Source organism: Flavobacteriales bacterium (assembly GCA_026129465.1).
In the GTDB taxonomy this organism is placed as follows: Bacteria; Bacteroidota; Bacteroidia; order Flavobacteriales_F; family PHOS-HE28; genus PHOS-HE28.
In genome coordinates, this window is the sequence record JAHCIA010000001.1 from 1,036,778 (window position 1) to 1,149,104 (window position 112,327).

The following is a 112,327-nucleotide window of genomic DNA, read 5'->3' on the forward strand; positions in this document are numbered from 1 at the left end:
CGGCCAGCAGTCGGAAGTCCTGTCCCAGGCGGGCTTCCAGGTTCAGGCTCGCACCTTGGGAAACGCCATGCCCGTCGAGGTTGGCGTAGAGGATCAGCTCCGGATCGCTGTCGTAGTCCGGCAGGATGCGGTTGCTGAAGCGCGTGTGGAAGAGCGAACCGTCCAACGCGAAGAAGCGCTTCTCTCCAGGCCATCGCCGCACCACGTTCAGCGTGGCGTTCCAGCTTCGTTCCGGCCGCAGGTCCTCCATGATGACCACGGTGCGGGAGCCGGTGAGCGCGGCGTGGTCCTCCGTGAAGAGGTTCACCACGCGATAGCCCGTGCCGAAGTTGGTGCGCACGGCGAAGCGGCCGCTTGGCGCGTACTTCCACGCGAAGCGTGGTGAATGCACGAGGCCATGGTCCAGATCGTTGTCCAGGCGATATCCCAGAAGCAGGGTATGCACATCGCTCGCGGCGAATTCATCCTGCAGGAAGATCCCCGGCAACGGCTTGCGCTGGGGGCGGTCGCTGGTGAAGGGCTCCACCCCCATGGTGGTGGCGGGTGTGTTGTCGTTGTAGAAGACATGGCGGTAGGCGACACCCGCCAGCACATCGTGCCGCATGGCATAGCGGTGGCTCCAATACAACTGGCCGAAGAACACCTCCTGCACCGCATCATATGGCATGGTGCCGTACCAGCTGTCCTGCGCGTGGCGGTTCCACGAGACCTGCGCCATCACGCGCTCGGTCATCGGCAACTGGTACTGGCCGATCAATTCCCAGCGCCGCGTGGCGATGCTTTCGCCATAGATGCTGTCGCTGCCCCCGAAGGCCCACGTCCAGTCCATCTCGCCGCCCCAACGATCCTCATGCACGTAGCGTGCGGCCAGGCTCGCCACCCGGCGCGATGGGCGCTTCACCGCCACCTTCTGGAAGAGCGACAGTCGTTTCTGGAGCGTGAGGTCGGTGAAACCGTCGCGGTTGTCATCGCGTGGCGTGTCGTAGTGGTACAGGCTGATGCCCGTAAGCCCGCGCACCTTGCCCTTTCCGGTGCGCAGGCCGATGTCCGCGCTGTACTCCTCCCAGCTGGTGGCCATCACTTCGGCACTGGCCAGTGGCGCCAGCACGGGGTCCTTGGTGATGACGTTGATGATGCCGCCCATCGCCTCGCTGCCATAGAGTGCCGAGCCAGGGCCCTTCACCACCTCCACACGCTCCACCAGCGCCGTGGGGATCCCGCTCAGTCCGTACACCGTGCTCAGGCCGCTCACGATGGGCATGCCGTCGATCAGCACCATGGTGTAGGGCCCCTCCATGCCGTTGATGTGGATGTCGCCCGTGTTGCAGACGCTGCAATTGATCTGCGGCCGTACACCGTTGACCATGCCCACGGCATCGAAAAGGGCCGGGCTGGGTGCGCGCTGGAACAGTTTCGGCGTGATCACCTCCACCGGCACCGGACTGTCCGCGCGAGACACTTCACGCATGGTACCGGTCACCACCACTTCCGCGAGATCGCTGGCCTGCGGCTCCATCCGGATGTCGCCCAACCGGGTGTACGCGTCCGTGGCCTGCCGGAACCGGATCTCGCGCGTTCCATAGCCTACGAAGCGGATCTCCAGCACCCTGTCGCCCACAGGGACCGCACCCAGCTCGAACGTCCCGTCCAGGGTGGTGACCGTGCCCTGCGCACCACCTGCCAAACGCACCTGCGCCATGGGAAGCGGGCCGTCATCGGACAACACCCGGCCGGTGACCACCCCACCCTGCGCTCCGGCCCTGTGGCACAGTATGGTCATGACCAGCGGGATCGACCATCGGATGTTGGAGCGCAACCACATTTCGCTGCGAAGCTAATCCAATTTTTAGACTTACCTAATTATTTCTTTATCTTTGCCGCATCCTTTCCATGGGCACCATGTACTCCAGCGCGGAGGAGAACCACATCAAGGCGATCTACGCGATCACCGAACGCACCGGCGAGGGCGCGAGCACCAACGCCGTGGCGCAGCGGCTGGACACGAAGGCCAGTTCCGTCACCGACATGTTGAAGAAGCTCAGCGAAAAGGGGCTGGTGGACCATGAGCCCTACCATGGCGTGGCACTCACCAAGGCGGGGAAACGCGTGGCGTTGGCGATCATCCGCAAGCACCGGTTGTGGGAGACCTTCCTTGTGAAGCATCTCGACTACAAATGGGACGAGGTGCACGACCTGGCCGAGCAACTCGAACACGTCCATTCGAGGGACCTCATAGACCGGTTGGACAAGTACATGGGCCATCCCAAGTTCGACCCGCACGGCGATCCGATCCCCGACAAGCACGGCCGCGTTTCGGGCATCACGGGCGCCCGATCGCTGGACGATGTGCCGGACGGCGCCCGTGTGGATGTGGTGGGCGTGAAGGACAGTTCGCCCGAGTTCCTGCAATTGCTCGATGGGCTGGGGCTGGGCCTGGGTGCTCGCCTCAAGGTGGTGCGGCGCTTCGGCTACGACAACTCCATCGAAGTGGACAGCCGAGGCCGCAACGGGCTGCTGCTGAACGAACGTGTTTGCGGCAATCTCCTTGTCAGGCCAGCCTGAGCCATGCAGGACCTCCTCACCTTCTTCGAGCGGATCGACCCCGTGTGGGGCGCGCTCATCGCCACCACGTTCACCTGGCTGGTCACCGCCTCCGGTGCCGCGATCGTGTTCTTCTTCAAGCAACTGCACCGGCGCGCGCTCGATGGCATGCTCGGTTTCACCGGCGGGGTGATGGTGGCCGCCAGCTTCTGGAGCCTGCTGGCCCCCAGCATCGCCATGAGCGAGGGCATGGCCGTGCCCAACTGGTTCCCCGCCGCCGTGGGTTTCGCCCTGGGTGCGATGTTCATTTTCGCCTTGGACAAATGGGTGCCGCACCTGCACATCAACTTCGACCCCAGGAACACCGAGGGCCCCAGGACGGAGTGGCGGCGCAGCACGCTGCTGATCCTGGCCATCACCCTGCACAATATCCCCGAAGGACTGGCGGTGGGCGTGCTTTTCGGCGGTGTGGCGGCAGGCATTCCCGAGGCCACCATCGGAGGGGCGGTGGCGCTGGCCATCGGCATCGGACTGCAGAATTTCCCCGAGGGCATCGCCGTGGCCATGCCGTTGCGGCGTATGGGCCTTGGTCGGCGGCGCAGCTTCTTCTATGGCCAGCTCAGCGCCGTGGTGGAACCCGTGGCCGGGGTGATCGGTGCGCTGGCCGTGGTGTACATGACACCCATCCTCCCCTACGCCCTGGCCTTCGCCGCCGGCGCCATGATCTATGTGGTGGTGGAGGAGGTGATCCCCGAGACCCAGCAGAGCGGCCACACCGATGTGCCCATCCTGGGCTTCATCGGTGGCTTCATCGTGATGATGGTGCTGGACGTGGCGCTGGGGTGAGGGCGGCACCGGCCCCGTAGCTTCGCGGCCCCATGGCCGAGAGCAAGCCGAAGATCGAAGTGAGGAACCGCCGTGCGGGCTTCGAGTACCACCTGCTCGACAGCTTCGAGTGCGGCATCGTGCTGATGGGCACCGAGATCAAGAGCATCCGCGCGGGCGGGGCCAGCATCAGCGAGGCCTACTGTACGTTCATCGGCGATGAGTTGTACGTGCGCAACATGCGGATCGACCCCTGGATGCAGACGGTGCACTATACGCACGAGCCCAAACGCGACCGCAAACTGCTGCTGAAGCACCGCGAACTGGAGAAGCTCAAGCGGAAGCTGAAGGACGCCGGCATCACCATCATACCCACGCGCCTGTTCATCGCGCCGAACAACTTCGCCAAGCTGGAGATCGCGCTGGCCAAGGGCAAGAAGACCTACGACAAACGCGAGAGCCTCAAGGCCAAGGACGTGCAGCGCGACCTCGACCGCCACGGGTGACAACACGGTCCACGAAGCGGAAAGGCCGCCCACAGGCGGCCTTTCCATGTCCGTTACGCCTGGCGATCAGAGCTTGATCGTCAGTCCCAGGCCCAGCGTCTGCTTGAACTGCGTGGCCGGACCGGCGTAGGGGATGCCTTCGCTGTCGGTCTTCGGCAGGTTGGTGTCGTGGTCGTAGATCAGCAGGGTGTTCAGCGTGGCGGCGAACCAATCGTTCACCTTGAAGGTCCACAATGTTTCCCAGGTCACGTCGATGTTCTGGGGGTCGCGCAGGTAATTGCTGAAGAAGTCGCCGCGGGTCATGAAGGTGATGTTCTCCGCGAGTGGCGTCTGGTATTGGAACCGCACATAGCCCCCCATCTCCAGGGCGGTCGTCTCTCCATTCAGTACGCCGTACACCCGCAGATCGGGATCATCGGAGCCGCCCCACAGGGTCTCATCGGTGACGATGACGATACGTGCCGTGGCGGGTGACATGTAGATACTGAGCTTGTCGTTGGGCTTGTAGTCCAGACCCACGCCGAAGAGCAGATATCCCGGTGATAGCAGGTGCGAGATGCGTGTGCCCTCGGCATTGAAGCCCTCGGTGAACTGGGTGCGGAACTGCGCCAGCCCGGCGAGATACCAGGCCCCATTCAACTCATAGCCGTACTTGGAATTGAGTTCGATGCGGTCGTCGGTCTTCACCGTGGGCCCATCCTGCTGCTGCTGGCCACCGAAAGCCAAGGCCAGGCTGTTGTCCCAGGCGCGCTTGCCCTTCTTCCAGTTGGCCGTGCCGTTGAACTGGGCGATACCGCTGATGGAACTGAATCCACCGGCCGCCCAGTTGGTCAGACTCACCTGGGTGAGGTTCAGTTGGAACACCCCTCCGGTCTTCCAGCCTTCAAGCGAATCGGCCGCAGCGCGAGCACGCATGGCCTCCTCGGCCTTGGCGCGAGCCGCTGGGTCGATATCGTCCTGGGCAAAGAGCACTGCAGGTGTCGCGATGAGTGCGACAAGCATGGCCGTCATGGGAAAAATACGATCGCTCATGGTCGGTGGATTGGTGGCTGGAAGTTATTGACAATGCACGGCATCAGATGTTCTCAGGGCGTGAATATCTGATCGGGGAAATGGACCGATTCCGGCACTTGGATCCTGAGGTAGGGATGGCCCGTGATGGCATGGCAACTGTTGCAGGCATTAACCAGCATGTCGCCCTGGGCGGTCATCTCCGCCACGCCCTGCTCCTTCAGCAGGCGCTCCAGCTCGGCCACCATGGGAAGGCCGTAGGTACGCATATGCTTGCTCACCTCCACACCCTCGTCCACCACATCCGCCTCGGCGATCTCCTCCATGGCCTCCTCCATCTCGTGCAGGTAGAAGGCCGCCAACTCGGCGTTGCCTGCCCGGCCCGCCGCCCACCACTTCTGGTGGTAGCGCTGCAGGCGACCCATGTGCACGGCCACTTCCATGGGTTGTCCAGTGGCCGGGGCTTCATGCCGGTCGCCCATGTGGAGCATCACGGCCAGTATCAGTGCCGCAGCGGACATCAGGAGCGCAAGGGCCTTCATCCAAAATGAAGGACCCCGATCTGCCGGGGTCCGGTAGGCACTACTGGATTCGAACCAGTGACCCCTACCCTGTCAAGGTAGTGCTCTGAACCAACTGAGCTAAGTGCCCGGGTGCCACGCGCTGGCGGCGGGCAAAAGTAACCACCTGCGCGCATCGGCATGTCGACAATTCCTGACCCACATCAAGGAAAGGCGCATGGGCCGCGCTACTTTTGCCGCCGGAAACATTTCCGCAAGGCATCATGGCGACCAGGAACATCAGCGACAGCGGCCGGATCTTCAAAAGCCCTGTGCTGGAGGCGCTCACCAAGACGCACATCGCGTTCCCGCTGACCATCTTCTATGGCACCGGCCTGCTGGCGCTTTACGCCTCGTTGGTGTGGTTCCACATGGGGGTGGTGGCCTCCGTGGCGCTCTTTCTGGTCGGCGCCTTCTCCTTCACCCTGGTGGAATACGTGGTACACCGCTACTTCTACCACATGGGCACGGACAGCCCACGCAAGGCCCGTATCCAGTACATCTTCCACGGGGTGCACCATGACCATCCCCGCGACAAGAAGCGCCTGGCCCTGCCCCCGCTGATGAGCGCCTTGGTGGCGGCCATGTTCGTGGGCATTTTCCGCCTGGTGATGGGCGAACCCGGCATCGCCTTCGGCGGAGGCTTCATGGCGGGCTATGCCACCTACCTGCTGGCACACTACGCCATCCATGTCTACAACCCGCCCAAGAACTTCCTGGCCCTCATCTGGAAGCACCACAACCTGCACCATTACGTGGGGGATACCGGAGCCTTCGGGGTCAGTTCACCCTTCTGGGACCACGTCTTCGGCACCATGCCCGTGGACCCACGCAAAAAACGGGTGGCGGTGAAGGGCGGTGCACAGGCCCAATGACGGCGCCCGAACGTGAAGTATTGTTAAGCTTTTGCTACGGAGGCAACCCTTACAGCGGTGCCCCCGTCTGCCTATCGACGACCAAGACCTCTTACCATGATCTCCTTCCTTCGCCGCACGCCCCCCACGACCCTCGCGGCCGTGATCTACGCCCTCATCGTCGCTTTCGCCGCAGTGGTGTTCTACGCCTCCTGAATGCGCCGCTGACACCGCGGTTCACCAGGCCACCAGAAGGGCTGTGAACGCTTCGCCTTCGTCGGCCATGCCGGCAGCCATGCTCAGCAGCGTGGCCACCCAATAAGTACCGAAACAGACCCACGAGGTCCTGGTCACACGGCCAAGGCTCGTGCGGTCATGCACCAAAAGGCTGGTGGTAAGTCCGAGCATGATCAGCAGGCCAAGCGGGATGCCCACATCCATGCCCAGTGCCGCCGACACCTGCCCCCCGATCCTGCCCGTGGCCGCGAACACCAAGGCGACCCCAGCGAAGAACATGTAGCGTTTGTGCGCCTGGGGCTTGTTGCGCTGGGCCATGGCCGCTGCGAAGAAGCCCACGAACAGCAATAGCATGAACAGGTCCAACCAGAGGATCATGTTCAGGCCCGGCTCCAATTCCTCCACAGGCACGCCCCTTTCCGCCGACAGGGCGACCATGCGCGTGGGGAAGCGCAGCACCATCAGCACCGTGGAGACCATCACGGCCACGGCCAGGGCGGCACCTGCCAGACCCAACCGCCGGTGCAGGTCGGCCCGCCCGGAGCGGATCAGCATGGGTTGCACCAGCAGCAATACATACCACAGCAGCAGGATGATGCCATGCACCACGAAAAGGCCGGGCAGTACCGGCATGTCCAATACGGCCGGCTGTGGGAACAGGGAGCGCAGAAGGAAGGAGGGCATGAAGCCCAGCAGGACGATCAGCAGCAGGATCGCGTGGGCGACCGGGAAAAAAGCGCTGCGTGCAGGGCGGGTGCTCATCCTGCCAAAGTAACCCCGAACCGGAATACTCACTCGTGCTCCCTTCCGTAACCCTTCCGGTTCTCCAGCATCAGTTCCTGCTCGGCCTTGATCACCCGCTTGAGGCTGTCGCTGACGGCCTTCTGCTCAAAGCGGTCCAGGTCCGGCTGGCCGGCCACCACCCAGGCGGTGTACCAGATATCGCCCAGATTGAGGATGCTGGCGTTCATGCGCCGCTGCACCATGCCCTGCATGGCCGCCTCGTAGGCTTGGGCGAACTCGCGCGAATAGGTTCGGAAAGGGGTTCGCGAGGCACCGCGCTGCTCGAAGACGTACTTCTTGTCCTCCGGGTACTGGCGGCTCAGCTCCCGCTCGATGCCCAGGACGCTGTCCACCAGCATATGGCTGTCGTATACAGCGTCCCATGCGGCATCCAGCGGTGATTCGATGTAGCGGGCACGGCCCACCAAGTGGTCGTAGTCCTCGGCGCTCAACTCGGGAATGCGGCTCTCCCAGAAGGCGTGGATGCCGTGCTGGTTGGTCAGCTGCCCGTTGTAGTTCTCCGTGGTGTGCAGCGGCACATGGGCGTCAGCGACATAATGGCCCAGGTCGGTGGCGTTCTTCAGGATGGCGTCCACCTGACCGCGCTGGAAGGCCTTCACCAGACGATGGAACATCACTTCGATGTGCCAGGGCACAATGCCATATGCCTGCAGCGTGTCCTCACTGAACTTGCGCACGGCGTCCTCCCACTTGCGCGGCATCACCTCGAAGGGGTCCACGCCGTGCTTGCCGTAGTGGTCGATGTCGATATAGTGCCTCGGGGCCTCTCCCTCCACGGCATAGCGGCGGCGGTCGGGCCCCACGCTCTCATCGCTGATGAAGTCGATGTGCCGCTTGAAGAAGGGGAACATCTCCGGAGGCAGGGTGAAGCAGGCCATGCGGTTGATGCGCTTGTGGCCATAGAAGCCCCAGGCGTGGACCGGCTCGCTCACGGGCACGGGTTGCAGGGCGAGGATGGTCGCCAGCAGCACAAAGAGCAGGGCGGTCTTGCGGATCATGGCACGGTGACGGTGGTCTCCATGCGCACCAGTTCGCCATCGCGCAGCACCGGGATCACCGTGCTCTGGTCCGGGGTGAGGCAATACTTCACATCGCTCAGGAGCTTGAGCTGCTCGATGCGGCGGCGGCGCGGGGCGGCTTTGAGGATGCCCATGAAATTGTCGCGTGCCGCATGGAACATGTACTGGGCGGCGATGGAACTGTCCTCCTCCAGACCGAACTTGCCGCTGGCCAGCAGGCGGTCCATCACGGCCCCGGCGTAAACGGAATCCTCCAGGTTGAACTTGTCGCGCCAGCCCGAGCAAAGCAGCAGCACGTTGCAGTCCTGCTTCACCAGCCAGTCGCTCAGCGCGGTGAGGTTGAGGAAGGAGCCCACCACCAGCATCTTGGCGTCCTTGGCCAAATTGATGGCCTTGGTGCCGTTGGTGGTGGTCATCACGATGGTCTTGCCGCGCAGGTCCTGCCCCACATAGGCCAGGGGCGAATTGCCGAACTGGAAGCCCTGCACCACTTCACCATTGCGCTCGGCGGCGGCGATGTAGCCTGGCCGGCCGAGGTATTGGGCGGCCTCCTCCACGGTGCTGACCGGTATGATGCGGTCCACACCGCTCTCGAAGGCGGCCACCATGGCGCTGGTGGCACGCAGCACATCGATCACCACCACCACGCCCATGTCCGCGGCGTAGTAGGGATACTGGTTCGGAATGAAGCAGACCTCCACCCGGTACTTGTAGTCGGTGCTGTTGCCAGTGGCTTCCATTCAGGCGTTGCGATGGAAAGGTAGCTTCACCACGCGGCCTTTCAAGGCCTTGCCCCGCACTTCCACCCACAGGTCACTTCCCTCGGTGGCCATGGCCACAGGCACGTAGGCCAGGCCAATGGGCTTCTGCAGCGAGGGGCTCATGGTGCCAGAAGTGACCTTGCCCACCACCTTGCCTTCTGCGTCCAACACGGGGTAGTCGTGGCGCGGGATGCCGCGGTCCAGCAACTCGAAGCCCACCAGCTTGCGCGAAACGCCCTGCTCTTTCTGGGCCTTCAGCCGGTCGCTGTCGATGAAGTCCTTGGTGAACTTGGTGATCCAGCCCAGCCCGGCCTCCAGGGGCGAAGTGGTGTCGTTGATGTCGTTGCCGTAGAGGCAGAAGCCCATCTCCAACCGCAGCGTGTCGCGCGCCGCCAGACCGCAAGGCTTGATCCCGTGGGGTGCACCGGCCGCCATCACCACATGCCAGGCCTTTTCCGCCAGGGGGTTGGGCACATAGACCTCGTAGCCGCCCGCGCCGGTGTATCCCGTGGTGCTGATCAGCACCAGGCCCACGCCCTTCATTTCAGCGTACATGGCGGTGTAGTACGGCATGGCGCCGATATCCTCGGCGAAGAGGTCCTTGAGCGTGTCGGTGGCCTTGGGGCCCTGCACGGCCAGCAGGCTCATGCGGTCGCTGATGTCCTCCAGTTGCGCGTCGAAGGTGTTGTGCTTGTTGATCCAGGCCCAGTCCTTGGACATATTGCTGGCGTTCACCACCAGCACGTAGTGTGCGTCGTCGCCGTGGCGCATCCGGTATACCAGCAGGTCGTCCACGATGCCGCCCTGGCCATTGGGCAGGCAGCTGTACTGCACCTTGCCCTCGGTGAGCTTGCTGGCGTCGTTGCTCGTCACTTTCTGGATGAGGTCCAGCGCGCCGGGGCCCCGTACGAGGAATTCGCCCATGTGGCTCACATCGAACACGCCCACGCCATTGCGCACCGCATGGTGCTCGTCATTCACGCCGGTGTATTGCACGGGCATGAGGTAGCCGGCGAAGGGCACCAGCTTGGCGCCGAGTGCTTCGTGGATGTGCGTGAGGGCGGTCTTCTTCAATTCTTCCATGGGGATGCGTGTGGCGGTGTTCAGGGGGTGAGTCGTTCCAGGAATCGGCCGCGCCAGGCTTGCAGCGACCAGCTTTCCTCCACGGTCCTGCGGGCTTCGGCGCCCAACCGGCGGCGAAGATCGGCATCCTGCACCAAGCGGCCGATGGACTCCAGCCAGTCCGCCTCGGTGCGGGCCAGCAGACCGTTGTGGCCGTGGCGGACGATGGTTCCGTTCACGCCCACATCGGCCAGCACCACGGCCTTGCCCACGGCCATGTATTGCAGGCCCTTGAAACCGCACTTGCCGCGGCTCCATTCATCATCCTGAAGGGGCATGATGCCGATGTGGATCGGTGCCAGGTCCTCGGCTTCGGTGCCGGGGTTCCAGCGCACATGCTCCACAGGCAGGCCGGGCAGTTCGGGGGCGATGTCGCTGATGACCCGGAAGCGGATGCGGTGGCCCCACTGGGCGTGAAGCTTTTGCAGCATGGGCAGGGCGGCCACCAGGTGCGCGGTGCTGGTGCGGCTGCCCGTCCAGCCGATGGTCACCGGGTCCTCCTGCGGCGCGGGCAGTACCCGGTAGCGGTCGGTGTCGATCACCGTGGGGATGCGCGCCACGTCCGCGTTGATCGCCTGGCAATGCTCGGCGATGTGTTCGTTGCCGGCGATCACCCGATCGGCCAGGGCGATGATGCGGTCGGTCTTGGCCGGATCCTTCAACCAACTCAGCCGCTTGTTGCCGGGGCTCACGTCCATGAGCCAGATGGCATCGTCCAGATCGTAGACCAGCAGCCCGGCGCGGCGGCGGATCAGGCGCTCGAAGAAGATGCCGCGCGTCATGAAGGCCTCGCGGTGCAGAAGCACGGTATCGCCCTTGCGGATGCGCATCACATCGCGCCAACGCCGCAAGAAAGCCTTCACCAACAGGAAGCCCTTGGCGATGATGCGTCCGCGGCTGTACAGGATGCGGTCGTCCCATTCGTCCAGCAAGCGCGCGTAGAGCACATCGTGGCCTTGTGCCGCCAGGTGTGGCATGTATTGTTCCAGCCGGTAGCGCTGGCTGGGCGAACGGCCGGTGCGGTGGGGCGCTATGATGTGGATGCGGGCCATGACTCAGGCGGGCTTGCGGGCGGTGCCGTGCCAGTAGGGCGGCTGTGAACTGAAACGGACCTCGTCAAAGCCAGCGTCATGCAGCAGCGTGGTGATCTCGGCCTGTGTGCTGCGCTGCTCATAGGCCGTGCCGAAGCGGTCAAGCGCATCGTTGCGCATGAGCCGGAAACTCTTGTTGTGGTAGTATGCCAGCGGCAGGCGGTGCCACCACGGAACGCCCAGCGCTTTCGCCAGTCGGGCGAGCAGCACCAGCGGCAGGTAGATGAGCACCGCCAGTACATCGCACAGCGGGCGCTTCATCGCCCCCGGCAGGCGGTGGATGGGCCAACGCAAGAGTTCACTGGCACGGTGCAACCAGCGATACAGGCGGCCGCGCTGCTCCATGGCGTAGTAGAGGTAGAAATAGAACCAGCCACCGGCACGCAGGGTGCGCAAGGTCTCGGCCAGCACACGCCGCGGGTCCCGCACGTGGTGCAGCACGCCGATGCACATGATGATGTCGAAGCTCTCTTCCGCGAAAGGCAGTTCTTCCCCACGGGCATGGCTCCAACGCACCTTTGGCAGGTCGGCGTTGGCCTGCGCGGCATGGAACACGGCCTCGCTGGGATCCACCGCATCGGCATGCGCCACGCGGTGGGCCAGGTAGCGTGTCCAGCGGCCACTGCCACAGCCCAGGTCCAGCAGGCGGGTGGTGGCGGGATCCAACTCCGCTGGCCACAGGTCGAAGAGTTCCTCCCCCGCCGTGCGCAGGTCGGTATCGCTGAAGCGGCTGAACTTGGCCCACTCCTCGCCGAAGGAGCGGATGGTGGCGTCATCGGCTCCGCCCTCCATCCCGAATACGTGCACCCGGTCCTCGATACACAGCGGGGCGCGGCTGAACGATGTTGAAAGGGCCATTTGGAAAAGGCGGGGAAGGTACGAGGGCATGTCGAGGAGGTGACCGGGTCCCCCCCCACTCCCTCCCCCCTTCTACCTTCGCCGTCATGGCCTCCCGCCGCTTCCCCCGCTGGGGCATTTTGGTGATCGATCTGGTGCAGTGCCTCATCGCGCTGGCGGCGGCCTATCTGCTGCGCTTCAATTTCCAGGTGCCGCCACACGAGGTGGACCTGCTGTTGCCCGTGCTGCCGCTCTTCCTGGCCATCCGCCTGGGATCCTTTCTGCTGGCGGGCACGCATCGCGGTATGGTGCGCCACACCAACACCGACGATGCCCGCGTGATATTCCTCACCGTGCTGGGCGGCTCCCTCGCTTTCGGTATCGCCAGCCTGGTGCGCTTCCACTTCATCGACGGGCTCTACTTCCTGCCCCGCGCGGTGATCGTGATCGACTTCCTGGCCACGGCCATGCTGCTGATCGGCTCGCGCATCGCTTTCAAGCTGCGCCACCTGCGCGAGCGCGGCGCCGGCAAGGAACAGGTGCGCGTGATCATCCACGGCGCGGGTGAAGCGGGCTTGATCGTGAAACGCACGCTGGAACGCGAGGGCAGCGCCCGCTACACGGTGGCGGCCTTCGTGGACGACGACCCGGCCAAGGCGGGCAAGCGGCTGGAAGGCGTGGCGGTGTACCACACCAAGCGGTTGGCTGACCTGCTTCGCGGGCGGGCGGTGGACCAGGTGATCATCGCCATCGCCGATCCCGACCCCGAGCATCGGCGCCATGTGGTGGACAGATGCATGGAGGCGCGCGTGAAGGTGCTGACCATACCGCCCGTACGCAGTTGGATCGGCGGTCAACTCAGCGCCGGGCAGATCCAGGCGGTGCGTATCGAGGACCTGCTGGGCCGTCCGGTGATCGAGCTGGACCAACAGGCCGTGCGCGCCATGCTGGCCGGCCAACGTGTGCTTGTGACGGGCGCGGCGGGCAGCATCGGCGCCGAACTCGCACGGCAGTTGCATCGATCCGGCGCTGCTGAACTGACGCTGGTGGACATCGCCGAATCGGGCCTGTACGACCTGGAGATGGAATTGCGCGGACAGCCGGGCGCCATGCTGCATGTGCGCGTGGGCGACGTGCGCGACGAGGCCCGCATGGAGCGCCTGATGCGCGAACACCGGCCACAGGTGATCTTCCACGCCGCCGCCTACAAACATGTGCCGTTGATGGAGGCCCACCCCGCCGAGGCCGTAAGCACCAACGTGGGCGGCACCCGCGTGATGGCCCGCCTGGCCTGTGCGCATGGCGTGGGCAAGTTCATGCTCATCAGCACCGACAAGGCAGTGAACCCCACGAGCGTGATGGGCGCCAGCAAGCGCGTGGCGGAGTTGCTGGTGCACGCCATGCCCGAAGGATGCGCCACGTCCTTCATCACCACCCGCTTCGGCAATGTGCTGGGCAGCAGCGGATCGGTGATCCCCCTGTTCCGGCGCCAGATCGAGCAGGGCGGCCCGGTGACGGTGACTCACCCCGAAGTGGACCGCTTCTTCATGACCATCCCCGAAGCCTGCCGCCTGGTGCTGGAGGCGGCCGCCATGGGGCGCGGCGGTGAGATCTACGTGTTCGACATGGGGCAGCCGGTGCGCATCGCCGACCTGGCCGAGAAGATGATCCGTCTCAGCGGTCTCGAGCCAGGCAGCGACATCGCCATCACCTATACCGGTCTGCGCCCTGGTGAGAAACTCTTCGAGGAACTGCTGGCCACCGCCGAGAATACCCTGCCCACCCACCATCCGAGGATCCTCATCGGCAAGGCACTGCCTCCCGACCCACAGCGATTGCCTGCGGAAGTGGAGGAACTTCTCACCGCCGCACGCGAAGGCCGCACGGATGAACTGCCCCGTCTGCTGAAGCGTTCGGTACCGGAGTACACTGGCGCCACCACGCCTGTCGATAGCTTTGAAGCCCCGCCGCAAGAAGGCGCAACACGCATATGACCAAGGACAAGAACCTGGAGATCGTCCGCTTGCAGAAGGAGATCGGCGACTACATCGGCATGGGCCAGGACAGCCTGGTCTTCAATTTCGAGGTGGCCGGCAAGGGCAAGGGCGTGAAGCTTTACCTGATCACCGTGAACCCGCGCCACAACCAGAGCTTCCTTTTTGAAAGCACCGAAGGCAGCGACCGCCTGGACGCCCTGCGCCACATGCTGGATTATGTGCGCAACTACAAGGAGCGCACGAGCAGCTACACCATCCAGTGGAGCGCACGCGGTGAGAACAACCTGCAGACCTCCTACTTCCGCGCGAAGAATGTCCTCGAAGCCCTGGACAAGCTCTTCTACGATCGCGACCCGAACAGCATCACGGTGTTCAGTGTGATGTTGAACCCGATCACGTGAACCAGGGCAGTTGGAGGTTGATTGGCGGAGAGGTTGGAGGTCGCGGATCGGGCGATGCGCGTGAAGCATCTTCCCATGCGATGCGGAGCATGGAACATGGCATACTGGAAACTTGAGCATTGACCCTTGACCACATCTGTTCCCATCCAGATACGCTTCAACGACGTGGACATGGCGCGGCACGTGCACAATGCCGTGTACCTGCACTGGTTCGAGCTGGCACGGATGGAATTCCTGAAGCGCTTCATCCCGCAGGATCACGACTGGAGCAAGCAGGGCTTGATACTGGCCCGCAACGAGGTGGACCACCGCATGCCCGTGCGGCTGCATGACACGGTTGAAGCGGAGGCCTGGTGCGGCACCGTGGGCGGCAAGAGCTTCGACCTGCTGTACCGCATACACCGCGTCGGCGGCGACAAGCCGGGCATATGCGCCGAAGGACGTAGCGTAATGGTGTGCTTCGACTATCACACCCAACGGACCATCCCCATCCCCGGCAGCTGGCGTGAAGCGCTGGAACAAAGCATGAAAGCATGAATCACCCGCACCGCACCATCCCGCCTATCCTGCTAACGGCCCTGTTGGCCTTGAACAGTTGCGACCCCAAGGACCTGCAGACCATCCTCGGCAGCGGTCCCACCCTGAGCAACGATGAAGTGGTCGCCGGCCTGAAGGAGGCCCTGCGCACGGGCACCGAACGCAGCGTTGAACGCGCTGGTGTCACCGACGGCTTCTGGCAGAACGCCTTGATCCGCGTGGCCTTCCCGCCGGACGCCATCGCCATGCGCAACACCCTGATGGACCTTGGCATCAAGAAGCCCGTGGAGGACTTCGAGCGCACGCTGAACCGCGCCGCGGAAGGTGCCGCGAAACAGGCCGTTCCGGTCTTCGTCGATGCCATCACCGGCATGAGCATCCAGGACGGCTTCTCCATCCTGCGCGGCGGGGAGAACGCCGCCACCGAGTTCCTGCGTGCCCGCACCAGCGAGACGCTACGTGCCCGCTTCAGGCCCGAAGTGGAAAAAGCCACCAGCAGCGTGGCGCTCACCAGCTACTGGCAGCCCCTGGCGAGCGCGTACAACACCGCCACCATCCTCACCGGCGGCAAGGCCGTGGAACCCGACCTCGACGCCTATGTCACCGAGCGCGCCATGGACGGCCTCTTCACCCTGCTGGCCGAAGAGGAGAAGAAGATCCGCGTGGATCCCCTGGCGCGCACCACGGCGCTGTTGCAAAAGGTGTTCGCGGCGCAATAGGCCGTTGGATGTCGTGGGTTGGCCCCGATGGGACGATCCTCGACCTTTGGCCGGAACTCCGCCCCCATCTGCGACTTGCCAGCTCCAATCTCCAACCTGCCCTTCAGCATATGCATCCCATCACCCTCACCGAACCCGGCACCGAGCTGCCCCCCAGCGAACTGGTACTGAACCCCGACGGATCGATCTACCACCTGGCGCTGCGGCCCGATCAAGTGGGCGACCTGGTGCTGGTGGTGGGCGACCAGGGCCGGGTGGAGCGCATCAGCCGCCATTTCGAAAAGGTGGAGCACCGCACCCACAACCGCGAGTTCGTGGCGCACACCGGCGTGTACCATGGCACGCACATCACCGCGCTCAGCACGGGCATCGGCACGGACAACATCGACATCGTACTCAATGAACTGGACGCGCTGGTGAACATCGACCTGGAGCAACGCACGCCCAAACGCACGCTGCGCGCGCTGCGGATCGTGCGCCTGGGCACCTGCGGCGCCCTGCAGGAGGACATTCCCGTGGACAGTCGCATCGTGAGCGCCTTCGGGGTGGGTCTGGACAATGTGCTGCACTACTACGCCAATGAAGCCACCGACCGCGAAGTGCGGCTGCTGCAGGCCCTGCTGGCGCACACCGACTGGCCGGACAACCTGCCCTACCCTTACGTGGCGCAGGGCGACAAGCAACTGGTGGAGCTTCTTGGCAATGGCAACACCGTGGGCATCACCCTCACCGCCGGAGGCTTCTATGGGCCGCAGGGCAGGCAGCTGCGGTTGGTGCCCGCCATCGACGATCTGAACGAACGGATCAGCGCCTTCGCCTTCGAGGACCAGCGCGCCACCAATTTCGAGATGGAGACCAGCGCGCTCTATGGCCTGGGCGGCATGCTGGGGCACAGGGTATGCACCGTGTGCGCCGTGGTGGCCAACCGCCTGCGCAAGGAGTACAGCAAGGACCACCACGCCGCCGTGGACGTGATGATCGGCGAAGCGCTGGAACGGCTTACGGCTTAGTGCCCACCGCTGCGGGCCGCTCCACCTTGATACCGCCGATCCGGAGCTTGTAGTTGCGCTCCGCCACACGCTGGTCCTGCTCTTCCGCTTCCGTGGTGAGGTTCAGCCGTCGCCGTGTCTCGAACCAGAGCTTCTTCCCGATGTAGCTCAAGCTCTCACCCGTGGAGGGCTCCGCCAACGCCTGCTGTTCCTCCGTTGCTTTGGTCTCGGTCACAGGAGCGGCCTTGTGGGCTGTAGCGGGCCGCTGTTCCTGCGCCCGGCCGGCGAATGCCGATCCCAGGACCATCAACAGGACGATCCCCCGCATCAGTTGGCGCAACGCGGTGGCCATGCGTCCGAAATGTAGGTCCCGGCGTAACATTGGCTCCGCATGGCCGCCACCATTTGTCCCAACTGCGAGCAGCCCATGGGCGCCGCCGACCGCTATTGCGCGGCCTGTGGGCAGAAGGCCATCGGCAGGGAGGACCTGAACGAATTCCTGCAGCAATTCCTCGGCGATTACTTCACGTGGGACAGCAAGCTGATCCGCAGTCTGGTGCCCTTGCTGGTGCGCCCCGGCTTCCTCACCATCGAATACATGGCGGGGCGACGTGCGCGCTACATCCCGCCGCTGCGGATGTTCATCTTCCTCTCCATCATCTTTTTCCTCGTCATCGGCTGGAGCACACCCCGCTCGGGTGACGCCACCCTGGCTGAAGCTATCGAGGACCGCGTGTTCTGGGACCACTTCTTCGCCTCGGTGCTGCCCAAGCTCTTCTTCCTATTTCTCCCACTCTTCGCGCTGATCACCCATTTGCTGCACCGCCGCACGGCCGACAGCTTCGTGCGCACCTTCATCCTCAGCACCCACTTCCACGCCTTCGTCTTCCTCGCCTTCGCGGTCTACGGCGCCCTGTCCGGCATGCTCTCCAGCCTCGGCCTGGTTCGGGTGAACACCTTGCTGGTGCTGGCGGTGCTGGCCTATACGGGCATCTACCTCTGGCTGGCGCTGCGCCGCGTGTATCCGCGCCGCTGGCCGGGCCAGCTGGCGCGCTTCATCGCCCTGGCCGCGATGTATGTGCTGGTACTCGCAGGCTCCGCGGTGCTGGTGGCCTGGGCCCTGCTCTGAAGCGCCTGGCCTGATCGTCCACGATCAAGCGTGCATCGCGGCCCATCAACAGCGGGCGTTTGGAAACGCGGTGTCGGGGCACCGATCGCCGCGCCAGGTCTCCGATACTTTCGTCACGCCACGGCACCCGGATATGAGCGACAGCGAGCTTCGCGCCCTGATCACCCTGATCGACGATCCCGATGAGGGCATCTACAAGGAGGTCCGGGACCGGATCGTGAGCCTGGGCGAACCCGTGGTGCCCGTGCTGGAAAGGGCCTGGGAGCACGACGATCTCGGCGATCTCTTCCGCGACCGCATCGAGGACATCCTGCACACCATCCATCTGGAAAGCACCGCGCGGCGCCTGAAGGCCTGGAAGGAGGCCGGCTGCGACGACCTGCTGGAGGGGGCCCTGGTGATCAGCCGCTACCGCTATCCCGATCTGGACGAGATGAAAGTGCGTTCGCGCCTGGCCGCCATCCGGCAGGACATCTGGCTGGAGTTGAACGACCACCTCACCGCATTCGAGAAGGTGCGCGTGTTCAATCATGTGTTCTTCCAGATCCACGGTTTCAAGGGCAACAAGCGCAACTACCACGCGCCGCAGAACAGCTACATCAACGAGGTACTGGACAGCCGCAAGGGCAATCCGCTCTCACTGGCGATCATCTACCAGGTGATCGCCGAGGACCTGGGCCTGCCCATGCGCGGGGTGAATCTGCCGAACCACTTCGTGCTGGCCTACCTCGATGAGGACAGCATCGGCGGGGCGGACGCCGGCCAGGAGGGCCAGGAGAACGTGCTGTTCTATGTGAATGCCTTCAGCCAGGGCGATATCCTGGGCCGCAACGAGATCGACGAGTTCCTGCAGAAGCTCAGCATCGAGCCGCGCGCCTCCTTCTACACCCCCTGCTCCAACCTGGAGATCATCCGCCGCCAGTTGAACAACCTGGCCAACAGCTACGCCAAGCAGGGCGACAGCGAGCGCGCCAAGGACCTGGAACAACTGCGCGACCTGCTGGGGCCAGCGGCGCCGGAAGACGCGGGGTGAGACTCAACGCAGGATGCGCCCGATCGTGGCGAACAGGATGCGGAGATCGCCCAAGAAAGTCCGCTCCCGCGTATAGCGCAGGTCCAGATCCAGTTTGGCGGGCATGATCTCCTCCACATAAGCGCGTTCCGGGTGGGCGCTGCGTGCCAGCAACTCATTCTCATCGATGTAGGCGATGGATGCCGGACCTGTGATACCGGGTCTGAAGCGCAGCACCTGCCGCTGTTCCGCATTGTACAAGGCCACATACTTCGGCACCTCTGGACGCGGGCCCACCAGGCTCATGTCGCCGATGAGCACATTCCAGAACTGCGGAAGTTCATCCAGCTTGCTGCGCCGCAGGAACCGCCCGATGCCCGTGATCCGCGGATCGCGCGTGCCCACGGTGAGTTGCCCCCCGGCCTCGCTGCCCGGCCGCATGGTGCGGAACTTCACCAAGCGGAAGGTCCGTCCATTTTGGCCCACACGTTCCTGCCGGAAGAAGGCTCCGCCCGGCGAACCGGCCACCACCAGCAGGGCGATCAGGATCAGCAGTGGCGCCAGCAGCAGCAGCGCCACCACCGAGACCGCCAGATCGAACACCCGCTTCATCATCGTGCTGTCATCCTCGGGATCGCGAACCACAGTTACAGGCCACATGACCACCTGGGCAAATGGTCCAATGGGCAAATGCTCTTCTACTACTCCCCCATCACCTCCTTCATCGCCGCTTTCACCGCCTTCACCACCTCATCCACCTGCGCATCCGTCAGATCGTAGTACACCGGCAGGCTGATCTCGCGGCTGTAGTGCCGGTAGGTGTTGGGGTGGTCCTCCATGCGGTAGCCTGCTCCTTTGTAGAAGCTCAGCAGGGGCAATGGGATGAAATGCACGTTCACGCTCACCCCCCGCTTGGCGATGGCCTGGATGATGGCGTCTCGCTGGTCTTCGGCAGCTTTCGCAATGCGGAGCATATAGAGGTGGTAGGAGGTTGTGGCGCTGGAGGTTGGGGGGTTGGAGCTTGTACGCTCGAAGGTGGGCAGCATGAAGCGCTCATCACCGGTGAAAGCCTGCTGATAGCGTTCGCAGATGGCTTTGCGGCGCGGCAATGTTTCGCGGTCGTAGCGCTCCAACTCCACCAGCCCGATGGCCGCCTGGAGGTCCGTCATGTTGCACTTGTACCCTGGCGCTGCCACGTCATACCGCCACGCGCCCGGCTGGTTCTTGGCCAGTGCGTCCTTGCTTTGGCCGTGCAGGCCCATGGTGTTGAACCAGGCATAGACCTCCTGATGGTCGAAGGGTTCCGGCAGGTTGAAGGCCAGCGCACCACCCTCGGCCGTGGTGAGGTTCTTCACGGCGTGGAAGCTGAAGCCGGTGATATCGGCCTGCCTGCCCACAGGGTCGTCGCCGATGCGTGCGCCGAAGGAATGGGCGGCATCGGCCAGCACCAGCGCGCGGCCCAATCGCATCTGGGGGTTGCTGCCGCCCACGCGCAGGTTCACCTTGGGGGTGAAGAGGTGGCACATTTCCGTGGCGATTCGCACGATGCGGTCCACCTGAGCGGGCAGCCCGCCGATGTCGACCGGAATGATGCATTTGGTGCGCGTGCTGATGGCGCGCCGTACGGCCTCGGGGTCGAGGGTGAAGTCGTCCAGCACATCCACCAGCACCGGCTTGGCGCCGACATGCATCACGATGTTGGCCGTGGCGCAATAGGTGTAGGCCGGCACGATCACTTCATCACCGGGGCCGATGCCATACCAGCGCAGGGCCAATTCGCAGGCGTTGGTCCAGCTGTTCAGCGCGATCACCGCGTCCACCCGGCAATAGGCCGCCAGCATGCGCTCGAACTCCTTCACACGCGGCCCGGTGGTGATCCATCCACTGCGCAGCGCCTCCTCCACGGCTTTCACGGTGGCGTCATCGATGCGGGGCGGGCTGAAAGGGATCATGCGGTGGCGAAGGTACCGGCGGAAAAGACAAGGGCACCCTGTGCCGATAGACGCTATGCCACCTTCGTGATGTCGCCGGTGTCGGCGATATCAGCGCCTGTTTCCCCCATGAATTCCGTGCTCTCGGCCGTGGCATCGTAGCCCATACCACGCAGGTACCGGCTGAAGAGGTCGGTGTAGCCATGGGTGGCGATGATGCGTTCGGCACCCGTGTCCCGCACGGCCTGGAGCAAGGCGTCCCAATCGGCATGGTCGCTCAGTACGAAGCCCTTGTCGATGTCGCTGCGACGCCGCCAGCCGCGCAGCCGCATCCAGCCACTGGCCATGGCCGTGCGATAGGGCCTCATCCTGTTGGACCACGGTGTTCCCAGGGAGGAGCCTGGTGCGATGACCAGCGCGTTGCGGAACCGCTCCTTCGGTGTTTCGCGCGTCACCTGTTCCCAGACAGGCAGGCTCAAGCCCGCCTGTTCCAGCACCTGGTTCATGTTGGCCACCGCGCCGTGCACGAGGATCGGTCCGATGGAGGGATCCACACCTTTCATCACCCGCTGCGCCTTGCCCAGGCTGTAAGCGCTGATGATGGAGCATATCCCCTGCGCCGCATTGCCCCGCCACCAGGCATCGATCCCGGTGAAGACCTCCTGGGGCGGCCGCCAGCGGTAGATGGGCAGCCCGAAAGTGCATTCGGTGATGAAGGTGTGACAACGGATCGGCTCGAAGGGCGCGCTGATGCCATCCGTATGGCGCTTGTGGTCACCGGTGGCCACCCACACTTCACCACGGTGCTCCACACGCACCTGGGTGCTGCCCGGGATGTGCCCGGCGGGATGCAGACTGAACCGCACACCATTCACCGTCACGGTCTCACCATGGCCGAGCGCGTCGATGGAGAGGTCCCCTCCATAACGCGCATGCATCAAAGGCTTGGTGATGTGGCTGGCCAGGTAGTGGCGGCTGCCACGCCGGGCATGGTCGCTGTGCGCATGGGTGATGATGGCCCGGTCCACCGCGCGCCAGGGATCGATGTAGACATCGGCCGCCGGACAGTGGATACCGCGGGGCGTGAATGCCAGCAATGGCGCCGATCCCATGTGCTCAAGTTAATGACACGGCCCCGCTATCAAGGCTTCATGCTATTTTCGGAACATGAACACGCCGATGCATCGCGTCTGCAAGGAATGTGGCGAGCCCATCAAGGGCCGCACGGACAAGCGTTTCTGCTCCGACGCGTGCCGCAATTTGTTCCACTACCATGCGAACAACGCGCCCATCAATTATGTGCGCAACGTGGTGAACATCCTGAAGCGCAACCGACGGGTCCTGTCGGAACTGAACAATGGGCCGGAAGGCAAGCTGAAGGTGCACCGCGAGAAGATGTTGGAGCGGGGCTACAATTTTCTCTACCACACCAACCTGTACCGGACGAAGGCGGGGAACACCTATGTGTTCTGTTTCGAGCACGGCTTTCTCGAACTCAGCGAGAACTGGTTCATGCTCGTGCGCCGCGATGAATACCTGGCGCGGTCCGGGGATGCTGCGGGCGGCGCCTAACTGGCGGCCCAGATCAGCAACACGATGGTCGTCAGCACGATCAGGGCGAAAAGCACGGGGCCGAAGATCTCGTTCTCTTCGGCCTGCTCGGGGAAATGGCCTTCGAAATGGTCGCTCATCGTTGCAAGGGGTTCGCCGCAAATATAGAAGGCCCTTCCAAGGCGATCCCCAGGGGATCAATTCAGACTGAAGGTGGGCTGCCGCAGCACCATACGGGCGATCACCGCGCTCTCATTGGAGCGCATCCGGCGGATGAGCGAAAGGACGTGGTCATCCAGTTCACGGTCGCTCAGTTTCGCCAGGTCCTTGTAGACCGGGAGGCTGTTCCGGCACTTGAGGATGAGGGCTATCTTGTACGAGCGGGTCATGGTAGCTGGAGGAAAGACGCGCGGACCGGCGAAGAGGATGCCTGAAGCAGGCCAGGACATCCGCCTGGAACGGGGAACGGTGGGCTGGAAAGGGCCATCGGGTGGTTTGGAACGGCTTGATGGCGAGGTGTGGGGCCCATCACGCCAAACCTTGGACGCCGATCCGCATCGTCGGGCATTCCATGCCCGCCCTGGCTCAAGCTTCGCTTGGCCCGGACAGGCATGAAAAAGCCCCTGCGACATCGTCGCAAGGGCTTGGCCTGGTCGGGGTGAGAGGATTCGAACCTCCGGCCTCTACGTCCCGAACGTAGCGCTCTAACCGGGCTGAGCTACACCCCGAAGTGCAGCGGACCTGCCGTCCGGCAGGCAGGCGGCAAATATAGCGGGCGGGATGGGGCGGGGATCAGCCGTCGAACTTGTAGCCGATGCCCTTGATGGTCTTGATCCGGTCGTCACCGATCTTCTCGCGCAGCTTGCGGATATGCACGTCGATCGTGCGGTCGCCCACGAAGAGTTCGTTGCCCCAGATCTGGCCGTAGATCTCCTCACGCTTGAAGACCTTGCCGGGCTTGCTCATCAGCAGCACCAGCAGCTCGAATTCCTTCTTGGGCAGCTGCAGTTCCTTGCCTTCCGCATAGACCATCACCTTCTCCAGATCCACCTTGATGCCGTTGGACTCCAGCACCTGGCCCTCGGGACGTTCGTGGCCGCTCCGCTTCAATAGCGCCTTCACCTTGCTGATGAAGACCTTGGGTCGCACCGGCTTGGTGATGTAGTCGTCAGCTCCCGCGTCGAAGCCCGCGATCTGCGAGTAGTCCTCGCTGCGGGCGGTGAGGAAGGTGATGAGCGTATTCTTGAACTCGGGCAATTGACGCAATTGGTTGCACACCTCCACGCCGTCCATGCCGGGCATCATGATGTCCAGCACGATGAGGTCCGGCCGCGTGGCACGGGCCTGCTTCAGGGCATCCTTGCCGTTGAGCGCGGTGGTCACGTGGTAGCCCTCGCGCTCCAGGTTGTACTTCAACAATTCGACGATATCCGGCTCGTCATCCACCAACAACACCTTCTGCGCCAATGCTCCGGCCATGAGATCATCCATAGGTCGCCGCAAATGTGGGCCGGTGTACCGAGCCCCGTGTTAAGGTGTGGTCAAATGTAGGTTAAAGGCCCACTGGAGAAGGTGATCCACGCGACCACAGGCTCCATGCGACGTGCTATTTTCGCGCCCACAAGCGGGAGTAGCTCAGTTGGTAGAGCATCAGCTTCCCAAGCTGAGGGTCGCGGGTTCGAGTCCCGTTTCCCGCTCGGATCCGGGGGATCCCTATCGTCGAGTTGGGCGCCATGGCGTCGCGGGCCCGCATGCCGGCAGGCAGGTTCGAGTCCCGTTTCCCGCTCGAAGGAAGGACCACCAGATCCGCATGCGAAAACAAAAGGCCTTCAGGACCGTTGCTTCGTGGATCGCCGATGGACCCCACGATGCTGATACCGGCACAACTCATGTTCCCACTGTTGCTGCTCGCATGCGGTACGCCTGCCGAACGCGACAGCATTGGCGACTGGACCAACCCGACCCACCCCATGGCGCAGGACCCCGGCACTCCACTCGATACCATCGTCTTCGGCGCGGGTTGCTTCTGGTGCGTGGAGGCGGTATTCCTTGAATTGCGCGGCGTACACAGTGTGGAACCCGGCTACATGGGCGGCCACAAGCCGAACCCCACTTACAAGGAGGTTTGTACCGGCAACACTGGCCATGCCGAGGTGGCCCGCGTGGCCTTCGATCCCCGGGTGATCACCGTGGATGAACTGCTGGAGGTGTTCTGGGCCACGCACGACCCCACCACCCTGGACCGCCAGGGCGCCGACGTGGGATCGCAGTACCGCTCGGTGATCTTCCACAGCGATGAGGAGCAGCGCACCAAAGCCGAAGCTTACAAGGAAGCGCTGGACCGCAGTGGTGCCTACGAAGCGCCCATCGTCACGCAGGTGGTGCCCGCCAGCGTGTTCTACCCGGCCGAGGACTACCACCGCAACTACTACGCGTTGAATGGTGACCAGGGCTATTGCCGCATGGTGATCAGGCCCAAGCTGGAGAAGTTCCGGAAGGTCTTCGCCGACCGTTTGAAGGACCGTTGACCGGGCCGGTCTATCTTGGCCGCTGGTTGTTCGGCCCCAACTTTGCCAAGGCGCGCGCCATGATGCGAACGATACCCCTCCCCCTGCTCCTTTCCGCCTTGTCCACCACTTCCGCCCAGCCGGGCATGGAGTTGATCCGCAACGGCGGGTTCGAATCGGTGGACCGCTCGGTGACCACTTACGACCAGCTGACCGCCGCCACCGGTTGGAGCAACGCCACACTCGCCCTCTCCGAAGTATTCGACCCCAAGGCCTCGGTGAAGACCGTGGGTATACCGGAGAACGACTATGGCTACATGAAGCCTTTCGAGGGCGAACGATACGCGGGCTTCTGCGGTTGGAAGGATGACGTGCGCCGCAACTGGGGGGCCGTGGATGAGCGCGACACCTTCAAACCGGGCTGGAACGCCTACAGCGAATACCTGCAGAGCGAACTGGTGCAGCCGCTGCGCAAAGGCGTGGAATACGAGCTGGCATTCCGTGTGGCGCTTTCACAGAACAGTGACCGGGCCATCATCGGCCTTGGCGCCATCTTCCACGAGAACGAGCAGCGTCATCAGCACCGCAAGTTCATCGACGAGATCCCCGAGGTCTTCAGCGAGGAGATGATCACCGAGAAGGGCAAGTGGCATGAGGTGCGTGGCACCTTCAAGGCCGATGGCAAGGAGCGCTGGATCATCATCGGCATCTATCCCTACGTGGGCATGGAGAGCAGGCCGGTGGTGGAAGGGCCCGACAACCGCTACGCCTACTTCTACATCGACGGGGTTTCCCTGACCGAGTACGTCCCGAAGAAGGAAGGGACAGATGCGCCGGAAGGGCAGTAGGCCGATCGTCCGTGACAAGCGTCACGCGGGTGGCCGATGCCGCTCCGGTAACTTTGCGGCATGACCGGCAAAGGCACCAAGCTCTACAGCATCATCCGTTTCAAGTGCCCGCACTGCCACGAAGGCGAATTCTTCGTGGATCGCAATCCTTACAACATCGCCAAGGCCGGCGACCTGCTGGATACCTGCCCCGCATGCGGCCGCAAATACGAGCCGGAACCGGGCTTCTACTACGGCGGCATGTACGTGGCCTATGCGCTGGCCGTGGCCCTGTTCGTGACCGTCTATCTCGCCACCACGATCCTCTGGCCAGCGTCGGCCATAGGTCTGCGTGTCGGGCTGGTGCTCCTCGCCCTGGTGCTCTTCGCGCCGCTGGTCTATGCGCTCTCGAAGATCATCTGGGCCAACCTCTTCCTGTCCTACAAGGGCCCGGCATCGGCGCCGGACCAGCATTGAACGCCGGTGATCACTCGCCTTCCATGTACTCGTCCATGGGGTCGGTCATCATGAACAGCACATCGTAAGGCATCGTCTTGGCGCGAGCACTGAGGTCGGTGAATCCGGTACCGACGAATTCGTCCATGATGCTCTCGGGGCTCATGCGTTCGGCAAGCGGCGGCCCCACGGGGGTTTCGCGGTTCTGCCATTCCACCATGAATAGCGCCCGCGGCGGACGCATGCCGTTGCGCAGCAGCTTCAGGTAGCCCTTCTTGTCTTTGATGCCCGGAAAGGCATGCACGATGAGGCCCAGATCCACCTCGTTGGGCATGAGGCCCGGATCACCAACGGGTACGGCGCGCACCTTCAGGCGGTCGTCGCCCAGACCAAGGCTCTTCCTTCGCGCCATGATGGCCTCATAGTTCGCCACGTCGTTCACGATGGCGATGACCCGCGCACCGGCGTCGATCAGTTTGAAGGTGAAATAGCCGTCACCGGCGAAGAGGTCCGCGATGACGATGCCGTCGATATCGCCCATGAGTTCCAGCAGCTTCTCCGGCTGCTGCCATTCATCGCGTGGGTCGCTGTGGATGGACAGCAATTCGCGGCGCTGGTCATCGGCCTTCACCTCCTGGGCCACGGTCTGGTCCGTCGAACCTGTTGCTCCACCCGGTGCGTTGTCCTGGGCACAGGCCATCAGTGGAAAAAGAAGGAAGAGCAGGGAGCGCTTCATGGTCGTTCTCATGGATATGGGCGCTAAAGTATCCTGATCGCCGGGGGCTTGCCATTGCGGCCATCAAGAATTTTCCATGGGAAATGATACAGTTGGCTACTTTTGCGTCATGCCCAAGATCGGGGAGGAACTCCAGAGTCGTTTTGAGAGCGAGCAGCAGAAGGCCATGCTCAACGTGCTGTTCACCAGCAACTGGTTCCGAAGCATGCAGAACGAGTTGTTCCGCCCGCATGGCATCAGCCCCCAGCAATACAACATCCTGCGCATCCTGCGCGGGGCGAAGGACCGCATGAACATGCAGAACGTGAAGGGCAGGATGATCGACCGCGCCCCGAACGCCACAAGGCTCACGGACAAGCTTATCGCCAAAGGCTTGGTACACCGTGAGCGGTGTGATGAGGACCGCCGCGTGGTGTATGTCCGCATCAGCGACAAGGGCTTGGCGTTGCTGGCTTTGCTGGACAATAAGATCCAGGTGCTGAACGAGCGCATGCTGAAGAATCTCAGCAGCAGGGACGCCTCCGAACTGAATCGCATCCTGGACACCTGCCGTGGCTGAACGATCGCCCTGGCCCGCGTGTTCCCTTCTACGCCAGCGAACATCCATTCCGACATGAGTTCCCTCTCCTTCAGGCTGAAACATCCACTGCTGTCCGCCGCCCTTGCCATACTCCCCCTCGCATCCCTTTTCGGCCAGGAGATGCGCATGCGGCCGGAGGAAAGCACGGTGCGCTGGAAGGCCTCCAAGGTCACAGGGGCGCACGACGGCCGCGTTTCGATCAAGCGCGGCGCCGTGGTGTGGAACGACGGGTTACTGGCGCAGGCCGATGTGACGATCGACATGACCACCATCGTGTGCGACGACATCCAGAACCCTTCATCCAACAACCGGCTCGTGAACCATTTGAAGTCGGCCGATTTCTTCCACGTGGAGAACCATGGCGAGGCCTCTTTCCGCACACGGTCCGTGGAGAAGGTGGCAGGAGCGGCGGACAAGTTCCGCATCACCGGCGACCTGGTGATCAAAGGCGTCAGCGTGCCCAACACCTTCGAGGTCACGGCCGAGAAGACCGGCGATAGCCTGCGGGTGGAAGGCACGATGGTCTTCGACCGCAGCAAGTACGATGTGCGCTATGGATCCGGCTCCTTCTTCAGTGATCTGGGCGACCGCACGATACACGACGCGGTGACCATGACCTGGGAAGTGCTGGCACGATGAGCACCGTGGCGACCGAAATGCGCAGCGACCTGGACATCAACCCCCTGCTGGGTGAGCGTTACAGCCCGCGCGCTTTCAGCGACCGCGAAGTGACGGACGCCGAGCTGGACCTGCTCTTCGAGGCCGCGCGCTGGGCGCCCAGCAGCCGCAACGAACAGCCGTGGCGATTTCTTGTGACCAAACGCGGCGGCGCGGGATACGACGCCCTGCTCGCCTCGATCAACGCATCGAACGCACGCTGGGCGGACAAGGCACCGGTGCTGGTGCTCTGCCTGACAACGCGCGGCTTCCAGCGCTTGGGCGTGGCCAACCACCATGCCAGGCACGATCTCGGACTGGCCGTCTCACAACTCACCCTGCAAGCGACCGCACTCGGCATTGGTCTTCATCAACTCGGGGGGTTCAACGCCGCCGGCGCCCGCGATGCGTTCGGCATCCCCGAGGAATACGACCTGGTGAGCGTGCTGGTGGTCGGCTTTCCCGGCGACCCGAACGACCTGCCCGAGGACCTGCGCGAGCGGGAGATCATGCACAGTGGGCGCAAGCCCCTGACGGAGATCGTGTGGAGGGGCGCATTCCCCGGATGAGGACGATCATGGCCGCTTCTCCTGCGGGATGTCGCGGTGCCACAGCAACCGGCCTTCGGGATCGTACACGGAGATGCCCATGACGCGCGCGTTGCGTGGGCCGCTGAAGGCGAGGATGGCGAAGTTGTGCTGCCGCGCCACCAGGGTGCCCGCCACACGGTTGCGGTTCTCCTCCTTCTCGTGCGGGGCGTATGTACCTGAAGTGAGCGGCGACACGGTGAGGTCCAGCAGCCGGCGGCCGTCCTTCAGTTCCACTTCGCTGAGCTCGGTGAAATGCCGGTCGCCGGTGAGGAAGACCACCCCCAGGATGCCTTCCGCCTCGATCCTTGCGAGCAGCGCGTCACGCTCGGCGGCGATGGTGGCGTAGTTCTCGAACATGGCCGCCGAGTTGAGCACCTGGCTTCCCACGGCCACCAGCTTGAAGGGCGCGCGGCTGTATTTCAGTGCCTGGATCAGCCAGTCGACCTGCGCTTGGCCGAGCATGGCGGCGGGCATGGTGCGCATCGCCGGATCGACCCGGTCCGTGCGGTTGTCGAGCAGGAAGAAGTCCACGTCGCCATGGTTGAACATGGTGGCCACCGTGTGCTGCGCCCCAGGCACGCCCGTGGTCGGGTTGGCCCAGAACAGCTCGAACATTTCCCGGGCGACCGGCGCATGCACCCAGCTGCCATCGGGGTCATTGGGGCCGAAGTCGTGGTCGTCCCAGATGGCGTAGTGCTTGGTGCCACGCAGCAACCGCTGCAACTCCGGTGCGCCGCGGGTGTGCGTGTGGCGATGCAGATAGCCGCTGCGCGATCCCCAGTCCGGGTCACGGAGGTAGATGTTGTCGCCCAACCAGAGCATCAGGTCGGGGGTCTTGTCCGCGATGGCGTCGAAGATGCCGTAGTTGCTGCCGAAGGGTGTGCCCGGGCGATCGTAGTCCGGCTCGTTGATGTAGGTGCAACTGCCCAAGGCCACGGTGAAGTCCGGCGGATCGCCACGGTGGCGCCACAACGGCTGCGTGCGGAAGGAGAGCTGCTCATCGAAAGGCACCGTGACCCCATTCACGCTCACCTGGTAGTGGTATTCGCGGCCCGGCTGAAGCCCATCCACCGTGAACTTCAGCACATGGCCGGTACGCGCCTGGCTGCGCAGGATGGGCAGGTGGCGCAGGCTGTCCGGCGCTTCCTTCGGCCAAATGGCCAGGCCGGCGTCACAGGGGTGATGGCATTGCATCCAGATGGTCGCCTCCAACTGGTCGATATGGCCCGGCATGGGGCCGCTGATCTGGGCGGCCAGCGCATGTCCAAGCAGGAGGACGATGTACGCGAGGTTCGTTCGGCGCATGGTCCAAAGATGGTGTCGCCTGTGGGATCCCCAGCACCCGGGAGGATCTGCGGCCGCCACGGACGACGGGGACGCATGCGGATGGGGTACCTTCGCGGCCGTTCATTCCACAACGGTAAAACACGCATGGGTATCCTACTCGCCTTCGACCCGATCCAGGCCTGGCTTGACATGAAAGCCCAGCTGCCTGTGCTGGCCATCGAAGGCATCGGCATCAAATACGTGTACCCGATCTTCCTCGTGCTGATCGTGATGGAGTACATCAGCGCAAGGCATCTGTTCGACATCAAGGAGAGCCTATCGGGCTTCGCCATCGGCGCGGGCGCCACCATCATCCGGGTGATCACCAACGTCTTCGAGATCACCCTGTACATGTTCCTCTTCCACTGGGCCGCTGATCTGCGGCAGGACCTTCTCGGCTATACCTCCCTGGGCTTCGCCTGGTACATCTGGTTGATCTGCGCCGTGGCCGATGACCACAATTTCTACTGGCACCACCGGCTCGCGCACAACGTTCGCTTGCTCTGGGCGGCGCACCTCCCCCACCACTCGGGCCGGAAATTCAACCTCACCATCAGCATCCGCAACGGCTGGTTCATCACCATGGTGAAGCCCATCTACTGGCTTTGGATGCCGCTGCTGGGCTTCGAACCGATCATGATCGCCACCTGTCTCATCATCAACGCCTTCTACCAGTTCTTCCTGCACACGCAGCTGGTGCCTTCCCTTGGCTGGTTCGAAAAAGTGTTCAACACACCCTACGTGCATGTGGTGCACCACAGCAGCAACACCGAATACCTGGACCGGAACCATGGTGGCATCCTGGTGATCTGGGACAAGCTCTACGGCACCTGGCAGAAGCCCATTCCCGGCGTGGAGCCGAAGTATGGCATCAGCCACGATCCGGACACGAACAATCCGATCACGCACAACCTCTTCGAGTTCCAGGAGATCTGGCGCGACATGAAGAAGTCGCCCAAGCTCAAGGACAAGCTGATGTACATCTTCGGCCCACCGGGCTGGAGCCATGATGGCAGTAGCAAGACCAGCCGCCAGTTGCAGCAGGAACTCGCCGCACGACCAGCGCCCGAGGGCATTCCGCAGCCCGTCCCAGTGCGGGTCTGAGCGCCGCCTTCCGGCCTATTTGCCGAACAAGCGGCCAAGACCGAAGCCCTTGCGCTTCTTGTCCTGCTGCTCCTTGCCGCCACTCTTTTCAACGTCTCCGAAGAGTTCCTTGGTCATGGCCGCGTAGTCGGGCCTGGCGGGGTCCTGCCGTTGGGGCTGGCGTGGCCGTTCCTCGCGCGGACGTTGGTCGTTGCGCTGGCGATCGCGGCCATCGCGCGGCTGTGATGAACGGGCCGGACGACGGTCGTCGCGCCGTTCTTCACGCGGCTTCGCGGGGCCTTGGCTCCGGGCTTGCTGCGGACGAGGCTTCTGGGCAGGGGATCCGCTGCGCCGAGCACCGTCGCGCTCACCAGCGCGCCGTTCGCCCTGTCCGCCTTCGCGCCTGCCAGCCTGGCCCTGGCGCTGCTGCTGTGGACGACTCCCCCGGCCCGGACCACGCGGTTGGCGCGGTTCGCGGACCTCGGGTTCGGCCCGCTTCGGGCCACCGGTCATCACGTAGGGGTGATCGCCCACTACGGGGATCTCGCGCTTGATCAGCTTGGTGATGTCGCGCAGGTAGGCCTTTTCCTCGTGGTCACAGAAACTCAACGCGCGGCCCTCGGCACCCGCGCGGCCCGTGCGGCCAATGCGGTGCACGTAGGTCTCCGGAATGTTCGGGATGTCGAAATTGATGACGTGCGACAAGCCGTCGATGTCGATGCCTCGCGCCGCGATATCGGTGGCCACCAGCGCGCGGATCTTCCCTTCCTTGAAATTCTTCAAGGCGTTCTGGCGGGCGGTCTGGCTCTTGTTCCCGTGGATGGCCTCAGCGCCGATGCCGGCCTGCAGGAGCACCTTGGCCACCTTGTTGGCGCCGTGCTTGGTGCGGGTGAAGATCAGCGCCTCGCGGATGGCATCGCCCTCCATGAGGTGGACCAGCAGTTTGTTCTTGTCCGTGCGGTCCACGAAGTACATGTGCTGGTCGATCGTCTCGGCGGTGGTGGCGGGGGGCGCCACTTCCACCTTGATGGGATCGGTGAGGATGCTGTTGGCCAGCTTGGCGATCTCAGGTGGCATGGTGGCGCTGAAGAACAGGGTCTGACGCTTGGCGGGCAGCTTGGCGATGACCTTCTTCACGTCGTGGATGAAGCCCATGTCCAGCATGCGGTCGGCTTCGTCCAGCACGAAGACCTCCAGGCCGTTGAGGTGCACATAGCCCTGTTGCATCAGGTCCAGCAGGCGGCCGGGTGTGGCCACCACGATGTCCACCCCACGGTGCAGGGCGTCGGTCTGCGGCTTCTGGCCCACGCCGCCGAAGATCACCGTGTGGCGCAGCTTCAGGTGGCGGCCATAGGCGGCGAAACTCTCACCGATCTGGATGGCCAGTTCGCGTGTCGGCGTGAGGATCAGCGTGCGGATGGCGCGCTTGCTCTGTGGCGCATTGGCATGCAGTTCCTGCAGGATGGGAATGGCGAAGGCCGCCGTTTTGCCGGTGCCGGTCTGTGCACAACCCAGCAGGTCGCGCCCCTTGGCCAGGTGCGGAATGGCCTGCTCCTGTATCGGCGTGGGATGGGTGTAGCCTTCTTCTTGAAGGGCTTTCAGAATGGGCTCGATGAGCCCCAGGTCGTTGAACGTGGTACGTTCCATGGAAATGTGCGCGGGATCCCCCGTGCGGATGTGTTGTGGGCGGGTCCAGGCCATTGTCCCTGGACACACCCGTTGAGGTGTTTCTGTGGAAGCCCCGTCGATCGGGTCCGGCGTGCAATGATCCGCTGGGGATGGCGCCTGGACAATTGCGGTGAAGCGAAAGCTGGGCGCTTGGGGCTCGTCCTTCTCGCGTTGGACGGGACAAAGGTACGGTTATTCTCCCGGAAGGTTCGCGGAAGGGCGCATCAACGCCATCAATGCGTGGCCAGCTTGCGCACCATCTCCTGCGTCATCGCGCTCGCATCCATACCATACGCGCTGATCAGAAGGCCCTTCACATCGTGCAGCTCTGAACTGATGGCGTACACGATGCTTTGGTCCTCGGGGTTGGTATCGCCCTCGAAGCGATGGAACTCATCGATGTGGAACTCGGCGGGGTCCAGGCTCCTGCCCTTCACGCCACACACCACGCAATGGCCACCAAGCTGCAGGTCATCCGTGTAGCCTCTGCGTTGCAGATCGTTCACGGCCTGGGAAAGGGTGTCGTAGGCGGGCATGGGATGAAGTTAAGGCCGATATCATCCGATCACCAGCCCGCTCCGATCGCTCAACTCTTCCGCGCCGCGTCCAGCATGTCCTTGATGCCGCCCACACTGCTGAGCACACCCGTGGCTTCGAAGGGAATGTAGACCACCTTGTTGTTCTGGCCGCTGGTCATGTCGCTCAGCGTTTCCAGGTACTTCATGGCGATGAGGTAGTTGGCGGGATCGGCCTTGGTGCCCTGGATGGCTTCCGTGACCATGCGGATGGCTTCGGCTTCACCTTGCGCCCGGCGGATCCGCGCCTGGGCGTCGCCCTCGGCTTCCAGGATCTGCGCCTGCTTCTGGCCCTCGGCCTCGTTGATCTGCTTCTGCTGCACACCCTCGGCCTGCAGGATCATGGCGCGCTTGCTGCCCTCGGCATCGATGATCTGTGCCCGGCGGTCGCGCTCGGCACGCATCTGCTTCTCCATCGCCTCGCGGATGTCGCGCGGCGGGTTGATGTCCTGCAACTCCACCCGGTTCACCTTTACGCCCCATTTGTTGCTGGCCTCGTCCAGGATGTTGCGCAGTTTGGCGTTGATGGTGTCCCGGCTGGTGAGGGTCTCGTCCAGGTCCAGTTCGCCGATCACGTTCCGCAGCGTGGTCTGGGTGAGTTTCTCGATGGCCTGCGGCAGGTTCTCGATCTCGTAGATGGCCTTCACCGGGTCGGTGACCTGGTAGTAGAGCAGCGCGTTGATCTCCGTGCCCACATTGTCCTTGGTGATCACATTCTGCTTCGGGAAGTCGTACACCGTTTCCCGCAGGTCGATGCGCTCCTTCTTGGTGAACTGCACGAACCTGTTGCCGTCGGGCAGCTCGCGGCTCATGCGGAAGATGATCTCGCGGGGCTTGTCCACGATGGGGATGATGATGTTGATGCCCGGCAGGAGCATCTTGTGGAACTTGCCCAGGCGTTCGATGACCATCGCTTCGCTCTGCTGCACGATGCGCAGGCCCTTGGCCACGATGAAGACCACCAGGAAGGCGAGGAGGAGGAGGACGATAAAGCTGCTGTCCATGGTTCGGGAGGTTGAGGGGGTTGGAGGTTGGAGAGGTTGGAGGTTGGTGAGCTGATGGGTCGGAGCCTGCGGCAGGCTTGTCAACTTCCAACAGGCCTGACGATAACGGTGTTGCTTTCCACGCGGACCACTTCCACGATATCGCCCACCAGCAGGGACTTGTCCGTGATGCACTCCGCGCGCCAGTCGTCGCCCCCAACGGCCACGCGGCCCAGGCGAAGACCCGGTTCGAAATCCTGGGTGACCTTGCCGCGCTGGCCCACAAGGGCATCCACGTTGGTGCGCACCCCGCCCCCCTTCCACATGCGCTTCATCAGCAGCGGGCGTATGGTGACGAAGCTGACGATGGCGAACGCGGAAAAAGCCACCAGTTGCCATTCAGCACTGAGGCCAAGCGCGGAGGCCAGGGCCCCGCCTATGCACCCGATGCCCAGGCTGACGAGCCAGAAGCCCGGAACGAAGATCTCGGCGATGAAGAGGATGATCGCCACCGCCGCCCACCAATGCCATTGGAAGAATTCCATGTTCCCTGTCGTTGGCACCGAAGATAGCGGGCGCTTCGAACCGGCCGTGGCCGGATCCGGATGAGCGGAAGCAAGGGGTGGGGAGTGGTACTGCCGGGGCATTGTGTTCGGTTGTCCGTTGCCAGTTCTCAGGCAAACACCGACAACTGGCAACGGACAACCGACAACCGGAACAACCCGCATCTTTGCCGGGTTCCCAAGCCGCCTCAACATGCTGAAAGGCAAGACCGTCGCCGTCGTCGTTCCCTGCTACAACGAGGAGAGCCAGATCGGCTTCGTCATCGACACCATGCCCGATTTCGTGGACCGCATCGTGGTGGTGAACGACTGCAGCCCCGACCGTACGGCTGAAGTGGTGAAGGAGCTGATCGCGAAGGACCGCGTGAAGGGAGCCGGCAAGCGGATCCCCCCGCACAAGGTGGTGCGCACGCGCTGGAACGAGGCTGAACTGGTGATGGAGGAAGAAAGTGCCCGCGAGATGGCGAAGTACGTGCCCAGTGAAGTGATCAATGACGAGCCCGAGACCGACCGCGTCATCCTCATCAACAACCTGCGGAACGGCGGCGTGGGTGCCGGCATCGCGCGCGGCTACAAGTGGTGCCAGGACCACGCCATCGACTGCACCGCCGTGATGGCCGGCGACGGGCAGATGGACCCCGGCGAGTTGGAAAGCATCTGCCTGCCGGTGATCGACGAGGGCATCGACTACGTGAAGGGCAACCGCCTGATACACCGCAGCGCCTGGCTGGTGATCCCCCGCGTGCGCTTCTTCGGCAACAGCATCCTAAGCATCCTCACCAAGTTGGCCAGCGGCTACTGGCGCGTGAGCGATACCCAGACCGGCTACACCGCCATCGGGCTGCGCGCCATGCAGGCCATCAAATTGCACAAGATCTACCGCAGCTACGGCATGCCCAACGACATGCTGGTGAAGCTCAACATCGCCCAATGCACCCTGCGCGAGGTGGAGATCAAGCCCATCTACCGCGTGGGCGAGCAGAGCAAGATGAAGGTGATGAAGGTGATCCCCCGCGTGAGCCGCCTGCTCATCAAGAGCTTCTTCATCCGCCTGTGGCGCAAGTACCTCTTCAAGGACTTCCACCCGCTCTTCATCTTCTACAACTACGCCTTCCTGGCGCTGCTCATCAGCCTGCCCTACGCGTGGAAGATCGGCAAGGCCTTCGCCACCGGCACCGTGCTGAACACCGAGCCGCTGATCGCCTTCCTCTTCCTGGCCACCAGCGGCTTCCAGGCGCTGATCTTCGCCATGTGGATGGACATGCAGGACAACGAACGGCTATACAAGTGATGCCTTTCCCGCGCTGGTCGATGGGCGCGGCCTTGCTGGTGCTTCTGCTGGCCGGTTGCCGGCGCGAACCCGTTCCACCGCCCATCGCGGCTTATGAGGATCTGCGTGCGCGCTTCGATGTGGCGCGGCCCGGTTTCGGCGCGATCGACTACCCCGGCTTCCCGGAAGGCGATGTGTCCAAGGCCTACGCCATGGTGCTGCAAGCCGAATTGAACCGTGTGGCATCCGAGGGCGATCCGCTTTCCGAGCTCGGGCGGAACGCCTCGGACCGGCTGCTGCGGAATGCCTCCACCGATGATCGCGGCCACCGGGGCTGGGGGCTGCCCGTGGCCTGGGATGCCTTCGGCGACGGTAGCGAGAATCCGTCCAACGCGCTGTACACCATCAGCACGGCCCTGGCGATCGAAGCGCTGCTGGACCAGGTGGATCACGACCACATCGCCCCGCTCGAAGCGATCCAAGTCCTGCTCGACACCGTGATCGCACCTTTCGCGCAAGGCCGCTTCGACAGCCCCAGTGGCATGATCGCCTACAGCGCCGAGCCAGCGGACAGCCCCTACGACTGTTTCAATCCGGCCATCGCCATGGCCGGCCAGTTGCAGCGTTATGCCATGCTCTTCCCCGATGGACCGCACGCCGCGGCCTGCCGCACCACCGCCGACCGCAACATGGCCGTGCTGCTGGAGCATGTGCAGCGCAGCAAGGCCGGCCACTGGTTCTGGCACTACTCCATCACCGAGCAGGTGCCCAACGACCTGCCGCATGCGCTCTACATCATCGCCGGGGTGCGCAACTACATCCGTTTCGGCGGCACGCATGCCTGGCGCTTCGACATGGCCTCCGTGCATGGGCACCTGAACGACTTCATCGCTCCAGGAAGGAAGGGCGGATGGCACCAGTGGCCGCTCTTCCGCGAAGACCTGAAAGAGATCCCTCCACCGCGACTGTATGATGTGGGCATCGCCCTGCGCTATTGCGTGGAAATGGGCGAAGAACGTTGGTCCACTGAGCTGGCGGAACTCTCACAGGCCTACCGCGATGAGCAGGGCCGCTACCGCAAGTGCATAGGCTGCGACCAGGTGATCAACGAGTATGAGGCCAACCTCTTGAACGGGCTGAGCCATTTCTTCCTCCGCAAGCCCGCCGTGAGGCGGTCGCAACAAGCGGCCCCTCCCCACCCTGCGCTCTTCGATGACGCCGGCCTGCCACTCACCGATCTGCGCGCAGGGGCCATTCCGATCGCATGGGACATCGACCCCGACAGCGGTACGAACTGGGCGCGCATCGCAGGTGACAGCATCCCGCTCGGAGAACGCGTACCGGTGGGCGCGGCATGGTGGCAGGATGCACCAGTGGTGGTTACCCGACCACTGTTCGCGGAAGGTCTGGAGATGCTGCGCGTGGATGCCGGTGCGACCACACCGATGCCCCTGCCGGAGGAGCAGCGCTCCCACCTGTTCCGCCACCTCTGTGATGCCTTCGGACAACACTGGCTCGTGACGTACGACCCGGTGGTGAGGAAGAACCGGCTGGCCCGGTACGATGGCCAGGGATGGCACCTGCTTCCGGAAGCCTTGGAGATACGCGACCACCTCGGCTACGAGCAGCAACCCCGCATGCTGCACGCCGTGAAGGGCGACACGCTCTACCTCGCCGCCGGTCGCGCGGTCTTCAAGCTGCACCGCAATGGAACGCTGCGTACGCACCGTCTGCCCGTGCATCAGCGCATCCTCGAGATGGCCGCTGATGAGCAGCACGTGCATCTGCTGGTGGAGCACCTGATGCTGCCGCCACTTCGCCCGGCGGACACCACCGTGACCGATGCCTTGACCCATGGTTTCAGCGTGCAACGTGCGGATGCACCTGCGAACGAGATCGAGCTGACCGGATTTGTCATGCCCTATGGACTGCGGGCGCGCGGCGGTCATGTGCTGCTCTCGGATGCGAACGACGCCGGCCAATGGCTGGAGCTGCTCGCGCTGGACCTGGGCCGCATGAACGGCGCCGGGGCGATGTCCCTCGGCATGGACAACCTGGAGGGCGAAGTGGTGTGGTCGCAGAGCTACTACCTCACCGGCCTGCTGGACCTGCTGGACCTGGACGAACGCGCCGGTGGCATCTTGCCTGAACACTACCGCAAGGCTTTTCGCGAACGGCTGCGCAAAGAAGCCGCGCTCCTCGCAGCCCGCATGCCCGAGGTGCTCCGCTGCCGTGCCTTCACCGTGGACCGCAGCTCCGTGCTGCATGCCGTGCAGACCGGCAAGATGCTGCTGCTGGCCAAACGTTTGTGGACCGCTGGACTGTTGGACGACCATGCCATGGAACGAACTGCTCTTGCCAGTCTCCGGCTGAAGGACCACATCGAGGTATTCTCCATGCTTGGGGATGAAGCGATGCCCGGAGAAGACCGGGACGCCATCTGTCTGCGCTTCCCGAAAGGCTGCGCCTTCCCTTACGATGGCGCGGGCCTGCCTTACAACCACCAGAACTGCTGGGCGGCCGGGGCGCTGTACGGGGAGGAACATGTGCAATGGGAGGTCACGCCCCATCACCGCATGGCCGCCGACGACATCGTGCGCCTCTTGATCGATCGCGAACTGGCCCCCCGAGCCGCGCATCCGGAGCGTTTTGCCCGGCCGTGGTTCTGGAATTACTGGTGGGGCACGGCCAAAGCGGGATGGAGAGCATCGGATGGCATCTCGAAGAACACCCCCGATTGGCCTGGCGACGGCGAGACCTTCGCCCTGGCGCGCTATCGCACCTTCGATGCCATCGCCGTATTGCTGCATCACCGCGTGTTCCGAGAGGAAAGGGACACCGCCGTGGTACGCTACATCCACGAGGCCCTGCTCCACGGCGGCGTGGAACCCTTCGTACTGCCCTACCTGCCGGACCCCGTCTGGGCGAACAATATCCCACCGGAGTTGCTCGTGAAATACGTCCGCTTCGATCAGCAACCCGATCTTCGCAACGCCTTCATCGCCCATGGGCTGGTGCTCCAATGGTTGCTGAAGGACCAAGGGAGTTAGACCATGTGCGGCATCTTCGGCATCCTCGCCAAGGCGGAAGCGGGCATTACGGAGCCCCTGGCGGAAGGCATCATCAGTGAGCTCTTCATCCTCAGCGAAACGCGCGGCAAGGAGAGCAGCGGCATCGCCATCCGCAGCGCGACCGACCGCACCATCCATGTGACCAAGGACGATGTGCCCGCCAGTGAGCTGATCCGCTCGCAGGATTACCGGAAGTATCTCGACAAGGCCCTGAAGCCCGCGTTCGCAGAAGGGCAGCGGGAGCTTGCCGTCATTGCCCACAGCCGCCTGGTCACCAACGGCACGCAGGAGCACAACTTCAACAACCAGCCCTGCATCAAGGACGGCCTGGTGATGGTGCACAACGGCATCGTCACCAACGTGGATGCACTGTGGGCGAAGTACGCCGGGCGCATCGAGCGCAAGTACGAGGTGGACACCGAGGTGCTGGCCGCGTTGTTCCGCTTGTTCCTCAAGGAAGGGCTCGGTCCGGTGGAAGCCATCCGACGCGTCTTCGCTGAAATGGAAGGTGCCGCCAGCGTCGCCATCCTGATCAACGACGGCCAACAGGTCCTGCTCGCCACCAACACCGGTTCGCTCTACACGATCGATGACCCTGCGGGCAGCATGGTCTTCGCCAGCGAAGCCTATATCGCCCGCACCTTCACCGGACGGGAAGGGGTGAAGAAACGCTACGCGGGCAAGGACGTGCGGTGGGTGGAGCCCTTCACCGGCAAGCTGGTCGACCTGAGCGCCTGGTCCATCACGGACTTCGGACTGAAGGAGAACACGTCCGGCCCGGCGTTGAACAACACCGAAGCCTTTGCCATCACCGATCATTCCAGGGGTGGTGCCACGGTCTCCGCTCCTGCCATCGCCACCAGCGATGAGGGCCGTCTGCGCCAGCTGATCGAGTTCCCCGAGGAGGTGATGCGCAGCATCCGCCGCTGCACCAGGTGCCTGCTGCCGGAGACCTTCCCTTACATCGCCTACGATGCGCAGGGCGTATGCACCTACTGCCACAGCTACAAGCCCAAGGGCCTGACGGTGGACAAGCGTCCCGCCTTCGAGGAAGTGTTGAAGAAGTACCGTCGCGATGACGGGAAGCAGGACTGCATCGTGGCCTTCAGCGGCGGGCGCGACAGCAGCTACGGCCTGCACCTGCTCGTGAAGGAGTTCGGCATGAAGCCGCTCACCTTCACCTACGACTGGGGATTGGTGACCGACCTGGCGCGCCGCAACATCGCACGCATGACCGGCCATCTCGGCGTGGAGAACATCCTGGTGAGCGCCGACATCAAGATGAAGCGCCGCAACGTGCGCCTGAACATGGAGGCCTGGCTGAAAAGCCCGCGCCTGGGGATGATCCCCCTCTTCATGGCGGGCGACAAGCACTTCTTCGTGCATGTGAACAACATCCGGCGGCAGACGGGCATCCACTGCGACATCTGGATGGAGAACAAGCTGGAGAACACCGACTTCAAGGCGGGCTTCGCGGGGATCCGGCCCAACTTCGACAAGGAGCGCATCGACAAGCAGAGCACCCTCGCCAAGTTCCAGATGCCGCTGTACTACATGCGGAATTTCGTGGCGAACCCCGGCTACCTCAACGCCAGCCTGCCGGACACCTACAGCGCCTTCAAGGCCTACTACACCGAACCGCGCGAGGTGTACCTGCTGCTGTTCGACTACATCCCCTGGGACGAAAAGACGCTGGAGGACACCCTGATCGGCGAATACAATTGGGAGCTTTCGCCCGACACCACCAGCAGCTGGCGCATCGGCGACGGCACGGCGGCCTTCTACAATTATGTCTATGGACTCGTCGCGGGCTTCACCGAGTTCGACACCTTCCGCAGCAACCAGATCCGCGAAGGCATGATCACCCGTGAAGAGGGGCTGTCGGCCGTGCTGCGAGAGAACCGCCCCCGTTTCGAGAGCATGCAGTGGTACTTCGAGACCATCGGAGTGGACATGGAGCGTGCGCTGAAGGCGATCAACGCCATGCCGCGGCTCTACCGGAAGCCCGTCACCGCATGATGGAGCTGCTCCATTTCATCGGGCTCTTCCTCGAAACGAACATCGTCTTCGGCGCCATCGTGGCCGCATTTCTCCTGGGCCGCAACGATCGCCTCCAACTCCCGGCGTGGCCTCTGGCGATCACGGGCTTCGCGCTCGGGCCCCTCATCACCACGTTGGTCCTCTACTACACACTCGCACTGTGGCATGGCGTGCCCGCCATGGTGGCACAGTCCCTGCCCGTGCTCGGCTTCGCGGCGTTGGCCTTCCTGGCGGGCGATGGCTGGGGCAGACTCTGGGACATGATCCGCGTGCTTCCCGCCCAATTGTTCCACGACCGGAGCCTGTGGCCTTTCCTCCTGGGCAGCGCCTTCCTGCTCTTCGTCACGGTGGTCTTCCTGGTGAACAAGCCGTTGATCGATCACGATGTGCTGGAGTATGCGCTGCAAGGCCGGGTGTTCCTGCGCGACATGGCGATCGTCTACCAGCACCACCCCTTCGATACCGCCACGGGCTTCTACTACGTGGGCCTGCATGGCCACTCCTTTCCCTTGCTCTTCACCTGGGAAGGCTTGCAGGCGCAGGCGATGGAGATACGCAGCGACCTCTGGGGCCGGAGCATCACCATGTGGTACGGCTGGCTGCTCATCACCTTCGTGTGGGCGGTGCTGCGGCGCCTGGGCCATTGGGTGGCGGTAGCCGGCGGCATCGCGCTCACCGCGGCCATGGGCTTCCTCTTCCTCCTCACCATCTACCACCTGGACAGCTACAGGATCTTCTTCTTCTGCACGTCCGTGGCCGCCTTCGTGATGATGCTCCGCGCTCCTTCTCCCCATCGCCTCGCCCTCTTCGCGGCCCTGTGTGGCGCGCACGCCTTCATCCACAGCATCGGAGCCATCCTCAGTGGTGCCCTGTGGCTGGTGATGCTGGTCTTTGTGCAAGTGCCGCTGCCCGTGCGCCTGCGCTGGGGCTTGCGTGCTGCGGGCATCATGCTCGCCTTCGGCGCCATCCATTATGTGGCCGACATCCTCTTCGGTACGGGCTGGATCTTCCAGGACATCCGCTGGTTCTGAAGCATGACACGCCGCTGGCATACCGCCCTGTTCTGGTCGCTCTTCGTGGTGGCCGTGCTGCTGGCCTGGCTGTACCACCGCAATTGGATGCCCGTGGCGCGCGGCGACCTGGACCCCGCGCTCTTCTCGCGCGGCATCGCCACCCCGCTGCTGCTCTGGCTGAATGGCTACCTCGGCGTGTTCTTCAACCTGCAGTTCCTCGGCACCATGGGCATCTTCGCCCTGCCGTTGATCGTGCTCGCCATCCTTTGTTGGCAGCGGCTCGAAACCTGGCAGCGCGGCCTGCTGGTCTTCACCCTGCTCGCCGTGGTGGTCATCGGCGCCTTTGGTGGATTCAACTACCGCTACGCGCTCACCTTGCAGCCGCTCTTCACCGTGGCGGTGCTCGCCGTGGTGTGGCGGGCCCTGCCTGCAGGCCAGCGCGCATGGGCCGTGGCGGGCCTGGCGGCGCTTTCGGTCCTCAACACCGGGCTGTCGTTGGAGCATCGCCAGCGCACGTGGCATGCGGAGCCGACCTTCTCCTCACCCGATACCAGACCCGGCACGATGAAGGAGCGCCTGGACAGCAGCCCGCGCGATCTCGAAGGCTGGCTTTCCCACCATGGCGTGGCCCCCACCGATACCGTGCTGGTGAACAACCTGCCCGTGTGGTACTATGTCACCGACCGGCCGGGCATCTACTACTGGTGCGGCAGCGATCAACTGTTCCTCGCCGATGGCAAGCCCCTGCTGATGCATGGCCGCAGCGACGAGGAGGTGGTCCGCTACCTGCTGGATTCGCTGCATTGCCGGCACATCTTCTCCACGGTGGAATACAACGGCTATGCCCCGCGCTGGGTGGACCTGCTGGAACGGCACGCGGTGTTGCTGGCCGAGGATGACCGGGGCCATACGCTGCACCGGCTGAAGGATACATTTGGCCGTTGACCATGCGGCCGCCGAAGGGCAAGTTCACCACGGACCTGATCTGGAATGCCGGGGCCTTCGGCTTGAGCGCCTTGTTCGGCGTGCTGGTCAACCTGCTCATCGTGCAGGCCTACGACGCTGCCGCGCTGGGCGTCTTCAACCTGGTCTATGCGGTCCACATCCTGCTGAGCCAGCTCGCCGTGGGTGGAACGCATCTCGCCGTGCAGGCCTTCGTGCCGCGCGAACTCGCCGCCGGGCGCCGCGCCGATGCCCAGGTGAGCGCCTCGCTGATCCTGGCCACCGCCACCTCATTCGCCGTGATGGGCATCGCCTGGCTCGGACAAGGACTTCCAGGCCGGTGGTTCAGCAGCGATGATGTGCTGCGCGCCTTCCCCTTGGTGGTGCCCGGCCTGCTCTTCTTCTCCTGGAACAAGATCATGCTGAGCTTCCACAATGGCGCCCGCCGCATGCGGCTGTTCGCGGTGTTCCAGCTGCTCCGCTTCACCTTGATCTTCGCCGGTGTGCTCTATCTCGCGGCGCTCGACGCACCGGCGTGGCGGCTGCCGGTGACGCTCTTCTGGACGGAGGCGATCCTGACGCTGGTGCTGCTGCCCATCACCCTGCGTTTCTGGCGCCCTTGGAACGGCAGCGGTCTGCGCCTGGCGCTGCGCGAGAACTTCCGCTTCGGCAACCGGGCACTCGCCGGCAACCTCCTGCTGGACGTCAACACCCGGGTGGACGTCTTCATGCTCGGTATCTTCATGAGCGATGCCGCCGTGGGCCTGTACAGCTTCGCCGCCACCGTGGCCGAGGGCGTGTTGCAACTGCCGGTGCTCTTCCGCAACAACATCAACCCCGTGCTCACGCGTGCCTGGCATAAGGGCGGCGCGGCCTTGCTGGGCAAGGTGATACGCCGCAACCGCAAGGCCTTCTTCCGCCTGCTCGCGCCGCTGGTGCTGCTGACCATACCGCTCTTCCCGCTCGCCCTGTGGGTGCTGGGCATGCGGGAGCAGCCCATGACCGTCTGGGCCGTGTACGCCATCCTCGCGCTGGGCATCGCGCTCAGCAGCGGCCACCAGGCCTTCCTCATGCTTTTCGGGCAATTGGGGAGGCCCGGCACCCAAACGCTCTTCATCACGGGCTTCTTCCTGAGCAACGTGTTGCTGAACCTGGCATTGATCCCCCTGCTCGGCATCCATGGCGCCGCGCTGGCCACGGCCCTCTCCTTCCTGGTGATGGCGCTGCTGCAACGCATGCTCGCCACACGCGTGCTCCACATCACCGATCTGTAAATGGCCAACGGCGGGGTCTCCTTCAAGCGCGGCATGGCCACCCTGTTGGGCGGTACCGCGCTCGCGCAGGTCATCCCCTTGCTCGCCGCGCCGCTGCTCACACGCCTCTACACCCCTGAGCAGTTCGGCGCCCTGGCCATCCTGCTGGCCGTGGCCAACCCCTTCAGCCTGCTGATCTGTGGCCGCTACGAACTCACCGTGGTGCTGCCCCGCGAGGACACCCGCGCCAACACCCTCGCACACCTGGCGCTCGTGCTCGCGGTGATCGTATCGACCGTACTGGCCGTCGCCCTGCGAATGTTCCGCGAACCGCTCGCCGCATGGCTCGGCGGTGGGGTCGCGCTGGTCCCGATCGCCCTGGCCCCGGTGCTCATCCTCTTGATGGGCGCCTTCCAGCCACTCAACAACTGGCTGATCCGCAAGCAGGCCTTCGGCGCCATGAGCGTGAACAAGATGACGCAGACCACGGGCATCACGCTGGTATCGCTGGCGCTGGGCTGGTGGGCGCATGCGCATGGCCTGATGATCGGCTACATCGCGGGCTGGGCGGCCTACTTCGCCGTAGGCGCGATGCAGGCGCGGTGGAAGGGTTTCCACTTCCGGCCCATGGCCATGGGCGATATGCGCGCCGCAGCGGCCGAATACCGGAGCTTCCCGCTTTACAACGCGCTGCCCGCCGTGCTCCACACCGCCACGCTCAGCATTCCGGTCTTCTTCCTGAGCCGCGTTTTCGATGAAGAGGTCACCGGCCAGTTCAACCTTTGCCGGCAGACGATCTTCCTACCCGTCACCTTCATCGCCACGAGCTTCATGCAGGTGTACATGCAACGCGCCAGTGGCACCGTGGCCCAAGGCCTTGCCGTGATGCCCACCCTGCTGAAAGGCTTGCGTGCCCTCGCCTGGCCCGCGATCGCGCTGGTGGTGGTTCTCGTGGCCGGCGGGCCATGGCTCTTCACGCTGGTCTTCGGCGGACCCTGGGCCGAAGCCGGGACGTACGCGCGCATCCTGGCGCTGCCGATCGCCCTCCAATTCGTGGTGATGCCGCTCACGCCCCTGCTGCCCGCGCTCCACCGGATCGGTGGATACAGCGCGTGGCAGGTCGCGTATTTCCTCGCTGTGCTCGCGCTGGGCGTGGCGGCCTATGCGCTGCCCATGCATTACCTCATCGCATTGGCGGCGGTCGAGTCGCTCTGCTTCATCGTCCTCGGGGCGTTCATCCTGAGATCCGCCATGCGCCACGACGCGGCGTTGCATGCCCATGGAGTCTGACACCAAGCCGATGATCGACCGCTTGCGACGCGTCCTGTGGATCGCCGTGCTGACCGCGATGCCGTTGTGGCCCGATGCGCTGCCGGCACTGGTCGCAGCGCTCTTGCTGGCCATGGCGCCCTGGGAGAAGCCACGCGGGACCTGGTCATGGCCCTCCTGGCGCGGAGCGCTGCCCTGGCTCGCGGTCTACTACCTGTGGCATGTGGCGGGCATGCTGTGGAGCGAGGACCATGCGCATGGACTTTTCGATCTGGAGGTGAAGGCGCTGATGCTGCTTGTGCCGCTGATCTTCGCCTGGGGATCCGGTGCATGGCAGCGCCACACGGTCTTCGCCGGACGCGTGTTCGTGCATACGGTCGCGATCACTTTCCTCGCCTTGTTGCTGCGTTCCTCGTGGCTCTTCATCACCGAATTGCGACTGCGGGACGAAGGCATCTACCTCGAAGGACTTCCCTACACGAACATCTTCTTCACCAGCTACTACTCGCCCTGGCTCCATCCCAGTTATCTGGCCATGTACGGTGTATTCGCCCTGGCGCTGCTGACGTGGACGGATCGCGAAGGAACCTGGCCCAAGCCCCTGCGTTGGCTTGAGCGGTACTTGTGGCCGGCGATGCTCGTGCTGGGCGTGGTCCTCACCGCGAGCAAGACCGGTTGGTCCGCGCTGTTGCTTCTGCTGCTGCATGTGCTCATCGCTCGCCGCAAGGACCACCGGCTCCGCCGGGCCGCGCTGGGCATCGCGCTCGGAGCGGCCATCGTGCTCGGTTCACTCATCGCCTCCTTCAGCACCGTGCGTGGCAAGATCACCGAGACCTGGGCGGCGCTCCGGCAGACCGATCCCGACGCGGATGACAGCAGTTCCGCGCGGAGGCTGGTATGGCGTGCTGGAGCATCCCTCGTAGCCGAACATCCCTGGTGTGGCACCGGCACCGGCGATGTGAAGAATGAACTGGTGCGCTTGTACGCGGAGCGCGGATACCGCCACCCGCTGGAGAAACGGCTCAACGCCCATTCGCAATTCCTGCAGACCGCCGTGGCATTGGGGCTGCCTGCGGCGCTATGGTCGCTGTCGCTCCTCTTGGTACCGCTGTACCACGCCCGGCGGGACGGGCGCCACATCGCGGTGTTCCTCCTCCTGCTCGCGGCGCTCAACTGGAGTGTGGAGTCCATGCTGGAAGTGCAGGCAGGCGTGGTGTTCTTCACCTTGTTCGCCGCGCTGTTCGCCAGCCCATCGTCGCAGCGAAGTGGGCCGTTGCGCATCATCCTCCTCACCCAGTACTTCCCGCCCGAAACAGGCGCGCCGCAGAACCGGCTCCTCGCCATGGCGAAGGGCCTGCGGGACAGAGGCGCCGAGATCACCGTGCTCACAGCCATGCCAAACTACCCGGACATGCGCGTCCACCAAGGCTACCGCGGCCGTTTCACCCTGCGGGAGCACATCGATGGCCTGGACGTGCGGCGCGTGTGGCTCTTCGTTTCGCGGGGACGCGGACTCTTCGCCCGCCTGTTGAACTACTTCTCGTTCGTGGGCACCTCGATCGTCTACGGCCTGCTCAAACTTCGTCGTGCCGACATCCTGCTGGTGGAATCCCCGCCGCTTTTTCTGGGGATCGCGGCCATCTGCCTGGCCCGCGTGAAAGGCGCCCGGCTGGTCTTCAACGTCAGCGACCTATGGCCCGAAAGCGCCGTGAAGCTGGGCCTCGTGAAGAACCGTCTCGCCATCGCCGTGAGCACCTGGCTGGAGATGCGTTGCTACCGCGCCGCGGCGCTCATCACCGGGCAAACGCAGGGCATCGTGGCCGATATCCAGCGACGCTGTCCGGGCAAGGACGTCTTGTGGATCCCCAATGGGGTCGATCTGGACCAGATCGAGGGCGTCGATCCCGCAGGCGCGCGTGAGCGCCATGGCATCGCATCGGACGCCTACGTGGTGGCTTACACGGGCATCATCGGCCACGCGCAAGGGCTGGAGGTGGTGCTCCGCGCGGCGGAACGACTGAGGGACGCACCACGCGTACAATTCCTCCTGGTCGGAGATGGACCCGAACGTGTTTCCTTGAGCAGGCTGGCCGGATCGATGGGGCTGGACAATGTGCGCTTCATCGCCCCCCTGCCCCGCACGGACGCCCTGACCCTGGTGGCCGCGAGTGATGCCGCCGTGATACCCTTGCGCAAGGAGAAGCTCTTCGAGGGCGCCATACCGTCCAAGATCTTCGAGGCCCTGGCGCTGGGCAAGCCCATCCTGCTGGGCGTGGAAGGCGAGGCGAAGGACCTGTTCATCGATCAGGGACATGGCGGGCTGGCCTTTGTGCCGGAGGACGATGCCGCGTTGGCGGATGCCGTTCGACGGCTCCTTGAAGAGCCGACGCTTGGCGCGCGCCTGGGCTCCCAGGGAGCCTCCTTTGTGCGTGAACGGTTCGACAGAAGCAGGATCACGGACATCCTATGGGAACGTGTACGGGTGATGCCGCGATGAGCCGTCCGCGGACCATCGACCTTTGAACTTCGTACCGGCCCACTTGTATTTTGTATGAACGATGCGACGCGAAGCAGCACTCTTCGACACGCTCGACGCCACCACCAGCACCAACGCCAAGGTGGACGCGTTGGCGGACTATTTCCGCGCAGCTGACGACACCGACAAGCTGTGGGCGGTGGCGCTGCTCAGCGGGCGAAGGCCCAAAAGACCTGTGACCAGTGCACAGTTGCGCCAATGGGCGGCCGAATCGAGCGGCATACCGGACTGGCTCTTCGAGGCCAGCTACCACGTGGTGGGCGACTTCGCCGAGACGGTGACGCACGTCGCGCCGCGCGGCCAAGCCATGGAGAAAAGCCTGTCGGAATGGGTGCGTTACGTGGAAACGCTGAAGGACCTTGCCGAGGAGGAGAAGTCCCACCGCATCAAGCAGGCCTGGTCGGGCTTGGAGGGCATGTCGCTCTTCGTCTTCAACAAGATCCTCACCGGCGGCTTCCGGATCGGGGTGGACCAGAAGGTGATGGTGAAGGGCCTGAGCAGGGCCACCGGCGTGGCGGAGGAGGTGATCGCACACCGCCTGATGGGCGACTGGGACCCGCACCGCACCAGCTTCCATGATCTGGTGCTGGGCACGCGCGCCGATGACGACCTGGGGCGCCCCTACCCCTTCCACCTGGCGCATGGTATCGAAGGTGTCGCGGGCACGGCGTCCGGAGCGGGTCTCGCGCGGCTTGAAGCGTTGGGCGACCCACACGCCTGGCAGGCCGAACACAAGTGGGACGGCATACGCGGCCAGATGATCGTGCGCGGTGGAAGACAGTACCTCTGGAGCCGCGGAGAAGAACTCGTCACGGACAAGTACCCCGAACTGGCCTCCCTGGCCGAAACACTGCCACCGGGCACCGTGATCGATGGGGAATTGCTCGCGTGGCGTGATGGTGCGCCATTGCCCTTCGGGGAAATGCAGAGGCGGATCGGCCGCAAGACCCCCGGAAAGAAGTTGCTGGCTGAAGTGCCCGTGGTGCTGATGGCCTACGACCTCCTGGAATTCGAAGGCCGCGACATTCGCCGATCGCCCTTGGATGAACGCCGCAGCTTGTTGGAGCGCGTGGTGGAACTGGCCGGAACGCCCGCCTTGTCGCTTTCCCCAGCGCTGCGGTGCTCGGGTTGGGAAGAGGTCCTGGCCCATCGGGAGACCGCCCGCCAGGTGGGCAGCGAGGGTATCATGCTGAAGCGGTTGGACAGCGCCTACGAGGTCGGTCGAAAACGCGGTGCGTGGTGGAAGTGGAAGCTGGAGCCGCTCACCATCGACGCGGTGCTCACCTACAGCATGCAGGGGCATGGCCGGCGCGCAGGTCTGTACACCGACCACACCTTCGGCCTGTGGCACGAGGGCCGGTTGGTCACCTTCGCCAAAGCCTACAGCGGACTGACCGACAAAGAGATGAAGGAGGTGGACGCCTTTGTGAAGAAGAACACTTTGGAGCGCTTCGGTCCCGTGCGGCAGGTGAAGCCCGAACTGGTGTTCGAGATCGCCTTCGAGGGGATCAGCGCGAGTACACGACACAAAAGCGGGGTGGCCGTGCGGTTCCCGCGCATCGCACGATGGAGGCACGACAAACCGTCGGAGGAGGCGAACACCCTGGAAGACCTGCGCCGGCTCGGCAATATCTCTTGAGCATCGACCACATGCCAGAAGAGAAAGACCCCACCAGTTATCACGATCTGGTCATCAAGGACGGCCGTTTCATCGGTCGCTTCGAGGAGATGTACCAGCTGTTCGACCAGCCCTGGATGCAGGACCAGCAACCCAATCCCTATTCCCGGGCCAGCGGTATCCTGCACATGCAGCGGTTCGGCATCCGTTCCGTGGTGGAGGTGGGTTGCGGCCTCGGCTACTATGCCGATCGCATCCAACAGGCCACCGGCGTTCGCTACTTGGGCTTCGATGTGGCACCCACGGCGGTGGCCAAGGCCAAGGCCAACTTCCCGCACCTGGACTTCCGCGTGGATGAGGTGAAGAACCTTGCGCATTACAAGGACTTCGCACCCGATGCCATCCTCTTCGCGGAGGTCACTTGGTATGTGCTGGACCAGTTGGACGAACTGTTCGAGCTCATGCTTACGCACTTTCCCGGCAAGTACTTCATCCACAACCTCGTCTTCTACAAGGGCACGCAGCGTTATGGCACCGAGCACTTCACCGACCTGAAGGAGTTCATGGCCCGGGTGCCCTTCGTACCGGTAGGCTGGATGGAGGCGAGCACCGAGACGGACAGCACGATCGAGACCAGCAGCATCTTCCGCATCGAGCGGAGAAGATGAACATGGATGCGCACCTGCTCGACTGGTTCGCCGCACAAGGTTGGAGCCCTCAGGACTTTCAGCGCGAGGTGTGGGCGCAGATGGCCGAAGAACGCAGCGGTTTGCTGAACGCGCCGACCGGCACAGGGAAGACCTATGCGGTGTGGGGCGGCGTGGTGAACCACGCACTTGTCACTCCGGGTCAAGCCCGGAGTCGCGACAAGCAAGGCCTTCGTGCCCTCTGGATAACACCCCTTCGTGCCCTGGCCGGCGAGATCGCGGATAGCGCGCAGCGCCTATGCGATGGCATTGGCCTGCCATGGACCGTGGGCGTGCGCACCGGCGATACCAGCACCAAAGAACGCGCTGCACAGAAGAAGACCCTGCCGCATTTGCTGGTCACCACGCCCGAGAGCCTGCATGTGCTGCTGGCCACCAAGGGCTACGCGGATCTCTTCAAGCACCTGGACTGGTTCATCGCCGATGAGTGGCACGAGCTGCTGGGCAGCAAGCGCGGCGTGCAGGTGGAGCTGGCCCTGAGCCGGCTGAAGGCCCTGCGGCCAAGACTGGGCATCTGGGGCATCAGCGCCACCATCGGGAATTTGGAGGAGGCGATGATGGTGCTGCATGGCACGGATCATCATCTGGTCCCCGGCACCGTCGACCCTCCGGGTCGACCTACCGGTGCCGGCGCACCCGTACTCGTGCGATCCACCATCCGCAAACCCATCGAGGTCCGTAGCATCATCCCCGAGGAGGTGAAGCGCTACCCTTGGGCGGGGCACCTGGGCCTGAAGCTGGCGCACCGGCTGCTGCCCATCATCGAGCACAGCACCAGCACGCTCATCTTCACCAACACCCGCGCACAGAGCGAGATCTGGTACCACCACCTGCTGAACATCGCGCCCGAGCTGGCCGGCACCATCGCGCTGCACCACGGCAGCCTGGACCGCGATGTGCGCGAATGGGTGGAACAGGCGCTGGACAAAGGCCGATTGAAGGCCGTGGTGTGCACCAGCAGCCTCGACCTGGGCGTGGACTTCCGCCCCGTGGAGACCGTGGTGCAGGTGGGCGGTCCAAAGGGCGTGGCGCGCTTCGTGCAACGCGCAGGCCGCAGCGGCCACCGCCCCGATGCCACCAGCCGCATCTGGTTCCTGCCTACCCATGCGCTGGAACTGGTGGAAGCCGCCGCGCTCCGCCAGGCCGCCGAAGAAGGCAGCCTGCCTGCCGGACAGGCAGGCATCGAAGCCCGCCAACCACTGTTCCGCTGCTTCGATGTGCTGGCGCAATACCTGATGACGCTCGCGGTGAGCGATGGCTTCTCCCCGGCCACGCTCTATGACGAGGTGCGCACCACCTGGTGTTTCCAGGACATCACCCCGGAGGAGTGGGACTGGCTGCTAACCTTCATCACCACTGGCGGCAAGAGCCTCACGGCCTATGAGGAGTTCCGCAAGTGCGTGGTGGATGCGGACGGCATGGTCCGCGTGCACGACAGGCGCGTGGCGCTGCGGCATAAGCTGAGCATCGGCACCATCGTGGGCAGCGAGAGCTACGCCGTGAAGCTCATCGGTGGTGGGCGCATCGGCACGGTGGAGGAATGGTTCATCAACCAATTGAAGCCGGGTGACGTGTTCTGGTTCGCGGGGCGCAGCCTGGAGTTCGTGCGCGTGCAGGGGCTGGTGGCCCAGGTGCGCAAGAGCCGCGAGCAGAAGGGCAGGATACCCAGCTGGCAGGGCGGAAGGATGCCGCTGAGCAGCTACATGGCGAAGGTGCTGCGGGCGCAGCTCACCGCCCCGGAGGGCAATGCCGAGATGTCCGCCGTGGAGCCCATCCTGGAACGGCAGCGCGAAACGAGCATCGTGCCCACGGAGGATGAGCTGCTGATAGAGCGCTTCACCAGCCGCGAGGGGCACCACGTGGTGATCTACCCCTTCGAAGGTCGCTTGGTGCACGAGGCCATGGGCGCGCTCCTCGCCTTCCGCATGAGTTTGCTGAAGCCCATCACCTTCAGCATCGCCATGAACGACCACGGCTTCGAGCTGCTCAGCGACCAACCGATCCCCATCGAGGAGGCGCTGGACAACGACCTGTTCAGCCCGCAGGATCTCCTGGCCGACCTGCAGCGCAGCCTGAACGCCACCGAGATGGCCAGGCGCAAGTTCCGGGACATCGCGAGCATCGCCGGGCTGGTGTTCAAGGGCATGCCCGGGCGCCCGCTGAAGGAGCGCCACATGCGGGCCAACAGCGGGCTCTTCTTCGACGTGTTCCGCGAACATGAACCCGACCACCTGCTGCTGCGCCAGGCCTACGACGAGGCCTTCGATATCCAGATGGAAATGCCGCGCATGCGCGAGGCCCTGGAGCGCATCGGCCGGCAAAGCAAGGTGCTGAAGGATCCCGGGCGCTTCACGCCCTTCGCCTTCCCGATCCTGGTGGACCGGCTGCGCGAAAAGCTGACCAGCGAGCAGTTGGAGGACAGGATACGGAAGATGACGGAGCGGTTGGAGAAGGCGTGAGCGCTCACTCAAGCTGCCCTCAGCCGACCAAGGTTCTGCGAAGGCTGCCTCTTCCGATCAGCCGTGTTCCAGCATCTTCGGGCTGAAACGATCGCCATGCGCCCACATTTGCGAACCATTCTCCCTGCCTTCACCATCCTCTCCACCTTCGCCTCCCTCCACGCCCAAGGCCCCGATCTCATCGGCTACTGGCACAACTGGAACGACGGCAGTGCCCCCTACCTGGAGCTGGCCGAGGTGGATGAGCTCTACACGGTGGTGTGCGTGAGCTTCGCCCTGCCCGCGCCCGGCACCACGTACGATATGGTCTTCGCCCCGCAGGAGACCACGCCCGCCACCTTCCTCGCCGATGTAGCGGCCCTCCAAGCGCAGGGCCGGAAAGTGCTCATCAGCATCGGCGGTGCCACGGGCACCATCCACTTGGACAGCGATGCGGAGCGCGACCAGTTCGTGGCCAGCCTGCTGGGCATCATCGCCACTTACGGTTTCGATGGCATGGACATCGACCTGGAGGGTGCCTCGGTGGCCATCAGCGGCGGCACCATCGCCAACCCTGTCGATGCGCGCATCATCCGCCTGATCGACGCGGTATACTCCATCGCCGACCAGTTCGAGAGCACCTACGGCGTGCCCATGATGCTCACTGCAGCACCGGAAACAGCCTACGTGCAAGGTGGCATGAGCGGCTACGGCGGCATCTGGGGCGCGTACCTGCCACTGCTGGACGCCTTGCGCGACCGGCTGGACATCCTGCAGGTGCAGCTGTACAACAGCGGCAGCATGTATGGCATCGATGGTGGCATCTACGAGCAGGGCACCGCCGACTTCATCGTGAGCCAGACCGAAGCGCTGCTGCAGGGCTTCCAGACCAGTGGCGGCTTCTTCGCACCATGGCCACCGGAGAAGGTGGCGATCGGCCTGCCCGCTTGTCCGCTGGCCGCTGGGGGGGGGTACGTGCCACCCACCGTGGTGGAGCATGCCGTGGCATACCTGCGTGGCACGGGGCCGCAGCCGGGAAGTTACCAGCGCGTGGCCACCTACCCCACCCTGCGTGGCCTGATGACCTGGAGCATCAACTGGGACGCGGTGGAAAGTTGCGGCGTGGCCGATGAGTTCGCACAGGTGTACGAGGACCTTTTCGGGGACATCAGCACTGGCGTTCCAGCAACAGCATCGAATGATCCGCGCATCTGGCCGGTGCCGGCCATGGCCGGTGCCGCACTGCGGATCGAGGGTATGCCGGCAGGACAGGCGCTCGAACTGCATGACATGGGCGGCAGGTCGATCGTGCGGACACAAGTGACCATGGACGGCACCTTCGTCACGCCCCATGACCTGCCGGCCGGCATATATGTGCTTCGCGCCAAGGATGGGAAGCACCGCTGGACGCTGCCCATGGTCCAGCCTTGACAGGAGGCATCTACCTTCGGCCCATGCTCACGGCCGAGATCGACGTCGCTGGCGAGAGATTGTTGCTCCACCCCCACCGCGCGCTGTTCTGGCCAAGGCTGCGCTGGCTGGTGCTGAGCGACCTGCACCTGGGCAAGGCGGCGCACCTGCGCAAGGGTGGACTACCGCTTCCCGAAGGCCAGGACGAGCGCACCATCGCACGGCTGCAGGAACTGGTGGAGACCTTCATGCCCGAGCGGATCGTCTTCCTCGGCGATATCTTCCACAGCAGCCACAACAGCGCCTGGGACCGTTTCGCGGCCTGGTGCACCGATCAGCGGGCAGCGCTCCATCTGGTGCCCGGCAACCATGACGTGCTGGCCGACAAGCGCTATGCGGAAGCGGGCATCCAGGTGGCCGACGATACGCTGGAGGAAGGACCCTTCGTCTTCGCGCACGAGCCGGCCGAACAACCGGGCGTGTACCGCCTGTGCGGACATCTCCATCCCGGTGTGGTGCTCAAAGGGCGCGGCCGCCAGCGCATGATGCTGCCCTGTTTCGTGTTCAGCGAACGCGTGGCCATCCTGCCGGCCTTCGGACTCAGCACCGGTCTGCTGGGCATGGCGCCTTCGGCCAGCGAGCGCGTCCATGCGATCACCGAGCGTGCCGTGATCGACGTGAGCACAATGACGGCCGGACATGCCTTGGTGCAGCCCTGAGCCCATGCGGATGAGCACTTCGCTGAAAGCCCTGCTGATCATGGCCGCCACGCTGGTGCTGCTCTTTGTGCTGGGCGACAGGTTGGGGCTGCGAACCGGCACACGCGATCCCCGCACGCATGTGCTGCTGTTGGACACCGCGGCGGTGACGTCCATCCACTTCGAGGACCGCGGCGCTGCACGCCATGACCTGTTGTTGCGGCGCACACCACAAGGTTGGGAACGTATCGCCACCCACGAGCAGGACCGCTCCCCCGATCAACAGGCACGCGAACTGTTGGGTCGTTTCCAGGAGTTGAAGGTGAAGCGCACCATGGGCATGATCCTGCTGCTTGGTGAACGCTACCGGCTGACCGAGGAAACGCGCTGCCGGATCACCTTCACCCTCGCCGATGGCCGCGAAGAGGCGTTGAACCTCGGCAGCGACACTTTCGCCCCCGGCACGGCACGCGCCTGGACCTACGTGAACGTACCCGGCGAGAAGGAGGTGTACGCCGTGGAAGGGCTGCTGGCACTGGGGCTGCGCTGGCCGGAGCAGGAATGAGCCGGTCGGCTCGGGCACAAGCACGACCTTTGGCCTTCCATGCACACGCGTCAACGTCCATACCGTCTGTTCGAGGCCCACGGGATCGAACTGGAGTACATGGTGGTGGACCGCGACACGCTGGACGTGCGTCCCCTGGTGGCGCAGCTCTTCACGGATGTGGTGGGATCGCCGGTGGCCGACGTGCCGCGCGGCACCATGGAATGGAGCAACGAACTCACCGACCATGTGGTGGAGGTGCGCAATGCGAAACCCGCCCGGCGCATCGCACCGTTGCGCAAACGTTTCGCCGCCGAGGTGAAGGCGCTGGACAAGGCCCTGGCGAAACACAACGCCATGTTGCTCCCCGGTGGCGCGCACCCCTGGATGGATCCCAAGCGTGAAACGGTGCTTTGGGCGCATGAGCACAGCGACGTCTACCGCACCTTCGACCGGCTCTTCGGCTGCCAGACCCATGGCTGGGCCAATACGCAGAGCACGCACCTGAACCTCTCCTTCGCCGGCGACCCTGAATTCACGCGCCTGCATGCCGCCGTGCGCCTGTTGCTGCCGATCATCCCGGCCATCGCGGCCTCATCGCCGATCCTCGACGGCCGCCCCACCGGCTTCCTCGACGCGCGCATGGAAGCCTACCTGCACGCCCAGGAGCGCATGCCCGAGATGATGGGCTCGCTCATCCCCGAAGCCGTCTTCAACGAGGAGGAGTACTACCGCGAGATCTACAGCCCCATCGCCCAGGTACTGGCCCGGCACGACGCGGTGGTGCAATTGCAGCACGAATTCGCCAATACGCGCGGTGCCGTGGCACGCTTCGACCGCGGAAGTGTGGAGATCCGCGTGATCGATGCGCAGGAATGCCCCGCCGCCGACCTCGCCATCGCGGAGTTCATCACCGTGGTGCTGAAAGCGCTCGCCAGCGGCCGCTGGGTGAGCACCTACCTGCAACGCGCCTGGCCCGAGAGCGATCTGCTCGCCATCTTCCTGCAGGTGATCAAGGACGCGGGCACCACCATGATCGCCAACCGGGACTACCTGCTCATGTTCGGGCTGATGAAGGAGGAACGCATGAGCGCCGCCAAGCTGTGGCAGCACCTCTTCGTGGAACTCTACGAGGAACTCTCGGAGGATGCCCGCCAGCACATCGGCTCCATCCTGGAACACGGCTGTCTGGCATCCCGCATCCTGAAGCACACGGGTCGCTCGCCCAGCCGGGAGAAGTTGCGCACCGTGTACCGCGAACTGGGCTCCTGCCTCCTGGAGGACCGGCTCTTCCTGTAGCCGTTCAGCGATCGCCCTCCTGGCTTGGTGCGCATGGGCGCGGTGCCCGTCGATGGCGGACAACCCGCCTCACCGCAGCGCGTATCCTGCGCAAAGCGCTGTGCCATGGAACGGCTGTTGCTCCCCGCCCTGATCGTCCTGACCAACCTGGCCGCACATGCCCAAGTCGGACCCGTGTACCACTGGTTGCTGGACGAAGATGCCGGTGCCGTAGCGCACGAGTGGGTGGGCGGTTCGCATGGCACCCTGACCGATGGTGCCTTGTGGGACCCCGCCGGCGGCAGGCACGGCGGCGCGGTCCGCTTCGATGGCGTGGACGACCGCATCCTGGCAGGACCCTGTGACCTCACCAACGGCGGCACGGGCATTACGCTGGCCCTGTGGGTGAAGCCCGACTTCGTCACCGGCATGGACCGCACCATCCTCGCCAAGGCACATGGCCCGCAAGTCAACGACGCCATCTGGTCCATCACCTTCGTCAACGCCAGTTCCATCCGCTTCCGCCTCCGCACCGGCGGTACCGTAGCGGAACTGAACACGGGCCCATCCTCGATCTTCAATGGTGTTTGGTACCATGTGGTGGCCAGCTACGACGGGGCCCATATGCGCGTGCATGTGAACGGCGCCCTCATGGGCTCCCTGGCGCGCAGCGGATCCATCGGGTTCCACCCCACGGCCGGCGTATCCATGGCCGCGCTGGGCAATGGCACACAACCTTTCTCCGGCTGGCTGGACGATGTGCGGATCTATGACCGTGGTCTCACCGAGATGGAGATCATCGACCTGCTCTTCGCCAATGTGCCTACGCACGTGGAGACCGCCTCCCCAACGCCGAGACAAGCCGGGCTCCTCGGCTGCCCCTCAGGAGCGTGGGAGCAAGTGACGGTGCTCGACGCCACGGGCAGGGTCACCTACGAGGCAGTCACGCTGACCGGTGATGCGCCCATGCCGCTGGCCAACCTGCCCAGCGGCATGCACCTGTTGCGGCTGCGCACCGGTGATCGAAAGTGCGTGCGGAAAGTGCATATACCCTGAAAAGCGAAGCCCCGCACGGCGACCGCACGGGGCTTCGATGGCGGAGCAAGGCGATCAGCGCACCACGCTGAAGCGGTGTTCGGCGCGGCCACTGTCCAGCACCAGCCGCAATACATAATGTCCATCCGCGAGGCGCGATACATCGATGCGGTGGCGGTCGGCATGCGGGCCACTGGATGGCGGCGACAGCACGATGCGGCCGGTCATGTCCACCACCTCGAAGCCCAGCAGGCGTGATCCGTTCAAGGTCACCAGCACGTTCAGTTCATCCACGGCCGGGTCCGGATAGACCGAGGTGACGCTTGGTGGTGGCAACTCGAACTGGCTCTGCGTGTTGATCACCTCATCCCAGAGTTGTACATCGTCCACAGCCGCTTCCACCAGACTGCCTCCATCCAGGTTCTGTCCCGGCCGGATGCTGTCGCTGGCATGGAACTTCAGCCGCACCTGCGCAGTGGGCGTCACATAGTCCTTCACCCGGAAGGCGTGGCGCCGCCAGCTGCGGTCGCTGGTCTTGGTATCCTCAATGGGCACCCAGGTGCTGCCACCGTTGTTGCTGATGTAGACCTGCCACCAGTCGGCGTTGGGGTTGGCCCCGTTGGGCGGGTTGTTGATGTACCAGCGGTAGTAGGTGAAAGTGGGATTGGTGTAGCCGGTGAGGTTGATGTTCGAGCTGATGAGCGTGGTGGTGCCGCCATCCACATCGGCTTCGCCCATACCGGCATTCGGACCTGACGCATTCTGCGTAACCCAGCAGAACTCTCCACCAGGCGTGTTCTGGAAGCCGGGCTGCACCATCACCGATCCGCTGAAGGATGGAACTGGTAAGGTGGCTTCCCACTGGCCCGTGGTGGCGTTGTCCGAAGGCAGGCCGGCGGTCCAGTTGCCGAGCTGATGGAGCATGTCCACGTCCTCGGTGGCGTGCAGCTCATAGCCCACCAGTATGTTGTAGGGGAGGTTCGGATCGGCCTGTGCGGCACCGATGGGCAGCACGCTGCTCAACTGGCCGAAGACGTCCTCCACCGCCAGGTAGTAGTAGATCACCGTGCCTTCCGGCTGCCCCGGGATATCGGCCGTGTAGATGTTGCCACCGGCGTTGGTCATCAGCACGCTGTTCCAGGTGGCCTCGTTGTTCACACGATAGAAGGCGCGCACGCCGGCCAGGTAAAGGCTGCCCGGGAAGGTGACCGTGACGTTGGCCGAGATGGGGATGGTGGTCTCGTACGGTGCCGTCTCCACGGACGTGTGGGTCATGTTCACATTGCTGAGCAGCGTGATGCCGTGGATGGCGAAACCCTCCACAATGGCGCCGCCGTTGGGCGTGCCGTTGGCGATGTTCCCGTCGTCATCGTCGGCCTGGAGCGCATCGATCAACACATCCCGGTAGGCCACGCCCTCCTGGCCATTGGCCATGGTGGCCTGCAGGCCGTTGTAGGCTTCCCGGAAGAGTTCCAGCGTAAGGCCCATGTTCCCGAGGAGCTGATAGGTGTCCCACCAGGCACCGGCGATGATCTCCCCATCAGCATGCACCTGGCCCACCAGGTCCACCGGGTAGACCTTGGGATCGATATCGTAGCGGCGGATGAAGGAGTTGTTGCTGTTCAGCTGCCAGCCCTGCGCCAGGATGGGGTAGTCCGTCAGGGTGAGCGCCCACACATCGGCGTAGCCCTCGTTCATGGCGCCGTTGTTGAAGCTGGCGCCGAGGCTCTGGTAGTACTTGTCGTTGATGCCATGTCCGTACTCATGGTACACCACGTCGCCCATGGTGGCCAGGGACCGGCAACCGCCACCCTGCGCGTAGAAATTGATCGAGGACCCGTCGTAATAGGCGTTGCAGGTGCCGGTGGTGAGGTCCACGCGCGTAGGCAGCACGATGTCCAGGCCGGTGAACTGCGGCAACTGCTGCTTCATGTGGTCATGGATGCGCTGCACGAACCAGTACGCGCTGCGTTCCTGGATGGTGGCGCTGTTGTCGAAGTTCACCGCATTGGCGCCCTCCTGCAGTGTCACATTGAAGGATGGTGTTGTGCCGTTGGTGGTCACATTGGCCCAGCGGCCGCGCAACTGCACGGTGGCCTGCACCGGACCCGGAATGCCCGTGGCGACCGAGCCATCCAACCCGGTGAAGAAGAAGTCCCCGTTGATGGTGAGCCGCAACTCGGGCAGCCCTTCCACGCTGGCGGGATGGAGGGCGCTGATGGTGTACGTGGTGGCGTCGACCTGGGCATCCGCGCCGCTGCCCCCGCCGCCATCGCCATGGTCATGCCCCTCATGGGTGCAGGAACGGTGGTCCACCACCTGGTTCCAGCGGTACCACAGCATGCCGGTGTGGGCGTCCACCCAGCACTGATAGCGACCGGGGTGGCCGGCGTCATCCGTATGCACGATCACCTCCTGCACCAGGCGATGCTCCATGGTGCGATCGCCCGGCACGGGCAGGATCCGCAGGCCGTTGTGCTCGATCTGCGTCACGTTGGGCAGGCCCCCGGAAGCGATCGCGGCCGCCTGCGCCGCACCCACGGTGGCCGTCAGGTCCAGGACGATCCCATCATGCACCTCGGTGCCGAAGGACACCACACGCCCTTGCGCATCAAGCTTCACCAGCAGGTGACTGTGCAGCACGGGCAATCCGGCATGCACCTGCTTGAAATGGACCCAGGTGTGTTTCGCGGTGGGCAGGGTGGCCATGTGGACCAGATCGTCCACCGGAATGCCGAAGGGCGCCAGCTTGTGCTGGATGAACCACCAGGCGCGGGCATCGGCATCGGCACCCACGGTGGGAATGGCCGGCCCGTAGGCGCGGTGCGGCTTCCAGGAAGCTTCGTTGAACTCCACGGCCCATTGGGGATGGGCATTCACGAAGTTCTTCCAGGCGGGCATGGTGCGCAGGTCGGCCTGCCACTGCACATCGGGCAGGACCTGTGGCCGGGTATGGACACGATTCACCTGATGGGGGTCATGGCCACCGGTGGCCGCTGAAACATTGAAGAAATGGAGGAACAGGGCGGCCGTCAGGAGGCCAACGTACTGATATCGCGACATGGGGTTCGGGTGTTGGGCAGGCCGAAGTTCGTCAACCGATCGGCCATTGGCAAACGCGGGGGCGCGGCCTTCCCCGGATGGTGGTGGATGTGGCTTCAGCCCAGCTCCACCACGAGTCCATCGTGGGCCAGGGCCATGCCCTCGGGGATCAGACGTTCCACCTCGGCATGGCGGCCCATGAGGTGGCTGATGTGGGTGAAATAGGTGCGGCGCGCGGACAATTCCCTGGCCAGGCCGATCGCGGCATCGAGATCCAGATGCGAGATGTGCTCCTTGCGGCGCAAGGCGTTCAGCACCAGCACATCGGCGCCGCGCAGTTTGTCCTTCTCTTCCGGGGCGATGGTCTTCGCGTCGGTCACATAGGCCAGCCCGCCGATGCGGAAGGCCATCACGGGCATGCGGTAGTGCATCACCTGCACCGGGGTCACGCGCACGCCTGCCGCGTCGATCTCCCGGCCGGGTGTGATCTCGTGAAGGTTGAACTCCGGCACGCCTGGATAGCGATCATGGGAGAAGGCGTAATGGTAGACACGGCGCACGGCCTCCAGCGTGGCGGCATCGCCGTGGATGTCCATGGCGCGGCGCTGGCTGAAGTTGAAGGCCCGCAGATCGTCCATGCCGGCGATGTGGTCCATGTGCTCGTGGGTGAGCAGCACGGCGTCCAGGGTGTGCACCCGGGCTCGGAGCATCTGCTGACGCAGGTCGGGCCCGGCATCGATCAGGACCGTGGTGCCCTCCACACGCACCAGGGCCGAGGTGCGCAGGCGCCTGTCGCGCGGATCGTCGCTCCGGCACACGGCGCAATCGCAGGCCACCACCGGCACGCCCTGGCTGGTGCCCGTGCCGAGGAACTCGATGCTGATGCGTGGCATGGCGCGTCAAATATCGCCGTACGCGGTGTTGGCGGCTTACTTTCGCCGCGCCTTCGGAGAGGTGGCAGAGTGGTCGATCGCGGCGGTCTTGAAAACCGCTTTACCTTCGGGTAACGGGGGTTCGAATCCCTCCCTCTCCGCCGACCGCCGATCCGCCCGCCGCCAGGCGGGCGATCTTTTTCCAAGCCCCGCATGCCGAGCGTGCTCGGGCCAGCGGGGCTTTCTACCAGCCGGCCACCGGCCGTTCCTGTCCAACCACCGGCCTGCATCCCCTCGTGGGGGGATTACCTTTGTGGGTATGCGTATCCCGGCCACCTTCCTTGCCCTGTTCTTCGCCCAACTCCTGGCCATGCCCACCCAGGCCGCCGTGGAAGTGGTGGTGGAGACCAAGATCTTCCACATTCCCGGCAAGGGGCCGCGCGTGGAGGTGAACATGGCCATGATCGGCGGCACCATGGCGATGGCCATCAACGAGCGCGGATTCCGCAGCGCGCGCGTGGAGGCGATCACCATCGTGGAGCGTGATGGCGCCATCATCGATTTCGCCAAGACCATCGTGGAGGGCATGGAGCGCACGGACAGCCTGGAGATGGACCTCCTGCACCAGGAGTTCTTCGACCTGGCCCCGGGCGACTACGAACTCACCGTGGAACTGCGCGACCTGCATGGCGACATGGAGGATGTGACCCGCTACCGTTCGCCGCTGGCGGTGGGCGCACTGCCGGAAGGGATCCACATCTCCGACGTGCTCTTCGCGGAACGCATCGAACCGGCTGGCGAAGGGGAGATGGCCAAGTATGGATACCGGGTGGTGCCCCTGATCAGCGACTACTACCCGCGCACCATCTCGACCCTTGATCTCTACGCGGAGATCTACGGCACCGACAAGGTCTTCGGCGAGGAGAACCTCTACCTGCTCACCTACCAACTGGAGAACATGGAGAAGGGTGCGGTGGTGGGCGCATACAAGCGGAACGTGCGCGCCAAGGCCCGCAGCGTGGAACCGGTGATCGCCTCTTTCGACATCGCTTCGCTCCCTTCGGGGAACTACCTGGTGGCGATCGAAGTGCGCGACCAGCAGGGCCAGCTCATCGCGCGGCGCGATCGCATGCTGCAGCGCAACAACCCGGTGCGTTTCGACTACGACCTGCAGGCCATGGAAGGGGTGGACCTCGCGAACACCTTCACCGGTGGCTTCACCAACGCCGACACCCTGGCGGAATTCGTCCGCTGCCTGCGCCCCATCGCCGATCCCTTGGAGCGCAAGATCATCGACGACCGCTGGAAGGACCGTGACCTGGAACTGATGCAGCGCTTCTTCTACAGCTTCTGGGCCAACCGCGACCACGACCCCGAGCGTGCCTGGCGCGAATACCGCGAGCAGGTGGTGAAGGTGAACCGGCTGTTCGGCTGCCGCGTGCTGCAGGGCCACGAGACCGATCGCGGCCGGGTCTATCTGAAGTATGGCGCGCCCAACTCCATGATGGACCGCTTGAACGAAATGGACGCCCTGCCCTACTCCATCTGGCACTACTACCGCGCCGGGCGCTACACCAACCGCCGGTTCGTGTTCTACCAGCCTTCCCTGGCCAGCAACTGCATGGAACTCATCCACAGCGAGGTGCCCGGCGAATTGAACAACCCGCGCTGGAACCAGATCATCCACAGCCGGAACAACGCCTTCCAGAACGTGGATCCCATGCCCGTGCAGCAGATCAGTGGCGATCGGGCACGGGAGTTCTTCGAGCTGCCGCGATGACGGGCCTGCGGTGAAAACCGCAACTTCGCCACCGGCATGCGCACGGCCATCGTGATCCTCAACTGGAATGGCCGCCACTGGCTGGAAAGGACCCTGCCCTTGGTGCTGGCCCACAGCCACGGTGCGGAGGTGGTCGTCGCCGACAACGGCTCCACCGACGATACGCTCGCCTGGTTGAGCGCGGCGCATCCCACGGTGCGCCAAGTGCCGCTCGCCACCAACCTGGGCTTCGCGGGCGGATACAACGCCGCCCTGGCCCAAGTGGAAGCCGACCGTTACGTGCTGCTCAATTCCGACGTGGAGGCCACCCCGGGCTGGCTCGATCCGCTGCACGCCTTGCTGGACCGCGAACCACGGATGGCCGCCTGCCAACCCAAGGTGCTCGCCTTGCACGCGCGCGGCCGTTTCGAACACGCCGGTGCCGCTGGCGGCTTCATCGATCGCAACGGCTACCCCTTCTGCCGGGGCCGCATCTTCGACCTCACCGAAGAGGACCACGGCCAGTACGACGACGAGCGCCACGTTTTCTGGGCCACCGGGGCCTGCATGATGATCCGCGCCGATGCCTTCCATGCCACCGGCGGCTTCCATGCCGAGCTCTTCGCGCACATGGAGGAGATCGACCTGTGCTGGCGGTTGCGGCGGACCGGTCACACCATCGGCTACACGAGCGCTTCCACGGTGTACCACGCCGGAGGGGGCACGCTGGGCTATGGCAGTCCGCGCAAGACCTACCTCAATTTTCGCAACAGCCTCATCGTGCTTGTGCGCAACCTGCGGCGCTCTTCACCATGGCTGTTCATCCCCCGGCGCCTGGTGCTCGACCTGTGCGCCGCGCTGAAATTCCTGTTGGAAGGCCACAGCGCCCACGCCTGGCAGGTGCTGCGGGCCCATGCGCATTTTCTCGCCAGCCTGCCACAGGCCATGCACCAACGCCGGGAACTCCAGGCCCAAGAGCACGAACCGGACCTCACCGGCATGTACCTGCGCAGCATCGCCTATGATCGCTTCATCCTTGGATGGAAGCGCTTCAGCGATCTGGACCTGGCCGCCTTCGTTCAAGGCCGGCGCAACAGGTGATCCACCGCCAGCCGGTAGCCGTCCACGCCCAGACCCATCACGCCGCCCACGCACACGGCGCCCACCAGGGACACGTGCCGGAAGGGCTCGCGCGCCAGCAGGTTGCTGACATGCACCTCCACCACCGGTACCGGACAGGCCGCCACCGCATCGCGCAAGGCCACCGAGGTGTGCGCATAGCCACCGGCGTTCAGCACCACGCCCTTGCAGCGGCCCGCCGCCCCGTGGATCGCCCTTACCAACTCGCCTTCCAGTTCGCTCTGGAGGTGCTCGATCTCCACCTGGGGGAACTCGGACCGCAGCAGATGGACCACCTCTTCCAGCGTGGTGCTGCCATAGATCGCCGGTTCGCGCGTGCCCAATAGACCGAGGTTGGGACCGTTGATGACCAGGATGCGGGACATGGGCGGGCGTGTTCGTGGCCGTGAAGTTGGGCGATCGCCGCGATCCACAGTGCGGCGTGGGGAATATCGCGACCAGCACCGGCCCGCAACGAAACGACACGGGGAACTTCGTGGCATGGAACGTGATCCCGCGCTGGCGCGCTTCCGCATGCACCTGAAGCTGGAGCGTGGCCTCAGCGACCGCACGGTGGAGGCCTACCTGCGCGATGTGGGCAAGCTCTTCGCCTGGTGCGCTGATAGAAAGCCCGCCGTGGCCCCGGCCGCCGCGCAACTTGACGACCTGCAGGACTTCATCGCCGACGTGGGCCGTTCGGGACTGCGTGCCACCAGCCAGGCGCGCCTGCTCAGCGCCGTGCGCGGGTTCTACCGCATGCTGCGGATCGAGCGCACCGTCACCGAGGATCCATCCGAATTGCTGCAAAGCCCGCGCACCGGCCGGAAGCTGCCCGTCTTCCTCAGCACCCAGGAGATCGATGCCATGGTGAAGGCCATCGACATGAGCGCACCGCTCGCCCACCGCGACCGCGCGATCCTGGAAACGCTATACGGCTGTGGCCTGCGTGTGAGCGAATTGTGCGGGCTGCGCATCTCACGCCTGCATTTCCACGAGGGCTTCGTGCGCGTGGTGGGCAAGGGCGACAAGGAGCGGCTGGTTCCCATAGGGCCGGAAGCGATGCGACAGATCACGGTGTGGTCGGAGCAGGAACGCGTGAAGCTCCGGGTGCGCAAGAACAGTGAGGACCTCGTCTTCCTCAACGCGCGCGGTGGCGGTCTTTCGCGCGTGGCGGTCTTCGGCCTGGTGAAGAAGCTGGCGGCGTTGGCGGGGGTCCGCAAGACGATCAGCCCACACACTTTCCGGCACTCCTTCGCCACGCACCTGGTGGAGGGCGGCGCCGACCTGCGCGCCGTGCAGGAGATGCTGGGCCATGCGAGTATCACCACCACGGAGATCTACACGCACCTGGACCGCGACTACCTCCGCAGCAACATCATGCGCTTCCACCCCCGCGCGGGCCGTAAGGCGGCGGCGGGCTGAGGGTCGGCTTCAGGACAGGGAGCGCAGGCAGAGGTCCAGATGCCGTTTCAGGATGCCACCCATGCTCGCGGCCTTCTGGAACGCGGGTTCGCCATGATGATGGGCCAGTTCTTCCGCGAGTTGGCGCACATGCTCCGCTGATGACACCACATCGCGGTCCAGCACATCCAGCAGCCGGTCCACCTCCTCGTGGGCCAGCGCGTAGCGGCGACGCAGCAGGGCGCGCTCCTCGTTGCGGTACTGCAGGGCGGTCTCCGCGCCGATGACGCGTTCGGCCATGCGCACGTAGGGCAGGTTCTCCTTGTAGAACTGCGGCAGGTAGATGCGCAGCCGGCCCTCGTAGCACTGCTGGTCGAAATCGATACAGCGCAGCCGGTACTGCACCTGGTCCAGATCGTGGATCACGTCCACCACGAAGTTGTAAGCGCGCATGTCGCCCAGCAGCCGTGCGCAGCAACGCTCGTTGAACTTGACGAACTCCTTGCTCAGGCGCACCTCGTTCAAGGCACCGCCGTACCGCTGTGGTTCGGCGATGAAAGCGTCGCCCGGCACGCCGATGATGTGCTCCTCAACCAGCGTGTCCCCATCGCGCAGGTACTGGATGCGGTTGGGCGAGAGGTAGTGCTCCAACTCCAGCCCGTAGATGCGGCTCGCGTCGGTGCGCTTCACATAGAAATAGTCGTGGTTGTCGTTGATGAGGTTGATGATCTTGACACGGAAGGGCTGCGAGTTGCCGAAGGGACAGAAATCGACGCTGGCCACCGCGAGGTGCGAAATGCGGCGTCCACCGGCGATCAGCGCCTGGTAGGTCTCCACCAAGCGGCGGTGCGTGTCCTGCATCTCATCGGGCCGCAGCAGCACGGTGTTCCACAGCGTGGCGCGGCCCTGCGCGTCGGTGGTGGGCAGCAGGCTGTCGTAGCGCAGCAGGTCGCGGTAGGCGATCGGCAGGCCGGTCTCTCGGCCATGGTCCTCCAGGAAACGCCGCAACTCCTCGCCCACCGGGTACAGGGGCTTGCGCTGGGCGATCTGGTTGTACTCCATGCGGCGGTCAGCGCAACACCTCGAAGCGCGCCGCACCCACGATGATGCCGTCGGTGGTGTTCACGCGCAGCACGTGCGCCCCGGCGGGAATGCCCTGCAGGTCGAGCGGCAGGCTGAAGGGCCCTTGGGCGGGTGCCGTTTCGCGGCGCAGGATGCGGCCGTCCAGACCAACCACATCGATCACCAGCGTGGCGGGCGCGTCCAGATGGCCACGCACCGTGATGCGATCGCGGGCCGGCACGGGGAAGACCTCCATCGGCCTGTACTCCGGTCCATCAGGACCGCTCACGGACACGATCTCCGTGGCCTTGCCGAAGGCGTACTGGCCCTTCTTCAGGTCCAGAAGCTGGATGTAGCCCGTGCCGTTGGTGAGGCTGCCCGCCACCACTTCCTGGCCGTTGTACACTTCCCAGGCGTGGCCGGGGCCGCTGCGGTAAAGCACGCAGATGCCCTCCTCGTTCCCGGCGATCAGCTCATGGTCCAGCTGGTTGGCGTTCGCGCCGTAGTAATAGAGGCGGCTGCGCAACACGGTGCCTGCGGGCCAGCGGCCGTCCACGGTCCAGTAGTGCGTGTTAGAGCGCGCGATCACATGGTCGCCGAGACCGTCATCATCGGGCCGAACCCAATAGTGCTCCACGCGGGTGAAGGTGCTGTCCACCAGGTTGTCCGCGTAAAGTCGGAAGTCCACGTAAGGCAGGATGGGGTCCAGCACCTGGCCCGGCGCCACGGTGATCTCATGGTCCAGGCGTGCCTGGTTCAAGCGCGCGTAGCGGTTCAGGGCCACCACAGCGGGCTCGAAGGGAAGCAGGGTGGCCACCGCGGTCATGGCGCCACCCAATGTCACAAGCGTATCGTATACCTGCCCTGTGGCGGAGATGAAGCTCAGGTCCACCGGAACCTGCTGGTGGAATTCTTCAGCGGCGAGCAGCTTCTGCTGGATCTCCAGCCCCACCAGGTATTGGGCTCCCGTGGGAACGACCCACTTGTTGCGCACCTCGAAGACCCCGTAGCCCGGCGCGAAGACCCAGGCATCGAAGAAGGGGTTGAGGTCCTGTCCGGTGACGGCCTCCAGCCGGTCGCGGAATTCATCGGCGTCCATGGTGGTGTAGGCGTACTGCTCCTGGATGTCGCTCATGGCCTGGCGGAAGACCTCATCGCCGAGATAGCCGCGCAGGTTGTGCATCACCGCCGCGCCCTTGTAGTAGGTGTGCGTGCCGTAGATGTACTGGTCGGGCATGGGCGAAAGGGCCTGGTAGCCACCGTCGTTCACATGGGCCTGGCGCAGGATGAAGACCAGGTTGTTCTTCACCGCGCGGCGAAGCCCCTCGGCGCCAGCCTGCCATTCCTCGATCAGATGGGCGCTGTACTCCGCCGGGCCTTCCTTCAGCCACATGTGGTTGTGCACATAGGGCGTCACGATGTTGCCCCACCAGTGGTGGCCCAACTCGTGGGTGAGCAGGCGGCGGTTGCTGGAGAGCGGCTGGCCGGTCATGAATTGCGGGTAGGCCACGTTGGTGGGGATCTCCAGCGCGCCGTCGGTGGTGAGCACGTAGCCCACACGATCGAAACCATAGGGTCCGAACCAGTGTTCGCAGGCATCGATCGCGTCGTCCAGGTCCACGAAGCGGGAGATCATGCCGTTCATGTTCGCGGGCTTGGCGTTCAGCGTCACCGGGATGTCGCCATTGAGGCCCTGGTGCGTCCAGGAATGCGTCTGGTAGTCGGCCACGGCGATGGCGCTCAGGTGCGTGGGGATGGGCTGCGGAATGTGGTAGGCGCGGATCACCGTGTCGCCACCGAGTTGTGTTTCGCCCAGGAAGGTGCCCTGCCCATGCAGACGGTAGGTGCCCGCGCTCTTCACGTGGTAGGTGTAGGTGGCGCGCTCAACGAAGCTGTCGAAGCAGGGGTACCACACCTTGCCGAAGTTGGGCGGTATGGTGCTGATGCCGATGCCCAGGTTGTAGATGTAGTTGCTTGCGAAGTAGAAGCCGCCCCATTGCGTGTCGCGCAGGGGGCTGCCCTGGTAGTGCACGGTGATGTCCAGCTCCTCGCCCACGGCCAGCGGCGGGTCCAGCGGAATGATGAGGAATTCGCCGTCGTGGTCGAAGTCCATAGGACCGCCCGGCCCGGTCACCGAATCCACCGTCAGGGCCAACAGGTCGAAGGTGATGCTCGTGCCTTCCTCCTGCAGGGCCTTGAAGCTCACGGTGGTGTGGCCCTTGATCCACTGCCCGTTGTAGTCCGTCACATCCAGGTGGATGTCGTAGTGCAAAATGTCATGGATCTCGCTGCGCGCGATGGTCTCCTCGATCTGGCTGCGCTGCGCATCGGTCATGGGCGCGGGTTGAAAGCGCTGTCCGTGGAAATAGTGGCAACCGAAGGGTTCGGGTTGGGCGAACACGGCGGCGGGCAGCAACAGAAAGGGCAGGATGAGATGGCGCATGGGTGGAATGGCTTCAGAGCGGAGCCCGAAGCTACAACGGCGGGCGATCACACCATGGCCGGGCCGCCATGCGTTGAGGTCTCCCCAACTTCGCAGGCCGCCATTCGTAGGAACGGCCGTCCGTAGGAAGAAGGACCATCACCCGGCATACATGAGCACCACCCCCTACCTGAAATGGCTCCACGAGGTGGAGCTCTCCGACATCGACACCGTGGGCGGCAAGAACGCCAGCCTGGGAGAGATGATCCAGCACCTCGGCAAGCTCGGGGTTTCCGTGCCCGGCGGCTTCGTGGTCACCGTGGCCAGCTACCACGCCTTCATCGAGGCCAACGAGCTGGACCAGAAGATCCGCGACATCGTGGCGGGGCTGGACGCGGACGATGTGGAGAACATCCGGCGCACCGGTCTGGCCGTGCGCACCCTGATCAAGAACGGCAAGTTCCCCGAGCCCATCTGGAAGGGCATCCTGGCGCATTATGCCGAGATGAGCCAGCGATACGGCCAGGAGCAGACCGATGTGGCCGTGCGCAGCAGCGCCACCGCCGAGGACCTGCCCGATGCCAGTTTCGCCGGGCAGCAGGAGACCTTCCTCAACATCCGCGGCCCGCAGGACCTGATCAGCGCCGTGCGCAACTGCTTCGCCTCCCTGTGGACCGACCGCGCCATCGTGTACCGCCAGACCCGGAACTACGATCACTTCGAAGTGGGCCTCAGCGTGGGGGTGCAGAAGATGGTGCGCTCCGACCTGGGCAGCAGCGGCGTGGCCTTCAGCCTCGATACCGAAAGCGGTTTCAAGGAGGTCGTCCTCATCAACGGCAGCTATGGCCTGGGCGAGATGGTGGTGCAGGGCGCGGTGAGCCCGGACGAGTTCCTGGTGTTCAAGCCCACGCTGGCGCAAGGCTATAGCGCCATCATCGAGAAGAAGATCGGCCACAAGGACCGCAAGATGATCTACGGCGTGGAGCCCGGGAAGCCCACGCTTGTCATTCCCACCGAGCGCAGCCAGCGCAACCGCTTCTGCATCACCGACGAGCAGGCGCTGGAGATCGCGCGCAGCGTCACCGCCATCGAGAAGTACTATTCCGAGAAGAAGGGCCACTGGTGCCCCATGGATGTGGAGTGGGCGGTGGACGGCCTCACCGGCGGCCTCTTCATCGTGCAGGCGCGGCCCGAGACCATACACAGCCAGAAAGACGATGACCGCGTGGTGGAGTACAAACTCGACCACGATGCCGCTCCAGGAGCTTCACAACCCAAGGTCATCACCAAGGGCATCGCCATCGGCGACCGTGTGGGGGCCGGCAAGGTGCGCATCCTCTTCAGCCTCGACGGGCGTGGCGGCGGCACCGACGGCAAGGACTTCCAACAGGGCGACGTGCTGGTGACCGACATGACCGACCCCGACTGGGAGCCGATCATGAAGAAGGCCAGCGCCATCATCACCAACAAGGGCGGCCGCACCTGCCACGCGGCGATCGTGGCGCGCGAAATGGGCGTGCCCGCCATCGTGGGCTGCGGCAACGCCACCGAACTGCTGGACACCGGCATGGAGGTGACCGCCAGCTGCTGCGAAGGCGACAACGGTGTGATCTACCAGGGCATCATCCCCTTCCGCAAGGAAGAGACGATGCTGAACGACCTGCCCGCGGTGCGCACCCCCATCATGCTCAACGTGGCCAGCCCGGACCTCGCCTTCAAGTTCGCCGCGCTGCCCAACGCCGGCGTGGGCCTGGCCCGCGAGGAGTTCATCATCAACAACTACATCCAGGCGCACCCGCTGGCCCTGCTCCAGCACAAGGAACTCGGCGATGTCACCCTCAGCGGCAAGATCAGCTACCTCATCCACGGCTACGAGGACGAGGAGACCTACTTCGTGAAGCGCCTCAGCTACGGCATCGCCAAGATCGCCGCGGCCTTCCACCCCAACAAGGTGATCGTGCGCTTCAGCGATTTCAAGAGCAACGAGTACCGCAATCTGCTTGGTGGCGAACACTTCGAGCCGCACGAGGAGAACCCCATGATCGGCTGGCGCGGCGCCTCGCGGTACTACAGCGAAACGTACAAGGAGGCCTTCGGCATGGAGTGCAAGGCCATCCGCCGGGTGCGCGAGAAGATGGGCCTGAAGAACGTGGTGGTGATGATCCCCTTCTGCCGCACCGTGGAGGAACTGCACGCGGTGACCACCGTGATGAAGGAATACGGCCTGGAGCGCGGCAGGGAGGGACTCGAACTGTTCCTGATGGCCGAGCTGCCCAGCAACATCATGATGGCCGAGGAGTTCGCCCAGCACATCGACGGGTTCTCCATCGGCAGCAACGACCTGACCCAGCTCACACTCGGTCTCGACCGTGACAGCGCCTTGGTGAGCCACCTCTACGACGAGCGCAACCCCGCCGTGAAGCGTATGCTGACGATGCTGATCGAAAGCGCCAAACGCACAGGCACCAAGGTGGGCATCTGCGGGCAAGGACCTTCGGACTTCCCGGACTTCGCGCAATTCCTGGTGGAACTCGGCATCGACAGCATCAGCGTGACACCGGACAGCCTGCTGAAGACGCGAAGAGCGATCGCGGAGGTGGAACAGGCGATCGCCGGGAACGGGGTGGCGGCGCGCTGAGCGCCACGATGGCAACCGGGTACTTTTGTCGGCGTCTGTCCTACGATCGCCGATCGATGCGACCACTCGCCCTTCTTCCTCTCTGCCTTGCTTCAGCGTCAGCGCACACGCAGGTCCCTGTCGAGATCCAGTGGTCGGCGTTGAACGCCTTCGGCAGCGAGGCCCTGGCCGCGATCGCGCCTCCGCGCCTTTGTGCCGACAACGGACGCACAGCTTGGATGCTTTACGATCTGGCCCTCCAATGGACCACGAGCGACGGGATCATCCGGCGTTTCGACCAGCATGGTGTACCGCTCACCGGTTCTTGGCCCGAGGTCGGTTACATCGGCTGCGGTTCGTTGGATCGTCCGATCGACTTCGTCGTGCGCAACGATTCCCTATGGGGGATCTCCTACCGGCAGTTCCTCTCTGGCGACCAGGACATCCTGTATTGCGCCCAGGCTCCGGGCGGCAGCTACGAACCGGACCACGCGGCGAACGGCCCTGCCTTGGCCGATGTTGTGTTCGATCTTTTCGTGTCGGGCAGCGGCTGGTACCTCTGCTCCGGAAGCATGGTGTCCTTCAATGAAATGGAAGGCCGCATCCTCAAGCTGGACCACAGTGCCAATGTGCTCTGGGAAACGCCGATGGGCCCCGCCACTTTCGGGAACCTGACCCGTTTGGCCCGCAAAGGCGACTCCCTCGCCCTGGCCGCCTTCCCCCTTCTGTTCTGGCTGGATACGAGCAATGGTGCGGTGATCGGGAGCGCCGTGCTCTACGAGGCGGAGGAAGGCAGCGGACGCATCACCGTACACGATGGCCAATTGAGCTGGGCGGTATCCACCGGCGGTGCGTTGCGCTTCGGCCGACTCGGTGCTGATGGCGAACCCTTGTGGAGTGGCAGTACATCGGCGCATTCCGTGGCCGGCATCGGTGTGGACGATCAAGGCCGTCTTTGGATCGGTGGGTCCGTCCCCGGCAGCGGCATGATCACATGCATCAGCCCCGACGGCATGCCGATGGGGACATGGCCTTACGCCGCATCGATCTCCGACCTGCGATTCGCCGATGGCCGCCTCCTATGGACCGGCAAGTTCGAGCAGGGGTCCGATGCGTCCTACCTCATCTCCACCATCCCGCAACCATGAGCGCCCGGGCTGGAGTTTTCCACTGCATGCTCTTGCTGGGATCGGTGAACTGCTGCGCACCCATGCTTCTGGCACAAACGCCGCTGGTACCGGACTGGATCCGGTTGTGGCCTTTCGGTCAGGATCCCCAGTATTTGGACGCCTTCAGCCCGCCATGGCAGGACAACCATGTGGCGGTGGATGCCGTGACCGGCCATGTGCATGTGTGCATCAGTGATGAAACGATGATGGCATCGCCGCGCGCCGAACTCCTTTACACCTTCACCAACGACGGATCCGAACTCACCCCTTCGCCCACCCCGCTGTTGAATCCCGTGAGTGGCGCGGAGTATGCCGAATTGTATGACATCCCCTTCAACCTGCTGGGTACACGGGACCTGTCAGCGCACGATGGGCGCGTTTCCGCCGCGCACCATGTGTTGCTCATCGCCAACCGCGCGCATTGGTTCTCCAGCCTTGATGCGAACGGTGCGCGCTGGAACGCCACGCAAGGTTGGTTCCACCCGGGGGGGCCATTGTTCATGCATGTGGCGGCGAACACGGAGGGCGTCTTCATGGCCAACAGCCATATGCTGCCTTGGGATGGAACACCATGGTTTCCGGGCTTCCCTTCAAGTGTCTTCCATTATTCCTCCGATGGCTGGCCGCTCTGGAAGCGCCCACTCACAGACCTTCCGCACGACATGGTCGTGTCGGATGGCATCGTGTACGTGTTGACCGGCTTGATCGCCGGTTCGCTCATCGAGTGCTTCTCCGTGTCGGATGGCTCACCGCTTCCGTCCATCACCTTGGGCGTTGGCGTGCAACGCATGTTGATCATCGACGGTCAGATCCACACCGCCGCCGAGGGGACCAGCATCACGCTGCGCAGGCACGCCGCCAGTGGCGCCGTGGTATGGTCCACGGCTTTTCCCATGGGTGGTTTCGCGGTTCTCTCCGGGCTGGAGGCTGATGCGCTGGGCCGTGTTTGGGCATCCGCCAGCAAGGCGGACCCCGGCTGGACGGAATTCCAAGGCGGCCGGCTGGTGGGTGCGGACGGATCGGGTGTTGCGCTGGGCACCTGGTCCTATGGCGCCTCCATGAGTGGCCTGGCCACCGATGGGGACAACGTCTACCTCACTGGCGCGGTATCCAGTACGGGAACGGGTACCTACCTCATCGCGAAGAGCATCGCGTTGATCACAGGCGCAGAAGCGACCCGGACCAATAACCATCCCGCCGTGTGGCCCATACCGGCGAACGACATGCTGCACGTGGCGTTCGATAGTGCTCCCACCAAGCTGGCGATCGAGGACGCCCTGGGACGGCGCGTGGCGGAACATGTCGCACGCGGAGAAGGAGGACGCGTCACTTTGGATGTATCCAACATCCCTTCGGGACACTACCTGCTGCGCTCGCTGGACCTCGCCAGACCTTGGGCCGCACCGCTCATCATCGCGCGGTGATCACCACCTGATGCGACCGCTACATTCGGCGCATGTCCGACGAACATCGCTACGCCCTGGATCTGCTGTGGCAGGGCGGCCACACCCGCACCTACGATAGCTACACCCGCGAGCACCACATCCGCATCGCCGGCAAACCGGACCTGATCGGCACGGCCGACCCCATGTTCCGCGGCGCCGCGCACCAGCACAACCCGGAGGACCTGCTGCTGGCGGCGTTGAGCGGATGCCACCTGCTCACCTACCTCGCCCTTTGCGCCAGGGCACGCATCAATGTGCTCAGCTACCGCGACCAAGCGGAAGGCACGCTATTGCTCACCAAGGACGGTGGTGGGCATTTCACCGAAGTGGTGCTGCGCCCCGAGGTGACCGTGGAAGCGGAACACATGCTGGAGAAGGCGCGCTTCTTCCATGGGGAGGTACACAAGTACTGCTTCATCGCCCGCAGCGTGAATTTCCCGGTGCGGTGCGAGGCGCAGGTATCGGTGAAGTGATCTTCCCGGACCGCGTTGCCCTGGGATCGGCCACCTTTGATCCCACCACCTCAGAAGCAACATCCTCGATCCATGCTCAAACGTGAACTGCTCGCCACGGCGACCATACCCGGCGAGAAGCGCGCACTGCAATTGTTCCGGCGTGGCGATGAATACCTGATCGAGATCGAAGGCTACGGTGGCTTGATGAGCAGTGCCGCGCATGGCTCCGAAGAAGAGCTGGCCTCACTTTCCGCCGAGCGCATCGGTCCACGCCCCAAGGCTCGCGTACTGATCGGCGGGTTGGGCATGGGCTTCACGCTGGCGGCGGCGCAGAAGTGCTTCCCGCAAGATGCCACCCTGGTGGTGGCCGAATTGGTGCCGGAGCTGGAGGAGTGGAACAAGGGGCCGATGGGCGTCAGCGCTGGGCATCCCCTGCTGGACCCGCGTACCGAAGTGCATGTGGGCGATGTAGCTGACCTGCTGCGCCAAGGGAACAGCAGCTATGACGCCATCCTCCTGGACGTGGACAATGGTCCGGAAGGCCTCACCAAAGCGGGCAACAGCTGGCTCTACACCGCACCCGGCCTTCGGGCGGCCCATCGCGCTTTGCGTCCTATGGGTGTGCTGGCCGTGTGGTCCGCCGGGCCGGACAGGCACTTCACCAACCGCTTGATCAAAGCCGGTTACCGCGTGGACGAACGACAGGTGCGGACACATGGGCGCAAGGGCTGGCGCCAAGTTGTGTGGTTGGCGCAGCGGAGGTGATGCGCCTTCCTTCGCACCGAAGGGTCCCGACCTATTCCGGCTTGGGCATCTTCGTCACATGCGGCCTGAAGTTGATCGCCGTGCCGGGCAGGGCATCGGTGAGCACGAAAGCGATGGGCAGACCGGGTTCGATCTCCTCCACCACCTGCGCGCTGAAACCACGCTGTTGCAGGAATGCAGCGGCCGACTTGGCACTGGCCAGGGGATCATCGGCCACCAGACCGATGCAGGAGTACATGTGCCCCACCTTGGCCAACACCTCTTCGGACGCCTGGTTGATGATGGTGCCATCGTAGAAGATGGAACGTAATACCCCGCCGGAGTTGGCTTGGAAGCGCTCATGCACGCCATATTGCTCCAGCAGTTCCACCACGGCCTGTTTGGCTTCGGGCGTGGCCGCCGAGAAAATGCGCGAGCCATGGTCCGGGAAGGGCAGCGGGTTGCGGCCCTGCATGATGAGGGTGAGCACGGCGAACTGGGCGATGAACAGGAAGGCGAGGAGGGCAACGAGCCACTTGGGGAGGTGCATGATGCGAGGGTGTTGGTGCAAGGCGAACGTAGGCATCACAAGGCGAAGACCAACAACGGGCCGAGTGAGTGGCCGGGGATCCGAGGGAATGGTGCAGGCAGTGGAGGCCGTATGCTCAGAATGCGTCACAGGGGGCACACTCTTGCCGTTGTATCTTTGAACAGCCATGAAGGTCCTGTTGGAGATCAAGGAGAGCAAGGTGGAGTTCGTGATGGAACTGCTGCGCGGCCTGCGCTATGTCAAGGCCACCCCCTTGACGGATACCAAGGCCAGGGCGCTTGCGGAACTCCAGGAAGCGGTGGAAGAGATGAAGCTCATCAAAGCCGGCAAGAAGCATGGCCGCCCCGCGCGTGAGCTCCTCGAAGAGCTTTGAGGTCAGGACCATCGCCACCTTCGATCGTCAACTGAAGGCCCTGGCGAAGAAGCACTCCTCACTCAAGCATGACTATTCCAAGCTGCTGGACGAACTGGAACGCGACCCGTTCCAAGGCGCCGCGTTGGGCAATGCCTGCTACAAACGGCGCATGGCCATCGCTTCCAAAGGGAAGGGCAAGTCTGGTGGTGCGCGAGTGATCCTGCACATCGTCTTGCGTGACCATTTGGTCTGGCTGCTGGCCATCTACGACAAGGCGGAGATCGACAGCATTCCCGCAGCGGAGATCAAGCGCTTGCTGAAGGAGATCCCATAGGGACCTTATCGAGCATGGAGCCCGTAGCGGTGCGCGGATGCTCGAGTATGTCAGAGCGCAGTGTCCCGAGGACGGGGTCCGTGCGTGGGACGAGCGGGTGGCCGGGGATCCGAGGGAATGGTGCAAGGCCACAAGGCAGGGGCGTCACTTCGCAACGGCGGGGTTGAAAGTCCCTTCCACCGGTTTGCACGCCGCCCGGGCGATCCCTAGCATTGCGCCCATGCGGACCACGTACCACCTCGTCACCATGTTGCTCCTGATCGTGCCGGCCATCGGATACGCCCAGGAGAAGGAGAAGAAGGAGGCCAAGCCGATCGTCTACCGGTACCCGGAGCCGAGCGTCACACGCCACCAGGCGACCGTGAATGGGGAACGCATCGCCTACACCGCCACGACCGGCCACCTGGTGATGCTGGACGAGAAGGGCGCCAAACGATCGCACAACTTCTACATCGCCTACACCAAGGACCAGCCCAAGGACAAGGCGGCCGATCCGTCCAAGCGGCCGGTCACCTTCGTGTTCAACGGCGGTCCGGGCTCCAGTTCGGTGTGGCTGCACATGGGTGCGCTGGGTCCGAAGCGGGTGACGATGGAGGATGACGGCACCAGCACGCCACCACCCTATTCGGTGGTCGACAACAACTATTCCTGGTTGGACAAGACCGATCTCGTCTTCATCGACCCCATCGAAACCGGCTACAGCCGCCCGGCCGAGGAGGTGGACAAGAAAGAGTTCACCGGCTACGCCGAGGATCTCAAGAGCGTGGGCGACTTCATCCACAAGTACGTTTCGCAGAACGGCCGCTGGGCCTCGCCCAAGTTCCTCGCTGGTGAGAGCTACGGCACCACGCGCGCGGCGGGGCTTTCAGGCTATCTGCAGGACCGCCACGGCATGTACCTCAATGGCATCGTGCTCATCAGCGCGGTGATGAACTTCCAAACGCTGCGCGACACCGAAGGCAATGACCTGCCCTACGCGCTATATCTGCCCAGCTTCGCCGCCACCGCCTACCACCACGGCAAGATCGACAAGGCCCGCTTCCCGGTGGAACAGGAATTCCTTCGCGAGGTGGAACGTTTCGCGATCACCGATTACACGCTCTTCCTAATGAAAGGCACACGCACCAACAAGGAGGAACGAGATGCCATGGCGGAACGGCTCAGCGCCTACATGGGCATCGGCCCGGACGTCATTGCGCGGAACCATCACCGGATCAATACCCGGGCCTTCACCAAGGAGCTGCTGCGCGAGGAGGGCCGCACCATCGGGCGCTTCGATGGCACGGTAAAAGGCATCGACCGCAGCGACGCCGGCGACGGCTTCGACTTCGACCCCAGCTACAACCTCACCATCTACGGGCCATACACCATGGCCATCAACGACCATCTGCGCAACACGCTGCGCTACGAGAACAGCGACATGGTCTACGAGATCCTCACGGGCAAGGTGCGGCCCTGGAACTGGGGCTGCGAGGAGAACCACTTCCTGAACAACGCCGAAACGCTCCGTTCGGCCATCCACAAGAACCCGCGGCTGAAGGTGCTCATCTGCAACGGCTACTACGACCTGGCCACACCCTACTTCGCCACGGAATACACCGTGGACCATCTCTTCCTGCATGAGGAGTACCGGGACAACGTCACCATGGCCTACTACAACGCCGGGCACATGATGTACAGCATCCGCACGGAGTTGGAGAAATTCACGGCGGATGCCAGGGCCTTCTACAAGGCGTGCGGGTATTGAGATGATGCCTGCTGTCCACGACACCTTCGCGAAGCGGGTTGTGGAAAACTGATCCCCTCCCCTCCCACCCCCGCCGGGTAACTTCGGCCACCCAAGGCGCGGTTGTCAGGGTGCAGTTGTCGGTTGTCCGTGCGTAGTCGCGACGAGGCCCTTGCCAGCGCGGGTCCTGACAACTGACAACCAGCAACTGACGATCCGGTAGTGCCCCCTGCACGAAGCACATCATGCAATTCTCCCATCTCCACGTCCACACCCAGTTCAGCCTCCTCGACGGCGCCGCCGCCATCCCCAACCTGTACAAGAAGGCCATCGCCGACGGCCAACCCGCCCTGGCCATCACCGACCACGGCAACATGTTCGGGGTGTTCAAGTTCGTGGCCGAAGCGGGCAAGCACAAGAACGAGGACGGCAGCCTGAAGGTGAAGCCCATCGTGGGCTGCGAGTTCTACCTGGTGGAGGACCGCCACAAGAAGCAGTTCACCCGCGAGGAGAAGGACCGTCGCTACCACCAGCTGCTGCTGGCCAAGAACGCCGAGGGCTACGCCAACCTGAGCAAGCTCTGCAGCCTGGGCTACATCGAGGGCTTCTACAGCAAGTACCCGCGCATCGACAAGGAACTGGTGCTGCGGTACCACAAGGGCCTGATCGCCACCACCTGCTGCCTGGCCGCCAGCGTGCCGCGCACCATCCTGCGCAAGGGCGAGGAAGCCGGTGAGCAGGAGTTCCGCTGGTGGCTGGACCTCTTCGGCGAGGATTACTACATCGAACTGCAGCGCCACGGCATCGGCGACCAGGACAAAGTGAACGCCGTGCTGCTGAAATGGGCAGCCAAGTACAACGTGCCCGTGATCGCCAGCAACGACAGCCACTACGTGGAGCGCGAGGACGCCAACGCGCACGACATCCTGCTGTGCATCAACACCGGCGAGAAGCAGAGCACGCCCAGCGCCAAGGACTTCGATGATGAGGAAAGCAAGCCCAAGGGCACCCGCTTCGCCTTCGCCAACGACGAGTTCTTCTTCAAGACAAGGGACGAGATGGCGCGCGTGTTCCACGACATCCCCGAGGCGCTGGACAACACGCAACGCATCGTCGACAAGATCGAACCGCTGAAGCTGAAGCAGGACATCCTCCTCCCCAACTTCCAGATCCCTGCGGGCTTCACCGACCAGGATGAGTACCTGCGGCACCTGACGTACGAGGGGGCGGTGCGGCGGTGGCTGGCCAGCGGCCAGGGGCCAGCGGCCAGCAGCAGCGCGGAGGCCGGGCTCGTGGGCGGCATAGATTCCCTCGACCCCAAGATCAAGGAGCGCCTCGACTTCGAGCTGTTCACGATCAAGACCATGGGCTTCGCGGGCTATTTCCTCATCACGCAGGACTTCATCAACGCGGGCCGCGGCATGGGCGTGTTCGTGGGGCCGGGGCGTGGCAGCGCGGCGGGCAGCGCGGTGGCCTATTGCATCGGCATCACCAACATCGACCCCATCAAGTACGACCTGCTGTTCGAGCGATTCCTCAATCCGGAGCGCAAGAGCATGCCCGATATCGACACCGACTTCGACGACGAAGGCCGGCAGAAAGTGCTGGACTACGTGGTGGAGAAGTACGGCAAGGACCAGGTGGCGCACATCGTCACCTACAGCAGCATGGCCGCCAAGCTGAGCATCCGCGACGTGGCGCGTGTGCTGGACCTGCCGCTGGCCGAGGCGGACCGTCTGGCCAAGCTGGTACCCGAGCGGCCCGGGATCGAACTGGGGCGTGTGCTGCGCGCCCCCTTGGAAGGCCCCAAGAGCCTGAAGGAAAAGGAGAACCTCGGCGCTGATGAAATGGCCGGGGTGAAGCAGTTGCGCGAGATCCTCGAGAGCGGCGAACTCACCGCCGATGTGCTGCGCGAGGCCGAAAAGCTCGAGGGCAGCGTGCGCGGTACGGGCATCCACGCGGCCGGCATCATCATCGCTCCCAAGGACCTGAAGGAGATCCTGCCGGTGTGCACCGCCAAGGACGCCAAGCTGCTGGTGACGCAGTACGAGGGCAAGGTGGTGGAGGACGCCGGAGTGATCAAAATGGACTTCCTGGGCCTGAAGACCCTCACCATCATCCGCGATGCGCTGCGCATGGTCCAGGCCAATACGGGGCGGTGGATCGAGATCGACGAGATCCCGCTGGACGACCCCAAGACCTACGCGCTCTACCAGCGCGCCGAGACCAACGGCACCTTCCAGTTCGAGAGCCCCCCCATGCAGAAGTGGCTCCGCCTGCTGAAGGCCGACCAGTTCGGCGACCTCATCGCCATGAACGCCCTGTACCGCCCGGGGCCCATGGAATACATCCCCAACTTCATCAAGCGCAAGCACGGCCAGGAAAAGATCCTGTACGATCTGCCCGAGATGGAGGAATACCTCGGGGAGACCTACGGCATCACCGTGTACCAGGAGCAGGTGATGCTGCTCAGCCAGAAGCTCGCCGGCTTCAGCAAGGGCGATGCGGACGTGCTGCGCAAGGCCATGGGCAAGAAGGACCGCGCCACGCTGGACAAGATGAAGGGCAGGTTCCTGGAGGGTACCAAGGAGCGCGGCTTCGACCCCAAGGTGTGCGAGAAGATCTGGACCGACTGGGAGGCCTTCGCGCAGTACGCCTTCAACAAATCACACAGCACCTGCTACGCCTTCGTGGCCTACCAGACCGCCTGGCTGAAGGCCAACTACCCGGCGGAGTATATGGCCAGCGTGCTCACGCACAACCAGAGCAGCATCGACAAGGTCACCTTCTTCATGGAGGAGTGCCGCCGCATGGGGATCCCGGTGCTGGGTCCCGACGTGAACGAGAGCGGTTACCAGTTCAGCGTGAACAAGAAGGGTGAGATCCGCTTCGGCCTGGGCGCCGTGAAGGGCGTGGGTGAAGGCGCCGTGGAGGCCATCGTGCAGGAACGCGGGAAGAACGGTCCCTTCAACAGCGTGTTCGACATGGTGCGCCGCACGGACCTGCGCGCCGCCAACCGCAAAGCCCTGGAAAGCCTGGCCTACGCGGGTGCCTTCGACGGACTCGGCGTGCCTCGCGCCTGCTTCTTCCACAGCGCCGGTGAAGGCAAGCCCACCTGGATCGAGACCCTCGTGCGCTACGGCCAGCAGTGCCAGAGCGATGCCGAGGCCGCCCAGGTGAGCATGTTCGGCGACGACGTGGAGGGCGCCAACATCCCCGAACCGGCCGTGCCGCAGATCGAGGGCTGGAGCGCGCTGGAACAGCTGCATTACGAGAAGGACGTGATCGGCTTCTACCTCAGCGGCCATCCCATGGACGACCACCGGCTGGAGATCCAGCACCTGTGCAATTGCACCCTGCCGGAGTTGAAGGACCTTGCCACCCTCAACGGCCGCGACATCGCCTTCGCCGGCATCGTCACCAAGGCCGAACACCGCATCGCCAAGAGCGGCAAGCCCTTCGGGAGCATGGCCCTGGAAGACCACCACGGCAACCACGAGTTCATGTTCTTCAGCGAGGACTACCTGAAGTTCAAGCACTTCCTGCAGAGCGGCGCGCTGCTCTTCATCAAGGGCCGGGTAAGCCTGCGCACCTGGGGCCGCGATGAAGGCCAGCCCGAGTTCAAGATCCTGAGTGTGGACCTGCTCAGCGACGTCCGCGAGAAGTACATCACCAAACTGAACCTGGTGGTGGACGCCGATCAAGTGACCGATGATGCGGCACGCGAGCTGGGGCAGTTGCTCAAAGCCAGCCCCGGCAATTGCAAGGTGAACGTGAAGCTCTCCAGCCAACTGGAGAAAGTGGGCGTGGAAGCACCCAGCAAACTGCAAGGCGTGGCGGTGACGGAAGAGTTGATCAGAGGCCTGGACGGTCTTGCTGAGGTGAAGTGGTCGTTGAATTGACGCCCCCCTTGGAACCCTGCCTTTCCGTCAGGTTGCTTTCCATGGCAAGGACTTCGCGGGGCGAGCGGTACCTTTGCATCCGCAAGGAAGGACCGTACATCAACCCTCAAGCGCTTCGGCGCACCAGCAAGCACATGGCACTCGAATTCACCGACAGCAACTTCGAAGAACTCGTCCTCAAGAGCGACAAGCCCGTACTCGTGGACTTCTGGGCCGAATGGTGCGGCCCCTGCCGCATGGTGGGTCCCGTGGTGGAGGAATTGGCCAAGGAATACGATGGCAAGGCCGTCATCGGCAAGCTCAACGTGGACCACAACGCCGCCATCAGCATGAAGTACGGCATCCGCAGCATCCCCACGCTGCTGGTGTTCAAGAATGGCGAGGTGGTGGACCGTGCCGTGGGCGCCGTGCCCAAGAGCGCGCTGGTGCAGAAGCTGGATGGGCAGCTGGCCCAGTGAATGTGAAGAAGCGAGCATGGTGATGGTGGCGATGAAGTAGCCACCCCTGCCAAAGCGACCGAAAGCCCGGGCCATCCCGGGCTTTCCAGTTCCTCACCATTCTCTCCCGACCTTTGCTTCCGCATGCCCATCGAACAGCGACACATCCAAGCCCTCAGCGCCCTTGAATTCAAGGCGCGGCAGGTGGTGGAAGGCTTCCTGGCCGGGTTGCACAAGAGCCCCTTCCACGGCTTCAGCGTGGAGTTCGCCGAGCACCGCGCATACAACAGCGGTGAGAGCACGCGCCACATCGACTGGAAGCTGTATGCCCGCACCGACAAGCTTTTCGTGAAGCGCTACGAGGAGGAGACCAACCTGCGCTGCGAGCTGGTGGTGGACGCCTCCTCCTCCATGTACTTCCCGGCGAAGGAAGAGGCCGGCGAGTTCAACAAGATGGAATTCGCCGTGCATGCCGCGGCGGCCTTCATCCAATTGCTGCGCAAGCAGCGCGATGCCGTGGGGCTCACGGTCTTCAGGGACCAGGTGGAACTCACCGAGCGCACCCGCAGCAACGCCGTTCACCTGCGCCAGTTGATGGTACATCTCGAAGGGCTGTTGGCCGAGGAAGCTCCGGCGCGTGGGCAGGTCACCGGTGTGGTAGAGGCCCTGCACGATATCGCACGGCGTGCCCACCGCCGCAGTTTGGTGGTGGTGCTGAGCGACATGCTGGACAGTGCCGACCGCGAGGCGGAGGTCTTCGAGGCCCTGCAACACCTGCGCTTCAACAAGCACGACATCATCCTCTTCCACGTGGTGGACCGCAAGCATGAACTGGAGTTGGACCTGCAGGACCGCCCCTACACCTTCGTGGACGTGGAAAGCGGCGAGCAGGTGAAGGCCCACCCCAGCGAGGTGCGTGAGGCATACAAGGCCGCCATGTCCGAGCGCTGGCACCGCCTCAAGCTCAAGTGCGGCCAGTACCGCATCGATCTGGTGGAGGCCGACATCAACAAGGGCTTCGAACCGGTGCTGCTGGAATTCCTCACCAAGCGCGGCAGGCTCTACTGAACCCCGGCCCGGGCGCCTGGCGAACGCCGAACATCCCAACTTCCGATCAGAACTTTACATTTGCACCCGCCTCGCGGAAATGCGGGGCTGAACGGACCGGTAGTTCAGCTGGTTAGAATGCCGCCCTGTCACGGCGGAGGTCGCGGGTTCGAGTCCCGTCCGGTCCGCAAGAAGCCCCTGGCCCAGGGGCTTTTTCATTTGTAGCCAACATCCCGCACGCAGCATGGCGAAGATGCGGGCAGGCCCGTCCGGTCACAGGGTGAACGGCAGCCGGTGCACCCCGGCATCCTGCTGGGTCCAGGCATGGATGGCATAGGGGCCCGGTGGCCAGTCCAACACAGGCACCTCGAACACCAGCCGGTGGACGCCCCGGTCCAGCATCGTATCCCGGTGAAGCACGTGCATCACCCTGCCCCGCCGGTCCAGGACGATGGCATGGAAACGCACGCCTGCCGGCGCATCCACCACAAGGGCCCGTTGGATCGCTTCCGGAACGCCGCTGCACATGCGGTCCTCCTCGGCCCTGAACCGCATGCTGTAACGCGGTGGCGGCTGGCCACTCAGGCGGCTCACCACCAGGCGCAGCGTGTCCGTGGCGCTGCTGTCCAGGGAGCCCATGCCGGCGATGCTGTAGCCATCGCTCATTACCCAAACGGCCGACTGGGCCAGGTCGTCCGGGTAGTCGCCCGCCGCTATGGCCGTCGCCACAGCCACGAGTCCAGGGGCGGCCCATTGGCCCGGCCGATAGGGTTCGCCTTCCTGCGGCCCACGCAAGGGTCCTTGGGTGCACAGGGCGCGGCAGACCACCGTGCGTGACGCGCCAGCTGAAAGGTCCAGCACCTCCTCCCGCACCACCAGCAGGTCCTGCACGCCTTCGTCGATGCTGGTGAAGACCCAGCCCGCCGGAATGGTGGTGCGCACCGTGGCACCGGAGGTGTTCCGCACCACGGCCTTCACGTCGCCGCCGGTCGCTTCGTCGGCGGCCGTCACCTGTAGCGAGATGGCACCACGACGCAGGACCTCATCCAGCGGGATCCGGTCCATGGCGGGTAGGACTTGTGCCACGGAAATGACCAGCACGGCGATCAGGTTGGAACGAAGCATGGTGGAGAGCTTTCAGTTGGAACGCGCGCTGGGTGGGCGATCATTGCGGAAGCCGGTGTGTATCGCGAACCGGGCTGATCGGTGTCATGGGCTCCCGAGCGGCCTGTTTCCACCTTCGTTGCCCAAGCCACACCAACTGGATACCTCCATGCGAAAGGCATCGCTTCTCCTGGTCCTGTCCTACACCGGCCACGCCCTCTTCGCCCAGGTCACCGTGGACTGGAACCAACCAGTCCAAGGGCTCTCCATCGCGCTGGACCAGGACAACAGCGTCTTCACCGTCAACTACGACGCCAACCTCGGCGGCGATATCACGCTGATCAAGCGGAACAGCGATGGTGCGGAGCTTTGGCAGGCCGCCTACGACCAAACGAGCAGCACGCGCTTCGACCGCGCCACCTGGGTGGCCACCGACCAAGCGGGCAACGCCATCGTGGCCGGCACGGTGATGAGCGGCTTCAGCAACCCGGTGAACGCGAACGCCCTGGTGATGAAGTTCGGCCCCGAGGGGCAGTTCCTGTGGCGGGTGGAGTACGAGAGCGACTTCGATGGCTCCTCCACGCGCAAATGCCTGGTGGATATGGCCAACAACATCTATGTGGTCGGGCTGGGCATGGGGCCCAACGGCATGGTGACCCAAGTGAAGAAGCTCGGGCCTGACGGCGCACCGGTCTGGTCCTGGTTCGATCCGGTGGGGATCGGAGCCCCGGTGAACATCAAGTTCACACCGGATAGCAACCTGGTGATCAGCGCACGCAGCATCACCGGGATCCTCAATGGTTACGCCAAGATCGACCGCGACGGCAACAGCATCTGGAGCCTGCCCGGTGTGACCAGCCAGACGATCGGCGATGCGGCCGGTGATGGGGCCGGCAACACCTATTGCGTGCATGGTACGCAAGGCGGAAGCGTGATCCGCAAACTGTCACCCACCGGAGCCGAGTTGTGGCAGAACACCTATGCCATCACCGCCTACCGCGTGGAGGTGGCGAGCGATGGCGGCCCGGTGGTGAGTGGCTTCCCGGCCGGTGGCGGTGGTGGCGCGGCCTTCCTCAAAGCCGATGTGAGCGGTACCCAGTTGTGGTCCAACCCGGATGCCGATGGGCCGAACATCTTCCTGCTGCACGCCCAGATGCTGCTCGATGCCGACGACAACGCCTACCTGTGCGCCGGCATCCTCTTCAATATGGGCGTCTGCAAAGTGAACAGCGATGGCAGCGGGGCATGGTACATCACGGCGGGCAGCGGCAACGCGCAGGGTTTCGCGCTGGGCACGGACAACAATGTCTACGTCACCGGGGGTTCCACCTTGCGTTTGGGGCAGGGACTTCCCACCGCGATCACGGACTTCCCTCTGCGTGGTCCAGCCATCCGGGTATTCCCGGTTCCGACCCATGATCGGATCCAGGTGGAATGGCACGGTCACATCCCGGTGCGCTGGCGCATCCGGTCGGTCTCCGGAGCAGCCATGGCGGAAGGCCACCTGCACGGATCGTTCGTGGATGTATCGTCCTTGCCGGCCGGCGTCTTCATCTTGGAAGTGACCGATGCATGGGGCGGCGCGGACAATGTGAGGTTGGTGAAGGAGTAGACCACCAGAGGCTGCGAGCCGACCATTCTATCGCCGTGCCTCCAATTCCCGGTCGATCATCTCCATCAGCTTCGTGATGCGCTTCTCGGTGGTGCCATACATCTTCACCATCCATTCCCGTATGAACAGGTTGGTGCGCAGCGCTCCCTGGAAGGTCCGGTCATCCATCAAGGCGACCGCGTCATAGGGTTGGCCGCTCACCCACATGGTATCCACCAGCACCTTGGCGTGTACTTGCGGAAGAATATGGTCCATCTGGATCCTTCCATCCGCCTCGAACTCAAGGTTCTTCAAGTAGTCGTAGCGCTCCGAGTAGAGTGCGGTCATCTTGCGGCGCAGGCTATCGTTGCGGATCAGGTCGATCCCGATGCTCTTCAGATTGTCGTATGCCGAGGTGTTGGCCGTGAGCGTGGTGCTCCCGAACAGGTTGGCGTAGTGCACACGCAGGGAATCGTGGAAAGGCGTGCGCTCGGTCAGGTGCTTCAACACGGCGCGGTTGCCGCGTTCATAGCGCTGGTTCGCCTCGATGTTGTAGCGACAGTCCTTCAGGTCCATCGCCAGGTTCTCCCGCATCTCGGCCAATAGCCCCAGCTCCTGCTGATCGCGCTTGCGTTCCGCGTTCCAGTTGTTCAGCTGCAGGGCCAGGAAGATCCCGATCACCACCAGCAGGATCTCGCCCACGGCGTAGGTGAGGTAGCGTGTGATGCGGCCTTGGGCCAGCAGGCTTTGGCGGATGGAGCGGAAGAAGCGGATCATTTGCGGCGCTGTTCAAGTTCCTTGTCGATCTGTGCGATGAGCTCCTGGACCTGTTGCTCGACGCCTTCATATATCGTTACCATGAAGCCCTTGTTGAACTTGTTCATGCGCAGCACGCCCTTGAACTTGTTGTCGTTCATCAAGGCGTCCACATCGACCGGATACGCGTTCTTCCACATGGTATCCATCACCACCTTCTCATAAAGCTGCGACCCCATGTCCACCTTTTGGAGGTGGAAGTCCTGTTCGATCTCGATCATCGCCACGAACCGGTAGCGTTCGGAGTACAGGCGTGTGATGGCACTGCGCAGGCTGTCGTTGCGGATCAGGTCGAAGCCGATGCTCTTCAGGTTGTCGTAGGCCGACGTATTCATGGTGAGCATGGTGGAACCCATCAGGTTGCCATAGTGGATACGCAACGAATCGTGAAAGGGAGTACGCTCCTCCAGGTGTTTCAGGACCACCTCTTGTGCTCGTCCCAATCGCATCTGCGTGATGATGTTGTCGCGGCAATCCTCCAGGTCTCGTAGCAGGTTCTCCCGCATCTCGATCAGCAGCGCCAGCTCCTGCTCGCTGCGCTTCCGCTCGGCGTTCCAGTTGTTCAGCTGCAGGGCCAGGAAGATACCGATCACCACCAGCAGGATCTCGCCCACGGCGTAGGTGAGGTAACGCGTAAAGCGCCCCTGGGCCAGCAGGCTTTGGCGGATGGAGCGGAAGAATTTGATCATGGCGCTTCGTGGATCTCCTTATCGATGAGGGCGATGGTCCCTTCGATCTCGCGGACCATCTCCATGCAGTCCTGAAGCATCGCATTGTTGTTCAGGATCGCGAGCTTCAATCCGTTCTGGTAGGCCATGTCCTGCAGCAAGGTGGCCCATTGTTGACCCAGCGTGGCCAGTCGCGCTTCACTGTCCTCCACCTTCAAGGCCAACTTGTTGGTGGCGAGCGTACGCTCCCAATCCAGAAATGGGACCTGTTCCACAAGTAACATCGCGCGGTCATAGAGGTACATGTCGTACTCCCGGCGCATGTGCGCGGTATGCACGGCCAGGCCCTCGTATCGCTGCGCCAGGTCGAGGACCCTGGTCTTGATGGAGTCGTTGGTGATGAAGCTGAGGTTGCCCGATCCGATCAACTCGTTCAGGGTCTTGGTGCTGGGCACGAAGGTCTTCCAGACGAACACGTTCCAGGACAGGGAGTCCACATAGCGGATCTCCGCCGCGCTTGTGGGTGGTGCCTGCTTGAGCAGGAGTGATCCGGAGGATGTCTTCCGCTCCTTGTCCGTGATGAACTCGGCCAGTTTGCCCAGATCCATCGCCAGGTCGGCCTTCAGTCCGTTGAGGTATTTCACCTCGCGCGCCCGGTTGCCCCGTTCGTTGTTCCAGTTGTTGATCTGCAAGGCGATCAAGATCCCGATCACCACCAGCAGGATCTCGCCCACGGCATAGAGCAGGTAACGCGTGAGGCGGTTCTCCTTCAGGAGCCGCTGGCGGATGGCGTTGAAGATGCGGGGCATGGTGTGGTTCGTTCACATTCGGTCTTCAAGGCGCTTCACGTGCGCGTCGAGCATTTCCAGGATGGACGTGATCTCGCCCTCGATCATCTCGTACTGCCCTTGCATGTATCGGCGGATGAAGAGGTTCATCTTTAGCACCTCTTGGAACTTCCGGTCATCCATGAGCCGCTCATGGTCCACAGGCATGGCCGCCTTCCACAAGGCTTCCATGTTCAGGTGTTCCAATACTTGCGGATAGACATGGTCCCATTGATAGCCATCATCCAATCCTTTCTCGACATTCTCCACGTAAGCGTACTTCGTGGAGTACAGAGCTGATATGGCATTGCGGAGGCTGTCATCGGAGATCAGGTCGATGCCCACGGACTTCAGGTTCTCCCAAGCGGCGGTATTCTCGCTGATCTGGTAGTTGCCCAGGATGTTCCCGAAGTGATGTTTCAGACTGTCGTCCAGTGCAGCCCTGTCCTGAAGGGCTTTCAGGACGGATTCGTTGGCGCGGATCCGTTCCTTGTTCCCAGTGACATTGTAACGCACATCCTGCAGGTCGGTCGTCAGGTTCTTCTGCATTTCCTGGAGCAGCGCCAGCTCCTTGCCGCGGGTTTTCTTCTCCGCACTGGCGTTGTTGATGCTCAACGCGATGAGGATGCCGATCACCACCAGCAGGATCTCGCCCACGGCATAGACCAGGTAACGCGTGAGGCGGTTCTCCTTCAGGAGCCGCTGGCGGATGGCGTTGAAGATGCGAGGCATGGAGGTGTTCTAAGTCCCGTAGGGACGACATGTGGTTAGAGCTTCAGAACTGACCGTCCGATCGGTCCCGTAGGGACGGCATGGGGGTGGCATCAGCATTCGGTGGAGGATGGTGGTGAAGATGCATGCCATGGGTCATCTGTTCAATTGCGCATCGATCCGGGCCAACGCTTGTTCAGTTGAAAGTACCATGTCCTGCAAAAGCGCGATGATGCCTTGTCCGTTGATCACGCAGAGGGAGAAGCCGTTCTTGTAGGCCCGGTCCGATAGCAGCAGCGCGATCACTTCCGGTGCCATGGGCGTCGTGCCGGTTCGATCGCCCGCTGTTGCCATGGCGAGATAGGTCTTGAAGGTCTGTCCGATATCACCGATGCGGAAGAATGTGCTGTAGAGATATTCCTCATAGTCGTGGCGGATGTGATCCTGGAAGAAATCGATGCGGTCGTACCCGAGTTCCATACGCAGCAGCTCGTTCTTGAGGCTGTCATCCGCAAGAAGTCCCAAGTTGCCCGAGCTGATCAGTTCCTTCATCGTGCTGTTGTTGCGATGGAAGGGTTCCCTGTAGAGGACATTTATCGTATGGTAGCTGAACGAATCCGGGGAGAGCTCGTGCCTCCTCTCGAAACAGTCGATCATGATCGACGCTGAACGGACGGCGGTACTGTACATGTCGATGCTCCGCTCCAGTTCCGTGATGTTCAGACGCAGGTCCGAACGGAGACCGTGCAAGAAGACCTTTTCCCGTGCCTTCGTATGCTGCGACTCACGGTAGTTGTTCACCTGCAAGGCGATCAGGATCCCGATCACCACCAGCAGGATCTCGCCCACGGCATAGACGAGGTAGCGGGTAAGGCGGTTCTCCTTCAGGAGCCGCTGGCGGATGGTGTTGAAGATGCGTGGCATGGATGTTCGCTCAGTCCCGTAGGGACGTCATCTTGGTTGAATGGATGGGTACTGTTCGGTCAAAAGTCCCGTAGGGACGGCATATGGGTCGGGGTCAGCATCCGCTGTCGGATGGCGTTGAAGATGCGGAGCATGGCTCTCGATCATTTCTTGCAACTGCGCGACAGATACGCCTCGATGCTGGCGATGAGTAGTTCGTTCTCCTCGCGCAAGGCCTTCATCCCCTTGAACCAATCGCCCATTTCCCAATAGCGGTCCGTGAGCATGTTGGCGATGGTGCGGTCCGCGAGGAGGGCGCGCCGGTCGCTGGGGAACTCCTGGTGGGCGGGGTTCAGGCCGCGCAGGTAGATGTACTCCTGCATGCGGGGGCGCAGCCGGTTGGTGGTGATGCCGCGAAGGATGGCCTCGGCGGCCTTGTACCGGTTGTGTACCGCAGGGAATCGAGTGAGCCGCTCCTGTACCTCGTCGTCCGCGATCAGCTCCATCTTGTTGTTCAGCACGCTGTGCAGGTATTCCAGCTGCGGCTGCAGGATCACCACCTCCGTGCCTTGGAAGAGCAGGGTATCCAATGCGCCGAGCGCCTCTGGAGCCGGGTCGCTTCGCATGATGTCGAGCAGGAGCTGTGTATGCGTCCTCTGACGTTCCATCTTCAGTTGCTCCTGCTCGAAGTGTGTCGCATTGGCGCGCAGGTCCACAAGCAGTTTGTGCAGCACGGTGCACTCCGCCTCACGTGCCTGCCGGGCCTGGTTCCAACCATTCACCTGCAAGGCGATGAGGATCCCGATCACCACCAGCAGGATCTCGCCCACGGCGTAGACCAGGTAACGCGTGAGGCGGCTCTCCTTCAGGAGCCGCTGGCGGATGGCGTTGAAGATGCGGGGCATGGAGGCAAGGGTCGAGCGAATGTCGGCAAAGGGATCCTTGCCCAAGCGCTCGCGCCGAACTTTGTCAGCACCCTCCCCATGCGCCACCTGGAACAGCTCCTGCGCCTCCGTCTCGCCCACCCGCGCCGCCTGCGCATGGGCCTGCGCGATCTGCTGCTCATCGGCATCGCCTACAGCCTGGCCATCGTGCTGCTGGCGCTGGGCGGTGTGGGTCCCGGCATGCCCTCCTGGCTGGCCATCCCCACGGAGAACTACTTCACATGGGAGCCGCTCTTCACCACACCGGTCATCTTCCTCACCGGCCTACTGGCCGCCGCTGTGATGCACCTGCTGGCCCGCTGGCTGGGCGGCACGGGCAGCTTCGAGGACACCGTGGCGCTCATCGGCCCCACCACGGCATGGGCCACGCTATGCACACTGATCCCCGATGCCATCATCGGCCTGCTGCTGATCATGGGCGCGATCGACCCCGCGCAATGGATGGCGGCCATCGTGCGCCCCAGCACCACGCTGGCCATCATCTGGCTTTACCTGCTGCTCTATGTGGTGGCCTTCGCCATCCTGTATCCCATGGTGGCGCGGCTGGTACACGGGCTCCCGAACGGCAAGGCGCGCGTGGCGGGCTGGCTGGCCTTCGCCGTGTACCAGGGCATTCTATTCGTGTTCATCCGATGAGCGGGTCCATGTGCCGTCAACTCCGCGGCTTCATCGGCCCGGTCTCGTGGTACACCGGCTTCAGGTCGCGCAGGTAGTTCCAGATCGCCTTCAGGTCGTCGTCGCTCATCCGGGCGAAACTGGCCCATGGCATCGGGCTGTCCGGGAAGGTGGGCCCCGCGCGGAAACGGTTGCGGAAGGTGTCGAAGGTCCAGTTGTAGAGATGGCCGGTCTCCGGGTCGGGCGTGAGGTTGGGCGTGTTGAAGAAGGTGCCGGGCGTATGGCCCGCCATGCCTTTCCAGCCTGCGAGGTCGGGTCCGATGAAGGCACCGTTGGTGAGGTCACGCGCCGTGTGGCAGCCCCGGCAGTTGGCCACGCTGTTCACCAGGTAGTCGCCGTAAGCGGCCGTGGTATCGGGCTTCATCTGTGACGGACGCGGCTTGTCCAACGGTCCCATGGGCTTCACCAGGAAGGCCTTCACCACCGCACCCAGCATGTTCAGGTCGTGGTCCGGCACCGGCGTGGGATCGGCGGGCACCGTGCGCAGGTAGCTGATGATGGCCGTGAGGTCCGAGTCGCTCAGCATGTAGAAGGGCATGAAGTCGAAGATGGCCCGCCCGTCGTGGCCCACGCCGTAGCGCAGGCTCCGCGCGATCTGCGCGTCGGTGAGCGATCCGATGCCGTGTTCCTTGTCGCCGGTGATGTTCTTCGAGTACAGCGTGCCCACCGGCAGATGGAAGGCGAAGCCGCCGTGCAGGGGGACGGGTTCGCCACGGAGGTGCGCGGCTTCATGCGCATTGTCGGTGTGGCAGCCGGTACAATGGGCGGGCCCATGCACCAGGTAGGCGCCGCGGGCGATGGTGGCGCTGTCCATGCGGGCGTGGATGTCGGGGAAAGGCGCCTCGTAGCGGAGGTCCTGCCGCAGGGCCACGGTGGCCGAGAGCAGCATGGTGAGGAAGAGGAGGATGAGGCCCGACCAGATGAGGATCTTCTTGAAGGTGCGCATCGTTGTGGTGGTGTTGGTGGAAGCGTTCAGTCGATGGTCAATGGGTCGCCGCCGCGCGCTTCGCGCATGAGGCGCATGCCCACGGCGATGGGCCAGATGATGCCCATGAGCAGGTACACGTTCAGGCCCAGTTCGGCGAGGAGGCCGATTCCGAGGATGTTGCCCACGCCATCCAGCAGACAGGCGATACCAGTGATGTGCGAAAGCACGCTGAGGCCGCGCGGCCCGGGCTTCCATAACAGTCCGAGCCCGATCCACCACACGGCGGCGAACAGCACTTCGAGGATGTTCCACAAGCCCTGTGTCACGGCCAGGGTCACGGTGCGGAAGGCCACAGCGAGGATCATCTGCTCGTCGCTCGATGCCGTGAGGTGCTCACGCATCAGGTCCGGCCATACCGCAGCGAGCACTGCGGCGCCCGCACTGCCGATCAGCGCGTAGGCCACACCACCCAGCGTGATCAGCGGCACCCAGGGCGAGCGGTAGCGCATCTGCCGGTGCAGGTGCAGCGCCAGGGGGATCATCAGCAGGTAATAGCCGAATAGGTCCAGGATGTTGAACCAGTAGGCGAGCTGGTGGTTGTGGGCGTGGTCCAGCGTACGCGCGGGGTCGCTGAAGGCCTCCATGTCGAGGTCCACGGCGAAGGCGCCGACGATGAGCGTGGCGGCCGCGAGCAGACCGGCCAGGATCGCCAGTCCGCCAACGGTGCGCAGGTAGTTCCGATCGCGTTCCATGTGGTCGTTGTTTGATGGGGGCAAAACTCCCGGCGGCCCGGTCCATGGCCACTGTCAAGGCCCGACGATCGGCTGGCACTTCACGCCAAGCGCTGTGCACGACTATTTTGGCGGCGCATGAACAGCGGCACGCCAGCCCCATCGGAAGCCAGCGGTGATGCGCTCTGGGTCTCCATGCCCATCCTGCGCAACATCGTGCTGGCGGCGGGCGGCAATGCGCAGGGCATCGCGGCCATCTGCGGCGCGGCGGGCCTGGACCCTGCCGACCTGGACCGCGCCGACCTGCGCCTGGACCTGGCGCGCAACTGCGCGTTGATGGACGCCGCGCTCGATGTCTCTGGCGATCCCTGGCTGGGCCTGCACGTGGGTCAACGCACCTCGGCCACCGTGCTGGGCCTCACCGGCCACCTCATGGAAAGCAGCCCCGACCTGCTTGGCGCACTGCACAGCATGCAGGACTACACGCGCGCGTTCACGCGGCTGTACACCTTCACGCTGGAGGTGAAAGGAGACGATGTGCACTATGGTTGCGAACCGATCCAGGTATGGAACGATGTATCGCCCGAGACGGCCCGCCATAGCGTGGACATCGGCTATGCCGGGCTGTTGCGCGTGTTCCACCTGCTCGCCGGTCGGCCGGTGCGTCCACTGCGCGTCCTCTACCGCTACCTGCGCCTGCCCGATCTCAGCGAACATGAGCGTGTGCTGGGCTGCCGCCCATTGTTCGGTGCGGCGTCCAACACCATCGTCTTTTCACTGGCCGATCTGCGCGCCCCGGTGGTGGGCTACAACCCCGGACTCAATGCCATGCTGAAGGACCTGCTGGAAGGCGAACTGCGCCGACAGGCCGGTGACGCGCCCTTCATCGAACAGGTGAGGCGTACCGTGCTGCGCAACCTGCAGGTCACCTTCCCGCCATTGGAAGCCGTGGCCGATGCCTTGCACATGACCCCTCGCACTATGCAACGCAGGCTCAAGGAGGAGGGCACCACCTACCGCGAACTGGGCGAGACCATCAAGGAGGAGATCGCGCGCAACCTGCTGCGCAACCCGGACCTCACCCTCACCGATATCGCGCTGCGCCTGGGCTACGCCGAGGTCACTTCCTTCCAGCGGGCCTTCCGGCATTGGACAGGCACCACGCCGAACGCCTTCCGCAAGGCGAAGAAATAAGGACTTTTCATTCGGACCCGGGCGACATCACCACCCGGTACCGCAGCCGCACATCAGACAGGGTCGTATTCGACCCCGCCACGCGTGCATCGCGCAAGGGCGCCGGTTCGGTCCAGGCATCGCTTGCGTCCGGCGTGGGCGGCAGTGGAAAGTCGAAGGCCAGCCAGGTGTGCTCTTCGATGTGAAAGCTGAGGATGCGCGTGGCCGAGCGGCTGTTCAGCGGCAGAAGTGCTGGCACCATGAGCATGCCGTCCGCTGTGCGGTAACGCGCCGTGTCCAATGCCACGGAGCGGTTGTCCTGGTCGCCCGCGTAGAGGCTCATGCGGATCCGGCCCGGCTCCCGAGCACCGTCGGTGATGCGCTCCAGCGGCACCATCACCTCCACCTCGATGGCGAGCGGAGCGCCCAGTACTTCCGGCGGGCGTGGGATGCCGAGCAGGCTCAGGCCCGCGATGCCGAAAAGCGCCACCTGGCCCAGGAGCACCGAGAGGCCGGCCGCCTTCCAGAACTGAGCCCACTCCACCGCGCCCACCAACTTGGTACCCAGCAGGCCCAGCAGGAAGCCGCCGATGAAGCCCGCCGGGATGAACAGGAAGACGACCGCCATGCCACGTTTGCCCTCAAAGTCGCTGACGCCGTGCATGCCCGTGACCTTGTCCGCGACGAAGGCCGTGACGAATGCGGTGACGAGCGCGGTGAGCAGCGCGACGACCAGGGCGATCTTCCAGGACATCCGGTGTGTGTGCCGGTGAAGATCGCGATCTTCGGCACACCAGCGCGTCGTAGTGCGCGTGGAACCACCGGCCCCATGGGTCAAGCCACCGTCACCATCACCGAAGAAGGGCGCTCGGGCTCGGTGTACTACGACTCGGAAGGCGGCCGCATCACGGGTTGGTGGGAGTTCGGCGGGGGCGATGCCGTGGCGATCGTGTACATGGGCAGCGCCAGCGAGTGGCGGCATGGGCATCCGTGGGCCATGGAGCGGCGCGCGGAGATCCTGCGCTTCGTGGGCGACGAGGTGGTGCGCCAGAAGGCCAGCAGCTGCAAAGCGGTGATCGACGAGGAAGGAGGATGGATCACCATCACGCACTAGCACCCCATGAGCACCGCAAGGGACCCGAACGAAGCGGCTGCCGCTTGGTATGCGCGCTACCGCGACCTGCGCCTCAAGCTCGCCCTCCTCGTGGGCGCGATCGCCCTCGTCGTGGCAATGATCGTCTTCGTGGGAAAGAACCTGCTCTCCATCAACCCCGGCCCCGGCACGCCCATCGGCCATGCCGTGCGCACCGACGGCCACATCGCCGTGCTCATCCAGACGCTCGAGGCCTACATCCCCTCGCCCAACCGCGACCACAGCAAGGACACCTACGCCATCAGTCTCTTCATCTTGCCGCTCGATGGGTCGAAGCCACAACTGGTGAAGCTGAAGGAAGGCATGCGCCCCAATGCCTTCTCCCTGGCGAAGGTGATCGGCAGCGATGGCCGCGCGCTCTGGTTCGATGCGGCGGGCGTGGGCGCCGTGGACCTCAGCACCTTCAAGCTGCTGCCGCCCGCGGAACTGCGTGATCCGCCGGAACCGAAGCGCACCAATGCGCTGCCCTTCGGCCCGAAGGTGGAGGACCATCTCGCGGCGGGTCTCTTCACCTCCCCCACCACCTGGCTCGGGTTGCTTTCCGCGGAAGAGGCCACACGCGATCTGAAGCCCGGCTTCTCGCTGAAGCGTGTGCGCGATGCGGTGAGCGCGAAACAGCAACGCGGCTTCCACCGCTGCACACTCAGCCCGGAGCCCGGCGTCATGGGCCACCCCATCCTCACCACGGAACCCATGGGCGACACCGCCTACTTCAATGCCGCCTTCCTCCGTCCGCACGATGCGGCTGAACCGCTGCGCCTGCGCGATCCCGACAGCGCGCTGATGGTCTACACGTCCGCACCCGGCCTGAAAGGCACCACGATATTGGCACGCGTGGACCTGGAAGGCAAGGTGCTATGGAGGACCGACACCGGCATCGACCGCTTCGCCTTGCAGCAGATCCTGCCTGGCGAGGGATCGACCGCGTTCTACGGCACGCGGCCACCCGAAGAGGACAAGGTGCCCGAGCCGTTGCTGGTGATCGTGGAGCATGGCACAGGTACCATGCGGACAGAATCACTTTGGCGTTGAGGGACAGCGGATCCAGCCGACCGCTTTCACCTCAACCGGCCCACCACCCCTTCGATCGCGTCGCTCAATTTGTCGCAGGCGCGCACCGTGTCGGCGAGCAGCTCCGCGCGGGGTGTCAACGTGCTCTCCCGCAGCGCGTCCACGAAAGCACGCAACTCCGTGCTACGCGGATCGCCGCCGATGCCGTCCTCCAGCTGCGCGTCGATGTTCGCGATCAGCTCCTCGTCCAGGTGACCGTGCCGCAGCTCGGTGCGCAGCATCTCCACCGTGCGGCGCAGGGATTTCAGGCGGCGGGCCAGGGTGAGGGTGTCCAGCATCGCGGCGAAGATCGTCCCTCTTTTCGGATACCTTGTCGTCCATGCGCGTCACGGTCTTTGTGATGGGGGTATGCCTGTCCGGCCTGCTCCAAGGCCAGCCGCCCCGGCACATCGCCTTCGCCGACACGCTCCTCTTCAACGACAGCCTGCACTACACCGCCTTCGGCTACGATGGCCCCGCACCGCTCTTCGTGCAGGCCTGGTTCCCGGAGGATGAGCGACCGGCCACCCTGCCCTTGACCTTCAAGCAACTCCGCACACCTTCGCTGGATCCCGCATTGCAGCGCGTGTACCACGAACTGCTGCTGCGCATGGACAGCGCCTTCATCGAATACTGCCTGCGCTATCCCATCGACGGCGACGAGCCCATCGACTACGCGCCCTTCACCGAAGCGCAGGTGAAGGACAGCCTCTTCGCGCTCTCCACCCACGCCCGCCGTGCGCCATTCCCGCGCAACACCGATCGGCCTGTGGTCGTCTACCACCACGGCGCACAGGGCCTCAGCGACGAGAACGTGTGGATGGCCGAGCATTTCGCGGAGAACGGTTTCATCTTCCTCTCGTGCAACTTCCACTGGCCCTTGGAGAACGCCCAGTACGGCACCCCGCTCGTGTGGGCGCCGGACCGCGGTTCCATCCGCACCATGCTCCACTTCGCGCGGCAGCTCAACAGCGGCGGCAAGGTCTTCTACATCGGCCACAGCTGGGGCGCGCAGGAAGGCTGGTGCACACTGCATGAACCCGGCCTCGCCGATGCCTTCGTGAGCCTGGAGACCACCATGGAATGGAAGACCGACACCGCCGAAGTGCGCGACAAGTGGCCAACCGTTCTGGAGGCCATCACCACGCACACGTACCCGATGCCCATCCTAATGGTGGCCGATACCGAAGGCGAGCCGCCGTTCCCGCTGTTCCAAGGCGTGCGCGGCGATCTACGCTACCTCGACCCCAAGGAACCGTTCGCGCACGAGAGCTACACCAGCGCGTACTTCATCCGGCAGGCTGGGCAGGGGCGCTTCAATGTGCCCGATGTGCCGCTCCTGCATGAGCAGGCGAAACTCTACGAAGCGTTGCTGGCGGAACTGATCGCGTTCTTTCAGGAGCAGGCGGGAATGCCGGTGGTACCGCCTGTGTATCCCTCTGGTGATCCCTTTCACCGGCGGTAGCTTGGAGCAGATGAAGAATGGGCACCGCGCGCTGCGGGACAAGGGAGCGATCACGGATGGGCGGTTCCAGAAGACCTTCTTCCTGCACGGAACGCCGTAGTGCAGCACGCCCGGTCCACCGTCATCCGCATGCGATCATGGCGGTACGCCCTAACGCACGGATCCCGGGGACGATGTCCGCCCCCGGGATCCCTTTCGATCGGTGATCTCGGCGGATCGCTCAATCTTTCACCGCCTCCACCACCCAGGCGCTCAGCGGCACCTGGAGCGCCCCGGTGCCGAACTCGGCGGTGAGCAATGCGGCCAGCAACTCCTTCATCGCGGGCAGCGCCTTCGCGTCGCGCTCCATGATGGCGGTGTGGATGGGCGAACCTTCCAGCAGCCCGGTGGCGGCGTCCTGCGCACTGGCCGCCTGGCCGGTGGGCGTGGCCAGTTCCAGCTTCACCCGTGCGAAGCCGCCGGTGAGCAGTTCCTCGCGGATCAGTTCGCGGTCGTGGTAGGCGAAGGGCACCGTGTAGAAGTTCGGCGTGTCCACGGGGAAGAAGTCATGGGCCACCTCGTTGGCGTACCGCGCGGCAGGGTTCTCCTGAAGCGCGTTCCACGCGGTGAGGATCATGCGGCCGCCGGGCTTCAGCACGCGCAAGGCTTCTCGGTAGGCCTTCACACGATCGCTGTAGAACATCACGCCGAACTGCGCGACCACCAGGTCGAAGCTGGCATCGGCATAGGGCAGGTCCACGGCGTCCACCACGTTCCACTCCACGCGCGGGGCGGTGATGGTCTTCTGCGCGAACTCCAGCATGGCGGGGTTCACGTCGGTGGCCACGATGCGGGCGTGATCGGCCAGGCGGTCCACCAGGTGGCGCGTGAGGCGGCCGGTGCCGGCGGCCAGTTCCAGCACGCGGTCGGGCGCCAGCGTGGCGATGCGGCCGGCGAGCAGCTCGGCGAAGGGTTCGAAGAACATCGGGCCCAGATGGGCGTCGTACTGCCGTGGGATGCTGCCGCTGAAGGCGGTGTTCACGGGGGCTTTCATCGTTTCCATGGTCGTTGTGTTTGGTGGGGACAAAGGTCCCGTCACCATCACCCCGGCTGTTTTTCCCAGCGGCCCAACGATCGTGCTGTGCGGTTCAGGCCTTCGCTTCGCGGAGCGCGGCGGGCGCGTGGCCGAAGTGCTCCTTGAAGGCGCGGCTGAAGTGCGAGAGGTTCTCGAAGCCGCACTGGAAGGCCACCTCGCTCACCTGCAGGTCGCCGGCGCGGAGCATGGTGCGTGCGCGCTCCAGACGCCGATCACGCAGCCAGCGGCCGGGCGGCATGCCGTAGATCTCCTGGAAATCGCGCTTGAAGGCCGAGAGGCTGCGCCCGCTCAGACGCGCGAAGTCCTCCAGCTGCAGGTTGAACCGGTAGTTGTCCTCCATCACGCGGCGCACGCGCTCGTGCACGGGGTCGTGCAGCAGGGAGCAGAAGTAGGACAGCAGCTGCGCGTTGCCCGCGTCGGCCATCACCGCCAGCAACAGTTCGCGGAACTTCAGGCGCAGCAGCTCCGGGTGTACCGGCAGCCCCTGCCGGAAGTGCGGCAGCATGCTCTGCACGAAGCCGTCGAGCACGGCGCCCTTGTTCAGCCGCACCATGGCCGGTGTGTGCTGCGGCGGTCTGCGTTCCATCGGACCCATGCTGCGCACCGTCTCGCAGATGAATTCGTCCGACACGAAGAAGATCACCACGCAGAAGGGCCGCGCGAAGTCCTGCTCCACGATGCCCGCGCCCTTCCGCACGAAGGCCGCCTCGCCGGCGTGCAGGTCCACCGCGCCATCGGCGGTGTGCCACACCTTGCGGCCATCGAGCACGAAGACGAAATAGCTCTGGTGGCTCCAGAGGTCCTGCAGCTTCTCGCCGATGGGGCAGTTGTACTCCGTCACCAGTTCGTCGTCGTAACGCAGCTGGCGGTAGAAGCCGGGGTCGGCGATGATGTCATCGAGGAAGTTGAACATCGGCCACGCAAAGGTCGGTGCGCCGGTGGCCGGTGTGAACGCCATTCATCACAACGCCGCGGATCGGATCTCCTGACCGACCTGCACAGGGCCGATGCCATTGGGAGGGCGCCGTACCATTTGCGTCTTTCGGGAAGGCCCGTCGTCCATACAAGTGAAAACCGATCAACACATGGAAACCAAGAACATCTGCCCACCCAACTGCTGCAACGGTGACACCACCGGCCAATGCTGCGCCACGCCTCAGAACAGCTGCTGCGCGACCACTTCCACGCAGCACTGTTGCGCACCCGCCAACTCCTGCTGCGGTGGCTCCACCTCCGACTGCTGCGCCACCCAACGCTGCTGCTGAACCATGGCCGCTCCATTGCGCTACCTCTACATCTTCCCGCATCCGGATGACGAATCGTTCGGGCCCGCCGGGGCCATCCACCAGCAAGTGCGCGCCGGGCATGAAGTACACCTGCTCACCCTCACACGCGGGGGCGCCACCCAGGCCCGCATCAAGCTCGGGCTGGGTGTGGAAGAAATGGGCGCCGTGCGCTACAACGAGATGCAGGACGTCGCACGCGTGCTCGGACTCTCCAGCATGACCGTGCTCGACCATCCGGACAGCGGCCTGAAGGAACTGGACCCGCGCATGCTGGAGCATATCGTCGCGGAGCACATCACGCAGGTGAGGCCGCAGGTGTTGGTCACCTACCCAGTGCACGGTGGCAGCGGCTTCCACGACCACCTGGTGACCCATGCCGTGGTGAACCGCGTCTTCCTGGACCTGCGCGACCAGGGCCACAGCTACCTCAAGCGGCTCGCCTACTTCACCATGCCCGACAGCGGCGCGCCGTCCATACTGCCGGATGGCTGGCCACGCCTGAAGTTGACCGAGGCCGAGCTGATCGACTGCGTGGTGCCCCTGGCCGCCGAGGACGTGGACGCCATGAAGCGCGCCCTGCTGTGTTACGCCACCTACCAGGAGACGGTGCGGAAGATGGGCGTGATCGAAAAGATCGGCGACAAGGTCCATTTCGAGATCGCGTATGAGAACTTCGCTCCACCGCTCACCGACCTTGGCCTGTCACTGAATTGAGCACGGCACGCGACCATACCAAGGCGCACGTGGGCGCCGGCCCGCCCGGGAATGCCTCCCCGGAGCAGGCCGGTGCCGCGCTGCTCGGTGCCATGCGCCGCTTCCACCGCGAACTGTACGCCTTCATCCGCAACCGCACCCGCGATGATGAACTGGCCAAGGACCTGTTGCAGGACACCTACCTGAAAGCCCTGCTGAAGCAGGACACGGTGACCGACGCGGACAAGCTGGTGGGCTGGCTCTACCGCATCGCGGGCAACACCGTGGCGGACCACTTCAAGAAGCAGCGACCGCGCGCGGCCTTGGACGATGTGGCCGAGGAGCACGACGAGCCGGTGCTGAACGAGCGCTACGTGCGCTGCCTGCCCCACATGCTCCGCGAGCTGGATGTCAAATACGGCCAGGCGCTGGAGCTGGAGCTGAAGGGGGAACTGCCGCAGCAGGCCATCGCCGAGCAGCTCGGCATCTCCTACACCGGCGCCAAGTCGCGCATCCAGCGGGCACGCGTCCAGTTGGAGGAGCTCTTCCGCGAACGCTGCCACTACACGGCCGATGCCTATGGCAATGTGGTCGATGACCGTTGCGGCGATGCCTGCGACTGCAGTGCCGGAAGTGGATGTGGCACAGCGAAGCCGAACGGCGGACCATGAGCGTCCTCGCATCGCGCACCATCGCCACGGTGCTGGGCGCGGCCATGGTCATGTCCGTGCGGTATGCACCGGAGCTGATGCACGGTCCGAATACCGGACTGCCGAACGGTCCGGAAGCCTGCGATGCGGGATCCTGTTGCGTGGCCGGCGTGGAGCAGCAGGCCGATCGAGCTCCTGTTGGCGAAGCGCCCGCTCCCTGCTGTCCGGGCGTGGTGCACATGGCCTTCGTTTTCGCGCTGCCCGTGGGCCGCTTGCGGCTCCTCGCACCCGATCGCACCGTCAGCATCCTGCGGCATGTCGATGGTCCGCCGGCCACATCGTCCTACACCGCATCCGTCTGGCGCCCGCCGGATGCCGGCCGCGATCCCTTCCTGGAAACACACACCCATCAACACGAACCGAACACATGAGAACGATCCTGATGGCCTTGCTGGCCATCCTCATCAACACCGTTTCGAACGCCCAATGCGACCCCGGCTGCTGCACGCCGGAGGAATGGCCGATCTGCGCGCCGTTGTGCGCTTTGGCCACTGACGATCCGCTCTCGGTGGAGGCGATCACCGCCGCCATCAATGAGGCGGGCGCCGATCTGGAAGCCACCGCAGCGGTGAGCGCTCCAGCATCGGTGGACTGCCCCACGCGCCCCGGCTGCGTCTGCCCCGGCAGCAGCACCGCACCGGCACGTGATGCGCGTCATGCACGGACGAACGCCCGCCCCAGTGCGGAGCCAACGGCCGCCGTGCCGCACTGATCAGCGGAGCACGAAGCGCAAGGCCCTCCGGGAACGGGGGGCCTTGTTGCTTCATGGTATCGGGAAATGGAGGACGGGAGATCCTTCGGAGGATCGGGGGTGCATGGGTACCAGTACTGGCGATCGATCGTGCCACGCGACCAGTCCCCCCCCCCCTGCTCAATCGCACGCCGCAATGATGCGGTCCACCACGGTCAACGCCTCCGTGGCGGAGATCTGGTGCGCGTCCTGCGTGTTGGGGAAGGCCGTCATCACCACCAGCAGGCGCTTGTACGGCACGATGAAGGCGAACTGGCCGCCGTGGCCCGACATGAAGGGGATGCCGCGCTGCGTGTCGATCCACCACTGGTGGCCGAAGCCGTAGCCGCTGGACGTGGTCCCGTGCGCGGTCAGCATGTCCGCGATCCAGGCTTCGGGCACCACCTGCTGCCCGTTCCAGCGGCCGCTGTCGGCCACGCACAGGGCCAGCTTCGCCATCTCGCGCGGGGTGGTCTCGATGCCGAAGCCGCCCAGGGTGGTGCCGTCCTTGTAGCGCACCCAGTTCAGGTTGGTGATGCCGATGCGCGCCAGCAGCACCTCGCGCGCCCATTCGTCCATGGGCCGTCCCAGCGTCTTCTGCAGCACGCTCGCCAGCAACTGCGGGTCGCCGTCCTTGTACTTGAACAGGTCCCCGGGCGCGGCCGCCATGTCCAGCGAGAGGATGTGGTCGGTGATGTTGCCGGGCTTCTGCCGCAGGATCTCATCGGTATCGCCGCCGATGCCGTCGTTCTCATAGGCGATGCCCGAGCGCATGTTCAGCAGGTGGCGCAGGGTGATGCCCGCCTTGTCGCCGTGGCCGTCGAGTTCCGTGGTGAAGTACATCGAGATCGGGTCGTCGATGTCCTGGAGGATCCCCTCTTCCAGCGCGATGCCGGAGAGCACGCCGGTGAACTGCTTGGTGGCCGACCAGATGAGGTGGCGCGTGGTGATGTCATCAGGGTCCTTCGGGTAGGCCTCCGCCACCAGCCGGCCGTTGCGGAACACCAGCAGGCTGCGCATCGGCCAGAGTGCAGCGTCGTTGTACGCGTCCTGGTAGATGTTCCACAGCGCGTCCGGGTCGATGCCTTCGCTCGCCGGGTCGGAAAGCACGTGGCCGTCGCCGATCCCCACCGGAGCGTAGGTGGTGAAGGGCCGGTTCAGCGCATCGTCCTTCAGGCAGCCACAGGCCAGGACGGCGGCGCACACGATCGGGAGGAGCTGCTTCATGATCCGGTCCGTTTTCCGCCCACCGGCCAGCGCAGGTGGATGGCGTGTGAAAGGCTCTTGATCCCCGGGAACAGGGAATAGCCCCAGTACTCGAAGGCGTAGGCCAGCGCAAGGCGCCCTTCCTCGCGCGGCAGCAGGGCGACCTCCGCGCCGATGTGCTGGAAGACCGTGGGACCGCCGAAGACCAGGTCCGTGTGCGGGTTGCGCACCCAGTCGCGGAAGCGGAGCGCGTACCAGTACTCCTCCGTGGTATGCGACGGCCGTGAGGCCCAGCCGAGCAAGGCGGAGGAGAAGCGACAATCGAGCACCCTGTCCCGGACCTTGGCCCTGGCGAAGAGCCGCACGCCCAGTTCCAGGGACGAATACCAGAACATGTGCCCGCTCTGCAACTTGGGATAGAGCTGCCAGGCGTAGTTGGCCGCGGCGTAGGGACCCAGCATCAGCGGACCGTCGTTGCCCAGGCGCCAGGCATGGCACAGGTCCACCGGACGGAGCTGGAAGTGCGCTGCGATGCCGGCCCGCGCATCGTTCAGCACGCCCAGCACCAGGCGCGGCTCATAGGTCCACTGCCGGTTCCCCTGCGCGAAGCGGGTGCGGTAGTCCACGCCCAGGTCGCCGCCGGCGAAGGCCAGCCCGTAGTTGTACACGTCCTTCACCTGGGAGAAGCGCGTGAGGAGCGCGATGGAGGAATGCCGCGTGCGCAGGCTGTCCTGCGCACCGGCGATCACCGGTGCGGAAAGCAAGTAGGCGAAAAGGAGCGGGCCCAGCAGCTCCACGCTTCGACGCATCTCCCTTGCACGGCAGGCCGGGGTCGGGTCGTCCATGGGGCAAAGTTGGGAAGTGAGGGCAAGGATCGTAGCGCGGACGGGAACGGATCATGTGAATGGACCAGGCAGAAGGATCATCTCATGGACACGGATCCGAAGGAGCCCCTTTCGTTCATCGATCGAACGGCTGGCGTTACATCGGCGCGTTACCAGAAGATCCGTGCAAGGTCGTTGAACACCGATAGCGCCGTCGCGAAGCGCATTGGCGGAGCACGGAGCGCATCCATCGTGCCCGCGCGAGCAAGCCCTTGTTGCGGAAATGGCAGGCAGGCACTACGACCGGGAGGCGTCGAAGAACGTGTGTCCCGGAAAGGTCTCCGACCTCGTGGCGTGGAAGCTCATGCTACGCTTGCTCCGGAGGTAGTGCGGGCGGACTGCGGCCGGGTGATGGAGTACCTGGGGTTGGCTGACGAGGGCAATAGGGGAGTTCAGAGCAACTCCTCCTTGTCAATGCCCGCCTGCTTCAATATCGCCAGCATGGTACCCTTGGGCAGGTCGCGCTTGTGCATCGGCACGATGGTCATCTTGCCGTTCGCGCGGTTCTTGAAGATCTGGTGCGAGCCCTTGGTGCGCATCAATTCATAGCCATGCTTCTTCAACAGGCGGATGAGTTCGTCCGGCGTGAGCGATGGCGCCTTGGTCATCGCCGATCAGGATGCGAGTACCAGCGAATACTCGAAGGTCTGGCTGTCGTCCGGCACGGGATCCCCTTCGGCTTGCAAGGTTTCCACATACAACGCTATGGCCTCACGTGCCATCTCCAAAGCGTGCTCGATGTTCTCACCGAACGTGACACAGCCCGGCAAGGCAGGCACGTTCACAGTGAACCCGCCTGTAGGTTCGCGGGTCAGCAATACGCGGTAGGTGAGTTGTGACATCGCTTGGGGATCGGTTCTGATTACTTCGTAATGAACTTCCGACAGGCTTCAAGGTCCGCCGCTTCGAGCATCGGGTATTGCTTCAGCACCTCGTCCTCGGGCGTTCCCGCCATCAGGAACTCCAGCACGGTCTGGGCCGTGATGCGCATGCCCCGGATCACCGGCTTGCCGTTGCAGATGCGGTCATCCACCGTGATGCGCTTGAGCAGTTCGGGGTTGGCGTTCATACTCGCAAAGGTACAAGAGCCACCCTTGAACGTCCACCTACGTTTTAGTTTCACGCCGCATGAAGCTCTGGGCCGGCGTCACCGACAACGATTGGTTCTCTTTCCTCTCCGAGCGCGGCTTCGATGAGGTGAACTTCTGGCAGCCGAGCGGTCTGCCGCCCTTCACCACCCTGCCCGCAGGCACACCTTTCCTGTTCAAGCTGAAGCGGCCGTTCAACCACATCGCGGGCGGCGGCTACTTCGTGAGCTTCTCGAAGCTGCCGCTGAACATGGCGTGGGAGGCCTTTGGCGAGAAGAACGGAGCAGCCACTTACATGGAAGTGGAGAAGCGCATCCGGCGGCTATCCACCGGGGAGCGCAGCGTGCTGGAGATCGGATGCAGTGTGCTCGTGCAGCCCTTCTTCTTTGAACGCAAGGACTGGATACCCATGCCCAACTGGTCGCCGAACATTGTGAAGGGGCAGACCTACGACACCGAGACCACCGAAGGCGCATGGCTCTGGAGCGAAGTGCAAGCGCGATTGCAGAACACCGCCATCCAAAGCCTCGTGGCCGAACCGGCGGCGGAATACGGCGGACCGCGCTACGGCGAACTCTTCCTCACGCGCAGCCGCTTGGGGCAGGGTGCTTTCCGGGTGCTGGTGAGCGAAGCCTACGGGAAGCGTTGCGCCATCACGGGCGAATCGACCTTCCCAGTGCTGGAGGCGGCGCACATCAAGCCGTACGAGTTGGAGGGGCCGCACAAGATCACGAACGGGATGCTGTTGCGGTCTGATTTCCACAAGCTCTTCGATGCTGGGCTGGTGACCGTGACGCCCGAGCTGCGGGTGCGCGTGAGCGACCAAATCCGGGAACAGTACTTCAACGGCAAGGCCTACTACAGCCTACATGACAAGCAACTGGCCGTGACCCCCAAGCTGACCAGCCAGCAGCCCGACCCCGAGTTCCTGCGCTGGCATTTGAACGAACGCTTTGTTGGCTAAACTCTACCGCCCATGATCAGCGACCAATTGCGCGATGAACTGCTGGCCTTCCGCAAGGAGCGCGACTGGGAGCAGTTCCACAACCTACGGACCCTGAGCACCAGCATTGCCCTGGAAGCCGCCGAGCTGATGGAGCACACCCAATGGGCCAAGGATACCGATCTGCCCACCCTGGCCACCGAGCACCGCGATGCCCTGGCCGAGGAGATGGCCGACATTGCCATCCTGCTCACCTATCTGGCCCACGACCTGCGCGTGGACCTCGAAACCGCCGTGCGCCAGAAGCTGGTTAAGAACGCCGCTAAGTACCCGGTAGAGAAGGCGAAGGGCGTGGCGACGAAGTGGGATCGGTTGTGAGTGCGTTGCTGCAACCGTAGGATCTACTTCGGGTTTGTCTGGGACTGTGGAAATCTCAACGCGTGGATTCGGATCAACGAGGGTTCTCGCTGCCTACTTTACGCAAGCCATGATGATGGAATTTCTGTCACGATTGGTTGTCAGGTTGAAACGGGCCATTGGTCATGCCGGAAGAGACGCAGCGTCAGACAATCTTCATTGCCCATGCAACGCATGAGGATGACTACTATGCCGGTTGGCTAGCGGCCAAGCTCCGAGCACTTGGATACAGGGTCTTTGTTGACTTGGACGACTTGGCAGGCGGTGACACTTTCACCACGCGCATCCAACCCGTGATTGAGAACGAGTCGGCCGTATTCCTGCCGATAACCACGAGGACATACGCGGAGAAGGCAGCGGACGACAGGTCAGGTGTGCGCAAGGAGCTGAATGTTGCGTCGTCGGTAAACGTCAAGAACTTCATCGTCCCATTAAAGTTTGATGACCTGCCCTACCACAAGTGGCCGATGGATTACCGGGGACAGAACGGTTTTGACTTTCATAACCGACTTGGCGATGGATTAATCGACCTAGTCACGGACCTTCAGGAGAAACGGCGAATTGCCTACGCTGAAGACACGCAAACGCCCTTGAGCATTTGGCACAAGGCTATTGGCCAACGAACCGTAGTGACAGAAGCACCCGAGCAAGTCATCACGAACTGGTACCCGATCGCGCTTCCCGAAGTGCTGTACGTCCATCGGCCATACTCGATGCCGACAGGGAACGCTTTGGACCTAGTCACTTACAGGCGACACGGTGACCATATAGTGACGTTTGCGCCACTCAGGGAGGGCATCAATGGTGTCCCTTTGCTCAGCAGCCTCTCTTTCAAGACCGAAGATGTGCTCCACGCGCAGGCATTGAACCACGAGGACTTTGGAACGATTGTAAAGCCGGGCAATTACTTGAAGACCCTCCTCAACAAGACGTTGGGGTATCATTTCAAGCTTCGAGGTTTAGAGTTCATCGAACAATCCAACAAACGCCGGATCTACTATGTGCCGTTCGCAGGCGACGACGCCGTGCGCGTGCCACTCACGAAATATGGACAGCATAGCATACAGTTGAACGGGATCAAAGAGGGATATCGTTGGTACTTCGCAGTCTCGCATTCGGCCTCACTTCATCCCGTACCTCACTACCGACTATCCTTCCATATAGTGTTCAAGACCAAGGAGGGTGATGCTGTTGACGATGCAACTGAGCATGCGCTACGCCGAGGATTCGCTGGCGAACTGTACAATCGAAAGGTCTTGAACCTCTTTCTAGGCTTGCTCGATACCCTCCGCACGGGTCCCGATGCCGACTCAATTGAGCTACACATCGATGGTTTCAGCTTCTATGACATGAGTTTGGAGCCTTTGTCCATCGCCACCCAAATCGGCTACGTTGAACCTGTGTAGATGATTGGGAGGACGATCCATATCAATGAGCCTCAACTCGAGTTCGGGCAAGGGAATATAACCAGTGACCCGCGCGATGGCTTGATCCTTTACGGAGCCTATGCCTCAAGATCTGGTGACACCATCAAGGCTGGAGTTATCGGTACGCCAAAGAGCATAGAGGCCTACAAGAAGTTCGTCGTTACGATGAATGCACCGATGAAGTCCATGAAATGGAACAAAGGGAAGAAGGCCTTTGAATCGGACGAGGTTCAGAGACCCTCATTCCCCGGGTTTCATGCCGTCCTCGGTCTTCGATGGTTGCCCGATCCGACAATAGCAATAGAGTTGAGTGAACGGAAGATCTACGAGACGCTCAAGTTCAACAAAATCAATCGCAAAAGGACCAGTGCCGTTGTGGACCTGTTCGTCAAAGAGATCGTCAAACAGACCCGCTCAGAGGATGCCTCGGTGGATATATGGTTCGTTCTTGTTCCGCGAGCGGTTTGGAAGCAATGCCGGGTTGAATCATGGGGTGCCCAGGTAAGCAAGGGTACTCTACAGTTCATTGCGGATAGTAAGCATGGCCAGGTCCCCATGTTCTCAGCGGATCAAGAGTACCTAGAGGAGGTTGAACGCTTCGTTGAGTCGAGCGAAGACTTCCGCCACCTGTTCAAGGCGAGGATGATCGAAGAGAAGATTCCTGCACCAGCTCAGTTGATCTTGGAACCGACGTTGGAGTTCAGGGATAAGTACAAGAACACTCCTGCCGCTCCCAACATGAAAGCTCACATTGCGTGGACTATAAGCACCACGCTCCACTACAAGCTTGGCGCACTTCCGTGGCGTTTGGCGAACACACGCGATGGGGTGTGTTACCTGGGACTGGTCTACAAGAAGTTAAAGGACAAGGAGAATTCTATTGTAGCCAGTGCCGCGCAGATGTTCCTGAAGGATGGCGATGGAGCCGTCTTTCAAGGAAACATCGGTCTCTGGGAGACACGTCCGAACGAATTCCACTTGGACAGAAAGTCGGCCCGAGATATGGTCGCATTGGCGCTAAGCGACTACTTCGACAAGTGGCAAGATTATCCTACTGAGCTGTTCATTCACGGAAAGGCTGAATTCGATGACAAAGAATGGGATGGATTTGAGGAAGCACGCGAAGAACTTCGAGCCAAGACCAAGCTGGTTGGTGTGGTGATCAAGGATAGCGCACCTCTGAAGATGATGAGGGTGGCGGAAGGCCAAGCAAGTCATTATGGATTGCTGAGAGGAACAGCATGGATCATCAATGACCGTGAGGCTTTTCTGAATACAAGAGGATTCGTACCGCGCCTCTCGACCGCACTTAATCTGGAGATACCTAACCTCCTTTCCGTTAAGATCAGCAAGGGCACAGCGGACATTGAGACCGTCCTCAAGGACATCATGGACCTGACCAAGCTGAATTACAATGCTTGCGTTCACGCGGACGGCAAGCCGGTGACTTTGAGCTTCTCTGGGATCATAGGCAACGTGCTCACGGCAACCGCTTGGAGAAAGACCGACGTGCGGCAGTTCAAGTATTACATATGACCCGTGAGTCCAGGATCAACTCGTGGCTCGAACTGTGATGACGGTGCATCCTTTACCTTGACGTAGTCGTGAATCGGGCCGGTTGGGTCATGAATCTCCTTGAAGTCGAAGTACTGCCAGTAGGCTTTCATCATAACAATGAATTTCTCGAAGCCGTGGGTCTTGTGATCGAACTCGGGATTGACCTTTCTGAGTTCATGCCCAACTTGCCCTAAGAAGGACCATCCGTCGGCCTTCGCGGAGCTAGTGACAGCTTGTATCAAGAGGGCTAACGTTTCGGAGTCTGTGGGCGGTGGTGGCGTCTGTTCCCTGTTTGGAAGGTCTATTCCCACGGCAGCTTGACCTGTTTTCGCTCGATCCGGCGATTCAACTGGACTTGTGGGTCTAGTGGGCTCTGGTGCATCCGGTGGTGGGGCATTGGGGTCTGAGGTAGCGATGGTATAGGTTTTACAACTCCAGACAAGCGAGTCAACCATGTCGAACGTCGCTCTGGTCCAGGCGGCCTGCATCATCTCGTCTGAGTCCTTAACCGAAGCCTTGAATCGTTGGGCCATAATTCCTTTGAAATGACCGTACTTCAATTCATCATTGGCCATCCACAGGACATCCGAGTACTCTCCCCCTGGAGGATAGACCATCTCACGTAACTGAGTGATTAGATACAGTGGCCGTTTGAAGTCGCTCCACAACCGTGTGAACTCCTCATTCGCTTGGCGCCCAAGACCTCGTTCAATAATGATGCGCATCCCTCTATATCCAGACTTCTCTAGTGCAAGAACCCGCAGGTAGTCGTCCTCCATCGTTTCCACCTTTCCAACTTGCACACCCTTTGAAAAGATTGGCGCTGCGGAAATCGGAGAGTACTGGTTGTTCCATTCGGAGATTGCACCTCGTAGCCAAAAGGGAAAACGGGTCGACGCACTCGAGTAAAATGCCTGCTCAAAAAGATGGATGCCAATTTCAACGGCTTGAACAACATCTTGACAGAGTATGGCCACACTATCACCACCGAGCATAACGGTAAACTC

110 protein-coding genes and 5 tRNA genes (2 of these 115 cut by a window edge) are annotated in these 112,327 nt (G+C 63.6%); 67 read left to right on the top strand and 48 right to left on the bottom strand.

The features are described from left to right. Positions 1-1,780, bottom strand: the 5' portion of a protein-coding gene (locus KIT10_04340; protein ID MCW5898481.1) for a TonB-dependent receptor. 440 nt of this gene lie to the left of the window's left edge; only the first 1,780 of its 2,220 coding nucleotides appear in the window; the start codon lies at positions 1,778-1,780; its stop codon lies off the left edge, out of view. Positions 1,781-1,899: 119 nt separating this feature from the next. Here KIT10_04340 and KIT10_04345 point away from each other — a divergent pair, with 119 nt between their 5' ends. From KIT10_04345 to smpB, 3 genes are read left to right on the top strand one after another with little or no spacing between them, the layout of a single operon-like run. After that, positions 1,900-2,562, top strand: coding sequence for a metal-dependent transcriptional regulator (locus KIT10_04345; protein MCW5898482.1), 663 nt, complete (start codon positions 1,900-1,902; stop codon positions 2,560-2,562). Between the two features lie 3 nt (positions 2,563-2,565). Further along, positions 2,566-3,387, top strand: a complete 822-nt coding sequence (locus KIT10_04350; GenBank protein MCW5898483.1) for a ZIP family metal transporter — start codon at positions 2,566-2,568, stop codon at positions 3,385-3,387. A gap of 32 nt (positions 3,388-3,419) precedes the next feature. Next, positions 3,420-3,872, top strand: coding sequence for an SsrA-binding protein SmpB (gene smpB, locus KIT10_04355; protein MCW5898484.1), 453 nt, complete (start codon positions 3,420-3,422; stop codon positions 3,870-3,872). 66 nt (positions 3,873-3,938) lie between these two features. On the opposite strand, the gene KIT10_04360 is transcribed toward smpB, so the two are convergent. From KIT10_04360 to KIT10_04370, 3 genes are all read right to left on the bottom strand, one after another. Further along, positions 3,939-4,874 (bottom strand): DUF3078 domain-containing protein, encoded by a 936-nt coding sequence (locus KIT10_04360; protein ID MCW5898485.1) that lies wholly within the window; start codon positions 4,872-4,874, stop codon positions 3,939-3,941. 83 nt (positions 4,875-4,957) lie between these two features. After that, positions 4,958-5,425, bottom strand: a complete 468-nt coding sequence (locus KIT10_04365; GenBank protein MCW5898486.1) for a hypothetical protein — start codon at positions 5,423-5,425, stop codon at positions 4,958-4,960. A 34-nt stretch (positions 5,426-5,459) separates the two neighbouring features. Continuing rightward, positions 5,460-5,534 (bottom strand) — tRNA-Val (locus KIT10_04370). A gap of 133 nt (positions 5,535-5,667) precedes the next feature. Between KIT10_04370 and KIT10_04375 the strand changes: the two genes are divergently transcribed. After that, positions 5,668-6,318 (top strand): sterol desaturase family protein, encoded by a 651-nt coding sequence (locus KIT10_04375; GenBank protein ID MCW5898487.1) that lies wholly within the window; start codon positions 5,668-5,670, stop codon positions 6,316-6,318. A gap of 216 nt (positions 6,319-6,534) precedes the next feature. Here the strand turns inward: KIT10_04375 and KIT10_04380 are convergent, their stop codons facing one another. From KIT10_04380 to KIT10_04405, 6 genes are read right to left on the bottom strand one after another with little or no spacing between them, the layout of a single operon-like run. Continuing rightward, complete coding sequence (locus KIT10_04380) at positions 6,535-7,296, bottom strand: hypothetical protein (protein MCW5898488.1); 762 nt, start codon at positions 7,294-7,296, stop codon at positions 6,535-6,537. Between the two features lie 29 nt (positions 7,297-7,325). Then, positions 7,326-8,336, bottom strand: a complete 1,011-nt coding sequence (locus KIT10_04385) for a S1/P1 Nuclease (protein ID MCW5898489.1) — start codon at positions 8,334-8,336, stop codon at positions 7,326-7,328. Further along, entirely contained in the window at positions 8,333-9,097 is a 765-nt protein-coding gene (locus KIT10_04390) for a 2-phosphosulfolactate phosphatase (GenBank protein ID MCW5898490.1), read from the bottom strand. Before KIT10_04390 ends, KIT10_04385 begins: the two co-directional genes overlap by 4 nt. Next, complete coding sequence (gene gcvT, locus KIT10_04395) at positions 9,098-10,192, bottom strand: glycine cleavage system aminomethyltransferase GcvT (GenBank protein ID MCW5898491.1); 1,095 nt, start codon at positions 10,190-10,192, stop codon at positions 9,098-9,100. 29 nt (positions 10,193-10,221) lie between these two features. Further along, positions 10,222-11,292: a glycosyltransferase family 4 protein gene (locus KIT10_04400; GenBank protein MCW5898492.1), complete on the bottom strand. Its 1,071-nt coding sequence runs from the start codon at positions 11,290-11,292 to the stop codon at positions 10,222-10,224. Positions 11,293-11,295: 3 nt separating this feature from the next. Next, positions 11,296-12,219, bottom strand: a complete 924-nt coding sequence (locus KIT10_04405; GenBank protein MCW5898493.1) for a class I SAM-dependent methyltransferase — start codon at positions 12,217-12,219, stop codon at positions 11,296-11,298. Between the two features lie 56 nt (positions 12,220-12,275). Here KIT10_04405 and KIT10_04410 point away from each other — a divergent pair, with 56 nt between their 5' ends. The 5 genes from KIT10_04410 (at position 12,276) to KIT10_04430 (ending at position 16,832) form a co-directional block, all read left to right on the top strand. Continuing rightward, positions 12,276-14,162: a polysaccharide biosynthesis protein gene (locus KIT10_04410; protein ID MCW5898494.1), complete on the top strand. Its 1,887-nt coding sequence runs from the start codon at positions 12,276-12,278 to the stop codon at positions 14,160-14,162. Next, positions 14,159-14,566, top strand: coding sequence for a hypothetical protein (locus tag KIT10_04415; protein MCW5898495.1), 408 nt, complete (start codon positions 14,159-14,161; stop codon positions 14,564-14,566). The genes KIT10_04410 and KIT10_04415 overlap by 4 nt, the downstream gene beginning before the upstream one ends. Before the next feature lie 126 nt (positions 14,567-14,692). Further along, a complete protein-coding gene (locus tag KIT10_04420) occupies positions 14,693-15,103 on the top strand; it encodes an acyl-CoA thioesterase (GenBank protein MCW5898496.1) in 411 nt (136 codons plus the stop codon). Then, positions 15,100-15,822, top strand: coding sequence for a DUF4197 domain-containing protein (locus tag KIT10_04425; protein ID MCW5898497.1), 723 nt, complete (start codon positions 15,100-15,102; stop codon positions 15,820-15,822). The genes KIT10_04420 and KIT10_04425 overlap by 4 nt, the downstream gene beginning before the upstream one ends. Positions 15,823-15,932: 110 nt before the next feature. Next, complete coding sequence (locus tag KIT10_04430; protein ID MCW5898498.1) at positions 15,933-16,832, top strand: nucleoside phosphorylase; 900 nt, start codon at positions 15,933-15,935, stop codon at positions 16,830-16,832. On the opposite strand, the gene KIT10_04435 is transcribed toward KIT10_04430, so the two are convergent. Continuing rightward, positions 16,822-17,163, bottom strand: coding sequence for a hypothetical protein (locus KIT10_04435; protein MCW5898499.1), 342 nt, complete (start codon positions 17,161-17,163; stop codon positions 16,822-16,824). The two genes, KIT10_04430 and KIT10_04435, sit on opposite strands and share 11 nt — an antisense overlap. Before the next feature lie 39 nt (positions 17,164-17,202). Between KIT10_04435 and KIT10_04440 the strand changes: the two genes are divergently transcribed. Continuing rightward, positions 17,203-17,940, top strand: coding sequence for a DUF3667 domain-containing protein (locus KIT10_04440; GenBank protein ID MCW5898500.1), 738 nt, complete (start codon positions 17,203-17,205; stop codon positions 17,938-17,940). 133 nt (positions 17,941-18,073) lie between these two features. Then, positions 18,074-18,973 carry a transglutaminase family protein gene (locus KIT10_04445; GenBank protein MCW5898501.1) on the top strand — a complete coding sequence of 300 codons (900 nt, stop codon included), beginning with the start codon at positions 18,074-18,076 and terminating at the stop codon, positions 18,971-18,973. 3 nt (positions 18,974-18,976) lie between these two features. On the opposite strand, the gene KIT10_04450 is transcribed toward KIT10_04445, so the two are convergent. The 3 genes from KIT10_04450 to KIT10_04460 all read right to left on the bottom strand — a co-directional run bounded on the left by KIT10_04450 (position 18,977) and on the right by KIT10_04460 (position 21,995). Then, on the bottom strand, positions 18,977-19,567 hold the full coding sequence (locus tag KIT10_04450) for a sugar transferase (GenBank protein MCW5898502.1): 591 nt from the start codon (positions 19,565-19,567) through the stop codon (positions 18,977-18,979). 86 nt (positions 19,568-19,653) lie between these two features. After that, positions 19,654-20,904: a DegT/DnrJ/EryC1/StrS family aminotransferase gene (locus KIT10_04455; GenBank protein ID MCW5898503.1), complete on the bottom strand. Its 1,251-nt coding sequence runs from the start codon at positions 20,902-20,904 to the stop codon at positions 19,654-19,656. Positions 20,905-20,957: 53 nt separating this feature from the next. Then, complete coding sequence (locus KIT10_04460; protein ID MCW5898504.1) at positions 20,958-21,995, bottom strand: ligase-associated DNA damage response exonuclease; 1,038 nt, start codon at positions 21,993-21,995, stop codon at positions 20,958-20,960. A 55-nt stretch (positions 21,996-22,050) separates the two neighbouring features. Between KIT10_04460 and KIT10_04465 the strand changes: the two genes are divergently transcribed. Then, positions 22,051-22,455 carry a hypothetical protein gene (locus KIT10_04465; protein ID MCW5898505.1) on the top strand — a complete coding sequence of 135 codons (405 nt, stop codon included), beginning with the start codon at positions 22,051-22,053 and terminating at the stop codon, positions 22,453-22,455. A 176-nt stretch (positions 22,456-22,631) separates the two neighbouring features. Here KIT10_04465 and KIT10_04470 read toward each other — a convergent pair whose 3' ends face one another. The 3 genes from KIT10_04470 to KIT10_04480 form a co-directional block, all read right to left on the bottom strand. Further along, positions 22,632-22,823: a hypothetical protein gene (locus tag KIT10_04470; protein ID MCW5898506.1), complete on the bottom strand. Its 192-nt coding sequence runs from the start codon at positions 22,821-22,823 to the stop codon at positions 22,632-22,634. Positions 22,824-23,084: 261 nt separating this feature from the next. Continuing rightward, a tRNA-Pro gene (locus KIT10_04475) sits at positions 23,085-23,162 on the bottom strand. Between the two features lie 64 nt (positions 23,163-23,226). Continuing rightward, positions 23,227-23,913, bottom strand: a complete 687-nt coding sequence (locus KIT10_04480; protein ID MCW5898507.1) for a response regulator transcription factor — start codon at positions 23,911-23,913, stop codon at positions 23,227-23,229. A gap of 145 nt (positions 23,914-24,058) precedes the next feature. Between KIT10_04480 and KIT10_04485 the strand changes: the two genes are divergently transcribed. The 4 genes from KIT10_04485 to KIT10_04500 all read left to right on the top strand — a co-directional run bounded on the left by KIT10_04485 (position 24,059) and on the right by KIT10_04500 (position 26,245). Next, positions 24,059-24,131 (top strand) — tRNA-Gly (locus tag KIT10_04485). A 273-nt stretch (positions 24,132-24,404) separates the two neighbouring features. After that, entirely contained in the window at positions 24,405-24,962 is a 558-nt protein-coding gene (gene msrA / locus KIT10_04490; GenBank protein MCW5898508.1) for a peptide-methionine (S)-S-oxide reductase MsrA, read from the top strand. A 98-nt stretch (positions 24,963-25,060) separates the two neighbouring features. Beyond that, positions 25,061-25,789 carry a hypothetical protein gene (locus tag KIT10_04495; GenBank protein MCW5898509.1) on the top strand — a complete coding sequence of 243 codons (729 nt, stop codon included), beginning with the start codon at positions 25,061-25,063 and terminating at the stop codon, positions 25,787-25,789. A gap of 60 nt (positions 25,790-25,849) precedes the next feature. Continuing rightward, positions 25,850-26,245 (top strand): DUF983 domain-containing protein, encoded by a 396-nt coding sequence (locus KIT10_04500; GenBank protein MCW5898510.1) that lies wholly within the window; start codon positions 25,850-25,852, stop codon positions 26,243-26,245. A 10-nt stretch (positions 26,246-26,255) separates the two neighbouring features. Here the strand turns inward: KIT10_04500 and KIT10_04505 are convergent, their stop codons facing one another. Next, a complete protein-coding gene (locus tag KIT10_04505; protein ID MCW5898511.1) occupies positions 26,256-26,972 on the bottom strand; it encodes a hypothetical protein in 717 nt (238 codons plus the stop codon). A gap of 97 nt (positions 26,973-27,069) precedes the next feature. On the opposite strand from KIT10_04505, the gene KIT10_04510 reads away from it, so the two are divergent. The 3 genes from KIT10_04510 to KIT10_04520 are packed head-to-tail and all read left to right on the top strand — an operon-like array spanning position 27,070 to position 28,766. Further along, positions 27,070-27,519 carry a MarR family transcriptional regulator gene (locus KIT10_04510; GenBank protein ID MCW5898512.1) on the top strand — a complete coding sequence of 150 codons (450 nt, stop codon included), beginning with the start codon at positions 27,070-27,072 and terminating at the stop codon, positions 27,517-27,519. 54 nt (positions 27,520-27,573) lie between these two features. Continuing rightward, on the top strand, positions 27,574-28,179 hold the full coding sequence (locus KIT10_04515) for a YceI family protein (GenBank protein ID MCW5898513.1): 606 nt from the start codon (positions 27,574-27,576) through the stop codon (positions 28,177-28,179). After that, a complete protein-coding gene (locus KIT10_04520; GenBank protein MCW5898514.1) occupies positions 28,176-28,766 on the top strand; it encodes a nitroreductase family protein in 591 nt (196 codons plus the stop codon). The genes KIT10_04515 and KIT10_04520 overlap by 4 nt, the downstream gene beginning before the upstream one ends. 6 nt (positions 28,767-28,772) lie before the next feature. Here the strand turns inward: KIT10_04520 and KIT10_04525 are convergent, their stop codons facing one another. Then, a complete protein-coding gene (locus KIT10_04525; protein MCW5898515.1) occupies positions 28,773-30,092 on the bottom strand; it encodes an alkaline phosphatase D family protein in 1,320 nt (439 codons plus the stop codon). Between the two features lie 126 nt (positions 30,093-30,218). Between KIT10_04525 and KIT10_04530 the strand changes: the two genes are divergently transcribed. Further along, complete coding sequence (locus tag KIT10_04530) at positions 30,219-31,217, top strand: sterol desaturase family protein (GenBank protein MCW5898516.1); 999 nt, start codon at positions 30,219-30,221, stop codon at positions 31,215-31,217. Positions 31,218-31,232: 15 nt separating this feature from the next. Here the strand turns inward: KIT10_04530 and KIT10_04535 are convergent, their stop codons facing one another. From KIT10_04535 to KIT10_04550, 4 genes are all read right to left on the bottom strand, one after another. Then, positions 31,233-32,843 (bottom strand): DEAD/DEAH box helicase, encoded by a 1,611-nt coding sequence (locus KIT10_04535; GenBank protein MCW5898517.1) that lies wholly within the window; start codon positions 32,841-32,843, stop codon positions 31,233-31,235. Positions 32,844-33,097: 254 nt separating this feature from the next. After that, the gene (locus KIT10_04540) at positions 33,098-33,400 is read right to left on the bottom strand and encodes a phosphoribosylpyrophosphate synthetase (GenBank protein MCW5898518.1); all 303 of its coding nucleotides are present in this window, start codon (positions 33,398-33,400) and stop codon (positions 33,098-33,100) included. A 50-nt stretch (positions 33,401-33,450) separates the two neighbouring features. After that, complete coding sequence (locus KIT10_04545; protein MCW5898519.1) at positions 33,451-34,443, bottom strand: SPFH/Band 7/PHB domain protein; 993 nt, start codon at positions 34,441-34,443, stop codon at positions 33,451-33,453. A gap of 80 nt (positions 34,444-34,523) precedes the next feature. Beyond that, on the bottom strand, positions 34,524-34,967 hold the full coding sequence (locus tag KIT10_04550) for an NfeD family protein (GenBank protein MCW5898520.1): 444 nt from the start codon (positions 34,965-34,967) through the stop codon (positions 34,524-34,526). 211 nt (positions 34,968-35,178) lie between these two features. Here KIT10_04550 and KIT10_04555 point away from each other — a divergent pair, with 211 nt between their 5' ends. The 16 genes from KIT10_04555 to KIT10_04630 all read left to right on the top strand — a co-directional run bounded on the left by KIT10_04555 (position 35,179) and on the right by KIT10_04630 (position 58,128). Continuing rightward, complete coding sequence (locus KIT10_04555; protein MCW5898521.1) at positions 35,179-36,276, top strand: glycosyltransferase family 2 protein; 1,098 nt, start codon at positions 35,179-35,181, stop codon at positions 36,274-36,276. 20 nt (positions 36,277-36,296) lie between these two features. Next, a complete protein-coding gene (locus KIT10_04560) occupies positions 36,297-39,305 on the top strand; it encodes a hypothetical protein (GenBank protein ID MCW5898522.1) in 3,009 nt (1,002 codons plus the stop codon). Between the two features lie 3 nt (positions 39,306-39,308). Next, positions 39,309-41,345: a hypothetical protein gene (locus KIT10_04565; protein MCW5898523.1), complete on the top strand. Its 2,037-nt coding sequence runs from the start codon at positions 39,309-39,311 to the stop codon at positions 41,343-41,345. Then, complete coding sequence (locus KIT10_04570; protein ID MCW5898524.1) at positions 41,342-42,397, top strand: hypothetical protein; 1,056 nt, start codon at positions 41,342-41,344, stop codon at positions 42,395-42,397. The genes KIT10_04565 and KIT10_04570 overlap by 4 nt, the downstream gene beginning before the upstream one ends. Before the next feature lie 3 nt (positions 42,398-42,400). Beyond that, complete coding sequence (locus tag KIT10_04575) at positions 42,401-43,324, top strand: hypothetical protein (protein ID MCW5898525.1); 924 nt, start codon at positions 42,401-42,403, stop codon at positions 43,322-43,324. A gap of 2 nt (positions 43,325-43,326) precedes the next feature. Next, a complete protein-coding gene (locus KIT10_04580) occupies positions 43,327-44,595 on the top strand; it encodes a polysaccharide biosynthesis C-terminal domain-containing protein (protein MCW5898526.1) in 1,269 nt (422 codons plus the stop codon). Next, a complete protein-coding gene (locus KIT10_04585) occupies positions 44,596-45,864 on the top strand; it encodes an oligosaccharide flippase family protein (GenBank protein ID MCW5898527.1) in 1,269 nt (422 codons plus the stop codon). Beyond that, positions 45,854-48,340, top strand: coding sequence for a glycosyltransferase (locus KIT10_04590; GenBank protein MCW5898528.1), 2,487 nt, complete (start codon positions 45,854-45,856; stop codon positions 48,338-48,340). The genes KIT10_04585 and KIT10_04590 overlap by 11 nt, the downstream gene beginning before the upstream one ends. Before the next feature lie 61 nt (positions 48,341-48,401). Further along, positions 48,402-50,018, top strand: coding sequence for an ATP-dependent DNA ligase (locus KIT10_04595; GenBank protein ID MCW5898529.1), 1,617 nt, complete (start codon positions 48,402-48,404; stop codon positions 50,016-50,018). 11 nt (positions 50,019-50,029) lie between these two features. After that, positions 50,030-50,665 carry a class I SAM-dependent methyltransferase gene (locus tag KIT10_04600; GenBank protein MCW5898530.1) on the top strand — a complete coding sequence of 212 codons (636 nt, stop codon included), beginning with the start codon at positions 50,030-50,032 and terminating at the stop codon, positions 50,663-50,665. Further along, positions 50,662-53,163 (top strand): ligase-associated DNA damage response DEXH box helicase, encoded by a 2,502-nt coding sequence (locus KIT10_04605; GenBank protein MCW5898531.1) that lies wholly within the window; start codon positions 50,662-50,664, stop codon positions 53,161-53,163. The genes KIT10_04600 and KIT10_04605 overlap by 4 nt, the downstream gene beginning before the upstream one ends. A 96-nt stretch (positions 53,164-53,259) precedes the next feature. Then, positions 53,260-54,573: a hypothetical protein gene (locus KIT10_04610; GenBank protein MCW5898532.1), complete on the top strand. Its 1,314-nt coding sequence runs from the start codon at positions 53,260-53,262 to the stop codon at positions 54,571-54,573. Between the two features lie 23 nt (positions 54,574-54,596). Then, positions 54,597-55,271, top strand: coding sequence for a ligase-associated DNA damage response endonuclease PdeM (pdeM, locus tag KIT10_04615; GenBank protein ID MCW5898533.1), 675 nt, complete (start codon positions 54,597-54,599; stop codon positions 55,269-55,271). A 10-nt stretch (positions 55,272-55,281) separates the two neighbouring features. Beyond that, positions 55,282-55,815, top strand: a complete 534-nt coding sequence (locus KIT10_04620) for a hypothetical protein (protein MCW5898534.1) — start codon at positions 55,282-55,284, stop codon at positions 55,813-55,815. Between the two features lie 39 nt (positions 55,816-55,854). Beyond that, entirely contained in the window at positions 55,855-57,093 is a 1,239-nt protein-coding gene (locus KIT10_04625) for a glutamate--cysteine ligase (GenBank protein ID MCW5898535.1), read from the top strand. 105 nt (positions 57,094-57,198) lie between these two features. Beyond that, positions 57,199-58,128: a hypothetical protein gene (locus tag KIT10_04630; protein MCW5898536.1), complete on the top strand. Its 930-nt coding sequence runs from the start codon at positions 57,199-57,201 to the stop codon at positions 58,126-58,128. Between the two features lie 54 nt (positions 58,129-58,182). Here the strand turns inward: KIT10_04630 and KIT10_04635 are convergent, their stop codons facing one another. Both KIT10_04635 and KIT10_04640 read right to left on the bottom strand, forming a co-directional pair. After that, positions 58,183-61,170: a T9SS type A sorting domain-containing protein gene (locus KIT10_04635; GenBank protein ID MCW5898537.1), complete on the bottom strand. Its 2,988-nt coding sequence runs from the start codon at positions 61,168-61,170 to the stop codon at positions 58,183-58,185. 95 nt (positions 61,171-61,265) lie between these two features. Next, complete coding sequence (locus KIT10_04640; protein ID MCW5898538.1) at positions 61,266-62,042, bottom strand: MBL fold metallo-hydrolase; 777 nt, start codon at positions 62,040-62,042, stop codon at positions 61,266-61,268. A 55-nt stretch (positions 62,043-62,097) separates the two neighbouring features. Between KIT10_04640 and KIT10_04645 the strand changes: the two genes are divergently transcribed. From KIT10_04645 to KIT10_04655, 3 genes are all read left to right on the top strand, one after another. Next, a tRNA-Ser gene (locus tag KIT10_04645) sits at positions 62,098-62,182 on the top strand. 158 nt (positions 62,183-62,340) lie between these two features. Next, complete coding sequence (locus KIT10_04650; protein ID MCW5898539.1) at positions 62,341-63,801, top strand: GWxTD domain-containing protein; 1,461 nt, start codon at positions 62,341-62,343, stop codon at positions 63,799-63,801. 36 nt (positions 63,802-63,837) lie between these two features. Continuing rightward, entirely contained in the window at positions 63,838-64,881 is a 1,044-nt protein-coding gene (locus KIT10_04655) for a glycosyltransferase family 2 protein (protein ID MCW5898540.1), read from the top strand. On the opposite strand, the gene aroQ is transcribed toward KIT10_04655, so the two are convergent. Continuing rightward, positions 64,860-65,285, bottom strand: a complete 426-nt coding sequence (gene aroQ / locus KIT10_04660) for a type II 3-dehydroquinate dehydratase (protein MCW5898541.1) — start codon at positions 65,283-65,285, stop codon at positions 64,860-64,862. The genes KIT10_04655 and aroQ overlap by 22 nt on opposite strands. Before the next feature lie 115 nt (positions 65,286-65,400). On the opposite strand from aroQ, the gene KIT10_04665 reads away from it, so the two are divergent. Further along, a complete protein-coding gene (locus KIT10_04665; GenBank protein MCW5898542.1) occupies positions 65,401-66,321 on the top strand; it encodes a tyrosine recombinase XerD in 921 nt (306 codons plus the stop codon). Between the two features lie 9 nt (positions 66,322-66,330). On the opposite strand, the gene KIT10_04670 is transcribed toward KIT10_04665, so the two are convergent. Continuing rightward, complete coding sequence (locus KIT10_04670) at positions 66,331-67,362, bottom strand: hypothetical protein (protein ID MCW5898543.1); 1,032 nt, start codon at positions 67,360-67,362, stop codon at positions 66,331-66,333. Between the two features lie 7 nt (positions 67,363-67,369). Continuing rightward, positions 67,370-69,805, bottom strand: a complete 2,436-nt coding sequence (locus KIT10_04675) for a M1 family metallopeptidase (GenBank protein MCW5898544.1) — start codon at positions 69,803-69,805, stop codon at positions 67,370-67,372. Positions 69,806-69,956: 151 nt separating this feature from the next. On the opposite strand from KIT10_04675, the gene ppsA reads away from it, so the two are divergent. From ppsA to KIT10_04700, 5 genes are all read left to right on the top strand, one after another. Continuing rightward, complete coding sequence (ppsA, locus tag KIT10_04680; GenBank protein ID MCW5898545.1) at positions 69,957-72,422, top strand: phosphoenolpyruvate synthase; 2,466 nt, start codon at positions 69,957-69,959, stop codon at positions 72,420-72,422. A gap of 56 nt (positions 72,423-72,478) precedes the next feature. Further along, entirely contained in the window at positions 72,479-73,549 is a 1,071-nt protein-coding gene (locus tag KIT10_04685) for a hypothetical protein (protein ID MCW5898546.1), read from the top strand. Beyond that, on the top strand, positions 73,546-74,994 hold the full coding sequence (locus KIT10_04690) for a T9SS type A sorting domain-containing protein (protein ID MCW5898547.1): 1,449 nt from the start codon (positions 73,546-73,548) through the stop codon (positions 74,992-74,994). Before KIT10_04685 ends, KIT10_04690 begins: the two co-directional genes overlap by 4 nt. A gap of 32 nt (positions 74,995-75,026) precedes the next feature. Next, positions 75,027-75,488 (top strand): OsmC family protein, encoded by a 462-nt coding sequence (locus KIT10_04695; GenBank protein ID MCW5898548.1) that lies wholly within the window; start codon positions 75,027-75,029, stop codon positions 75,486-75,488. Between the two features lie 72 nt (positions 75,489-75,560). Beyond that, positions 75,561-76,235 (top strand): hypothetical protein, encoded by a 675-nt coding sequence (locus KIT10_04700; protein MCW5898549.1) that lies wholly within the window; start codon positions 75,561-75,563, stop codon positions 76,233-76,235. A 31-nt stretch (positions 76,236-76,266) separates the two neighbouring features. Here the strand turns inward: KIT10_04700 and KIT10_04705 are convergent, their stop codons facing one another. Next, on the bottom strand, positions 76,267-76,764 hold the full coding sequence (locus tag KIT10_04705; protein ID MCW5898550.1) for a hypothetical protein: 498 nt from the start codon (positions 76,762-76,764) through the stop codon (positions 76,267-76,269). Between the two features lie 166 nt (positions 76,765-76,930). Here KIT10_04705 and KIT10_04710 point away from each other — a divergent pair, with 166 nt between their 5' ends. The 7 genes from KIT10_04710 (at position 76,931) to KIT10_04740 (ending at position 84,753) form a co-directional block, all read left to right on the top strand. Continuing rightward, complete coding sequence (locus tag KIT10_04710) at positions 76,931-77,137, top strand: hypothetical protein (protein ID MCW5898551.1); 207 nt, start codon at positions 76,931-76,933, stop codon at positions 77,135-77,137. Beyond that, positions 77,100-77,453: a type II toxin-antitoxin system RelE/ParE family toxin gene (locus tag KIT10_04715; protein MCW5898552.1), complete on the top strand. Its 354-nt coding sequence runs from the start codon at positions 77,100-77,102 to the stop codon at positions 77,451-77,453. The genes KIT10_04710 and KIT10_04715 overlap by 38 nt, the downstream gene beginning before the upstream one ends. Positions 77,454-77,673: 220 nt before the next feature. Next, the gene (locus tag KIT10_04720) at positions 77,674-79,200 is read left to right on the top strand and encodes a hypothetical protein (GenBank protein MCW5898553.1); all 1,527 of its coding nucleotides are present in this window, start codon (positions 77,674-77,676) and stop codon (positions 79,198-79,200) included. Between the two features lie 224 nt (positions 79,201-79,424). After that, a complete protein-coding gene (dnaE, locus tag KIT10_04725) occupies positions 79,425-83,081 on the top strand; it encodes a DNA polymerase III subunit alpha (GenBank protein MCW5898554.1) in 3,657 nt (1,218 codons plus the stop codon). Between the two features lie 134 nt (positions 83,082-83,215). Then, a complete protein-coding gene (gene trxA / locus KIT10_04730; protein MCW5898555.1) occupies positions 83,216-83,539 on the top strand; it encodes a thioredoxin in 324 nt (107 codons plus the stop codon). Between the two features lie 123 nt (positions 83,540-83,662). Continuing rightward, a complete protein-coding gene (locus KIT10_04735; protein ID MCW5898556.1) occupies positions 83,663-84,586 on the top strand; it encodes a DUF58 domain-containing protein in 924 nt (307 codons plus the stop codon). 93 nt (positions 84,587-84,679) lie between these two features. After that, a tRNA-Asp gene (locus KIT10_04740) sits at positions 84,680-84,753 on the top strand. A gap of 85 nt (positions 84,754-84,838) precedes the next feature. Here the strand turns inward: KIT10_04740 and KIT10_04745 are convergent. Further along, complete coding sequence (locus tag KIT10_04745; GenBank protein MCW5898557.1) at positions 84,839-85,690, bottom strand: hypothetical protein; 852 nt, start codon at positions 85,688-85,690, stop codon at positions 84,839-84,841. Between the two features lie 148 nt (positions 85,691-85,838). Here KIT10_04745 and KIT10_04750 point away from each other — a divergent pair, with 148 nt between their 5' ends. Beyond that, a complete protein-coding gene (locus KIT10_04750; GenBank protein MCW5898558.1) occupies positions 85,839-87,281 on the top strand; it encodes a hypothetical protein in 1,443 nt (480 codons plus the stop codon). Between the two features lie 27 nt (positions 87,282-87,308). Here KIT10_04750 and KIT10_04755 read toward each other — a convergent pair whose 3' ends face one another. From KIT10_04755 to KIT10_04780, 6 genes are all read right to left on the bottom strand, one after another. Beyond that, a complete protein-coding gene (locus KIT10_04755; GenBank protein MCW5898559.1) occupies positions 87,309-88,037 on the bottom strand; it encodes a hypothetical protein in 729 nt (242 codons plus the stop codon). After that, a complete protein-coding gene (locus KIT10_04760; GenBank protein MCW5898560.1) occupies positions 88,034-88,765 on the bottom strand; it encodes a hypothetical protein in 732 nt (243 codons plus the stop codon). The genes KIT10_04755 and KIT10_04760 overlap by 4 nt, the downstream gene beginning before the upstream one ends. Further along, positions 88,762-89,553: a hypothetical protein gene (locus KIT10_04765; GenBank protein ID MCW5898561.1), complete on the bottom strand. Its 792-nt coding sequence runs from the start codon at positions 89,551-89,553 to the stop codon at positions 88,762-88,764. The genes KIT10_04760 and KIT10_04765 overlap by 4 nt, the downstream gene beginning before the upstream one ends. A 12-nt stretch (positions 89,554-89,565) precedes the next feature. Further along, positions 89,566-90,303 (bottom strand): hypothetical protein, encoded by a 738-nt coding sequence (locus KIT10_04770; GenBank protein ID MCW5898562.1) that lies wholly within the window; start codon positions 90,301-90,303, stop codon positions 89,566-89,568. 135 nt (positions 90,304-90,438) lie between these two features. Further along, positions 90,439-91,206, bottom strand: a complete 768-nt coding sequence (locus KIT10_04775; protein ID MCW5898563.1) for a hypothetical protein — start codon at positions 91,204-91,206, stop codon at positions 90,439-90,441. A gap of 143 nt (positions 91,207-91,349) precedes the next feature. Continuing rightward, on the bottom strand, positions 91,350-92,090 hold the full coding sequence (locus KIT10_04780; GenBank protein MCW5898564.1) for a hypothetical protein: 741 nt from the start codon (positions 92,088-92,090) through the stop codon (positions 91,350-91,352). A gap of 78 nt (positions 92,091-92,168) precedes the next feature. On the opposite strand from KIT10_04780, the gene KIT10_04785 reads away from it, so the two are divergent. Continuing rightward, entirely contained in the window at positions 92,169-92,765 is a 597-nt protein-coding gene (locus KIT10_04785) for a hypothetical protein (GenBank protein MCW5898565.1), read from the top strand. A 16-nt stretch (positions 92,766-92,781) separates the two neighbouring features. Here KIT10_04785 and KIT10_04790 read toward each other — a convergent pair whose 3' ends face one another. Then, entirely contained in the window at positions 92,782-93,750 is a 969-nt protein-coding gene (locus tag KIT10_04790) for a c-type cytochrome (GenBank protein MCW5898566.1), read from the bottom strand. Between the two features lie 26 nt (positions 93,751-93,776). Next, positions 93,777-94,484, bottom strand: coding sequence for a hypothetical protein (locus tag KIT10_04795; protein MCW5898567.1), 708 nt, complete (start codon positions 94,482-94,484; stop codon positions 93,777-93,779). Between the two features lie 117 nt (positions 94,485-94,601). Here KIT10_04795 and KIT10_04800 point away from each other — a divergent pair, with 117 nt between their 5' ends. Beyond that, positions 94,602-95,657, top strand: coding sequence for an AraC family transcriptional regulator (locus tag KIT10_04800; GenBank protein ID MCW5898568.1), 1,056 nt, complete (start codon positions 94,602-94,604; stop codon positions 95,655-95,657). A gap of 7 nt (positions 95,658-95,664) precedes the next feature. Here KIT10_04800 and KIT10_04805 read toward each other — a convergent pair whose 3' ends face one another. Beyond that, on the bottom strand, positions 95,665-96,390 hold the full coding sequence (locus KIT10_04805; protein ID MCW5898569.1) for a hypothetical protein: 726 nt from the start codon (positions 96,388-96,390) through the stop codon (positions 95,665-95,667). A gap of 75 nt (positions 96,391-96,465) precedes the next feature. Between KIT10_04805 and KIT10_04810 the strand changes: the two genes are divergently transcribed. Then, entirely contained in the window at positions 96,466-96,750 is a 285-nt protein-coding gene (locus KIT10_04810) for a hypothetical protein (GenBank protein ID MCW5898570.1), read from the top strand. 6 nt (positions 96,751-96,756) lie between these two features. Next, positions 96,757-97,821, top strand: coding sequence for a hypothetical protein (locus KIT10_04815; GenBank protein ID MCW5898571.1), 1,065 nt, complete (start codon positions 96,757-96,759; stop codon positions 97,819-97,821). Positions 97,822-97,847: 26 nt separating this feature from the next. Here KIT10_04815 and KIT10_04820 read toward each other — a convergent pair whose 3' ends face one another. Next, positions 97,848-98,138 carry a hypothetical protein gene (locus tag KIT10_04820; protein ID MCW5898572.1) on the bottom strand — a complete coding sequence of 97 codons (291 nt, stop codon included), beginning with the start codon at positions 98,136-98,138 and terminating at the stop codon, positions 97,848-97,850. A 41-nt stretch (positions 98,139-98,179) separates the two neighbouring features. Here KIT10_04820 and KIT10_04825 point away from each other — a divergent pair, with 41 nt between their 5' ends. Further along, complete coding sequence (locus KIT10_04825; protein MCW5898573.1) at positions 98,180-99,304, top strand: hypothetical protein; 1,125 nt, start codon at positions 98,180-98,182, stop codon at positions 99,302-99,304. A gap of 220 nt (positions 99,305-99,524) precedes the next feature. On the opposite strand, the gene KIT10_04830 is transcribed toward KIT10_04825, so the two are convergent. Both KIT10_04830 and KIT10_04835 read right to left on the bottom strand, forming a co-directional pair. Next, entirely contained in the window at positions 99,525-100,337 is an 813-nt protein-coding gene (locus tag KIT10_04830; protein MCW5898574.1) for a class I SAM-dependent methyltransferase, read from the bottom strand. Between the two features lie 94 nt (positions 100,338-100,431). Beyond that, a complete protein-coding gene (locus tag KIT10_04835) occupies positions 100,432-101,292 on the bottom strand; it encodes a helix-turn-helix transcriptional regulator (GenBank protein MCW5898575.1) in 861 nt (286 codons plus the stop codon). Between the two features lie 172 nt (positions 101,293-101,464). On the opposite strand from KIT10_04835, the gene KIT10_04840 reads away from it, so the two are divergent. From KIT10_04840 to KIT10_04860, 5 genes are read left to right on the top strand one after another with little or no spacing between them, the layout of a single operon-like run. Continuing rightward, positions 101,465-101,644 carry a hypothetical protein gene (locus KIT10_04840; protein MCW5898576.1) on the top strand — a complete coding sequence of 60 codons (180 nt, stop codon included), beginning with the start codon at positions 101,465-101,467 and terminating at the stop codon, positions 101,642-101,644. A gap of 3 nt (positions 101,645-101,647) precedes the next feature. After that, on the top strand, positions 101,648-102,379 hold the full coding sequence (locus KIT10_04845; protein MCW5898577.1) for a PIG-L family deacetylase: 732 nt from the start codon (positions 101,648-101,650) through the stop codon (positions 102,377-102,379). After that, on the top strand, positions 102,376-103,029 hold the full coding sequence (locus tag KIT10_04850) for a sigma-70 family RNA polymerase sigma factor (protein MCW5898578.1): 654 nt from the start codon (positions 102,376-102,378) through the stop codon (positions 103,027-103,029). The genes KIT10_04845 and KIT10_04850 overlap by 4 nt, the downstream gene beginning before the upstream one ends. Next, the gene (locus KIT10_04855) at positions 103,026-103,439 is read left to right on the top strand and encodes a hypothetical protein (GenBank protein ID MCW5898579.1); all 414 of its coding nucleotides are present in this window, start codon (positions 103,026-103,028) and stop codon (positions 103,437-103,439) included. The genes KIT10_04850 and KIT10_04855 overlap by 4 nt, the downstream gene beginning before the upstream one ends. Beyond that, entirely contained in the window at positions 103,436-103,780 is a 345-nt protein-coding gene (locus tag KIT10_04860; GenBank protein MCW5898580.1) for a hypothetical protein, read from the top strand. The genes KIT10_04855 and KIT10_04860 overlap by 4 nt, the downstream gene beginning before the upstream one ends. A 159-nt stretch (positions 103,781-103,939) precedes the next feature. Here KIT10_04860 and KIT10_04865 read toward each other — a convergent pair whose 3' ends face one another. From KIT10_04865 to KIT10_04885, 5 genes are all read right to left on the bottom strand, one after another. After that, a complete protein-coding gene (locus KIT10_04865) occupies positions 103,940-105,025 on the bottom strand; it encodes a serine hydrolase (GenBank protein ID MCW5898581.1) in 1,086 nt (361 codons plus the stop codon). Next, complete coding sequence (locus KIT10_04870) at positions 105,022-105,849, bottom strand: hypothetical protein (GenBank protein MCW5898582.1); 828 nt, start codon at positions 105,847-105,849, stop codon at positions 105,022-105,024. The genes KIT10_04865 and KIT10_04870 overlap by 4 nt, the downstream gene beginning before the upstream one ends. A 431-nt stretch (positions 105,850-106,280) precedes the next feature. After that, positions 106,281-106,496, bottom strand: a complete 216-nt coding sequence (locus tag KIT10_04875) for a type II toxin-antitoxin system HicA family toxin (GenBank protein ID MCW5898583.1) — start codon at positions 106,494-106,496, stop codon at positions 106,281-106,283. A 6-nt stretch (positions 106,497-106,502) separates the two neighbouring features. After that, positions 106,503-106,730, bottom strand: a complete 228-nt coding sequence (locus KIT10_04880) for a type II toxin-antitoxin system HicB family antitoxin (GenBank protein ID MCW5898584.1) — start codon at positions 106,728-106,730, stop codon at positions 106,503-106,505. Positions 106,731-106,750: 20 nt separating this feature from the next. Continuing rightward, entirely contained in the window at positions 106,751-106,957 is a 207-nt protein-coding gene (locus tag KIT10_04885; GenBank protein MCW5898585.1) for a DUF433 domain-containing protein, read from the bottom strand. A gap of 59 nt (positions 106,958-107,016) precedes the next feature. Between KIT10_04885 and KIT10_04890 the strand changes: the two genes are divergently transcribed. From KIT10_04890 to KIT10_04905, 4 genes are all read left to right on the top strand, one after another. After that, complete coding sequence (locus KIT10_04890; GenBank protein MCW5898586.1) at positions 107,017-107,940, top strand: HNH endonuclease; 924 nt, start codon at positions 107,017-107,019, stop codon at positions 107,938-107,940. Between the two features lie 12 nt (positions 107,941-107,952). After that, on the top strand, positions 107,953-108,297 hold the full coding sequence (locus KIT10_04895; GenBank protein ID MCW5898587.1) for a nucleotide pyrophosphohydrolase: 345 nt from the start codon (positions 107,953-107,955) through the stop codon (positions 108,295-108,297). Positions 108,298-108,461: 164 nt separating this feature from the next. Beyond that, a complete protein-coding gene (locus KIT10_04900; GenBank protein MCW5898588.1) occupies positions 108,462-109,742 on the top strand; it encodes a toll/interleukin-1 receptor domain-containing protein in 1,281 nt (426 codons plus the stop codon). Further along, positions 109,743-111,299, top strand: a complete 1,557-nt coding sequence (locus KIT10_04905; GenBank protein ID MCW5898589.1) for a hypothetical protein — start codon at positions 109,743-109,745, stop codon at positions 111,297-111,299. On the opposite strand, the gene KIT10_04910 is transcribed toward KIT10_04905, so the two are convergent. After that, positions 111,290-112,327, bottom strand: the 3' portion of a protein-coding gene (locus KIT10_04910; GenBank protein MCW5898590.1) for an OST-HTH/LOTUS domain-containing protein. 153 nt of this gene lie beyond the right edge of the window; the window shows 1,038 of its 1,191 coding nt (coding positions 154-1,191); the start codon falls outside the window, past its right edge; the stop codon is at positions 111,290-111,292. The two genes, KIT10_04905 and KIT10_04910, sit on opposite strands and share 10 nt — an antisense overlap.

What these genes read in the sequence shown, in the direction of transcription:
- KIT10_04345 (MCW5898482.1), top strand. Translation starts at nt 1,900, where the DNA reads ATGTACTCCAGCGCGGAGGAGAACCACATCAAGGCGATCTACGCGATC.
- KIT10_04350 (MCW5898483.1), top strand. Translation starts at nt 2,566, where the DNA reads ATGCAGGACCTCCTCACCTTCTTCGAGCGGATCGACCCCGTGTGGGGC.
- smpB (MCW5898484.1), top strand. Translation starts at nt 3,420, where the DNA reads ATGGCCGAGAGCAAGCCGAAGATCGAAGTGAGGAACCGCCGTGCGGGC.
- KIT10_04360 (MCW5898485.1), bottom strand. Translation starts at nt 4,874, where the DNA reads ATGCTTGTCGCACTCATCGCGACACCTGCAGTGCTCTTTGCCCAGGAC.
- KIT10_04365 (MCW5898486.1), bottom strand. Translation starts at nt 5,425, where the DNA reads ATGAAGGCCCTTGCGCTCCTGATGTCCGCTGCGGCACTGATACTGGCC.
- KIT10_04375 (MCW5898487.1), top strand. Translation starts at nt 5,668, where the DNA reads ATGGCGACCAGGAACATCAGCGACAGCGGCCGGATCTTCAAAAGCCCT.
- KIT10_04380 (MCW5898488.1), bottom strand. Translation starts at nt 7,296, where the DNA reads ATGAGCACCCGCCCTGCACGCAGCGCTTTTTTCCCGGTCGCCCACGCG.
- KIT10_04385 (MCW5898489.1), bottom strand. Translation starts at nt 8,336, where the DNA reads ATGATCCGCAAGACCGCCCTGCTCTTTGTGCTGCTGGCGACCATCCTC.
- KIT10_04390 (MCW5898490.1), bottom strand. Translation starts at nt 9,097, where the DNA reads ATGGAAGCCACTGGCAACAGCACCGACTACAAGTACCGGGTGGAGGTC.
- KIT10_04400 (MCW5898492.1), bottom strand. Translation starts at nt 11,292, where the DNA reads ATGGCCCGCATCCACATCATAGCGCCCCACCGCACCGGCCGTTCGCCC.
- KIT10_04405 (MCW5898493.1), bottom strand. Translation starts at nt 12,219, where the DNA reads ATGCCCTCGTACCTTCCCCGCCTTTTCCAAATGGCCCTTTCAACATCG.
- KIT10_04410 (MCW5898494.1), top strand. Translation starts at nt 12,276, where the DNA reads ATGGCCTCCCGCCGCTTCCCCCGCTGGGGCATTTTGGTGATCGATCTG.
- KIT10_04415 (MCW5898495.1), top strand. Translation starts at nt 14,159, where the DNA reads ATGACCAAGGACAAGAACCTGGAGATCGTCCGCTTGCAGAAGGAGATC.
- KIT10_04425 (MCW5898497.1), top strand. Translation starts at nt 15,100, where the DNA reads ATGAATCACCCGCACCGCACCATCCCGCCTATCCTGCTAACGGCCCTG.
- KIT10_04430 (MCW5898498.1), top strand. Translation starts at nt 15,933, where the DNA reads ATGCATCCCATCACCCTCACCGAACCCGGCACCGAGCTGCCCCCCAGC.
- KIT10_04435 (MCW5898499.1), bottom strand. Translation starts at nt 17,163, where the DNA reads ATGGCCACCGCGTTGCGCCAACTGATGCGGGGGATCGTCCTGTTGATG.
- KIT10_04440 (MCW5898500.1), top strand. Translation starts at nt 17,203, where the DNA reads ATGGCCGCCACCATTTGTCCCAACTGCGAGCAGCCCATGGGCGCCGCC.
- KIT10_04445 (MCW5898501.1), top strand. Translation starts at nt 18,074, where the DNA reads ATGAGCGACAGCGAGCTTCGCGCCCTGATCACCCTGATCGACGATCCC.
- KIT10_04450 (MCW5898502.1), bottom strand. Translation starts at nt 19,567, where the DNA reads ATGATGAAGCGGGTGTTCGATCTGGCGGTCTCGGTGGTGGCGCTGCTG.
- KIT10_04455 (MCW5898503.1), bottom strand. Translation starts at nt 20,904, where the DNA reads ATGATCCCTTTCAGCCCGCCCCGCATCGATGACGCCACCGTGAAAGCC.
- KIT10_04460 (MCW5898504.1), bottom strand. Translation starts at nt 21,995, where the DNA reads ATGGGATCGGCGCCATTGCTGGCATTCACGCCCCGCGGTATCCACTGT.
- KIT10_04465 (MCW5898505.1), top strand. Translation starts at nt 22,051, where the DNA reads ATGAACACGCCGATGCATCGCGTCTGCAAGGAATGTGGCGAGCCCATC.
- KIT10_04470 (MCW5898506.1), bottom strand. Translation starts at nt 22,823, where the DNA reads ATGACCCGCTCGTACAAGATAGCCCTCATCCTCAAGTGCCGGAACAGC.
- KIT10_04480 (MCW5898507.1), bottom strand. Translation starts at nt 23,913, where the DNA reads ATGGCCGGAGCATTGGCGCAGAAGGTGTTGTTGGTGGATGACGAGCCG.
- msrA (MCW5898508.1), top strand. Translation starts at nt 24,405, where the DNA reads ATGGCGCAGGACCCCGGCACTCCACTCGATACCATCGTCTTCGGCGCG.
- KIT10_04500 (MCW5898510.1), top strand. Translation starts at nt 25,850, where the DNA reads ATGACCGGCAAAGGCACCAAGCTCTACAGCATCATCCGTTTCAAGTGC.
- KIT10_04505 (MCW5898511.1), bottom strand. Translation starts at nt 26,972, where the DNA reads ATGAGAACGACCATGAAGCGCTCCCTGCTCTTCCTTCTTTTTCCACTG.
- KIT10_04510 (MCW5898512.1), top strand. Translation starts at nt 27,070, where the DNA reads ATGCCCAAGATCGGGGAGGAACTCCAGAGTCGTTTTGAGAGCGAGCAG.
- KIT10_04515 (MCW5898513.1), top strand. Translation starts at nt 27,574, where the DNA reads ATGAGTTCCCTCTCCTTCAGGCTGAAACATCCACTGCTGTCCGCCGCC.
- KIT10_04520 (MCW5898514.1), top strand. Translation starts at nt 28,176, where the DNA reads ATGAGCACCGTGGCGACCGAAATGCGCAGCGACCTGGACATCAACCCC.
- KIT10_04525 (MCW5898515.1), bottom strand. Translation starts at nt 30,092, where the DNA reads ATGCGCCGAACGAACCTCGCGTACATCGTCCTCCTGCTTGGACATGCG.
- KIT10_04530 (MCW5898516.1), top strand. Translation starts at nt 30,219, where the DNA reads ATGGGTATCCTACTCGCCTTCGACCCGATCCAGGCCTGGCTTGACATG.
- KIT10_04535 (MCW5898517.1), bottom strand. Translation starts at nt 32,843, where the DNA reads ATGGAACGTACCACGTTCAACGACCTGGGGCTCATCGAGCCCATTCTG.
- KIT10_04540 (MCW5898518.1), bottom strand. Translation starts at nt 33,400, where the DNA reads ATGCCCGCCTACGACACCCTTTCCCAGGCCGTGAACGATCTGCAACGC.
- KIT10_04545 (MCW5898519.1), bottom strand. Translation starts at nt 34,443, where the DNA reads ATGGACAGCAGCTTTATCGTCCTCCTCCTCCTCGCCTTCCTGGTGGTC.
- KIT10_04550 (MCW5898520.1), bottom strand. Translation starts at nt 34,967, where the DNA reads ATGGAATTCTTCCAATGGCATTGGTGGGCGGCGGTGGCGATCATCCTC.
- KIT10_04555 (MCW5898521.1), top strand. Translation starts at nt 35,179, where the DNA reads ATGCTGAAAGGCAAGACCGTCGCCGTCGTCGTTCCCTGCTACAACGAG.
- KIT10_04560 (MCW5898522.1), top strand. Translation starts at nt 36,297, where the DNA reads ATGGGCGCGGCCTTGCTGGTGCTTCTGCTGGCCGGTTGCCGGCGCGAA.
- KIT10_04565 (MCW5898523.1), top strand. Translation starts at nt 39,309, where the DNA reads ATGTGCGGCATCTTCGGCATCCTCGCCAAGGCGGAAGCGGGCATTACG.
- KIT10_04570 (MCW5898524.1), top strand. Translation starts at nt 41,342, where the DNA reads ATGATGGAGCTGCTCCATTTCATCGGGCTCTTCCTCGAAACGAACATC.
- KIT10_04575 (MCW5898525.1), top strand. Translation starts at nt 42,401, where the DNA reads ATGACACGCCGCTGGCATACCGCCCTGTTCTGGTCGCTCTTCGTGGTG.
- KIT10_04580 (MCW5898526.1), top strand. Translation starts at nt 43,327, where the DNA reads ATGCGGCCGCCGAAGGGCAAGTTCACCACGGACCTGATCTGGAATGCC.
- KIT10_04585 (MCW5898527.1), top strand. Translation starts at nt 44,596, where the DNA reads ATGGCCAACGGCGGGGTCTCCTTCAAGCGCGGCATGGCCACCCTGTTG.
- KIT10_04590 (MCW5898528.1), top strand. Translation starts at nt 45,854, where the DNA reads ATGGAGTCTGACACCAAGCCGATGATCGACCGCTTGCGACGCGTCCTG.
- KIT10_04595 (MCW5898529.1), top strand. Translation starts at nt 48,402, where the DNA reads ATGCGACGCGAAGCAGCACTCTTCGACACGCTCGACGCCACCACCAGC.
- KIT10_04600 (MCW5898530.1), top strand. Translation starts at nt 50,030, where the DNA reads ATGCCAGAAGAGAAAGACCCCACCAGTTATCACGATCTGGTCATCAAG.
- KIT10_04605 (MCW5898531.1), top strand. Translation starts at nt 50,662, where the DNA reads ATGAACATGGATGCGCACCTGCTCGACTGGTTCGCCGCACAAGGTTGG.
- KIT10_04610 (MCW5898532.1), top strand. Translation starts at nt 53,260, where the DNA reads ATGCGCCCACATTTGCGAACCATTCTCCCTGCCTTCACCATCCTCTCC.
- pdeM (MCW5898533.1), top strand. Translation starts at nt 54,597, where the DNA reads ATGCTCACGGCCGAGATCGACGTCGCTGGCGAGAGATTGTTGCTCCAC.
- KIT10_04620 (MCW5898534.1), top strand. Translation starts at nt 55,282, where the DNA reads ATGAGCACTTCGCTGAAAGCCCTGCTGATCATGGCCGCCACGCTGGTG.
- KIT10_04625 (MCW5898535.1), top strand. Translation starts at nt 55,855, where the DNA reads ATGCACACGCGTCAACGTCCATACCGTCTGTTCGAGGCCCACGGGATC.
- KIT10_04630 (MCW5898536.1), top strand. Translation starts at nt 57,199, where the DNA reads ATGGAACGGCTGTTGCTCCCCGCCCTGATCGTCCTGACCAACCTGGCC.
- KIT10_04635 (MCW5898537.1), bottom strand. Translation starts at nt 61,170, where the DNA reads ATGTCGCGATATCAGTACGTTGGCCTCCTGACGGCCGCCCTGTTCCTC.
- KIT10_04640 (MCW5898538.1), bottom strand. Translation starts at nt 62,042, where the DNA reads ATGCCACGCATCAGCATCGAGTTCCTCGGCACGGGCACCAGCCAGGGC.
- KIT10_04650 (MCW5898539.1), top strand. Translation starts at nt 62,341, where the DNA reads ATGCGTATCCCGGCCACCTTCCTTGCCCTGTTCTTCGCCCAACTCCTG.
- KIT10_04655 (MCW5898540.1), top strand. Translation starts at nt 63,838, where the DNA reads ATGCGCACGGCCATCGTGATCCTCAACTGGAATGGCCGCCACTGGCTG.
- aroQ (MCW5898541.1), bottom strand. Translation starts at nt 65,285, where the DNA reads ATGTCCCGCATCCTGGTCATCAACGGTCCCAACCTCGGTCTATTGGGC.
- KIT10_04665 (MCW5898542.1), top strand. Translation starts at nt 65,401, where the DNA reads ATGGAACGTGATCCCGCGCTGGCGCGCTTCCGCATGCACCTGAAGCTG.
- KIT10_04670 (MCW5898543.1), bottom strand. Translation starts at nt 67,362, where the DNA reads ATGGAGTACAACCAGATCGCCCAGCGCAAGCCCCTGTACCCGGTGGGC.
- KIT10_04675 (MCW5898544.1), bottom strand. Translation starts at nt 69,805, where the DNA reads ATGCGCCATCTCATCCTGCCCTTTCTGTTGCTGCCCGCCGCCGTGTTC.
- ppsA (MCW5898545.1), top strand. Translation starts at nt 69,957, where the DNA reads ATGAGCACCACCCCCTACCTGAAATGGCTCCACGAGGTGGAGCTCTCC.
- KIT10_04685 (MCW5898546.1), top strand. Translation starts at nt 72,479, where the DNA reads ATGCGACCACTCGCCCTTCTTCCTCTCTGCCTTGCTTCAGCGTCAGCG.
- KIT10_04690 (MCW5898547.1), top strand. Translation starts at nt 73,546, where the DNA reads ATGAGCGCCCGGGCTGGAGTTTTCCACTGCATGCTCTTGCTGGGATCG.
- KIT10_04695 (MCW5898548.1), top strand. Translation starts at nt 75,027, where the DNA reads ATGTCCGACGAACATCGCTACGCCCTGGATCTGCTGTGGCAGGGCGGC.
- KIT10_04700 (MCW5898549.1), top strand. Translation starts at nt 75,561, where the DNA reads ATGCTCAAACGTGAACTGCTCGCCACGGCGACCATACCCGGCGAGAAG.
- KIT10_04705 (MCW5898550.1), bottom strand. Translation starts at nt 76,764, where the DNA reads ATGCACCTCCCCAAGTGGCTCGTTGCCCTCCTCGCCTTCCTGTTCATC.
- KIT10_04710 (MCW5898551.1), top strand. Translation starts at nt 76,931, where the DNA reads ATGAAGGTCCTGTTGGAGATCAAGGAGAGCAAGGTGGAGTTCGTGATG.
- KIT10_04715 (MCW5898552.1), top strand. Translation starts at nt 77,100, where the DNA reads ATGGCCGCCCCGCGCGTGAGCTCCTCGAAGAGCTTTGAGGTCAGGACC.
- KIT10_04720 (MCW5898553.1), top strand. Translation starts at nt 77,674, where the DNA reads ATGCGGACCACGTACCACCTCGTCACCATGTTGCTCCTGATCGTGCCG.
- dnaE (MCW5898554.1), top strand. Translation starts at nt 79,425, where the DNA reads ATGCAATTCTCCCATCTCCACGTCCACACCCAGTTCAGCCTCCTCGAC.
- trxA (MCW5898555.1), top strand. Translation starts at nt 83,216, where the DNA reads ATGGCACTCGAATTCACCGACAGCAACTTCGAAGAACTCGTCCTCAAG.
- KIT10_04735 (MCW5898556.1), top strand. Translation starts at nt 83,663, where the DNA reads ATGCCCATCGAACAGCGACACATCCAAGCCCTCAGCGCCCTTGAATTC.
- KIT10_04745 (MCW5898557.1), bottom strand. Translation starts at nt 85,690, where the DNA reads ATGCTTCGTTCCAACCTGATCGCCGTGCTGGTCATTTCCGTGGCACAA.
- KIT10_04750 (MCW5898558.1), top strand. Translation starts at nt 85,839, where the DNA reads ATGCGAAAGGCATCGCTTCTCCTGGTCCTGTCCTACACCGGCCACGCC.
- KIT10_04755 (MCW5898559.1), bottom strand. Translation starts at nt 88,037, where the DNA reads ATGATCCGCTTCTTCCGCTCCATCCGCCAAAGCCTGCTGGCCCAAGGC.
- KIT10_04760 (MCW5898560.1), bottom strand. Translation starts at nt 88,765, where the DNA reads ATGATCAAATTCTTCCGCTCCATCCGCCAAAGCCTGCTGGCCCAGGGG.
- KIT10_04765 (MCW5898561.1), bottom strand. Translation starts at nt 89,553, where the DNA reads ATGCCCCGCATCTTCAACGCCATCCGCCAGCGGCTCCTGAAGGAGAAC.
- KIT10_04770 (MCW5898562.1), bottom strand. Translation starts at nt 90,303, where the DNA reads ATGCCTCGCATCTTCAACGCCATCCGCCAGCGGCTCCTGAAGGAGAAC.
- KIT10_04775 (MCW5898563.1), bottom strand. Translation starts at nt 91,206, where the DNA reads ATGCCACGCATCTTCAACACCATCCGCCAGCGGCTCCTGAAGGAGAAC.
- KIT10_04780 (MCW5898564.1), bottom strand. Translation starts at nt 92,090, where the DNA reads ATGCCCCGCATCTTCAACGCCATCCGCCAGCGGCTCCTGAAGGAGAGC.
- KIT10_04785 (MCW5898565.1), top strand. Translation starts at nt 92,169, where the DNA reads ATGCGCCACCTGGAACAGCTCCTGCGCCTCCGTCTCGCCCACCCGCGC.
- KIT10_04790 (MCW5898566.1), bottom strand. Translation starts at nt 93,750, where the DNA reads ATGCGCACCTTCAAGAAGATCCTCATCTGGTCGGGCCTCATCCTCCTC.
- KIT10_04795 (MCW5898567.1), bottom strand. Translation starts at nt 94,484, where the DNA reads ATGGAACGCGATCGGAACTACCTGCGCACCGTTGGCGGACTGGCGATC.
- KIT10_04800 (MCW5898568.1), top strand. Translation starts at nt 94,602, where the DNA reads ATGAACAGCGGCACGCCAGCCCCATCGGAAGCCAGCGGTGATGCGCTC.
- KIT10_04805 (MCW5898569.1), bottom strand. Translation starts at nt 96,390, where the DNA reads ATGTCCTGGAAGATCGCCCTGGTCGTCGCGCTGCTCACCGCGCTCGTC.
- KIT10_04810 (MCW5898570.1), top strand. Translation starts at nt 96,466, where the DNA reads ATGGGTCAAGCCACCGTCACCATCACCGAAGAAGGGCGCTCGGGCTCG.
- KIT10_04815 (MCW5898571.1), top strand. Translation starts at nt 96,757, where the DNA reads ATGAGCACCGCAAGGGACCCGAACGAAGCGGCTGCCGCTTGGTATGCG.
- KIT10_04820 (MCW5898572.1), bottom strand. Translation starts at nt 98,138, where the DNA reads ATGCTGGACACCCTCACCCTGGCCCGCCGCCTGAAATCCCTGCGCCGC.
- KIT10_04825 (MCW5898573.1), top strand. Translation starts at nt 98,180, where the DNA reads ATGCGCGTCACGGTCTTTGTGATGGGGGTATGCCTGTCCGGCCTGCTC.
- KIT10_04830 (MCW5898574.1), bottom strand. Translation starts at nt 100,337, where the DNA reads ATGAAAGCCCCCGTGAACACCGCCTTCAGCGGCAGCATCCCACGGCAG.
- KIT10_04835 (MCW5898575.1), bottom strand. Translation starts at nt 101,292, where the DNA reads ATGTTCAACTTCCTCGATGACATCATCGCCGACCCCGGCTTCTACCGC.
- KIT10_04840 (MCW5898576.1), top strand. Translation starts at nt 101,465, where the DNA reads ATGGAAACCAAGAACATCTGCCCACCCAACTGCTGCAACGGTGACACC.
- KIT10_04845 (MCW5898577.1), top strand. Translation starts at nt 101,648, where the DNA reads ATGGCCGCTCCATTGCGCTACCTCTACATCTTCCCGCATCCGGATGAC.
- KIT10_04855 (MCW5898579.1), top strand. Translation starts at nt 103,026, where the DNA reads ATGAGCGTCCTCGCATCGCGCACCATCGCCACGGTGCTGGGCGCGGCC.
- KIT10_04860 (MCW5898580.1), top strand. Translation starts at nt 103,436, where the DNA reads ATGAGAACGATCCTGATGGCCTTGCTGGCCATCCTCATCAACACCGTT.
- KIT10_04865 (MCW5898581.1), bottom strand. Translation starts at nt 105,025, where the DNA reads ATGAAGCAGCTCCTCCCGATCGTGTGCGCCGCCGTCCTGGCCTGTGGC.
- KIT10_04870 (MCW5898582.1), bottom strand. Translation starts at nt 105,849, where the DNA reads ATGGACGACCCGACCCCGGCCTGCCGTGCAAGGGAGATGCGTCGAAGC.
- KIT10_04875 (MCW5898583.1), bottom strand. Translation starts at nt 106,496, where the DNA reads ATGACCAAGGCGCCATCGCTCACGCCGGACGAACTCATCCGCCTGTTG.
- KIT10_04880 (MCW5898584.1), bottom strand. Translation starts at nt 106,730, where the DNA reads ATGTCACAACTCACCTACCGCGTATTGCTGACCCGCGAACCTACAGGC.
- KIT10_04885 (MCW5898585.1), bottom strand. Translation starts at nt 106,957, where the DNA reads ATGAACGCCAACCCCGAACTGCTCAAGCGCATCACGGTGGATGACCGC.
- KIT10_04890 (MCW5898586.1), top strand. Translation starts at nt 107,017, where the DNA reads ATGAAGCTCTGGGCCGGCGTCACCGACAACGATTGGTTCTCTTTCCTC.
- KIT10_04895 (MCW5898587.1), top strand. Translation starts at nt 107,953, where the DNA reads ATGATCAGCGACCAATTGCGCGATGAACTGCTGGCCTTCCGCAAGGAG.
- KIT10_04900 (MCW5898588.1), top strand. Translation starts at nt 108,462, where the DNA reads ATGCCGGAAGAGACGCAGCGTCAGACAATCTTCATTGCCCATGCAACG.
- KIT10_04905 (MCW5898589.1), top strand. Translation starts at nt 109,743, where the DNA reads ATGATTGGGAGGACGATCCATATCAATGAGCCTCAACTCGAGTTCGGG.